Raw genomic sequence first — 112,225 nt, 5'->3', positions numbered from 1 at the left:
GTAGTAGATGCCCAGGCCCACGGAGTTGACGAACGTGGCGCCCGCGAAGGCGGGCACCCCGGGACCCGTCGGCAGGGCCTCGCGTATGCGCTTCAGCACGGCGCGTCGACGGCGGGTGTCAGCATGACGGCCGCGGTGTCCGCCCAGCGGGCCGCCTCGGCGGGAGTGTCCGCGCGGACCACCACATGACCGAGGACATCGGCGTTGCTGCGCGCCCGGCGCACCTCGCCGCCCACCGCCGCGTAGAGGTCGACGGCGCACACGCCCGGCAGCCGCCGTACCAGGTCCTCGCCCTCGAAGCCGCGCAGCACCCCGTCGTCGGCCGCCGTCAGATAGCGGGACGCGGCGGCCCCGGTGTGTGCCACCACGACCTCGGGCTCCTGCCCGACGTGCAGCCGGACGACCTCGCGCAGCAGGTCGAGGCCGGTGGCCTCACGGATGATCCGGCCGATCTGGGCGCCGCCCATCCGCGCGTTGATCTCCACCAGGCGCGGCCCGTCGGGCGTCACCTTGATCTCCACGTGCGCGGCGCCGAAGTCGTGGCCGATCGCCTTGAGCGCGTCGAGCGCGGCCCCGGTCACCTCGTCGCGTACGGAGTCGGGCAGCTGGGTGGGGAACGTCTCGCCGGTCTCCACGAAGTACGGGTGGACCGTGAGCCCCTTGTCGGTGACCCCGATCACCTGGGGTCCCCCGGCGGTGGTGAGCACCTCCACGCTCAGCTCGTAGCCCGTCAGGTACTCCTCCACCAGCACGCCGCCCGGCTTGGCCATGCCGCGCATGTCGACCGGGGACGCCGTCAGCTCGTCGAAGTGCGCGGCCACCTCGCCGGAGTCGCGGCACAGGCGCACCCCGATGCTCGCGGACTCGGTGAGCGGCTTGACGACACAGGGGAAACCGATCGACGTGGCGGCGGCGACCGCCTCCTCACGGGTCAGCGCGCGGCTGAACCGCGGTGCGGGGACGCCGAGTTCGGCGCAGACCTCGCGGGTGCGCAGCTTGTTGCGGGCGATCCGCGCGGCCTCGGGGTCCAGACCGGGCAGACCGAGCAGGCGGGCGGCCTCGGCGACCACGGGCACGTAGTAGTCGATGACCGCGAGAACCCCGGCGAGGTCGCCCTGCTCGGCGTACGGGCGCAGCGCCTCGGCGACGGAGGCGCTGTCGCGGGTGTCGGCGGCCACGATCGCGTGCACCGTCTCCTCGATGAGGGAGCGCGCGGCCTCGGACGTCGCGTAGCGGCTGAGGTCGTCGGTGACGAGGAGGGGGCGCAGCCCCAGTTCGCGGGCGCGCAGCAGGGGCTGGAGGCCGTACTCGCCGCGTCCGGTCTCGACGACGGCGATCAGGGGCCCGTGGGGACGAGTGTCAGACATGGGTGTTCCTCGAAGGTCGTGCCAGCGGCAGCAGATAGGAGTGCTGGGTCTCGGCCGTGCAGCCCCGGGAGAGCTTGGCCTCCTCACTGCCCAGGCCGTAGTGGATGGCCTCGATCCCGAGCCGGGCCGCGGCCTCGACGGGGTGGTAGTAGAGGGTCTCGAAGTAGAGCGGGAGCCGGTCCTGATAGGCGTAGTCGAAGCCCGCCTGACGCGCGTACCAGTGGGTGCCGAACCGCAGGAGGGTCCCGAAGCCCCGGATGTCGCCGTCGCCGACCGCCAGCACCACCTGGGCGTCGGTGCCGAACGCGGCGATCATCTCGTGCAGCACCTGCTCGGTCTGCCCCGCCGTCCAGGTGTGGCCGTACTTGGCCATCAGCTGCGCCTCCAGCGCGCCGAGCCGGGGCACGAGGGCGGCCTCCAGCGGCTCGACGCGCAGTTCGATGCCGGCCTCCCGGACCCGGCGCCGCTCGGTGAGGATCCGCCGCCGGCGGCGCGCGGACACCAGGGTCAGGTAGTCGTCGAAGCCGCCGGGGCCCACCCGCAGCGAGCTGTAGCGGCCCGACTCGTGGCACAGGTAGCCGCGGTCGCCGAGGATCTGCCGCAGCAGGGTGTCGCCGTCCTCCACAAAGGGGAACGCCACCGACGCCGCGCCCTGTTCGGCGGCGAGCCGTTCGGCCTCGGCGACCAGCGCCTCCACCTCGCCGCGGCCGGTGCCGGCGAGCCTCGGCACCCGGCTGCGCCCCATGTGCCGTCCCCCGCACACGAGGGTGGGCAGCAGGCTCTCGGCGGGGCTCGCGGGCAGCGCGGCGAGGATCTCGGCGGCGCCCGCGCGGCCGTCCTCGGCGGAGGCCCGCAGCATGGTGTCCGGGCGGCCGAGGACCCAGGGCGCGGTGTCGTCGGCCAGCGCGGTGGCGAGCCCGGCGACCGGGCGGCCGCCCTCGTCGGCCAGCAGGTAGGTCATCGGGCAGCCCGCGGTCCGCTCCGCGACGGCCAGCCAGCGCTCGCCGAGGAAGAGGTCCTCGGGCCGCAGCAGCTGCGCCCAGTCGGCGCGGGGCAGGTCCGCGGCCCGGGAGAACGCGCGCACGCCGGTCGGCTCAGCGCTCATGACAGTGCTCCTTGCTCCTGGTGAGCGGCCCCGACGGTGAAGACGCCCGTGGTGCGGGTCAGCGGGTTGGAGCCGTAGTTGACGACGGCGGAGGCGGCGGCGGGGGCGGCCCGCACGTCGGTACCGGCGTAGCCCTGCGGGGTGAGGAACAGGCCCCAGGCCGCGACCCACGGGGAGCGGGCGCCGGTCGCGGCGTCGAGGACAGGCTCGGTGCGGGGCAGGACGCGGCGCTGGACGATCCAGCGGTTGCCCAGCCCGGTGAGGGGGGCGCCGGCGTCGGACATGCGGTCCTGGACCAGGCGTGCCCACCGGTCCGGTTCGCATTCCCAGCCGGGGATCACACCGGTGCCGCCGAAGTCGCGCAGCGGTTTGAGGAGGAGTTCGGCGCGGTGTTCCCGGCAGAAGGACAGCAGGTCGGTGACGGTGTCACCGGGGGTGGGGCCGGGCGTGGGCGGGCCGTCGGCGAGGAGCCGGGTCCACGGGAGCAGCCGGTCGGTGAGGGCACGCTCGGCGTCGGTGAAGGGCGTGGCGGGATCGGAGAGGAGCGCGAGGGCGCCCTTGTTGGAGTAGAGGGAGCTGTCCATGGGCGTCCACAGGACGGCGCGGCCCTCCTCGTGGGCGCGGAAGACCGGTTCGGCACGGTCGGCGAGGGCCGGGTCGGCGCAGAGGTCGTCGACGGTGAAGAAGCGCAGGACGACGTCGACGGGGTCGCCGTCGAGCCGGAGCCGACCGCCCTGCTCGGTCACGGCGTCCAGTTCGCCGAGGGTGAGGGGGAGGCCGAGACTCCGTGTCATCTCGGCGAAGGCGAGCAGCAGATGACCGAAGCCGGCGAGCCCACCAGGGGCGCAGACCAGGCCGATCCGGGGCTCCCGGACCCCACCGGTGAGGGGAAGGGCCGCCTCGCGCAGGGCGGCGGCGACACGTTCCCCGGTGTGGACGTGGCCGAGGCCGTGCTCGGCGGCGAACGACGCGAACGCGGGGTGGGTGAGCAGGGCCCGCTGCATCTGGGAACGGTCGGTGCCGCCCAGGTCGCTGGCTATGTTGAACTCCAGCAGCTTGAAGGCGTCGCCGTCGTGGTAGAGGTCGGCGCGTCCGTACCGGGTGGCCCGGCCGGGGGCGCCGGCGAACCGGGAGATCAGCGCGGCCCGGTCGGGGGCGATGCCCAGAGCGTCGCAGTACCGGGCCGTGTCCCCGCCGAACAGGCGCCCCGGCAGCGAGACGAGGAGCGCGAACAGGTCCTCGACGTCGGCCGCGGCACGGCCCAGCTCCGGGCCGTCCACGAAGAGCGGGCGCGACAGCATGCGCGCGCCCCAGCACTCCTGGAACGCCGGGGGATAGACGGTCTCGTGAACGGCGCCGGCCAGCCGGGGGTCGGACAGGTACGCCTCGGTGACGGCGGCGGCGCCCACCGCCGCCCGGGACGCCGTGTCCGGGAGGGGCGTCACAGCTTCACCGACCGGATGGCCGTGGCCCAGGGCTCGGCCTCCAGGTGGGTGAGGTCGGGGCTGGCGCCGGTGCGGGCGGCGGCCAGCGAGACCAGCCGCTGGAAGGGGACGACGGACACCAGCGGACGGACGAGCGCGGGTACGGAGGCGAAGGGCAGCGCCGCGTCGGGGTCGTCGGCGCAGTGGTGGACGGGGGCGCCCAGGGCGCGCAGCACCCGTTCCAGGTCGGCGGTGCGGCCGGCGTCGGGTCCGGCGGGGCGCAGCAGGAAGCCGGCGGTGGTCGCGGAGAAGACGGCGGGGGTGCCGTGCAGGGCGAACTCGGTGTGCAGGGCCTCGGCCCAGCGGTAGGTGCCCTCCTTGATCTTCAGGGCGGCCTCGGCGGCGGTGACCGCGTCCAGTCCGGTGCCGGTGACCAGGACCGGTCCGGTGGCGTCGGCCAGGGCGTCCACGGCCTGGGGCGCGAGGGGGAGTTCCAGGGTGCGGGACAGGGCCTCGGGGACCTGGGCGAGCGCCTCGGCCAGGTCGGCGCCCTCGTCGCCGAGGGCGGTGGCGACGAGGCGGGCGAGCAGGGTCAGCGCGGTGGTGTAGGAGACCGTGTGGGTGCTGGCCGCCTCCTGGGGGCAGGTGCGCAGGACCGTGCCGGCGGCGGGTTCGGCCGGGCCCTCGCCGGTGATCGCGACCGTGACGGCACCGGCTTCGGCGGCGCGGGCCAGCACGTCGTTGGGGGCGGTCTTGGTGCCCCGGTGACTGACCACCACGACCTGGTCGGCGGCGGTGATGCCTTCGGTGAGGGCCAGGTCGTGGGCGTCGAGGGCGGCGGCCCGCACACGTCCGCCGGTCAGGAGCCGGACCCAGGCGGCGGCGGTCCGGCAGGCGTGCAGGGAGGTGCCGATGCCCGTGAGGACCAGGGGCCGTGCGGGGTCGAGGACCGGGACCGGGGTCTCCAGGAGAGCGGCCACGGCCTCGGGCTGGGAGGCGACATGACGGTCGTAGGCGGCGGATCCGGTGGAGGGCGTGGTCATCGACTGGGCTCCTGTGCGGGGGTGTGGGCGGCGAGCAGGTCGTCGAGCGGCGTGCCGTCGTAGCGGGCGCAGTTGGCGGGGAACGTGCGCTGGAAGATGTCCAGGTCGGTCAGGTGGCCGAGCTTGTAGCCGACCTGGCGCAGGACGCCCTCGTGGCGGTAGCCGGCGCGCAGCACCATGCGGCGGGAGGGCTCGTTGCCGGACGAGATGAACGCGATGACCGTGGACATGCCGGCCTGCTCCGCGAGTTCGGTGAGCCGGACGCACAGGGCCGAGCCGACACCGCGGCCCCGCGCGTCGGGCGCGAGGTAGACCGAGATCTCGGCGCTGGCCAGATAGCCCTTGCGCGAGGCGAACGGACTGAGGGTGCCGTACCCGGCGAGCCGGCCGTCCTGCTCGGCGGCGAGGGCGGGGTAGCGGCCGTGATGGGCCGCCAGCCAGCCGTGCAGGTCGTCGAGCGCCTTGTCTTCATGGTCCATGGTCGCGTCGGTGTGTCGGATGGCGTGATTGAGCGTCGACAGTACCTCAGGAAGATCGGCTTCGGTCAGCGGGCGCAGGACGAGGCCGCTCATCGGGACGCCTCCCCGCCGGCGCGGCGGTAGACACCGACGCCCTCGGAGCTGGGGATCAGCCGCTGGAGGTCGTAATGGGTGTCCAGGTGGCCGTGGAAACGGGCGTACTGGGCCTGGTTGTTGGCGATGCGGCCGGCGAAGTAGCGGTTCTCGGTGAGGTTGCCGAGCAGCATGTTGTGGGCGATCAGCAGGCCGCCCGGGCGCAGGGCGGGGGTGGTGGCCTCCATGATCGGGAAGTAGATCGCCTTGTCGATCAGGTCGGGGTCCGTGCCCTCGGGCGCGTTGTGCGGGGCGGGGCCCTCGGCGTCCAGCACGCACAGGTCGAACGGGGCGAGGGTGCGGCCGTGGGCGATGGCGTCGGTGGTGGCGAACACGACTCCGCCCGCGAGACCGAGGGCGGTGAGGTTGCGTTCGGCCAGGGCCATGGCGCCGGGGTCGATGTCGACCAGGGTGGCGGTGCCGCCCGCCGCTTGGATGCCGGGCAGCGCCCAGACGGCCCAGTACCCGTAGTACGAGCCGGGGAAGACGGTCCGGCGGGGCGCCAGCAGGTGGCAGAGCGCGAAGAGCAGCCGGGCCTCTTCGGGGAAGATGTAGGTGGTGCGGTCCTCGTGCTCGAACTGCCGGGCGACGCGCTCCCGCAGCTCCTCGAACTCGCCTTGCGGATAGTCCGTGGAGGCGATCACGCCGTCCCGCTCCAGCCCTTCCAGCACCTGCGCGACGAACGCGCGCTCGTCCACGGGGAAGCGGGTGGAGAGGTTCAGCTGGTCCTCGTTCAGCCCGGCGTCCTCGGGGCGCAGGCGGCCGGCACCCAGCCAGGCGCAGTACGCGGCGCGGCTCAGCCGGCCGCCGCGGAAGTCCTGGTACTCGGGGACGGTGCGCAGCGCGGCGTCGATGAGGTCGTAGGCGGCTCCCCCGGTTGCACGGGGGGCGTCGGGACGGGCGACGGTGGTCACGCGTGGGCTCCTTCTCTCGGGGTGGTGCCCGGCTGTCGGGCATACGGCGTAGGCTCCGGCGGGACATACCGGCTGCCTTTATTCATGCGGGAGTTGCGAACGATGCCGACGGCCGACCAGACACCGTGCGGGCTGCCCCTGTTCGTCTACGGCAGCCTGTTGTTCGGCGACGTGCAGCGGGCGCTGCTGGGACGGGTTCCCGACAGCCGCCCGGCGGCCGTGGCCGGCTGGCGCAACGCGGCCCTGCGCGACCGTGCCTTCCCCGGCCTGGTGCCTCACACCGGGAGCCGGGTCACCGGCTGCCTGCTGACCGGCCTGGACCCCGCCGAACGTGCCCTGCTGGACACGTACGAGGGCCCGATGTACGAGGCCCGCGCCCTCCCGCTGGAGGACGGCGGCCTCGCCCTGGCCTACGTGTGCGTCGACGCCTCGCTGGTCCTGGCGGACGACTGGGACCGGGAGCACTTCGGACGGGAGCTGCTGCCGGGCTACACGGCGGGCGTGGTCCGCTGGCTCGCGTCCCGTGGGGAGACGCTCACCCGTACCGGATCCGGCGACTGAGGCTGCGGGTAGGGCGTCCGTGTGCGGCGGCGTTCATCGTCACACCAGTTCGTACGTCTCGAAGGCGGCCCGGATCTCGGGGTCGTCCAGCGCGCCGAGCCGTCTGAAGTGCTGGACCGTCTGCTGGGACGCGTCGCGGGCGGACTTGCGGAGCAGGCTCTGCGGGAACACCTCGGCGAGCACCTGTTCGACGGTGTCCCGGTCGAGCCCGTACCCGGTCAGCTCCTCGTGGAGGGCGGGCAGGTCGGGCCGCAGGAAGGCGTCGACCATCAGCGGGGCGAGAGTACCGATCACCCGCCGCTCGGCCGGGTCCGACTGCGCCCACAGCTCCTTGAGGAACAGCGCGAAGTAGGTGTGGTGGCGGCCCTCGTCCATCGCGTGGTCCCGGACCACCTCGCGGACCGTGGGCACCACCCGGGGATCGTCCGGGACCTCGCCGAGCGAGCCCGAGATCAGCGTCTCGGAGACGATCACGAAGACCAGCTCGGCCAGCGTCCGCCACTCGGGGTGCTCCTGCTGGATCATCGCCAGCCGGGTCAGGAAATACGGCTCCGCCGGCAGCCGCGCCGAGATACCCGTACGGGCCTGCGCCTGTCTCATCAGGTCCGCCGAGAACAGCGCGTGGTACGCCTCGTCGCAGTAGATCCGGTAGGCGTCGAACCGCATGTCCGGGTGGAGGTGCAGGCCCACCGTCCCCTGGGCGATACCGAGCGCGGTGCGATTGACGACGATCTGTTCCAGTTTTGTCGTGAAATCCAGGTAACGGTAGAGATGCTGGATCAGTATGTGGCCGAAAAGTTCGGGCCTGAGGTCCGTTATCAGATCGTGGCGAGCCAGGGGAACCAAGTCGGGTGAAAAGAAATACTGCCCTTCGGTTTCACCCGGGAGTTCCCGCCGGGGAGTCGCGCGCACCGAGGCGCGCTTGTCCCAGCCGCGGAATGGGCTGCGATAACTGCCGGCCGGTTCCGGATCGTCCGGGGCCGGGACTTTGGAATCCTTGCCCAGTAGACGCTTGGGGCAGTAGCTGACCGCGCTACAGCCCGTGAAAAGACCGATGATGCCACACACGTATTCCCCCGAGTTTCCCTATTGCTCATAATCATGCAGGGATTGCTTTCAGGGGTCAAGCATCACTATCGAGGTCTCGAATTGTGAGATTTGCGAAAAACGCTTGAATCGGTCATCTCGGGGATTTTCGATAAGGCCGAGATAGGCAGGTCACGGCCCTATGGGAGCTGTTCTCGGCCACGGCCTCAACTCCTCCAGCTGCTCGGCCAGCCTGAGCAATCGGCCCTCGCTCCCCGGCTTGCCGACCAGCTGGATCGCGGTCGGCACCCCCGAGGGATGCGTCCCCAGCGGCACGGCCATCGCGGGCCACCCCGTCAGATTCCAGGCCGGCGTGAACGGCGAATAGCTGGAATCGACGAGAAGATTGCGCACCCACCCCCGCTCGTGCCAGGCGGCGGCCTTCGGCGCGCGCCGGGCCAGCGCGGGCGTCACCAGCACGTCGTACTCCGCGAAGAACGGCTCGAACCGCCCCCGCAGCTTCTCCCGGGCCACCCCCTTGCGGACGCCCCCGAGGAACCGCCGCCCCACAGCGGCGTGCACCCGGGTGCGCCGCGCCAGCAGCCGGGGATCGAGGGGCTGCGCGTCGACGGCGGTCCCGGCGGTCCAGTACGCCAGCGAGGTCGTCGCCAGCGACACCGGATACGGCGGATCGGCACGCCGCACCCGGTGCCCGGCCCCGCTCAGCGCCCGCGCGGCCTCCCGCGCCGCGACGACGTACGGCTCGCTGACCGGCGTACCGGCGACGGGGCTGCGCACGGACACGGCGATCCGCAGGAAACCGGGCGTCTCGGGCCGTGCGACCTCCGCGTCGGCGAGGACGGACAGCATCAGCCGGGCGTCGCCGACGGTCGTCGCGAGGGGCCCGTTCTCGGAGAGCCCGAACCAGTCGCCGTCGCCGATCCCGGCCGGCACGAGCCCGTGACCGGGCTTGATGGTGACCAGCCCGCAGTTGGCGGCCGGGATCCGCAGGGAGCCCATGCCGTCGTTGCCCAGGGCGATCGGCACCATCCCGGCGGCGACGGCGGCGGCGCTCCCGCCGGAGGACCCGCCGGCGCTGCGGGCGGGGTCCCAGGGGTTGCGGGAGGTCCCGTGCACGCCCTCGGTCGTCCCGAAGACGCACAGCTCGGGCACGTTGGTCAGCCCGACGACGACCGCCCCGGCGGCCCGCAGCCGGGCGACGGTGACATGGTCCTCGGCGGACGGCGTGTCGGGCGTCGCGGCGGACCCGACCCGCATCGACTCGCCGCGCACCGCGAGATTGTCCTTGACGGCCAACGGCACCCCGGCGAGAGGGAGTTCACCGAGATCGCCGCGCGCCGCCAGCTCGTGCGCCTCGGCGAGCGCGGCCTCCTTGCGCACGACGCGGAACGCCCCGATCCGCCCGTCCAGCTCCTCGATCCGCGCCAGGTGTTCGGCGACGACCTCGCGCGGGGTGGCCCGCTTCTCGCGTACGGCGGCGGCGATCTCTGCGGCGGTCCGGCCGACCCAGCTGGTCACGGGCGCTCCTCGGGGTGCGTGGTGTGGGAGAACTCTGCCCCGGGTGGCGCGCGCACGTCGAGATCCCTTCGGGTGAGTCACCGTCCCATCCGATCACTCGGCCACCATCGGCCCCATTGACAGTCAACTCCCGCGGCCCGACCATTCCATACATCCGATGACTTGGGGGCCTTGAATGCGGGCTTGTCGTCAGATCCTCGGTGCCGCGACCGCGGCCCTCCTTCTCTTCGCGGCGCCGATCCCGGCGAGCGCGGCCACCGCCGCACAACCACCGGTCACCGTGCCCGCGCTCACCAACTGGACGCCGGAGGCCGGGAGTTACACCTACGCCGCCACCACCCGCCTGATCGCCGACACTCCGGCCGAGCAGCGCGTCGCCACCGTCCTCGCCGACGACCTGCGCGACGCCGGACACGGCACCGTCCCGGTCGTGACCGGCACCGCACACCCCGGGGACGTCGTGATCGACGTCGACCCGGCGCGTACGGCCCTCGGCGCCGAGGGCTACGAACTGCGCTCCGGCGACACCCTCGCGGTCACCGGCGCCACCGAGACCGGCGCCTTCTACGGCACCCGCACGATCCTCCAACTCCTCGCACAGGGCGACCAGTTGCCCGGCGGCAGGACCGTCGACACGCCCCGCTACCCGGAGCGCGGGGTCGGCGTCTGCGCCTGCTACATCCACATCACGCTGCCCTGGCTGGAGAACCTCGTCCGGGAGATGAGCTACCACAAGCTCAACCAACTCCTCCTGGAACTCAAGGTGAAGAGCGACGCCCACCCCGAGGCGAACACCTGGGGCTACTACACGAAGGACGAGATCCGCCGCCTGGTCGCCCTCGGCGAGCGCTACCACGTCGAGATCGTCCCGGAGATCAACTCCCCGGGCCACATGGACCCGTGGATCGAGAACCGCCCCGACCTCCAGCTCACCGACTCCGGCGGAGCCAAACAGCCCAGCCGCCTCGACGTCACCCAGCAGGCCGCGTTCACCTACTACGCGAGCCTTATCGACGAGTACGCCGAGGTCTTCCCGTCCCGCGCCTGGCACATGGGCGCCGACGAGTACATGCTCGGCTCCGACTTCGCCAGGTACCCGCAGATCCTCAGCTACGCCCGCCAGAAGTACGGCGCGAACGCCACGCCGCAGGACGCCTTCGTCGACTTCGTCAACCGCGTCCAGGCGTACGCCGCGGCCAAGGGCAAGCGGCTCCGCATCTGGAACGACGGCCTCACCGGCGCCAACACCGTCCCGGTCGCCCCCGGCACGACGGTCGAGCACTGGCTCAACGTCGCCGTGAAACCCAGCCAACTCATCGCGCAGGGCTACCCGTTGATGAACGCCGCCTACGCCCTCTACCTGATCCGGGGCGGCTTCCACTCCGACACCGCCGGGCTCTACGACCAGAGTTGGGACCCGCGCAGCTTCGAGGGCGAGAAGGTCGCCTCCAGCACGGGCATCGTGGGCGCGAAGATCAGCCTCTGGCCCGACAACGGACGCGGCGAGACGGAGAACGAGGTCGCCGACCGCCTCTGGCCCGCACTGCGCCACATCGCCCAGGCCACCTGGGGCGACCCCCACCCCGACGCCACCTACGCCCAGTTCACCGCACGCGGCACAGCGGTCGGGCACGCCCCCGGCTGGCGTGACCTCACACGCGTACCGGTCGCGAACGGCCGCTACACGCTGGGCTCGGCCGGCCGGCCCTACGGCACCTACGACCTGGCCCGCACCGCCGACGGATACGTCACCCTGCGGGCCTCCGACGGCTGCCTCGACATCCGGGGCGGCAAGCTCACCCTCAACACCCCGCTCCAGCCCGGCGTCGTGGCCACCCGCGCGGCCTGCGACGCCACAAGTACCGTCCAGCGCTGGGAGATTCAGCCCGTCCCCGGCGGCTTCCTGCTGGTCAACGCGATCACCCGGATGGCGATGAGCGCGACCTCCGACGGGCGGCTCGCGCAGTACCCGCCGGACCAACGCCCGCCCACCGTATGGCAGTTGAGCTGAGGAGAGCCGATGCCTGTCTCACGTCGTGTGTTCGTCGCGTCGGCCGTCGCGGTCGTGGCGGCGGGGGTGCCGTCGGGGGCGAACGCGCTGCCCGGGAGCCCGCCTCCCGTCCGCGCCGACCTCTCCCGCATCCCCGTCCTGCCCACCGACACCGAGGCCGACCTCGTCCGCAAGGCGTCCGGGCTCCGGCCCACCGCACGGCAGATCGCCTGGCAGAGCCTGGAGCGGACCGCGTTCCTGCACTTCGGGGTGAACACGTTCACCGGCCTGGAGTGGGGGACCGGGGACGAGGACCCGGACGTCTTCCAGCCCACCCGCCTCGACACCGACCAGTGGGCGAGAGCGCTCAGGGACGGCGGCTTCAAGCTCGCCATCCTCACCGTCAAGCACCACGACGGCTTCGTTCTCTACCCGTCCCGCTACACGAACCACACGGTCGCGTCCAGCAGTTGGCAGAGCGGCCGGGGTGACGTCCTGCGCTCCTTCGCCGACTCCATGCGCCGCCACGGCCTCAAGGTCGGCGTCTACCTCTCGCCCGCCGACGAGAACCAGTACCTCCACGGCGTCTACGCCAACGGCAGTGCCCGCACCCCGCGCACGATCCCGACCCTCACGGCCGCCGACGACCGCACACCCGCGCGTTTCTGGACGCTCGACGCCACCGATTACGGCGCCCACATGCTCAACACCCTCTACGAAGTGCTCACCGAGTACGGTCCCGTCGACGAGGTGTGGTTCGACGGCGCGCAGGGCCACATCCCGCCCGACAAGGTCGAGAGCTACGACTGGGACAGCTGGTACACCCTGGTCCGCGACCTCGCCCCCGAGGCGACGATCGCCGTCACCGGCCCCGATGTCCGCTGGGTCGGCAACGAGGCGGGGCTCGCCCGCGAGGACGAGTGGAACGTGATCCCCGTCAAGGAGAACCAGTACGGCCGCACCGACTGGGCCCTCTCCTACGACACCGCCGACCAGGGCAGCCGGGGAGCGCTCGTGCGGGCCCGCCCGAACACCGACTTCCTCCAGTGGTGGCCGGCCGAGTGCGACGTATCCATCCGCGACGGCTGGTTCTACCACGCCAGCCAGCAGCCGAAGTCCGTCGCCGCCCTCACGGAGATCTGGTTCGGTTCCGTGGGCCGGGGCGCGGTGCTCCTGCTGAACGTCCCGCCGGACACCGAAGGGCTCCTGCACGCGTCCGACGTCACCCGGCTGCGGGAGTTCCGGGAGCGGATCGAGCGTGAACTCCCCTACGACCTGGCCCTGGACGGGCGTACGACGGCCGGGGTGAACCAGGTCGCCGTCGAGCTGCCCGCCGACACCGACGTCAACCGGATCCGCCTCGCCGAGGACATCAGGGAGGGGCAGCAGGTCGAGGCGTTCGTCGTCGAGGCGCTGCGCGGGGGCGTGTGGACGCAGGTCGCGCGGGCCGGGACCATGGGAGCGAGCCGTATCCTCAGGCTGTCCGCTCCGGTGCGGGCGCGGCAGTGGCGGGTCCGGGTGACGGGGGCACGGGTCCCGGCGGTACGGATCGCCGAGTTCCGGCTGTACCGGTCGGCGGTGTGAGCTGAGCCGAGGGAGGCCCCGTGGGTGAGGTGCGTGTGTCGGCGCGGGACTCCCGGGCCCGGGTGCGGGCCGGGGACGACCTCGTCGTCGAACTCCCCGAGAACCCGACGACCGGCTTCCGCTGGGAGGTCAGGGGCATCGAGGGCCTGGAGCTGACCGGGGACGACTACACCCCGGCCCCGGCCCCGGCCCCGACCGGGCTGGTCGGGGCCGGGGGGACCCGCGTCCTGCGGCTGCGCGCGCGGGAGGCGGGGGAGGGACGCCTTGAGCTGGTGTACCGGCGGTCCTGGGAGGCGGAGGGGGAGAACGCGGGGGAGTACTTCCTTCAGGTCGCCGTGGTGTGAGGTACTCGTCCCCGGGCCCCCTACCAGAGGTAGATCTCGTGCACCATCCCGTCCGCCTCCTCGCGGAACGAGATCGCGTGGTTGGTCTGGCGGGCCTGGGACGCCAAGGTCGTCAGGGCGGTGAACGCCCAGTCCGTGGCGTTGTAGATCTTCTTCCAGCCGCCTCCCTTGACGCGGAAGAAGGCGTTACGGGTCTGGTTGGCGCACCACAGGCCGTCGACGGTGACGTTCTGCGTCCAGGTCCCGGTGATCCCCGTGCCGGCCTGCGCCGCCGCGAGCACCCCGGCTGAGGTGAGGGTCGGCCGCGCTTCCCCGGCCGGGGTCAGCTCGAACCGCTGGACCATGGCGTCCCCGGCGGGCTTCCCGGCCCCGGCGAGGGCGAGGTTCTGGCCGACGTCGACGCCGGGCGGGAGCAGGGCGGGCCGGCCGGCCTCGTCCTGGGCGGCCGAGGAGCGGACCTCCTGGCCGGCGGGCGCCTGCGTGGGCTGCGCGTCCTGTCGCTGTGGGCTCATCGTCGTACCCTCCTTCTCCTGTCGCGCCCGGCTCACCAGGCGTAGATCTGCTGGACGGTGCCGCTGTCCTCGTAGAGGCCGACCTTGGCGCCGTTCGCCTTGGACGCGGCGAGTTCCGCGAGCATCGCCGCGTCGGTGGCGCCCACGGAGCCGTTGAGGCTGAGCCAGCCGCGCAGTTCGCCGTACGCCCACACGTTCGCGTCGGCCTCGTTGCTCCACAGCGCGAGGATGCGCTGGTCGGGCAGCCAGTCGCGGATGACGGTGCCGAGGTAGCCGAGGTTGTGCCAGGACTCGATGGAGCACTCGCCGTACCCGATGCGGAAGAAGCCCTGCTCGCCCCAGCCGGGGCCCCAGCTGTTCTTGGCGATCCAGCACTGCTGGGCGTCGTCGTAGCCGACGAGGGTGACGCAGTGGCCGCCGGCCAGCCCACCGGTCCGGTGGCGGTAGACGCCGCCCCCGTACGAGTAGAAGTCCTGGTAGACGAAGAAGCAGGCGACGACCGAGCCGTAGGTCGAGATCAGCTCCTTCATCGTCGCCGGGTTGTTCGCCTGCTGCCAGGAGCGGGCCTTGACGAGCCGGTTGGGCCAGTCCGCGTTGAGCTTCGAGCAGTCCTGGTCGCCAGCCCGGTACGGGAAGTACGCCTCGATGGTGACGCCCGAGTCGCGCGCCTTGTCGGCGAGGGGCTCCGGCAGCCAGCCCGAGGCGCAGGTGGCGCCCGCCGCACGGCCGTAGCAGTAGTACGCCTGCGCCTCGGAGAGGTCGACGTCGAGGTTCGGGGTGCGGTTGACGTACCGGGTGACGTGCTCCAGCGTCGCGACGGACCCGAAGGCGACGCAGGAACCGCAGCCGCCCTGGTCCTTCACCCGCGTCGTGTAGTTGACGCCGCCGATGTTGCGCAGGTCGAAGGCGCTGGGGGCGCCGACCGAGTCGGCGGTCGCGGCGAGGGCCGCGGCCCGGTCGCTCTGCCGGGCGCTCTCGTGCGCGGCGACCTCGTGCTCCTGGACGGGGACACCGAGGCGCAGCACCCGCTGGTCCTCGGTGAGGGTGGTCATGCTGGTGACGGCCATGCGCCACGGGTTGCCCGCGCCGTCGAGGACCGACCGGAGGTGGTCGAGGTCGAGCGGGTCGTTGACAGGCATGGTGGAGCCTCCTCGCTGCTTCTGCTGCGGGACGACGAGCCGGGCAGCGCGAAGCGGCGTACGGGGCCGCCTCGGTGACGGTTCGTCGGAATGTCGTGCCGGAAGGACCGGAAGGAGGGGCGGGCACGTGCGCCTCGGTGAAGCGACGACTTGCGAAGCGGTGACTCGCGGGTCGCCGGCTCGCGGGTCGCTGGTTTGCGGGTCGCCGGTTTGCGGGTCGATGGGAAGCTAAGCAGAGAACACAAAGGGCGGGAATACGACGGAATGCGGAGCCGGGAACGGGGTACTCGGGCGCCCGCGTTGTGGAGTGCCAACCCCCGTTCAGGGCAACCGCTTTCGGAAACCGGCCTGCCAAATCCCCGGCCCGCGAGGTCGTTTCCTCAGGCCCCCAACTGCGCCCGCAGCCACTCCTCGACCTCACCCACGTGCGCGGCGGCAGCCGCCCGCGCCGCCTCCGGGTCCCGCGCCTTCAACGCCCGGTGGATCGCGGCGTGTTCACGCCGGGTGCGGTCGAAGGCGCCCTCCTCCTCGTAGCCCCGCCACACGCGCGCGCGGAACGTCCGCGAGGACAGGCCCTCCAGGATCGCCGCCATCGTCTCGTTCCCGGCGGCCACCGCGATGGCCCGGTGGAAGGCGAGGTCGTGCGCGAGGATCACCTCGGGGTCGTCGGTCGCGTTCATCGCCGCCAAGTGCTCCTCCACCTCGGCGAGTTGGACGTCCGTGATACGCGCGGCGGCCAGCGCGGTCGCCGTCGACTCCAACACCCGCCGCACTTCGAGGAGTTCCACCAGCCGCGCCCCCCGCGACAGGTCGGCGACGACACCGAACGTCTCCAGCAGGTCCCCGGCGTCGAGCGCGGTGACGTAGATCCCCGACCCGTGCCGCGCCTCAAGCACCCCGAGGACGGTGAGCGCCCGGATCGCCTCCCGCATCGAGCTGCGGGACATTCCGAGCTGCGCGGCGAGGTCCCGCTCGGTCGGCAGCCGCTGGCCCGGCTCCAGGAGCCCTTCCGCGATCATCGCCTTGATCCGCTCGATGGCGCGCTGCGTCACCGTGCCCTGCCGTGGGGCGGTCCCCGTGTCGTCCACCGTCGTCCTCCTGAAGCCGTGCGGGGAGTCTAGCGAGCGAAGTGGTCCGACCACTTGGTGAGAAAATCCGGCCCGAACCCCGCCAAGGGGTGTTCGGAACCGAAATTGGTCTGATAAATATGCAGGGCACCGGCCTGTCACACTCGCCCGAAAGGGGTCCCGTGAGCCCTCGCATCACCGCCGTCGACACCCACGACATCCGCTTCCCCACCTCACGGGAGCTGGACGGCTCCGACGCGATGAACCCGGACCCGGACTACTCCGCCGCGTACGTCGTCCTGCGCACGGACGCCGCCGACGGCCACGAGGGCCACGGCTTCACCTTCACCATCGGCCGGGGCAACGAGGTCCAGGTCGCCGCGATCGACGCCCTGCGCGCGCACGTCGTCGGCCGGGACGTCGCCGAGATCTGCGCGGACCCCGGCAGCGTCAGCCGTGCCCTCGTCGGCGACAGCCAACTCCGTTGGCTGGGACCGGAGAAGGGCGTGATGCACATGGCGATCGGCGCCGTCGTCAACGCCGTCTGGGACCTCGCCGCCAAACGCGCCGCCAAACCCCTCTGGCAGCTCCTCGCCGACGCCGACCCCGAGTGGCTCGTCACCCAGATCGACTTCCGCTACCTCACCGACGCCCTCACCCCCGCCGAGGCCCTCGACCTGCTGCGCCGGGGCAAGGAGGGCGCCGAGGAGCGCCGTACGAAGCTCCTGGAGCGGGGCTATCCCGCGTACACGACATCGGCGGGATGGCTCGGGTACGACGACGAGAAGCTCGCGCGGCTCGCCGCCGAGGCCGTCGCGGACGGGTTCACGCAGATCAAGCTGAAGGTCGGCGCCGACCTCGACGACGACGTACGCCGCTGCCGGGTCGCCCGCGACGTGGTCGGACCCGGCGTGCGGATCGCCGTCGACGCCAACCAGCGCTGGGACGTCGAGGAGGCGATCCGCTGGACCAACGCGCTCGCCCCCTTCGACCCGTACTGGATCGAGGAGCCGACCAGCCCCGACGACATCCTCGGGCACGCCGCCGTACGGCGCGGCGTCGCCCCCGTGAAGGTCGCCACCGGCGAGCACGTCCAGAACCGCATCGTCTTCAAGCAGCTCCTCCAGGCCGGCTCCCTCGACGTCCTCCAGCTCGACGCCGCCCGCGTCGGCGGGGTCAACGAGAACCTCGCCATCCTGCTCCTCGCGGCCAAGTTCGGCGTCCCCGTCTGCCCGCACGCGGGCGGCGTCGGCCTGTGCGAACTCGTCCAGCACCTCTCGATGTTCGACTACGTCGCCCTGACCGGGACGACCGAGGACCGGGTCATCGAGTACGTCGATCATCTGCACGCCCACTTCCTTGATCCGGTGGTCATCAGGGAAGGTCACTACATGGCACCGACCACGCCGGGCTTCTCCGCCGCCATGCGGCCGGAGTCCCTCGCGCGCTACCGCTTCCCGGACGGTGCCTTCTGGCTCGCGGACCTGAAGGAGAACGAGGCGGCATGAACGACTTCGAGGGGCTCACGGCACTGGTCACGGGCGGCGCCTCCGGCATCGGCCGGGCCACCGCCGACCTGCTGACGGAGCGCGGCGCACGCGTCGCCGTGCTCGACCTCGACCCGTCCGGCGTCGACAAACCCCTGCTCGGCTACCGCGCCGACGTCTCCGACGACGCCTCCGTACGCGCCGCCGTCGAGGCGGCCGTCACCGACCTCGGCGGACTCGACATCCTCGTCAACAACGCGGGCATCGGCGCCCAGGGCACCGTCGAGGACAACGACGACACCGAATGGCACCGCGTCTTCGACGTCAACGTCGTCGGCATGGTCCGCGTGACCCGCGCCGCCCTCCCGCACCTGCGCGCCTCCGAGCGCGCCGCGATCGTCAACACCTGCTCGATCGCCGCGACCGCCGGGCTGCCCCAACGGGCCCTGTACGGCGCGACGAAGGGCGCGGTCCTCTCGCTGACCCTCTCGATGGCCGCCGACCACCTCCGCGAGGGCATCCGCGTCAACTGCGTCAACCCCGGTACGGCGGACACCCCGTGGGTCGGCCGCCTCCTCGACTCCGCCGCCGACCCGGCCGCCGAACGCGCCGCGCTGGAGGCCCGCCAGCCGTCGGGGCGGCTGGTGAGCGCGGGTGAAGTCGCCGCCGCCATCGCCTACTTGGCGAGCCCGCTCGCGGGGGCGACGACCGGGACGTCCCTCGCGGTGGACGGCGGCATGCAGGGGCTGCGGCTGCGGCCGGTGCAGCAGTGAGCCGCCTGGGCCGCACCGGCATCGAGGTCACCGGCCTCGGCTTCGGCGCCGCCGGCATCGGCAACCTCTTCACCCCGCTCACCGACGAGCAGGCCACCGAGGCGGTAACCGCCGCCTGGGACAAGGGGATCCGCTACTTCGACACGGCACCCCACTACGGACTCGGGCTCTCGGAACGGCGGTTGGGAGCGGCTCTGCGCGAGCACCCCCGCGCCGAGTACACGGTCTCCACCAAGGTCGGCCGCCTCCTGGAACCGTCCCCCGTGACCGGCGACGACCTCGCCGACGGTTTCGCCGTCCCCGACTCCCACCGCCGCGTCTGGGACTTCAGCGCCGACGGCGTACGCCGCTCCCTGGAGTCCAGCCTCGAACGCCTCGGCCTCGACCGCGTCGACGTCGTCTACCTCCACGACCCCGACGACCACGCCGACCAGGCGTTCCGCGAGGGCTACCCGGCGCTGGAGAGACTCCGCTCCGAGGGCGTCGTGGGAGCGATCGGCGCCGGCATGAACCAGACGGCGATGCTCACGCGCTTCGTGCGCGAGACGGACGTCGATGTCGTGCTGTGCGCGGGGCGTTACACCCTCCTCGACCGCAGCGCCCTCACCGACCTCCTCCCGGCCGCCGAGGAGCGCGGCGTGTCCGTGGTCATCGGCGGCGCCTTCAACTCCGGCCTCCTGGCGGACCCGAAACCCGGCGCCACCTACGACTACACCGCCGCGCCCCAGGAGTTGCTGGACGAGGCCCTGCGCCTCAAGGCGCTCGCCGACCGGCACGGGACCACCCTGCGGGCCGCCGCGCTCGCGTTCTGCGCCGCGCATCCGGCTGTCGCGAGCGTGCTCGTCGGGGCGCGTTCGGCGGCCGAAGTCATCGACGGGGCCGAGCAGTTCGCGGCTCCGGTGCCGGACGACTTCTGGAAGGAGGCCGGGCTGTGAGGGTCGCCCTGCACACCACGGTCCGTGCGGACCGGATCGAGGAGTACGAGGCCGCGCACCGGGAGGTCCCCGTCGAACTCACGGACGCGATCCGTGCCGCCGGGGCGTCCTCCTGGACCATCTGGCGCAGCGGCACCGACCTCTTCCACGTCCTGGAGTGCGAGGACTACGCCCGGCTCCTCGCCGAGCTGGAGAAGCTGCCGGTCAACGTGGCGTGGCAGGCCCGGATGGCGGAGCTGCTGGACGTCGTCCACGACTACTCGGGCGAGGGCGCGGACGCGGGGCTGCCGGTTGTGTGGGAGCTGCCGGGAGGGGCTGTCGGCGTCGACGGGGAGGCGCTGTGATCGCAGTCAGTGAGGCTCCGTGATCGCCGTCAGGGAGGCTCCGTGATCGTCGACGCCCACCACCACGTCTGGGACCTCTCGGTCCGCGACCAGGACTGGATCCCCGAACACAGCCCGCTCCGACGGGACTTCACCCTCGCCGACCTCACCCCCGAGGCACGCGCGGCGGGCGTCGGCCGAACGGTCCTCGTCCAGACGGTCACCGTCGCCGAGGAGACCCCCGAGTTCCTCGCCCTGGCCGACGCGCACGACCTCGTCGCGGGCGTCGTCGGCTGGACCGACCTCACCCACCCCGGCATCGCCGAGGAACTGGCGCGGCTGCGCGAACTCCCGGGCGGCGCCCACCTGAAGGGCATCCGGCACCAGGTCCAGGGCGAGTCCGACCCGGGGTGGCTCCAGCGCCCCGACGTCCGGCGCGGCCTGCGCGCGGTGGCGGAGGCGGGACTCGTGTACGACCTGGTGGTCGTCCCGCATCAACTCCCCTCCTGCGTCCGGGCGGTCGGCGAGCACGAGGACCTGGTCTTCGTCCTCGACCACCTCGGCAAACCCCCGGTCGCCATCGGCCCGCGCGGCCCCTGGGAGGGCGACCTCCGCGCCCTCGGCCACCACCCCAACACGGTCGGCAAGCTCTCCGGCCTGGTCACCGAGGCCGGTGCGGGGTGGAAGCCCGCCGACCTGCGGCCGTACGTCGACATCGCGCTGGAGTCCTTCGGGCCCGAGCGGCTGATGTTCGGGTCGGACTGGCCGGTGTGCACGGAGGTCGCGAGCTACGGGCAAGTCCTCGCGGTGGCCGAGGAGTTGACCGACCCCGGGGACCGGGCGGCGATCTTCGAGGAGAACGCGGTCCGGGTCTACGGCCTCTGATCCAGGCGGGTCGGCGGCAGGAACTCGCGGACGTAGGTGCGGTGCCAGCAGGCGCCCGTGCGCCTCAACTCCCGCCGGTCCGTGTACCGGTAGCGGAAGAGGCGGGCGCGGACATGGCGGGGCGGCTCGTCGAAGGGCGCCCGGCGCAGGAGTTTCAGCGTCGCCGGGTCGCCCTCCAGGAGGCGTTCGACGAGCGTCGTGAACCAGGTGCCCGCGTACGCCGGGGACAGGCCCACGAACCACAGCATCCAGTCCAGGCGCAGATGGTAGGGGGCGAACTGGCGTGGCCAGCGCGTCGGTTCGCCCGGCTTGCCCTTGAACTCGTACGCCTGCCAGCCCTGTTGCTCGTGAGGGATCTCGTCGAGCGTGCCCTCGATCACCACCTCGTACCGGGTGCGGCTCACGCTGCCGAAGGCGCCGTAGGAGTTGACCAGGTGCAGGGGGTCGAAGGAGCGGTTCATGACCTGGCGGCGGGAGAGCATGTTGCGGACGGGGTGCCGGCTCAGGAACAGCAGCAGGGCGGCGACGGCCAGCACCAGGGCCTCGTACCAGAGGGGCGTCCGAGGGAACTCCCGGTGCCCCACAGGGAGTTCGACCACCGACAGCGCCAGGGTGATCGTCAGCCAGTTCAGCCAGGCGAAGTTGCCCGACAGGACCAGCCACAGCTGCGTGACGATCATCAGGGAGGCCGCCCCCGTCGCCACCGGCTGCGGGGTGAACAGGAGGAACGGGACGACGAGTTGGGTGAGATGGTTCGCCGCCGCCTCCACCCGGTGGACCGGGCGGGGGAGACGGTGGAAGAACCAGCTCAGCGGGCCCGGCATCGGCTGGGTCTCGTGGTGGAAGTCCAGGCAGGTCAGCTTCCGCCAGCAGCCGTCGCCCCGCAGCTTGATCAGGCCCGCCCCGAACTCGACGCGCAGCAGCAGCCAGCGCAGCAGCAGCAACACCGGTACGGGCGGGGCCGCTTCGTCGTTACCGAGGAACACCGCGAGGAACCCGGTCTCCAGGAGCAGGGACTCCCAGCCGAAGCCGTACCAGGTCTGGCCGACGTTCACGATCGACAGGTACAGCACCCAGGGCACCAGCCACAGCAGCATCGCCGCCCACAGCGGGAGCAGCGCGTCCACACCGGCCAGCAGCGCCACCGACAGCGCGCACCCCGCCCAGGCACACACCCCGAAGTACCGGTCCGAGTAGTGCAGTTGGAACAGGCTCGGGGCTCTGCGGAACGGCACACGCGCGGTGAAGCGGGGGATCGGGAGCAGGCCCCGGCTCCCCAGGAGCGCCCGGAACTGGAGGGCCGCAGTGAGGAACGCGCACAGGTACACGGCGGCGAGCGCCCGTTGGAAGAGGACACGGCTCAGCCAGGCGGCGTCCGAGGTGAACCAGTCCATGGCGATGACTCTCGGTGAGCTGTTACTCCGCTTGCGTCAGCACTACGAGGTAGTAGGACAATATGGCCTATGTATACCCATTACGGTATCTGCGGTGGAGCGTTGGTCGTGGCGTCCGCGCTGCTCGTCGCCGCGACCGGACCGACCGACACCGCCGACGAGACGCCTACGGGGCCGACGGCCTCGTACACATGGGAGGTCGACGACGATATCGGCCCCGCCACCGTCCCGGAGCTTCCGGACCTGCCCGACGGCGGTGGTCTCATCCCCGACTTCCCCTTCGAGTGACCCGTCTCCTCCGGTCGTGAAACCCCTCGAACCCTGTCACAGTGGGCGCATGCCGGACGACTGGCCCGCCCGCCCGGACTCGATCCTCGCGCTCAACCGCATGGGCAGCTTCGAGTGGGACCTCGACTCGGGGCGGTTCCACATGGACGCGCGGGCCCACGAGATCTTCGACCTGCGGCCCGACGAATACGACGGGAAGCCGGAGTCGCTGGTCGTCCGGGTGCCCAGGGCGGAGGGACAGCGGCTGGACGCGCTGGTCGCGCAGGCGATCAAGGACGGCAGCGAGAACTACGGCTGCTACTTCCGCCTCCAGCGCCGCGACGGCACCCTGTGCTGGACCCACACGCAGGGCCACATCAGCCGCGACGAGACGGGCCGTCCCCGCAGGATCGTCGGCATCGTCCGGGACGCCGCCCAGGAGCTGGACGACCTCGCGCGCCGCTGGGAGGAGACCGCCCACGACGACGCGCGCCGCGAGCAGACCAACGTCGTCCAGCTCACCACGGCCGCCCTCGCGCACGCGCGCACCGTGCAGGACGTCATCGACGTCCTCAAGGACACCCAGGGCCTCACCCATCTGGGTGCCACCAGCCTCGTCATGGGCCTCGTCGAGGCGGGCCGCATCCGGCTGGTCGCGGAGGGCCCCGAGGGCAGTTTCGTGCCCGGCACGCTCGTCACCGGGATCGACGAGCCGTACCCGATGAGCGAGGTCGTGCGCACCCTCACCCCGCGTTTCATCGAGTCGCCGGAGGAGTTCGCGACCGGCTACCCCGTCCTGTGGCCGCACCTCTGCGACCTGCGGATCACCTCCGCCGCCTACCTCCCGCTGATCGTCCAGGCCCGCCCGATCGGCGCGATGGGCCTGCTCTACAGCGACCGACGCGGCTTCACCCCCGAGGAGCGCAACATCCTCGTCGCGCTCGGCTCCAGCATCGCGCAGAGCCTCCAGCGGGCCATGTTCTACGAGCAGGAGAAGGACATCGCGCAGGGCCTCCAGCAGGCCATGCTGCCGCGCACCATCCCCAGCGTCCCCGGCGCGGAGATCGCCGTCCGCTACCGCGCCGCGACCATCGGCGGCTCGCTGGGCCGGGACATCGGCGGCGACTGGTACGACCTGATCCCGCTGCCCGGGGGCAAGGTCGGCGCGGTCATCGGCGACGTCCAGGGCCACGACACGCACGCGGCGGCCGTCATGGGCCAGCTCCGCATCGTCCTCAAGGCGTACGCCTCCGAAGGGCACCCGCCGGCCACGGTCATGGCCCGCGCCTCCCTCTTCCTCCACGACCTCGACACCGACCGCTTCGCGACCTGCCTGTACGCCGAGGCCGACCTCGCCACCGGCGTCGTCCAGGTCGTCCGCGCCGGCCATATCGACCCCCTGCTGCGCGCCGCCGACGGCACGTGCCGGCGCCTCACCGTCCCCGGCGGGCTGCCGCTCGGCCTCTCGGCGGAGTTCGGCGGCCTCGCGTACCCCGTCAGCACGCTGGAGCTGGACCCCGGCGACCTGCTCCTCCTGTGCACCGACGGCCTCGTCGAACAGCCCGGCGCCGACCTCGACGACGGCATGCGCCTCCTGACGGCCCTGGTCGCCGACGGCCCCGACGACGTCCGCGCCCTCGCCGACCGCCTGATCGAGGTCGCCGAGGAGAGGGGCGGCGACGACGACGTGGCCCTCCTCCTGCTGCGCCGCCGCTGCCTCGACACGCCCCGCGCCGGGGGCCGCCTCCAGCAGCACGTCGCCCCCGGCGACCCCGACGCCCTCGTGCAGGCCCGCCACATGATCCGCGCCGCCGTCCACGCCTGGGGCGCCCGCGCCCGCGCCGACGACGTGGAACTGACCGCCGACGAACTCATCACCAACGCCCTCATGCACACGGAAGGCGCGGCCGTCGTCACCCTGCGGGTGGTGCTGGCCGACCCGTCACGCCGCCTGCGGGTCGAGGTGGAGGACACCTCCAGCGCACTCCCGAGGCGCCGCGAAGCGGGCGAGGCCGGCGTCTCGGGGCGGGGACTCCTGCTGGTGGACCTCCTCGCGGACGCGTGGGGCGTGGAGGCGCGGGGCGGCGGCAAGTGCGTGTGGTGCGAGTTCGCGCTGCCGGAGCCGGGGTGAGGGAGCGGCTCGCGGTGGGAGAGCGGTGCGGGAGACGCCCGGAGTGTCTCGCCGTGCAGCCGGGATCCAGGGCCACCGGGACGGGTCCGGGGCGGTGGCCCTGGATCCCGGTGGCCGGCCGGTCCGTCCCACAACCCTCGCCGCGCCACCCGCACCCCCCGGTGGCACCCTGGACCCATGCCCGAGCTGCCCGAGGTCGAAGCCCTCATGGACTTCCTCACCGAGCACCTGGCCGGTCACGAGATCGTCCGGGTGCTGCCCGTCGCGATCAGTGTCCTGAAGACGTACGACCCACCCGTGACCGCCCTGGAGGGCCGCGAGGTCGTCGCGGTACGGCGGTACGGGAAGTTCCTGGACGTCGAGACGGACGGCGGTCCGCATCTCGTCACCCACCTCGCCCGCGCCGGCTGGCTGCACTGGAAGGACCGCCTCCCCGACGGCATGCCCCGCCCCGGAAAGGGCCCCCTAGCCCTACGGGTCGCCCTGGAGACGGGCGCCGGCTTCGACCTCACGGAGGCGGGCACACAGAAGAAACTCGCGGTGTACGTCGTCCACGACCCCCAGGACGTACCCGGCGTCGCCCGCCTCGGCCCCGACCCCCTGGCCCACGACTTCGACGAGGCGCGGCTCGCGGAACTGCTCGCGGGGGAGCGGCGCCGGCTCAAGGGCGCCCTGCGCGACCAGAGCCTGATCGCGGGCGTCGGCAACGCCTACAGCGACGAGATCCTGCACGCGGCCCGCATGTCCCCGTTCAAACTCGCGGCCTCCCTCACCCCGGCGGAGACCCACACCCTCTACGAGGCGCTGCGCACGACCCTCACCGACGCCGTGGAGCGCTCCCACGGCGTGGCCGCCGGCCGGCTCAAGGCGGAGAAGAAGAGCGGGCTGCGGGTGCACGGCCGCACCGGCGAACCGTGCCCGGTCTGCGGGGACACGATCCGCGAGGTCTCCTTCAGCGACTCCTCGCTCCAGTACTGCCCCACCTGCCAGACGAACGGCAAGCCGCTCGCCGACCGGCGCCTGTCCCGGCTCCTGAAATAGCCGCTCACCCGCCCGCTCACCCGCCCGCCGGGATCCGCACCAGCGTCTTGCCGTTGCTGCGTACGTCGTAGAAGGCGACGTCGTCCGTGTGCATCGCCGTCCCGCCGCGCATCGTGGTGGGACGCGCGTCGTGGTCCGGCATCATCCACCCGGTCGCCGTCTCCTCGCTGCCGTCCCGCCCGACGATGACGAGGTGGCACGAACGCGGCCCCGCCCCGTCCTTCACCTGGAGCTCGATGTCCGCGCCCCACGCCTTGTCGGCGGCCGTGACCTGCGCCCACACCCCGGACTTCGCGTCGGTCGCGGCGATCCGCACCTCGGCGCTCGCCACGGCCTCCTCGGCGCCCCTGCCGCCGACGGTCATCATCAGCGCGGGCCCGGCCAGCGCGACGACGACGGACGCGGCCAGCCCGTACAGGATCCGGCGGCGCACCGCGCGGCGGCGGACGGCGACCTGGTCGAGGAGCTTGTCCAGGAGCCGGGGCCCGGGCCCGGCGAAGGGGTGCACCGAGCGCGGGGTAGCGCGCCGGTACAGCATCAACTGCCGTGTCGCCGGGCCGAATTCCGTGACCTGAGCCGCGCACCGAGGACACTCCATGAGGTGGTCCTCGAAGCGGAAGGCTTCCGCTTCGTCCAGGACACCGAGCGCGTACGCGCCGACGTCCACATGCTGTTCCAGGGACCTCATCGCCGAATCCTCGTGCCGTTGGGTGCGGTTGGGGTTACTCCTTGCTCCCACCGGTACGCACCCGGCACCGGAATCACTCAAGGCGTGTACAGAATCGTGACCCAGATGTTCGGAGCCGAGGCGCGGGCGGATTGGTCGGATCGGAAAATTTTTTCGCGAGGCCCCCACCAGCGGCGTCACGGCCACAACGGGCGGCCGGGACAGGTGACTAGAACAGGTGGATCGCCAAGTGCCCGAGCGGCAGCCCGAGTTGCCAGGCCGGCGTCCACACCTTCGGCCCCTCGTCCTCACCGGTACCGGCCACCGCGCCGCCACCGGGCACCGCGTTCAGGTCGGGCGCGAGGAGTTCCGTCTCCTCCAGCCACTGCCACGCGTCCTCGGCGAGCCGCAGATCCGGCGAGTCCATCCCCGACTGCGCGACACGCGCGGCGAGTTGGGCCATCCGCTCGCCCACCCAGTCCTGCCAGGGCTGGTCGTACGCGGTCAGCGAGAGCCACGTCTCCAGTTGGGTGACGACCCGGATCCCGGGGAGTTCCCCGTCGGTGTCCGACAGGAAGATGGTGAGCGCCAGGGCGTCGCGCCCGGCGCGGAACTCGAACGACGTCGGCGGCATCAGGTCGCCGGTGCGCAGGAGTTCGTCGGCGATGTACTCGGCGTACAACCAGGCCATGGGGACGGTCAGTTCACCGTCGTCGGACCCGTTCGGGCCCGGTTGATCTCTGTGCAGCATCTCTCGCAGCCTTCCCTCCGGTGTGCCGTCGCCCGCAGCCGGGCCCCCAGTCCGGAACACGGATGGGAACAGCCGATTACTCAACCGGGGTCACAGGCAAGGCGCTTTACGGAGGTTTGACTCTGCGATGGGTTTCAGCGCAGGTCGGCCGCGTAACCCGGAAGGACCCGGCGCAGGGCGCGCAGCGCGTAGTACGCGCGCGACTTCACCGTACCGGGCGGGATACCGAGTATCTCGGCGGCCTCCGCCACACTCGCCCCCTGGAAATACACCAGCACCAGGACTTCCCGGTGCTCGGGAGTGAGAGTCTTCACAGCCTCGCGGACGTCGAGCGCCGCCGCCGCGCGCTCCGCGTGGTCCGCGCAGACGGGTGCGTGTTCCAGCACCGCGTCCCCGACCTCCGCCGGGCGTGCCTGCCGCGCGCGCCGCGCGTCGATCGCGAGGCGTCGCCCGACCGTCATCAGCCAGGGCCGCACCGAGTCGAAGTCGTCAGCCCTGAGCGCCTCGGGGTGCTGCCAGGCCCGCACCAGCGTCTCCTGGACGAGGTCCTCGGCGCGCTGCCGGTCGCCGTCGCTCAGCCGCAGCAGGAGCGCGAAGAGGGGCCGCCCGTGTTCCCGCTGGAGCGCGGCGAGTTCATGCTCAGCGGTCGTCTTCGGCTGCGTGAGTGTGGCGGTCATGGCGGTTATGGCACCGCAGGGCCGTCACTCAGCGACAGGGCGCGTACACAGATCTGCGACGGACGGTCGATCGCGTCGACGAACGGTTCGACGAACGGTCGGTGAACGGCGGTGCGGGGAGTTCCGGTTCGGAGGCGGGACACGGGTTCGAATCGATGGCGCTACGCCGATCGCGGCATCCTGCGGAGCGGCTCCACCGGGAGGGTCCGGGCATGCGTTAGGAGTGTGCACGTGCGCTGTAAGTATGACAATCAGATCGGGACGGGGTGGTTGCGGTGATCGCACGCAGACGACCGATGGCCCTCGCGGCGACCGTGCTCCTCGCCGTGGCCGCCTGCCAGGTCCAGGAAGCCCGCGAGGAGAAACCCCCCGCCCCCGGCAGACCCGCCCCCTCGGCCACCCCCGCGGCCCCCGCCGGCTTCACCCTCGTCGCCACCGGAGACGTCCTCCCCCACACCTCCATCATCGAACGCGCCCGCTTCGACGCCGGCGGCCGGGGCTACGACTTCCGCCCCATGCTCGACGGCGTCCGCCCGATCGTCTCCCGCGCCGACCTCGCCCTGTGCCACATGGAGACCGTGTACGGCGCGAACGGCGACTACACCGGCTACCCCGCCTTCAAATCCCCGCCGGAGATCGCCGAGGGCCTCGCCGCGACCGGCTACGACGGCTGCTCCACCGCCTCCAACCACAGCCTCGACGACGGCCCCGGCGGCGTCCGCCGCACCCTCGACGCCCTCGACGGCGCCGGAGTCCGCCACGCCGGCACCGCCCGCACCCCCCAGGAGGCCACCGCCCCCACCCTCCTGCGGGCCGGCCGCGCCACCGTCGCCCACCTCGCCTACACCTACGGCACCAACGGCTACCCCCTCCCCGCCGGACAGCCCTGGGCCGTCAACATCATCGACCCGGCGAGGATCCTCACCGACGCCCGCACCGCCCGCCGGGCCGGCGCCGACGTCGTGGTCGTCTCCCTGCACTGGGGCACGGAATGGCAGGACGCCCCCGACGAACAGCAGCTCACCCTGGCCCGCACCCTCACCGCCTCCAACACCGCCGGCCGCCCCGACGTCGACCTTCTGCTGGGCACGCACGCCCACATCCCCCAGGCGTACGAGAAGGTCAACGGCACCTGGGTCGTCTACGGCATGGGCGACCAGATCGCCGGCGACATGTTCAACCACCAGGGCCAGCGCGACCCGCGCGGCAACCAGTCCACCATCGCCCGCTTCACCTTCGCCCCACCGGACCACCCCGGCACCCGGTGGAACGTCACCAAGGCCGAATTCATCCCCCAGATGTTCGACATCGACGCGGGCCGCGTCCTCGACCTCAACCAGGCCCTCGCCCAGGGAGCCGACGTACGCGGCGTCCGCGACCGCATCCGGGACGTCGTCCTCAGCCGGGGCGCGGCCACGGACGGCCTCACCATGGCGGAGTGACCTACGGCACGACCGTCACCGGCCACCGCCCCGCCTTCACCAGCCGCACCGCCACCGACCCCACGATCCGGTGCCCCGCCTGCTCCGACGCCCCGACGACCACCGCGTCCGCCTTCAGGTCGTCGGCGGCGGTGACGAGCCCGTTGTACGGGTCGCCCCGGAACGTGTGGAACTCCCAGCGCAGATCGAATATCCCCTTGGTCCGCTCGGTCTCGGTACGGACCATCGCCATCAGATCCTCGGCGATCTGATCCGTCGTCTCCGCGACCGGCGCCCCCATCGCGGCCCCCGCCGACAACAACGGCTGCACATACACGATCGCCAGCAACGCCCGCTGCCGCCGAGCGAGCCCCGCGGCGTACGCGGCCGCCCTGAGCGAGGAGTCCGACCCGTCGACCCCGACCAGAACGACCTTGGGCCCGTCGGTACCCCGCTCGAACCCCTGAGAGGGCTGCCGCTCATGCTGTTCCGTCACGCGCCGAGGCTATCGGAACACCCGCTTCCCCCTTCTCGGCGGGCGCGCAGCCCGACCGCTTCCTACAGTCGAAGCCATGAGCGCAGTCGCGACCGCACCCGCCCAGCAGGCCGATCCGCCCAGACCCCTGCGCCACCTCGCCCGTGTCCCCGAGGCGTTCGGCGGGTTCTTCGGGGTGATCGGCGCGCTGTGTGTCGTGCTCGCCTTCGTGCCGCCGCTGCGCCGTCTGCTGCGGCCGGCCGTCGACGTGCTCGACCTGCTGATCATCCCCGTCAGCGCGAACCTCGCCTACGCCGTGTTCCTGTTCCTGCTGGCCGGCGCGACCGCCGCCCGCAAGAAGGTCGCCTGGTGGCTGGTCGTCGTCTACCTGGGGCTGCTGGTGCTCGGCGACATCCTCGGTGTCGCGTTCGGCGACTACACCGAGTCGCTGCCCTCGCTGGTGATCTGCGGACTCGCCCTCGTCGTGCTGCTCTTCGCCCGCCGCGAGTTCTACGCCGCCTCCCGGCACGGGGCGCTGCGCCGGGCCGTCCTGGTCCTGCTGATCGGCCTGGGGCTCGCGATCCTCGCCGGCTGGGGGCTCGTCGAGCTGTTCCACGGCACCCTGCCACGCGGCCAGCGCCTCGCCTGGGCCGCCGACCGGGTCCTCGGCGGTCTGGTCTCCGGCGGCTCCTTCGACGGCCGTCCGCCGCGCGCCCTGTTCTTCCTCCTCGGCCTCTTCGGCGCCCTCGCCCTCCTGAACGCCGCCGCCACCCTCTTCCGCAGCCAGCGCATGGAAGCTGCCCTGCACGGCGACGAGGAGGCCCGCATCCGAGCCCTCCTGAAGCGGTACGGCGCACAGGACTCCCTCGGCTACTTCGCCACCCGACGCGACAAGGCCGTCGTCTTCTCGCCCAGCGGCAAGGCGGCCGTCACCTACCGCGTCGAGGCCGGCGTCTGCCTCGCCAGCGGCGACCCCGTCGGCGACCGCGAAGCCTGGCCGCACGCCATCGCCGCCTGGCAGGACACCGCACGCCGCCACGGCTGGACCCCCGCCGTCATGGGCGCCTCCGAGGACGGCGCGAAAGCCTTCGCCCGCGCGGGCCTCGGCGCGCTCCAACTCGGCGACGAGGCGATCCTCGACATCCCCTCCTTCGACCTCGGCGGACGCGACATGCGCGTCACCCGCCAGGCCGTCAACCGCGTCCGCCGCACCGGCGCCACCTGCCGCGTCCGCCGCCACGCCACCCTCACCCCCGAGGAGATGGAGGAGGTCGTCGACCGCGCCGACGCCTGGCGCGACACCGAGACCGAACGCGGCTTCTCCATGGCCCTCGACCGCCTCGGCGACCCCGCCGACGGCGACTGCCTCCTCGTCGAGACCGTCGCCGACGACGGCCGCCTCCTCGCCCTGCTGTCCTTCGTCCCCTGGGGCCCCGACGGCATCTCCCTCGACCTCATGCGCCGCGACCGCGCCGCCCCCAACGGCGTCATGGAGTTCATGGTCGCCGAAGTCTGCGCCGCCGCCCCCAAGCTGGGCATCCGCCGGATCTCCCTCAACTTCGCCGTCTTCCGCTCGGTCTTCGAGGAGGGCGCCCGCATCGGCGCAGGACCCGTGCTCCGGCTGTGGCGCCGCCTGCTCCTGTTCTTCTCCAAGTGGTGGCAGCTGGAGGCCCTCTACCGCTCCAACGCCAAGTACCGCCCCGCCTGGTACCCCCGCTTCCTCTGCTACGGCGACACCGGCGCCCTCGCCCGCGTCGGCCTCGCCTCCGGGATCGCCGAGGGCTTCGTCGTCGTCCCGTCCCTGCGCCGCCACCGCCTCAAGCACGCCGTACGCCCCGCCTCCTCCACCGGCGACCTGCCGCCCCTGGAGGAGCTGACGGAACCCGCCGAAGAACGCGCCAAAGGCCCCTCCGACCAGGTCCGCGTCCGCCAGGAACGGCTCCAGCGGCTGTACGACGACGGCACGGACCCCTACCCGGTGGGCGTACCGGCGCCCACGCACGCCCTCGCGGACGTCCGCGACGGTGACGAGGTGACCGTCGCCGGGCGTGTCCTGCGCGTCCGTGACTTCGGCGGGATCGTCTTCGTCACCCTGCGGGACTGGTCCGGCGACCACCAGCTGGCCCTGACCGACGCGGGGCGCTTCCGCGCCGACGTCGACCTCGGCGACCTCGTCAGCTGCACAGGCTCCGCCGGGCGCAGCGACAAGGGCGAACCGACGGTCTTCGTCCACGACTGGCGGCTCACCGGCAAATGCCTGCGCCCCCTGCCCGACAAGCGGCGCGGCCTCACCGACCCCGAGGCCAAGGTCCGCCTCCGCGCCCTCGACCTCGTCACCAGCCCCGCCGCCCGCGACACGATCCGCGCGCGGGCCGCCGTCGTCCAGGCGCTGCGCGGCGGACTCCTCGACCGGGGATACCTCGAAGTCGAGACGCCGATGCTCCAGCAGATCCACGGCGGGGCGAACGCACGCCCGTTCACGACACACATCAACGCGTACGACCTCGACCTCTATCTCCGCATCGCCCCCGAGCTGTACCTCAAACGGCTCTGCGTGGGCGGCCTGGAGAAAGTCTTCGAGATGGGCCGGACCTTCCGCAACGAAGGCGTCTCACCGAAACACAATCCCGAGTTCACGATGCTGGAGGCGTATCAGGCGTACGCCGACTACGACGTGATGCTCGATCTGACCCGCGAGTTGATCCAGGGTGCCGCTCGGGCCGCTTTCGGCACGCCCGTCGTCCGTAAAGGCGGGGAGGAGTACGACATTTCGGGGGAGTGGCCTGTCAAAACCGTGTACGGGGCGATTTCGGAGGCACTGGGAGAAGAGATCGACGCGGACACGGAGCTGAAGGCGCTGCGGCGGCTCTGCGACCGGGCCGGGGTGCCGTACGGGGACGGCGACGGGCGTGGGGACGTCGTCCTGGAGATGTACGAGCGGCTCGTCGAGGAACGGACCCTGTTGCCGACGTTCTACAAGGACTTCCCCACCGACGTCTCGCCGCTGACCCGGCAGCACCGGACGGATCCCCGGCTCGCCGAACGCTGGGATCTTGTCGCGTTCGGCACGGAGTTGGGGACGGCGTATTCCGAATTGACCGACCCGGTGGAACAGCGCAGACGGCTGACCGAACAGTCGTTGAAAGCGGCGGGGGGTGATCCCGAGGCGATGGAACTCGACGAGGATTTCCTCGAAGCGTTGGCTTACGCGATGCCGCCGACGGGTGGGCTGGGGATCGGGGTGGACCGACTGGTCATGTTCGTCACGGGGCTGAGCATTCGGGAGACCTTGCCGTTTCCTTTGGTTCGGAGGAGGTGAGGGTCTTCGAGGTGGATTGCCGCCTACCGCGCCGTCGTGGCTGATCGCGCAGTTCCCCGCGCCCCTAAAAGACTTGGGCTGGGGGAGTGGAAAAAGCGCGCCATATCGGTGGTGCGGGGTGAGTCTGCCGCTGCGCGGGTGACTGATGCTTCATGAAGAAAGATCAGGTGTTTACCCGGCGTCGGATTCTGTGGGGTGCGGGCGTTGCCGCTCTCGGGGGTGCTGGAGCCGTAACCCTGGGGCTGAGCGGGGGAGAGGAGTCGGTTCCTGTGCCCGCCGCCGGGGCCCCCGCCCGGCGTGTTCCGCTCAAGGCGTCCGCCTATCGCCTCCAGCCTGTCACCGGGTTCGGGCCGCCCGCGTCGTCGGTGTCGAAGCTCGCCGTGCGGCGCAAGCCCATCCTCGAAGTGGCCGGGCGCGGGAACACCATGGTGCTCACCTTCGACGACGGTCCCGACCCCCGCTACACGCCCGCGATCCTCGACACCCTCGGCGAGTACGGCGTGCGCGCGATGTTCTTCGTCTGCGGGGAAATGGCCGCCGACAACCGGGAGTTGCTCGCGCGGATGGCCGACGAGGGGCATGTCGTCGGTAATCACACCTGGTCGCACCCGCTGCTGACGAAGCTGCGCCGCAGCCGCATCCGGTCGGAGATGCAGCGCACGTGTGACGTGATCGAGGACGCGTACGGGGAGAAGCCGCGCTGGTTCCGGGCACCGTACGGCGCGTGGAACCGGGCCGCGTTCCAGATCGGCGCGGATCTCGGGATGGAGCCCCTCGCCTGGACCGTGGACACGCTGGACTGGACGACGCCGGGGACGGGGACGATCGTGAGCCGGGTCGCCGGGGGCGCGGCGCCCGGTGTGGTCGTGCTGTCGCACGACGCGGGCGGCGACCGGACGCAGAGTGTGCGGGCCCTGAGGCGGTACCTGCCCCGGCTGCTCGACTCCGGGTACCACATCACCGTCCCGCGCCGGCACCCCGCCTGACGGTTCGGGCGTCCGCCCGGTCGGGGCCGCTCAGCGGACCTCGACCAGGCGGGCGAAGACGACGACGTTCCCGTCGTAGCCGTGGGCCTTGGAGAAACCGCCGCCGCAGGTGATGACCCGCAGTTCGGGGGCGCCCTTGGAGGCGTAGACGCGGTCGCCGGGGAAGTTCTTCTTCTCGAAGACCTCGATGCCGTAGATCTCGAACACGGCCGTCTTCCCGTCCTTGCGGGACACCTCGACCCTGTTGCCCTTCTTGAGGGCGCCGAGGCCGTAGAAGACGGCGGGACCCAGCTTGTTGTCGACGTGGCCGACGACGACGGCCGTGCCCTTCTCGCCGGGCGAGACCCCGCCCGTGAACCAGCCCGCGAGGTTCGGGTCCTCCGGGGGCGGCGCGTCGACCCAGCCCGCCGCGTCGAGGCCGACCGGCATCACCGGGGCGCTGACCCGGATCGCCGGGATGGCGACCCGCTCGGGCACCGAGTACGCCAGCGGGCTCGGCGCCTTGTCGAAGACGCTCCCGGTGAGACCCCCGGTGCGGCCGTCGGCGGCGGCAGCGGCGGCCGGCTGCGGCGGACCGGCGTCGAACTCGCCCGAGCCGTTGCGGATGAGCGCGAGGCCGGTCAGCAGGACCAGCGCTATCACGCCCCACGGCGCGCGCTTGCGCGGCCGCGACTCTTCCTCTTCCTCCGCCTCGGACAGCTCGTAACCCGACATTCGCCATCCCCTTTCGGCCCGGCCGTCGCCGTGCCCCGTAGCGCCTACCGGAAACGCTAGGACGGCTCCGCGCTACCGGCGACAAGGGAGCGGCGAACGGGTGGCCGCCGGACGGGGCAGTGCGCCATCCGAGTCGACGGCCGCAGGAAATTTCTGACGGTGTGTGACCTGCGGCTTTGTGTGATGGTGCGGATGTCGTACGGCGTGTCGCCTCACCAGGACGGACCATTCCCGAAATGCGGGCGCCCGCACGGCATCTGAGGGTCTTTCCGGGAGGCGCTTTCTCGCCGACAGACCGGGGACGTGCCCCGGGGTGCCTTCCGCGGAGGAACCAATGCGAACCACTCGTGCCCTGGCGGCCTCGGCCGCCGCGTGCGCCGTCCTGGGCCTCGCCGCCCCGACGGCGTCGGCCTGGACCGACCCGACGTCGGTCGTCTCGGCGCCCAGCGTGATCGCCCGCGGAGGGCAGCTCGTACTCACCGTCAACGGCGGCGGCAACAACGCCTGCACCACACCGGGCAGCACCATCAGCTCCAACGCCTTCCCGACGACCACCTTGACGTCCCTGGGCGGCAACACGGCCAGCGCCACCGTCCGGGTCAACTCGTTCGCCAACGCCGGTTCGTACAGCGTCACCACGACCTGTGAGAACCGCACCCGGACCTTCCCCGGCGTCTTCACCGTCCTCGGTGGCGTCCGGGGTGGCATCGGCGGCAGCTCCACCACCGGGGCCACGCCGACCGACATGGCGATCGGCGGTGGGCTCGTCGCGGCGGCGCTCGTCGGTGGCGGGGTGTTCTGGATGCGGCGGCGCGCGGAGCGCCGTATCTGAAAGGCGCTTTCGGGGAAACGCGGTCGGCCCGGCCCTCTCAGGAGGGACCGGGCCGACCGCGTGGCGGTGAGGCTTCCTCAGGCGCCGTCCTCGCCCGTGCGGCGGCGGGAGAAGTGGTACGCCGTGCCGAGTGAGCCGACGATGAGCAGGGCGCCGAGGCCCAGCTCCTTCAGGTCGAAGCCGCCGATCGTGCCGCCCTCACCGGCGTGCACACCCCGGTTCGGGGGGTAGAGCGGGTACGGCGGCTGCGTGGGGCCCCGGCCGCCCGCGATCGTCAGCTGGGCCGTGCCGCTGTCGCCGCCGTTGCAGGTGAACGTCACCCGGTACGAGGCGCCGGGGCGGGCGTCCCAGTCGACGGTCGCCGTGGACTGGGAGCGGTCCGGTGGGATGCGGACGGTGTCGAAGACGCCGGACGAGACGATGACCGTCCCACCGCAGTTGCCGTTGCCCCGGTCCACCGAGAGCGTGACCTGGCCGCCCGCCGCGATCGTCGACGGCATCACGCTGAAGCCGAACGCGTTGGAGTCACCCGCCGCCGCTGTCGGTGCGGTGAAGGCCAGGGCACCCGCGCCCAGCAGTGCGGCCGAGGCGACGCGTATCGCGCGCATGGTCAATCCTCCGGTCCCCGAGGAGCAGCTCGCGGACCTGTACCGCGCGCGCCTGAAATGCACCTCGATGACCGAAACGCTAGGAACAGGTGTGCGTACGCGCGATCGGTGTCGTGCGAATGGGGCATGCGTGTGGGCCGGTCAGGGGACCCCGGCGGCGTGGCGGGTGAGGCATCGTCAGCCCTTCAGGTCCGGGAAGAAGTGCAGGAAGGGTTCTGCCGACGCCGTGATGCCCCGGCTGTAGGGCGCGTCGAAGTCCCAGATCAGGAAGAGGAGGAAGGCGATCAGCGCGGAGAACAGGCCCGCCAGGATCAGTTCCCTCGGTGTCCGGCCGATCTGGAGCGCGAACACCATGCCGATCGTGATGATCCCGCCGCCCAGCAGACCGCCCCACACCACGCCCGGCATCGTCGGGTCGATCGAGTCGGCGCGGGCGGTACGGGCCTGGTCGGCCGCCGCGACCTGGTCGAGGAGCGGCTGGTACTGCTGCGCTTGGAAGTCGCTCGTCGGCTGGTAGTCCGTCACGTCCGCGCGGAGCTTGCCGAGGAGTTCGTCTCCCTTGCCGGTGATCTCGCCCTTGTCCTTCATCGTCCTCCACTCGACGTCGACGATGTGCTGGACGTACGCCTCGACGTCCGCGCGGATCCGGTCACGCGCGTCCGGCGGGTACACGCGCACCCGCTCCGAGATCTCGTGCAGCGCCTGGGCCTCCGCCTGGACGTGGTCCTGGGCGGCGCTCCTCGCCTCCCACACGCCCGCGATGGCCAGGCCCAGCACGATCGCGTACACCACGCCGATCCACATCGTCATGTACTCGATGACGTCCGGGGTCTCCGAGGGGTCCTCGTCCTCCGACGCGGTGCGCTGGCGCAGCAGCGCGATGACGATGACCACCGCGACGGCGGCGAGCATCGAGAGGGTGAGAACAAGCCATTCGGGCAAGGGTGCCTCCTTGGTGGTCCGAGGGTGGGGTGGAGGTGGGGCGCGTCAGCGCGGACGCAGGGCCGCGACGGCGATCACCGCGGGGGCCGTGATCAGGAGGACGTAGGTGACCGGCGACGTGGTCCCGTGCGAGGGCCGCTTGCGGGGGGCCGTGTGGTGGTACGCCGGGTAGGTCACGGGGGACGCGCTGGGGGTGGGGGTCGGGGTCGGGGTGGGCGTGGGGGTCGGCGTCGGCTTCGGGGCGGGGGCCGGCGGTGCGGGCCGCGGGACCGGGGCCGCGCGGGGCGGGGCGGGCCGTGGGGCGGGAGCCGGTGCCGGCTCGGGAGACGGTTTCGGGGTCGGCTGCGGTGTGGGGGTGGGCTTGGGTGTCGGCTTCGGGGTCGGCGTCGGTTTCGGTGTCGGGGTGGGCTCGGGAGTCGGGGTCGGTGTCGGCGTGGGGGTCGGCGTCGGTGTCGGGCTCGGCTCCGGACAGGGCGGTGGCGGCGGGGGCTTCGGGCGGCAGGGCGGCGGTGTCGGCCAGCTCGGCCACGGGGAGTGCCCCGCCACGGCCACGACCTCAAGGCCGCCCGGCCCCACGGACGCGTACGCGCAGGCGTCGGCGGACGCGACCCCGGCCGGTGCGCCCACCAGAATCCAGGCAGCGGTCACCACGCCCAACACCCGTACGGTGAGGGCGGATCGGGACGGTTCGGATCCATGCACGACGCAGATCATCAGCCCTCCCGCCCCGGCGCACGCCCCTGATCGGCGAGGATTGCCCCGAACGGGCGAACTTGACACCCAAAGGGTTTAACGCGGGGTCGAACGAAGGTGCTGCCTGTTCGGTCACCACCCGCACCCCCCGCCCCACCCCTCTCCTCCCCCTCAAACACAGCCGGCCAAAAGATTTTTTTGACGGCGTTGAACACAACGACCGCCCCCATGCGTAACCAATCCCGAGCGGCGGCGCAGCAGGGCGCTGCGAACACGCTTGTGATGATCGGGGAGTTGACAATGAACACCTCCTGGCGGAGCGCCTCTCTCGTGGCGAGCGCTGTGGCCGTGCTGGCGCTGACGACGGCGTGCGGTCAGGAAAGCGGTGGATCCACGGGCAGCCAGAACGTCGGCGCCACGGCCCCGGCCGGCACCGGTGGCATCACCACCGGCGGTGTCGGCAGCGGCGGCTACGGCGGTGTCGGCACCGGCGTCGGCGCGGGCGCCAGCCCCAGCACCGGCGGCTCGGGCGCCGGCACCCAGACGGCCGGTCAGCTGGAGGTCGCCACCAACGCCGACCTCGGCAAGATCGTGACCGACAGCGCGGGCCGTACCCTCTACCGCTTCGACTCGGACACCGCCGAGCCCCCGAAGTCGAACTGCAACGACGCCTGCGCGACGACCTGGCCCCCGGTCGCCCCGGACGACGTCTCGGCCGGTGACGGCATCGACAAGTCGCTGCTGGGCGAGGTCACCCGCGCGGACGGCAAGAAGCAGCTCACGATCGACGGCTGGCCCGCGTACTACTACCAGAAGGACGCGAACCCGGGCGACACGAACGGGCAGAACGTCGGCAACAAGTGGTTCGCGCTGGCCCCCGACGGCAAGAAGGCCAAGTCGGGCGGCGGCGGTGGCGAGGGCGGCGGCACCGAGGTCTCCGACGAGCCGGGCCTGTCGACCCGCAACGACCCGAACCTCGGCGAGATCGTCGTCGACAAGAACGGCATGACGGTCTACCGCTTCGTCAAGGACAAGGCGTGGCCGAAGCCGGTCTCGAACTGCAAGGGCGAGTGCCTGGAGAAGTGGCCGATCGTCGCGCCCGTCGACTTCAAGGACACGAAGGACATCCCCGAGAAGGGGTACATGAAGTTCACGCGCCCCGACAACAACGAGGAGCAGCAGACCCTCAACTGCTCGCCGATCTACACGTTCATCAACGACAAGAAGCCCGGTGACATCAACGGGCAGGGCGTCGGCGGCACCTGGTTCGCGGTGCGCCCCGACGGCAAGCTGGTCGGCGCTCCCAACAAGTAGCCGAGCCGCCCGCCATGGCCCGCCCCCTCCACGCCGTACGGAGGGGGCGGTTCCGTGCGTCGGGCGGCGTTCCGGGAGCCGACAGAACCTACCGGAAACCCACACGTCCTGACCGGGAACGGACGGTCAATTTCCGTTTCCGCTCGTTCTTTTGGCGGGCGATCAGTAGCCTCAGCTCGAACACCGGAACCCCGGAACCCCGGAAGCCTTGGAGTACTGATGCAGCGTCCCGCCTGGGCCCCGAGGAGCATCGACATCTCGATGCCCAGCGTGGCGCGCATCAACGACTACTTCCTGGGCGGTTCGCACAACTTCGAGGCGGACCGCGAGGCGGCCCGCAGGGCGATGGAGTTCGTCCCCGGGCTGCCGAAGATCATGCAGGCCACCCGGGCGTTCATGCGCCGCGCCGTGCACCACGCGGCGGCCGAGGGGATCACCCAGTTCCTCGACATCGGCTCGGGCCTGCCGACCTCCGGCAACGTCCACGACGTGGCCCGCAGGGCGGTCCAGGGCGCCCGGATCGTGCACGTCGACCACGACGCCGTGGCCGTCGAACACACCCGGGCCGCGCTCGCCGAGGACCCCCGCGCCGACGCCGTCGCGGCCGACCTGCGCGCCCCGGAGTCCATCCTGACCAGCCCTCAGGTCCAAGACCTGCTGGACCTGAGGCGGCCCGTGGCCGTCCTGCTGATTGCGATACTGCACTTCGTGGACGACGAGGACGACCCGTACGGGGCGGTGGCGGCGCTGCGCGACGCCCTCGCGCCCGGCAGCGTCCTCGTCCTCACCCATGCCTCGTTCGAGGGAATCCCGCTGCCGCCCGAACGGGCCGGCGGCGCCGTCGACGTGTACAAGGACATCCGCAACCCGCTGATCATGCGCTCACGAAGCGAGATCGCGCGGTTCTTCGAGGGGTACGACATGGTGGAACCTGGACTGGTGCCGATGCCGCTGTGGCGGCCGGAGACGGCCCCGGAGGACGAGGATCCCTATGCGTTCTGCGGGTTCGCCGGCGTGGGGACCACGGCGTGACGGCCGTGCAGGACGGACCGGAGGACCGACTGCGCCGGTTCGCGACGATCTGGAGCAGAGCCGTCTACCCGGCCACCTCCACCCCCCTCACCCGCCCCGAGTTCGAGGAACTCCTCCTCCCCCTCGCGAGACGCCTGCGTACGGCCCTCCTGGCGCGCTCCTTCGACGCCGCCGAGCCCAAGGCGGTCGGCGCCGCCCTGGTCACCGCGCACTGCACCGACCCGGAGGCCCTCGCCCAGGCACTGGAGTGCGTGGACGCGTACCTGGTGCTGTACTGCGGCGACGACTCGCCCCCGGAGAAGCTCCGCACCCGCTCCTCGCGCCTCCAGCACGCCATCGCCGCCGGCTACGCGCACGCCCTGCGCGAGCGCACCCTCGCCGAGCAGGAGGCCATCGCACAGGCCGCGCTCCAGGCGCAGGGCGTCGTCGCGCAGGCCCTGCACGCGAGCGAGGCCCGCTTCCGCGCGGTCTTCGAGGGCGCCGCCATAGGCATCTGGATCGCCGACCTCGACGGCCACGTCCTGGAGGTCAACGACGCCCTCACCCGCATGTTCGGCGGCTCCGAGCAGGCCGTGCGCAGCCGCAACGTCAAGGAGTGGACGCACGCCGAGGACGCCCCGCAGGTGTGGAAGCTCCACGAGGAGCTGGTGCGCGGCGACCGCGAGCACTACCACACCGAGAAGGCGTTCTACCGGCCCGACGGAACGGTCCTGTGGACCAACCTGACCGTCTCCCTGCTGCGCGACGCCGACGGCGAACCCCGCTACCAGCTCGCCCTGATGGAGGACACCACCGAGCGCCGCCTGCTCAACCTGCGGCTGCGCTACGAGGCCACCCACGACGCCCTCACCGGCCTGCCCAACCGCACGCTGTTCTTCGAACGCCTGGAGAAGATCGTCGCCGCCGGGGACGGCCGCCGCTACGGCCTGTGCTACCTCGACCTCGACGGCTTCAAGACCATCAACGACAGCCTCGGGCACGCCGCCGGCGACCGGCTCCTCGTCGAGATCGCCGACCGCCTCCAGTCCTGCGCGACCGCGCCCGGCGAGATGGTCGCCCGGCTCGGCGGCGACGAGTTCGTGGCGCTCACCACCGGCCCCGACTCCCCGCACGAGGTCGACGAACTCGCCTCCCGCATCATGAACGCCCTCGTCGCACCCGTCCGCATCGACGGCCGCGAACTCACCGTGCGCGGCTCCATCGGCATCGTCGAGGGCGAGGCGGGGGAGCGCAGCGCCGCCGAGGTGCTGCGCAGCGCCGACATCACGATGTACCGGGCCAAGTCGGCGGGCGGCAACCGCTTCGAACTCGCCGACGCGGAGGCCGACGCCCGCGCCATCACCCGGCACGGCCTGACGACCCAGCTGCCCGCCGCCCTGGAGCGCGACGAGTTCTTCATGGAGTACCAGCCGATCGTCCGCCTGGAGGACGGCAGCGTACGCGGCGCCGAGGCCCTCGTCCGCTGGCTGCACCCCCAGCACGGCGTCCTCGGCCCCGACCGCTTCATCCCCCTCGCCGAACACACCGGCCTGATCGTCCCGTTGGGCCGCTGGGTCCTGGAGCAGTCCGTACGGCAGGTACGCGCCTGGCGTGAACGCTGCGCCGAGACCTGGTCCCTGCGCATCAACGTCAACCTCTCGCCGGTCCAGCTCAGCCATCCCGGGCTCGTCCAGGACACGGTGGAGATCCTGGAGCGCGAGGGCATCGGACCCGAGGCGCTCTGCCTCGAAGTCACCGAGTCCGCCCTGATCGGCGCCGACGACGACCTGCTGAAGCCGCTGCGCCAACTCGCCGAGATGGGCGTCGACATCGCCCTCGACGACTTCGGCACCGGCTACTCCAACCTCGCCAACCTGCGCCGCCTCCCGGTCAACATCCTCAAGCTGGACCGCTCGTTCACGCAGGGCATGCAGCAATTCCCGGCCGATCCCGTCGACTTGAAGATCGTCGAGGGCATCGTCACGATGGCCCACAGCCTGGACCTCGCGGTCACGGTCGAGGGCGTCGAGACGGGCGCCCAGGCGGAGCAACTGCGGCTGCTGGGCTGCGACACGGCCCAGGGCTGGTACTACGCGCGACCGGGGCCGCCGGAGAGGCTGAACGAACTGGTGCTGGCGGACGCGACGGGCTGAGCCCCGGCCGATGGCGGCCGGCCGACGGAGGTCAGGTGACGACGGTCGTACGAGATTCTTGTACGACCACCGCCGCGACCTCCTCCGCCACCCGCACCAGCGCCGCCACCGCCGTGGACCGTGACCGCTGCGGCCACGCCACCGCCAGGCCCGACGGGGGCGCGTCCACGACCGGGCGGTACACCACCCCCGGACGGGGATAGCGGGTCGCGACCGACGCCGGGAACAGGGTGAACATCTCGTCGAGGGCGATCAGGGCGAGGACCTGGGCCAGGTCGCGGCCGGGCGCGCGGACCCGGTCGAGGAAGCCGGGCAGGCCGTCGGCGGTCAACTCCAGGTCCGCGAGGGTGACGCGGGCGCTCGCCGCCAGGGGGTGGGTCGCGGCCAGGGCCGCCACCCGGGGTTCCAGGAGGAGGGTCTCCGCATCCAGGCCCGTGCGGTCGTACGGCTCGTGGACGAGGGCCACGTCCGCCTCGCCGGTGCGCAGGAGGCGGGGCTGTTCGTGCCAGGCGCAGAGGCGGACGGTGACCGGGAGGGCGGCCGGGGTGGCGGCGTACCGCGCCAGGAGGGGTTCCAGGAGGCCCGCGTCGCCGTCCGCCTTCACCGCCAGGACCAGCTTCGGGGCGGGGCCGCCGGCCCGGCGGGTGCGGTGGATCGCCGCTTCCAGGGCGTCGAGCGTGTGCCGGGCCTCGGTCAGCAGGACCGTGCCCGCCGGGGTGAGGGCGACGTGGTGGGTGCTGCGTTCGAGGAGGGGGACGCCCAGGTCGCGTTCGAGTTTCGCGATGGCCCGGGAGAGCGGGGGCGGGGAGATGCCGAGGCGGCCGGCGGCCCGGGTGAAGTTGAGTTCCTCGGCCACGGCGACGAAGTAGCGCAGGGCACGGGAATCCATGCGACCCCCTCCAGGCGCTGCCTCTCGCGGCGTCGCCCCCTCGGTGTTGCTTCCTCGGTCTTGCCCTGAGGGTAACAAGCCTGTCCCGAGCGGAACTTCAGTTCCCGGGGCGGCCGGGAGAGGCTCGGGGCATCCCGCAGAGACCCTTTCCCAGGAGCGTTCCGTGATCGTCCTCACCACCCCGACCGGCCAGATCGGCCACCTCGCCCTCGCCGCCCTGCTGAAGACCGGCGCCGACCTCCGCGTCATCGCCCGCGACCCCGCCCGCCTCGCCCCGGAGGTCCGCGACGCGGTGGACGTCGTCCCCGGCTCGCACGCCGACCCGGACGTCCTCGACAAGGCGCTCACCGGAGCCGACCAGGTGTTCTGGCTGGTCCCCCCGACCCCGTCCACCGACACCTACCAGGCCCACTTCGATGCGTTCACCACCCCCCTCACAGAGGCCCTCCAGGGGATACGCCGGGTCGTCACCGTCTCCACCCTCGGCCGTGGCATCGCCCGGGACGCCGGGCTCATCTCCGCGACCCTCGCCATGGACGACGCGATCCGCGCGACCGGCGTCGCACATCGCGCCGTATGCCCGCCGTTCCTGATGGAGAACCTGCTGTGGCAGGCCGACGCGATCCGGGACACCGGGGTGCTGCGGCTGACGGCGGAGAGCGGCGAGGTGCTGCGGACCTGCGCGGTCGCGGACGTCGCCGAGACCTCCGCGCGGCTGCTGCTCGACGAGGCGTGGTCGGGGCAGGAGGACGTCCCGGTCGTCGGCCCGGACGCGCTGACCCCGGAGGGGATGGCCGGGGTGCTCGGGGCGGTCCGGTACGAGCAGCTGACGTTGGAGCAGCAGGCCGAGGGGCTGCGGCGGGCCGGGGTGGCCGACGGCTGGGCGCAGGGGCTGATCGAGATGTACCGGGCCCTCAACGAGCAGGGTTTCTACGGGAGTTCGGCGCCCGGTACCGCCCCCACCAGCCTGCGCGAGTGGGCCGCCGCTCACCTCTCCAGCAGCATCCGCTGAAGCTCCCGCGCCGCCCTCGGGGGAGCCACGTCACTCCGATGGGCGAGCGCGATCGTCCGGTGCAGCCCCGGCCGGGCGAGCGGCGTCACCCGCAGCCCGTGCCCGGACCGGGCCGCGACCATGCGCGGTACGACGGCGACGCCGAGCCCGGCGCGCACGAACCCGAGGACCGCGTCCATCTCGCCGCCCTCGACCGCGAACCCCGGCTCGAACCCGGCGGAATGGCAGGCGGCGACGGTGAGTTCCCGCAGGTCGTAGCCGTGCCGGAACATCACGAGCCGCTCCCCGGCGAGGTCGGCGACCCGGACGGTCCGCTTCCCGCCGCCCGGGCGGGGCGCGTCGAGGGACGACACCACGACCAGGTCCTCCCGCAGCAGCTCGACGGTCGTCAGCGCGGGGGCGGGCGCGGGCAGGGGCAGGACGACGAGCGCGAGGTCGAGGGCACCCCGGGCGAGTTCGCGGATGAGATCGTGCGAACCGCCCTCCTCGATGAGGAGCCGCACCCCGGGATACCGGTCGTGGAAGGCCCGCAGCACGTCCGGCAGCAGCCCCGTGCACAGGCTCGGCGTCGCCCCCAGCCTGACCCGGCCGCCCCTCAACTGCACGAGTTCCTGGACCTCGTACCGCGCGGTCTCCGCGTCCGCGAGGATCCGGCGGGCCAGCGGGAGGAGCGCCTCGCCGGCGTCCGTGAGGGTGATGTTCCCCCGCGCCCGCAGGAAGAGGTCCGCGCCCAGCTCCCGTTCCAGCGCCTTGATCTGTTGCGACAGCGAAGGCTGCGCGACATGGACGATCTCGGCGGCCCGGGTGAAGTGGCGGGTCTCCGCGACGGCGACGAAGTACTGAAGCTGCTGGAACTGCATGATGACACCATAGGCTGCGGCTATGGAATCAAGCTGGACCATGTCTTGGACCGATGGGCCGGTTCCCGCCTAGCGTTCTGAGTCATGGCTCTGGCAACGCGGACGGACCGACGGCCGTCGATGGCGCGCACCGTGTGGGACTCCTCCGTCGGCAAGAAGACCGTGATGGCCGTCAGCGGCCTGATCATGCTCGGCTACCTCGTCGTCCACATGCTCGGCAACCTGAAGATCTTCTTCGGCGCCGGCGAGTTCAACCACTACGCCCACTGGCTGCGCACGATCGGCGAGCCGTTCCTGCACTACGAGTGGGCGCTCTGGCTCATCCGCGTCGTGCTGGTGGCCGCCGTGGTCGCCCACGCGGTCTCCGCCTACCAGCTCAGCCGCCGCGACCTCAAGGCACGGCCCAGCAAGTACGTGCACACCAGGCGCCGGGCGAGCTACGCGACCCGGACCATGCGCTGGGGCGGGATCATCCTCGGCCTGTTCATCGTCTGGCACATCCTCGACCTGACGACCGGCACCGTCCACAGCGGCGGCTTCCAGGAGGGCAGGCCGTACCAGAACGTCGTCGACACCTTCTCCACCTGGTACGGCAACGTCATCTACATCACCGCGATGCTCGCCCTCGGCCTGCACGTCCGGCACGGCTTCTGGGCCGCCGCCCAGACCCTCGGCGCCGGGAGCCGCACCCGCGACCGCGCCCTCAAGACCACGGCAAACGTTCTCGCACTGCTGCTCACGGCCGGTTTCATCGCCGTCCCCGTGGGCGTCATGACCGGAGTGGTGAGCTGACATGACCGACTACCCGAACTACGCGACCGGCTCGCCGCTGGCCGACACCACGGCCCCCGCCGGCCCGATCGCGGAGCGCTGGGACACCCGCCGCTTCGAGGCGAAGCTCGTCAACCCCGCCAACCGCCGCAGACACACGGTGATCGTCGTCGGCACCGGACTCGCCGGGGGCTCGGCGGGCGCGACCCTCGCCGAACAGGGCTACCACGTCGTCCAGTTCTGCTACCAGGACTCCCCGCGCCGCGCCCACTCCATCGCCGCGCAGGGCGGCATCAACGCCGCGAAGAACTACCGCAACGACGGCGACTCCGTCCACCGCCTCTTCTACGACACCGTCAAGGGCGGCGACTTCAGGGCCCGCGAGTCCAACGTCCACCGCCTCGCCCAGATCTCGGTCGAGATCATCGACCAGTGCGTGGCCCAGGGCGTGCCGTTCGCCCGCGAGTACGGCGGACTCCTCGACACCCGGTCCTTCGGCGGCGTCCAGGTCTCCCGCACCTTCTACGCGCGCGGCCAGACCGGGCAGCAACTCCTGCTCGGCGCCTACCAGGCGCTGTCCCGGCAGATCGCCGCCGGGAACGTCGAGATGCACCCCCGCACCGAGATGCTCGACCTGATCGTCATCGACGGGAAAGCGCGCGGGATCGTCGCCCGGGACCTCATCACCGGGCGCGTCGAGACGTACTTCGCCGACGCCGTCGTCCTCGCCAGCGGCGGGTACGGGAACGTCTTCTACCTGTCGACCAACGCGATGAACTCCAACGCGACCGCCGTGTGGCGGGCCCACCGGCGCGGCGCCTACTTCGCCAACCCCTGCTTCACACAGATCCACCCCACCTGCATCCCGCGCACCGGCGACCACCAGTCCAAACTGACCCTGATGAGCGAGTCGTTGCGCAACGACGGGCGGATCTGGGTCCCGAAGGCCAAGGGCGACACGCGGCCCGCACACCGGATCCCCGAGGACGAACGCGACTATTACCTGGAGCGGATCTACCCCTCCTTCGGCAACCTCGTCCCCCGCGACATCGCCTCCCGCGCCGCGAAGAACGTGTGCGACGAGGGGCGCGGCGTCGGGCCCGGCGGGCAGGGGGTGTACCTCGACTTCGCCGACGCCGTGAAACGCATGGGACGCAAGGCAGTTGAGGCGAAGTACGGGAACCTCTTCGACATGTACCAGCGGATCACCGACGAGGATCCGTACGAGGTGCCGATGCGGATCTACCCGGCCGTCCACTACACGATGGGCGGACTGTGGGTCGACTACGACCTCCAGACCACCGTCCCCGGCCTGTTCGCGATCGGCGAGGCCAACTTCTCCGACCACGGGGCGAACCGGCTCGGCGCGTCCGCGCTGATGCAGGGGCTCGCCGACGGGTACTTCGTGCTGCCGGCCACCATCAACGACTACCTCGCGCGCAACCCGCGCCAGAGCGAGGTGACGGCTGAACACCCCGTCGTCCAGGAGGTGTTGGCGGAGACCGAGGACCGGCTCAACCTGCTGCTGTCCGTCGACGGGGACCGCACGCCCGACTCGTTCCACCGCGAACTCGGCGAACTCATGTGGGAGTTCTGCGGGATGGCCCGCAGCGACGCCGGGCTGCGCAAGGCCCTGGAGCGCATCCCCCAGATCCGCGAGGAGTTCTGGCGGCGCATCAAGGTCCCCGGCACCGGTGAGGAGTTCAACCAGTCGCTGGAGAAGGCCAACCGGATCGTCGACTACCTCGAACTCGCCGAGCTGATGTGCCTCGACGCACTGCACCGCGCCGAGTCCTGCGGCGGGCACTTCCGCGAGGAGTCCCAGACACCCGACGGTGAAGCCGCCCGCCACGACGAGGAGTTCGCCTACGCGGCGGCCTGGGAGTTCACCGGCACCGGCGAGGCGCCCACCCTCCACAAGGAAGACCTCGTCTTCGAGTACGTCCACCCCACCCAGCGGAGCTACGCATGAGGCTCACCCTGCGCGTCTGGCGCCAGCGCGGTCCGAAGACCGACGGTGCCATGTCCACCTACGAGGTCGACGAGATCTCCCCCGACATGTCCTTCCTGGAGATGCTCGACACGCTCAACGAGGACCTCATCCTGCGCGGCGAGGAGCCCGTCGCCTTCGACCACGACTGCCGCGAGGGCATCTGCGGCGCCTGCTCGCTCGTCATCAACGGCGACGCGCACGGGCCCGAACGCACCACGACCTGCCAGCTCCACATGCGGTCTTTCGCCGACGGCGACACGATCGACGTCGAACCCTGGCGGGCCTCCGCGTTCCCCGTGATCAAGGACCTCGTCGTCGACCGCTCCGCCTTCGACCGCATCATCCAGGCGGGCGGCTACATCACGGCCCCCACGGGCGCGGCCCCCGAGGCCCACGCGACCCCGGTTCCGAAACCCGACGCCGAGTTCGCCTTTGAACACGCCGAGTGCATCGGCTGCGGGGCCTGCGTCGCCGCCTGCCCCAACGGCGCGGCGATGCTGTTCACCTCGGCCAAGGTCAACCACCTCAACGTCCTCCCGCAGGGCGCCCCCGAACGCGAGACCCGCGTCCTCGACATGGTCACCCAGATGGACGACGAGGGCTTCGGCGGCTGCACCCTGACCGGCGAATGCGCGACAGCCTGCCCCAAGGGCATCCCCCTGGTGTCCATCACCGCGATGAACCGGGAGTGGCTGCGGGCGACACGGAAGTCCGCCAAGAGGTAAGGAGACGTTCGCCGGGAAGAGGCGGACGGGCGGGACCGGGAGTGGTGCTCATCCCCGGTCCCGTCTGGCTTTCCACCGACCGGCGCCCGGCGTTAAACAACCTCACATCCCCACTCCCGGAGTTGGTCACGTACACGCCAACCGGCGTCGGAAGAACAGTCCTCGGCGGCACCGCTCGTCGCCGTTCGCCTGTGAAGTCGGGAGAGAGTCATGACCGGCGTTTCCACGCTCGACCGTCCCCAGCAGCAAGTGGCGCCGATGCGCTATGCCGTGAGCCTGGCGCGTAGTGAGGAGGATGTACGGGCCGCGCAGCGGCTGCGGTACGAGGTGTTCGCGGGGGAGATGGGAGCCCTGCTCGGAGGGGCGGAGGCGGGGCTCGACGCCGACGCCTTCGACGCGTACTGCGACCACCTGCTGGTGCGGGACACCGGGACCGGACAGGTCGTCGGGACGTACCGCCTGCTGCCCCCGGAGCGCGCGGCCGTCGCCGGACGCCTGTACTCCGAGGGCGAGTTCGACCTCTCGCCGCTCGACCCGATCCGTCCGAACCTCGTCGAGGTCGGCCGCTCCTGCGTGCACCCCGAGCACCGCGACGGCGCCGTGATCTCGCTGATCTGGGCCGGCATCGCCCGCTACATGGTGGACCGGGGCCACGAGTGGCTGGCCGGCTGCTGCTCCGTACCCCTCGCCGACGGCGGCAAGCTGGCCGCCGCGACCTGGGACCGGGTGCGGGCGAAGAACCTCGCCCCGGAGGAGTTCCGGGTCCGCCCCCTGCTGCCGTGGGTGCCGAAGGAGGCCGCCGCCACCCCCGAGCGCACCGAACTGCCCGCCCTGCTGCGCGGCTACCTGCGGCTGGGCGCCTGGGTCTGCGGGGAGCCCGCGCACGACCCGGACTTCGGGGTCGCCGACCTGTACGTGCTGCTGTCGATGCGCAAGGTCAACGCCCGCTACCTGCGCCACTTCCTCTCCCTCGTCCCGTCCTGATGAGCGTCTGGCTGCCCAGCGCGCCCTGCACCCCGAGGACGTGCGTCGAGACGGGGCGCTGCGCGCACGTGCGGGGTGCGCCGAGGCTGCTCGCCGTGGTGGGCCTGATCCTCGCCGGGATCGCGGGCTCCTTCGTCGTCCGGTGGCTGCCGGGCGCGCTGGTGCGGGGCTGGGCGCGCGGCGTCGTACGGGCCTCGGGGGTGCGGGTGCGGATCACGGGGGCCGCGCCGCCCGAGGGCGGGCTGCTGGTCGTCGCGAACCACATCTCGTGGCTGGACGTGCCGCTCCTCGCGGCCGTGCGGCCCGCGAAGATGCTCGCGAAGCGGGAGATCCGGCAGTGGCCGGTGGCGGGGCCGATCGCCGCGCGGGCCGCGCTGTTCATCGACCGGGACCGGCTGCGCGCACTGCCGGGCACGGTCGCGCACATCGCGGACGCGCTGCGCGGCGGACAGGCCGTCGCCGTCTTCCCCGAGGGCTCCACCTGGTGCGGGCGCGAGCACGGCCGGTTCCGGCGCGCGGTGTTCCAGGCCGCACTGGACGCGGGGACGCCCGTACAGCCGGTACGGATCCGCTACCGGACGGCCGACGGCCACGACACCACCGCGCCCGCCTTCGTCGGCGACGACTCCCTCCTCACGTCCGTGTGGCGGGTCGTCACCGCGCGCCGCCTGGTCGCCGAGGTCGAGGTGCTGCCGGTCGTGGACCCCGCTGAATATCCCGACCGCAGGTCTCTTGCGAGGGCGGCCGAAGTGGGATCATGAGCGCGTGGATACGGTCCTTGTCACGGGCGGCAGCGGTTTCGTCGCCGCCCATCTGGTACGGGAGTTGCTGGAGCGGGGCTACCGGGTGCACGCCACCGTCCGCAGCCTCACGGCCACCGCGAAGGTCGCCCCGCTCACGGCACTCGGTGAGCAACACCCGGGCGCGCTACGGCTGTTCGAGGCCGACCTCCTGAAAGAGGGCTCCTTCGACGAGGCGGCGCGGGGCTGCTCCGTCGTCTTCCATGTCGCCTCGCCCTTCCTGATGCCGGAGAAGATCAAGGACGGCCGGCGGGACATGGTCGCCCCCGCGCTCACCGGAACACGCAATGTCCTGGGGGCGGTTGAGCGCACGGAGAGCGTCCGCAGGCTCGTCCTCACGTCCACGGTCGGCGCGATCTTCGGCGACTACTCCGACGTACTCACCGACATGAACGGTGAGTTGAGCGAGAAGTACGTCAACTCCAGCAGCACGGTGGCCAACAACCCCTACCACTACGCCAAGACCGTCGCCGAACAGGCCGCTTGGGACGCGTACGGCGCCCAGGACCGCTGGTCCATGGTCGCCGTCAACCCCGGTCTGATCCTCGGCCCCTCCCTCACCCCGGCCTCCGACTCCGGCAGCCTCTTCCTGCTCGACGAGCTGTTCAAGGGGTATTTCTGTTACGGCGCACCGGACTTCAGCTTCACCACGGTCGACGTCCGCGATGTCGCCCTCGCGCACATCGCCGCCGCCGAGAACCCCGACGCGCACGGCCGGTACATCCTCGCCGAGAAGGAGATGACGTCGTTCCACCAGATGGCGACGCTCATCCGACGGCACCACAAAAGCTGGCGGCTGCCGCGAACCGCCTTGCCGCACTGGCCCGTTCGCATCCTCGGGCCCGCCTTCGGGCTCACCCAGGACTACATCCGCAAGCACCTCGGCATCCGGTTCACCGTCGACAACCGGCGCAGCACCGAGGAGTTGGGCATCAGGTACCGGCCGATCGAGGAGACGCTCGTGGACCACTACCGGTCGTGGATGACGTCCGCGAGCCGCCGGTAGGAGTCGAGGAGCGCCGCACGGTCGTACGTACTCGTCGTCACCAGCACCTCCTGCGCCCCCGTCTCCTTGACCAGCCGCTTCAGGCCCTCGGCGACCTGTTCCTCGGTGCCGGCGAGGTGGCCGGCCAGGGCGTCGGTGTAGAAGCCTCGCTGTCTGGCGGTCATCTCGCGGCGCTCGGCGTCCTCGGCGGGCGGGAGGGGCGGGAAGGCGCCGTGCGTGCGGGAGTACGCCGACGACCAGGCTTCCGGGACCAGGATCCGGTGGGCGGCCTCGGGGGTGGCGGCGACGGCGACCGTGCCCGAGATGACGACGTACGGCTCGGCGGCCCAGCGGGAGGGGCGGAACGCCGCGCGGTAGCGGTCGATGCCCGCCAGCATCCTGTCGCGGCTGCGCAGGTCGCCGATGACCATCGGGAGGCCGGCGCGCGCGGCGATGCCGGCGCCCTCGCCCATGGCCAGCACGAACGGCGGCACGCTCAGGCCCTCGGCGGGGCGGGCGTGGACACCGGTCGGGGAGGTGCCCGCGAACCAGCCGAGCAGCTCCTCGATCTGCGCGGCGAAGTCCTCGGCGTCGTCCTTGCCGTGCCCCAGCGCCTTGCGGACCCCGTCCGTGAACCCCACCGACCGGCCGAGCCCCATGTCGATCCGCCCCGGATACAGCGACTCCAGCACCCCGAACTGCTCGGCGACCACCAGCGGCCGGTGGTTCGGCAGCATCACCCCGCCCGTCCCCACCCGGATCGTCCGCGTCGCCCCCGCGACGGCCGCCGCCAGCACGGTCGGCGCGGAACCCGCGACCCCGGGCACCCCGTGGTGCTCCGACACCCAGAACCGGTGATACCCCAGCGCCTCCACGTCCCGCGCCAGCGCGACTGTGTCCCGCAGCGCCTCGGCGGGGGAGTGGCCCTCGCGGGTGCGGGAGCGGTCGAGGACGGAGAAACGCGTTGCTGCCAGAGTCGAGGTCACACAGGGTTCAACGCTGTGCGGCGCGGGAGATTCCTGGTGGGGCGACAGACCGGCGGACGACGAGCTGCGTCCCGAGCACGACATGGTCGTCCCGCCCCCGCTCGTGCGCCTCCCGCAGCGCCAGCCGCACCGCCGTACGCCCCAGTTCCTCGTACGGCACCCGCACGGTCGTCAGACCCGGCGTGAGGTCGGCGGCCACCGGGACGTCGTCGAAACCGATCACCGAGACGTCCTCCGGGACCCGCAGCCCCGCCTCCTTCAGCGCGCCGAGGGCGCCGATCGCGACCATGTCCGTGCCCGCGAAGACGGCCGTGAAGCGGACGCCCGCGCGCAGCGCGTCCCGAGTGCGGAGGTAGCCGGAGGCGCGGGAGAAGGGGCCCGGTACGTCCAGCTCGGCGTCCGGCGTGACGCCGTGCCCGCGCAGCGCCTCCTCGAAACCCGCCCGGCGCTGCTCCGCCGTACTGAAACGGCGCTCCCCGCCCAGGAACAGGATGCGGCGGTGCCCGGCGATCAGCAGGTGCGAGGCGGCCTGGAAGGCGCCCGCGCGGTTGTCGTACTCGACGACCGACGCCGGGATCCCCGGCGCCAGCGGCGGCCGGCCGACCAGCACGAGCCGCGACCCGGCCGCGTCCAGCGCCCGCGCGTACCCGGCCGTACGGCGCCGGTACGCCTCGTCCAGGAACGCGCCCCCGACCAGCAGGACCGCCGCCGCGTGCTGCTGGCGGGCGAGCTGCACGAGCGCGTCCTCGCGGGCCGGGTCGTCGCGCGTCGCGCACACCAGGCTGAGCCGCCCCCGGTCGGCGGCCTCCTGCTCGACCCCGGCGGCGACATGCGCCAGCGAGGGGCCGGTGATGTCCTTCACCACCAGCGCGATCGGGCCCGCGACCTGCCCGGACAGGGCCTTGGCGTGCACGTTCACGACGTAGTGCAGCGCGTCGACGGCGGCCATCACCCGGCGCCGCGTGTCCTGGGACACCGGGTAGTCGCCCGCGAGGGTCCGGGACACGGTCGCCACCGACACGCCCGCCCGCGCGGCGACGTCCCGGATCGTGCTGGGCCGTTGCTTTTCCCTGGTCACGGGCGCTGACGTTACTAGACGCCCGCGCCGGGTCACCCGGGGAGCGGGCGGTCGTCGACGACGTGCTTCATGACGAGCGTCGAGTTGAGCCGCTGGACGCCCGGCAGGGTCGCCAGGCGTTCGTCGTAGAGGCGCTGGTAGGCGGCCAGGTCGGCGGTCACCACGCGCAGCAGGTAGTCGGGGTCGCCGAAGAGGCGCTGCGCCTGGACGACCTGCGGGACGGCGGCGAGGGCCGACTCGAAGTCGGCGACCGTGTCCCGGTCCTCCAGCCGCATCGTGACGAAGACCAGCGCCTCGAAGGCGAGGCCGACCGCCGACGGCTCCACGACCGCGCGGTAGCCCCGGATCGCCCCCGAGCGCTCCAGGTCGCGCAGACGGCGGTGACAGGGCGAGACGCTGAGCCGCACCCGCGCGGCGAGTTCGGTGATCGTCAGACGGCCGTCGAGCTGGAGCTCGGTAAGAATCTTCCGGTCTATGGCATCCACGGGGAGATTCTCCCCCTGAATGGCCACTGGCGCGGAAAAGACGGGAACATGTTCGGGCCTTTCGTTCCTAATCTTCCCCGCATGGATATATCGACGGTCGCCGCCTTCCTCGCGGTCGACCTGCTGCTCGTGTTCACGCCGGGCGCGGACTGGGCGTACGCCATCTCCGCCGGGCTGCGCGAACGCGCGCTGGTGCCCGCCGTCGCCGGGCTGGTCACGGGGTACGTCGGCTATACGGTGCTCGCGGTCGCCGGGCTCGTCGTGGTCGTCGCGAGTTCGACGGCTCTGCTGACCGGGTTGACCGTCGCCGGGGCCGGGTACCTGATGTGGCTCGGGTGGGGTGTGCTGTCCCGGCCCGCCGTCGTGGGCGCCTCGGAGACGGTCGCCGACTCGCCCGGGCGGATCCTCCTCAAGGGGGCCGGGATCAGCGGGCTCAACCCCAAGGCGCTGCTGCTGTACTTCTCGCTGTTCCCGCAGTTCATCGACGCGGGCTCGGGGTGGCCGGTCGCCGCGCAGACCGGGCTGTTCGGGGTGCTGCACACGACGGCGTGCGCGGTCGTCTACCTCGGCGTGGGGCTGTTCGCCGGGGCCGTGCTGCGGACACGGCCGGCGGCGGCGCGCGTGGTGACGCGGATCTCGGGCGTGCTGATGGTGGTGATCGGCGGGGTGCTGCTGGTGGAGCAGCTTTCCTGAAGCCGCCTTCTCCGTCAGGCCGCGTGCTCGTGCTCGCAGGCGTCGTCGATACCCTGGGTCGCCCACAGGGGGAACGGGTCGTCGTCGACGGTCTCACCCGGTGCCAGAAGGCAGGCGGACAGGGCCTGTTGGAGTTCCTCGGCCTTCAACTTCGTGCCGATGAAGACCAGTTCCTGCGCGTACGGAGCCTCCTCGTCGCGGGCCGCCGAGGGCTCGAAGCGGGCGACCGACCCCGCCTGTGACCACAGGCCCGTGACATGGGGGCGGGTGGAGAGGGTGAAGAAGCCCTTCGAGCGCAGGATCTTGCCGTAGCACCCACTGTCCAGGTGCGCGGTGACGAACGTCCACAACCGGCCCGGGTGGAAGGGGAGTCCGGAGCGGAACACGGTCGACGAGATGCCGTACTCCTCCGTCTCCGGGACGTGGTCGCCGTTCAGCTCCCGTACCCAGCCCGGCGCCTGCTGGGCCCGCTCCAGATCGAAGCGGCCCGTGTCCAGGACCTCGCGGAGCGGTACGCGGCTCCGCGTCGCCGTGACGATCCGGGCCGTCGGGTTGAGGCGGGTGAGCGTCGCGTGGAGGTGGTCGGCCGTGGGGGCGTCGACCAGGTCCAGCTTGTTCAGCACGATGACGTCCGCGAACTCGACCTGGTCCACGAGCAGGTCGCTGACCGTGCGCTCGTCGTCCTCGAAGGGGGCGAGGCCCCGCTCGGCGAGCTCGTCGCCGGTGTCCAGTTCGGTGAGGAAGTTCGCCGCGTCGACGACCGTGACCATCGTGTCGAGGCGGGCCACGTCGCCGAGGGTGGCGCCGTCGTCCCGCGCGAACGCGAAGGTCGCGGCGACCGGGAGGGGTTCCGAAATGCCGCTGGATTCGATCAGAAGGTGATCGAAACGGCCCTCCCGCGCGAGGCGGTCCACTTCTTCCAGGAGGTCGTCCCGCAGGGTGCAGCAGATGCAGCCGTTCGTCATCTCGACGAGGCGTTCCTCCGTGCGCGAGAGAGCCGCATCGCCGCCCCTGACCAGAGCCGCGTCGATGTTCACCTCGCTCATGTCGTTCACGATCACCGCGACCCTGAGGCCGTCGCGGTTGTTCAGGACGTGGTTGAGGAGGGTGGTCTTTCCCGCGCCGAGGAACCCGGAGAGAACGGTCACCGGGAGGCGGTCGTGTCGCGTCACGGTCAGCCTTCGGGGTGCAGGAGGCCGCGCTCGTACGCCTTGACGAGGTTCTGGGGTACGAGGTGCTGGACGCCGTCGATCGTGACGGGGACCAGGGCGGGGACGGTCGCCTTCCACTGGGCGCGGCGGTGGCGGGTGTTGCTGCGGGACATCTTGCGCTTGGGGACGGCCATGGGGGGCTCCTTGAGGCGGGGTGCTGTTGCCGAGGAGGTTAGCTGAAAATGGTTCCCATTAACAATTGGGGTGAGGGTCGTTGTCAGTGGTGCCTCCTACTGTTGATCCCGTGACCGACAGCCGACCCCTCGCCGTCTTCGACCTCGACAACACCCTCGCCGACACGGCCCACCGCCAACGGTTCCTCCAGGGCGCCCGCCGCGACTGGGCCGGGTTCTTCGCCGCCGCCCCCGAGGATCCGCCGATCCCCGAAGGGGTCGCGCTCGCCGTGTCCAGCGCCGAGGAGTGCGAGGTCGTCTACCTCACCGGACGGCCCGAGCGGTGCCGGCGCGACACCCTCGCGTGGCTCGAACACCACGGGCTGCCCGAGGGCCGCGTCTTCATGCGCCGCAACGACGACCGGCGCCCGGCACGGCAGACCAAGCTGGAGGTGCTGCGCAGACTCGCCCGGCGCGGCGAGGTCCGCGTCCTGGTCGACGACGACGAACTGGTGTGCGCGGACGCGGAGAAGGCCGGGTTCCGGGTGGTGCTGGCCCGGTGGACGGCGCCGTCGGAGGCGCTGCGGGAGGCACAGGAGGGGGAGGGGCGGACGTGATCGGGACCGGGGGAGGGGAGGGGGCGTTCACCGGCCGCCTTCGGAACGACCGCGCCAGGGGAGTTGACGTACCCGACCGGCGTCCCGATGGCCGCGAGGGCAGACCGGACTGACCTCGGGACTGCCCTTCCCGCCCTTCCCGCGCGGTGGTCCCCCGGGGCACAGTGGCGGGGCAAGAGCCCTCGTCCGAACGGATCCTGCATGCGCCGCACCACCGAGCACCGACGGTCCCGCGAACAGACCGAGTCGCGCGGCCCCGACCGCGTGTCCCCGGCGGCGGGCTCGCCGGGTGCCCTCCAGGGCGTCATCGGGAACGCGGCCGTCTCCCGCATGATCGCCCGCGAGCGCGCCGTACCGGACGGCGGCGCCGACGCCGTACGCGAGGCCGCGCGGACCGCCTCACGCGGGGGCCGGCCGTTGCCGGGCGGGATGCGGGCGTCCATGGAGAGCGCGTTCGGGACCAGCCTCGGGCACGTCCGGGTCTCCGTGGACGAGGGGGCCGCCGCGAGTATTGATGCCAAGGCGTACACCGTCGGCAACAACATCGTCGTCCAGAACGCGAGCGTGCTGCGGGACACCGAGACGATGGCCCACGAGATCCACCACACCACGCAGCGCGGAGCACCGGGCGGGCTCAGTGATCCGGACGGGAAGTGGGAGCGGGAGGCGTCCGACGTGGGGGCGCGGGTGGCCCGGGGCCAGAGCGTCCAGCGGTGTGAGGCCGATGGGGAGGAGCACGGGGACGAGGAGGCGGTGCAGCGGCGGGTGGGGTTCGAGTTCGAGTCGCGGTGGCGGGTGCGGGACCACAACGACCTGACGGACCAGGACGAGCAGAACCACCGGACCGCGGTCGCGGAGCGGGACGCCGTCATCGACGCGAGGATCCTGGGGAGGATGGCCGACCGGAAGCAGACCAGCGAACTTCGGGACCCGGCCGAACAGGACCCGTCGGGGCCGGACCTGTTCGCCAAATGGCTCACGCCTCTGCCCGGGGACGGCCCTCAGCAGTTCCAGCTCACCGACGAGGGCCGTGCGCGGATCGAGCGAGCCAGGCGGGAGAACCCCGACGGGTACAAGAGGCAGGCGGACAGCTTCGTTCCCTCACTGCTCCACAACAACCAGATCTCGGAGCCCCCTCTCCGGGGCCGTGACATCCCCAAGATGGGCACCCTCGGCAGCGGCACCGACTACCGGCTCACCTCGGACGCCAGCCCGACGGGCGGCGCGGCTCTGGAGTGGGTGACCGATCCGCTCTCCACGAAGGCTCAGCTCCTCCAGGTGATGGGGGAGATCACCGCCCTGTCGACCGCCCTGGACCAGCGGAAGGGCCGGGAGTCCTTCCCGCTCGGCGAGATCGATCGCGGCAGTTTCACGGCTCTTGCCGGGATGACGGTGTTCCCGGAGGGGACTCCGCTCCTCTACGAACCGCAGATGACCGGCGGGTTCAAGCTGAGCGAGCTGCCCCGGCTGGTGGAGTACCTCGAAGTGCCGGACAAGGCTCCCGGGCTCCTAGGACGCTCGGCCCACGAACAGCGCAAGGACGCCAAGAAGGACCTGCACCGGGACCCCGTCACCCCGATCGACACCATCCGCCAAAAAGCCGAGGAACTGGCCGGGGCACTTCCCCCGGAGGCCGTCCGGGACGAGCCGACGGACGGGTTGGTCGGTCTGATCACCCTGGTCGGCAGCTATCTCTCGTACGGCTCCGCCCTGGGGGTCAATCCGAACTCGAAGTCGATCGCGGGCGGTCTGATGTCCCGCACCTCCTTCTCCCACAACTTCACGCTGCTGCCCCTCGGGCTGCGGATGTATTTCCGTGACGACCCGAGCAGATTCGCCGCGTTCGCTCTCGAAGCGGTCGGACTCCCGCAGGACGGGAGCGAGTTCCTGTACAACGAGCCCGTCGAGCACGGGGACGCCGGCCACCGCGAGAAGAGGCAGATTCCGTTGACCCGCGCCGAATGGCTGAAGGGCATACCGGTCGGCAAGGATCTGCTGCGCAACTTCAAGCACCTGACCGAAGAGGAGAAGAACCAGGTCGGCGATGCCCGCAGGGACGACTGGAAGTTCATCCACGGCTCCCTCGGCGCGCTGGGCGTGGTGGACGACAAGGTGGGCAAGACGGGTAAGGAGACGGTCGCCCTGGTCGCCGAGTTGCGCCGGATGAGGCAGCGCGTGCCCACCGCGGAGCTTCAGCCCATCGCTGTCGCCGCCTTCGACCTGGTCCAGCGTCTCAACGAGGGGAAGTCCCCGCAGTACAAGAAGAAGTGACGGCCCCCGGCCGGGTTCAGCCCTCCTCCTCCAGCCGGAACCCGACCTTCAGCCCCACCTGCCAGTGCGCCACCTCCCCGTTCTCGACCTGCCCCCTGACCTGCGTGACCTCGAACCAGTCGAGGTTGCGCAGGGTCTGGGAGGCGCGGGCGATGCCGTTGCGGACGGCCTGGTCCACGCTCTCGGGGGAGGTGCCGACGATCTCGGTTACCCGGTATGTGTGGTTCGACATACGTCCACCGTGCCTCACGCCGACCGTCGGCGCGAGGCGTGGGCGGCGGTCAGCGGGCGGTGGACAGGGAGAGGGCGAAGCGGCCCGCCGCGTCGGTCCACCAGTGCGTGAGGTCGAGCCCGGCGGCGGCCAGTTCCGCCTTGATGCCCTCGGCCCGGAACTTCGCGGAGACCTCCGTACGCAGTTCCTCGCCCGCCGCGAAGTCCACGGCCAGGTCGAGCGCCGGGACCTTGACCGTCTGGGCGGTCCGGGAGCGCAGCCGCATCTCGATCCACTCGTGGCCCGCGTCCCAGAGGGCGACGTGGTCGAACGCGTCCGGGTGGAAGTCGGCGCCGAGTTCCCGGTTGACGACGCTGAGGACGTTCTTGTTGAACGCGGCGGTCACCCCGGCGGAGTCGTCGTACGCCCGGACCAGCGTCGTTTCGTCCTTGACCAGGTCCGTACCGAGGAGAAACGTGTCACCGGGGGTGAGGAGCGCGCGGACGGCCGCGAGGAACGCGGTGCGCTCCGCGGGGACGAGGTTGCCGATCGTGCCGCCCAGGAACGCGAGGAGCCTCGGGCCGGGGGTGTCCGGGAGCCGCAGGCCCGTGGTGAAGTCCGAGATCAGCGCGTGGATGGTCAGACCGGGATGCTCCGCGAGGAGAGCCTCCCCGGCCTGGGTGAGGGCGCTCTCGCTGACGTCCACCGGGACGTACGTGTCCAGGGCCCCGAGCTCCGCCAGCAGGTGCCGGGTCTTGTCGGAGGAGCCCGAGCCCAGCTCGACCAGCGTGCGGGCACCCGACGCCCCGGCGATCTCGGGGGCCCGGGTCAGGAGGATCTCGCGTTCCGCACGGGTCGGGTAGTACTCGGGCAACTCCGTGATCCGGTCGAAGAGTTCGCTGCCGCGCGCGTCGTAGAACCACTTCGGCGGGAGCCACTTGGGGTTCGCGGTCAGTCCGCGCAGGACATCGGCGCGCAGGGCCGCGTCGGTGGCACCCTCGGGCAGGGTGCGGGTGAGACGGAACGGGCTCACGGACGGGGCTCCTTCGGTGCGGAGAGGTCCTTGATCGGGGTGAGCAGGACCTCGGTGCGGGTCGCGGTGAGGAGGGTGGCGTCGGGGACCTCCTGCCAGGCGGGGTCGGTGTCGTAGGGCTCGGACGCGACGACCGCGCCGCGGCCGGGGTCGAGGAGATACCAGAGGCTGTCGCCCCAGGCGGTCGCCGCGATCGACGTGCCGTCCGTGACGAGGAGGTTGAGACGGGAGGAGGGGGCGGCTTCGGCGATCTCGATGACGGCGCCGGCCAGCGCGTCACCGAGCGACCCGGCCCCCGCACCCGCTCTCGTCCGCGTGAGCCGCGCCAGCACCAGTGCCCACACGAACGCCGAGTCCGTGCGGGCCTCCAGGGACAGCAGGTCCGCTGCTGGAAGGGTCGCCGCCAGGGGGGCCATGCTGTGCGGCCAGTTCTTCACCGCCCCGTTGTGGCTGAACAGCCACCTGCCCGAGGCGAAGGGCGCCGCCGCCGCTTCTCCGTCGGCGCCCGGGAGGGTCGCGTCGCGGACGGCGGCGAGGAGGGTGCGGGTGTGGATCACGCGGGCGAGGTCGGGGAAGGTGAGGTCGGCCCAGATCGGGCCGGTGCGGCGGTAGCGGGCGGGGACGGGGTCGTCGTCCGCGTACCAACCGACCCCGAAGCCATCGGCGTTGACCGTCCCGGAGCGCTGGTGCTCGGGTGCCCAGGACTGGTGTACCAGGCTGTGCGCGGGGGCGGACAGGAGCTGCCCCAGCGGCAACGGGTCGCCCACGTAGGCGAGGTGACGGCACATCAGACCGCCTCCGAGCGGGCCGTACGGAAGCCGGAGAAGATCTGGCGGCGGATCGGGTAGTCCCAGTTGCGGAACGTGCCCCGGCAGGCGACCTCGTCCACGGCGAAGGAACCGCCGCGCAGGATTTTGTGCTCGGGCCCGTAGAACACCTCGGAGTACTCCTTGTACGGGAACGCCCGGAACCCGGGGTAGGGCAGGAAGTCGCTCGCCGTCCACTCCCAGACGTCGCCGATCAACTGCCGTACGCCGTGCGGGGATTCGCCCGCCGGGTAGCTTCCGGCGGGGGCCGGGCGCAGGTGGCGCTGGCCGAGGTTGGCGTGCTCGGGGGAGGGGGTCGCGTCGCCCCAGGGGTAGCGGCGGGACGTGCCGGTCGCCGGGTCGTGGCGGGCGGCCTTCTCCCACTCCGCCTCCGTCGGCAGCCGGCGTCCGGCCCAGCGGGCGTACGCGTCGGCCTCGTACCAGCAGACGTGCACGACAGGCTCGTCCGGCGGGACCACCTCCGTGACGCCGAAGCGGCGGCGCAGCCACTGGCCGCCGTCGTTCTGCCAGAACTGGGGTGCGCGGATGGCGTGTTGGCGGATATGCGTCCAGCCGGCCGGGTGCCACCAGCGGGGCTCGTCGTAGCCGCCGTCCTCGATGAAGCGGAGGTAGGCGCCGTTGGTGACGGGCGTGGTGTCGAGGTGGAAGGCGGCCACCTCGCGGCGGTGCGCGGGGCGTTCGTTGTCCAGCGCCCACGGTTCGGAGTCCGTGCCCATCGTGAACTCGCCGCCGGGGATGAGGACTTCGGCCGGACCGGTGAACGCGGTGGCCGGGCCGGGGTCCGGGGCGGTGAGGACCTGGGGGCCCTTGCGGAGCTGATGGGTGATCAACATGGTTTCGTCGTGCTGCTGTTCGTGCTGCGCGATCATCCCGAAGGCGAACCCGGCCTCCGTCAGCCGCGTGCCGTGGAAGTCCGTCTTCTCCAGCAGGTCCAGGACTCTGCCCCGGACTTCGGCCGCGTACGCCCGTGCCTCGGCGGGCGGCAGCAGCGGCAGCGTGGGGCGTTCCGAGCGGGGGTGCTCGAACGCGTCGTAGAGGCTGTCGATCTCCGGCCGCATCGGATCGCCGCCGCCCACCGCGCGCAGGAGCCACAGCTCCTCCTGGTTGCCGATGTGCGCGAGGTCCCAAACCAGCGGGGACATCAGCGGGGAGTGCTGGGCGGTCAGGTCGGGGTCCTCGACGCAGGAGGTGAGGAGGGTGGTGCGGGCGCGGGCCGTGGTCAGGGTCTCCAGCGCCCGCCGCCGCAGGGACTCGGGGTCGGCGGAGGACTCGGTGGGTGCGGTCATCGGGTGATCTCCTCGCCGTGCAGACGCTCTTCGTACGCATCGCTCTCGTGCGGGCCGCCTTCGCGCAGGCTGTCCAGCAGGTCGTCCGCCGGGCAGCGGCCCGGGACGACGTAGCGGTCGTGGTAGGCGGTCACCGCGTCGATGACCTGCGGGGTCGCGCCCAGGCGCGGCAGGGCCTCCAGGGCCGCCGCGAAGCACGCCCGCGCGATGTCGTGCAGCTCCGGGTCGGCGAGGGCCTCGCGGGCCGCCGTCAGCCACAGTGGGTTGTGCGGCGCGGGGAGCCCCTGGGTGCGTTCCGCCAGCGGCTTCACCGCGCGGTAGGCGCGCTCGGCGGCCTCCGGGTCGTCGAACAGGGCCGTCGCCACCGCCAGCGGGACGATCCAGCCGTCCTCGCCGGGCTGCGCGTCGATCATCCGCAGCTCCAGGTGCCCGCGCGGGCGCACCGGCGGGAACAGGGTCGAGATGTGGTAGTCGAGGTCCGCGCGGGTCGGGACGCCGGTGCGCGTCCACTCCCGGAACGTCAGGCCCTCCGGCACGTCCCACGGCCCGCTGTCGCGCCGTACGCACATCACCGGCGCGTCCAGGACCAGCCGCGACCACGCCTCACGCGGTGCGCGCGCCAGATCGGGGCCGCCCGCGCGGCCCGTACCGATCTCCATCCACAGCAACTGCCGCGTCGAACGCCAGCCGGTCGGCTCCGCGCCGAGCAGCGGGGAGTTCGCGAACGCGGCGACCAGGACGGCGCCCAGGTGATGCGCCAGCCACCAGCGCCGGCCGTGCCCCAAAGGACCCGGCTCCTCGAACCCGGCGTCCAGGCACACCTGCACCGACGCCGAGGTGCACATCATCGCCCGCCCCGCCGGGCCCGTCCGGTCGAGGCACGCCTCCATCGCGTCGTACCTCGGCTCGCGCAGATAGCGCCGGGGGCCGTGCCAGGGGTCGGTGCCGATACCGGCGAGCGCCAGGCCGAGAGGGGCCAGCGCGGTGCGTACGGCGGTGAGGTCCGCCGAGACCGTGTCCACGCACTCCGTCAAGGAGGTGGCGGGGCGGGAGCTGAGCTCCAGCTGTCCGCCGGGTTCCACGGTGAGCGCGGAGTCCAGCGGGATCGTGCGCAGGGCCTCGTAGGCCGTCTCCAGTCGGTCGAGGGCCACCGGGCGGCGGGGTTCGGCCAGCTCGTGGACCAGCCACTCGACCTCCACGCCGACCGTCCGGGGCGGGCCGGTCTTGAAGCAGATGCCCCTGACCAGGGCCTCCACCTCGGCCTCCGTGACGGCCGTACGGGTGTTCGTACAGTCGCCGCCGTCACTCACAGAGTCGGACATTCGGGATCCTCCTGAGGTTCCACCATGCCACCGGTCCGGCTCGGACGGATGTCCGGCCGGGGATCACTCGTCCCACCCAAAACCCTCGGCGCGGATCCCACAAGGGGGCGAAGCGGGATGTACCGGCTTTCGTTCCCAGGGGTTCCGCCGGGCTTCGCGTGGCTGTCCCCGGGTGCGGGAAATTCCGTTGCGGGGGCCCTCTCGGGTCGCGGACGATGACTGCATGAGCACGACAGGGGAGGGTGTCGCGGTCATGGCGTCCACGGGGGTGGCGCCATGAGCGCGCGGCTCAGGGGCATCGCCAAGGAGACGGTCGAGATCGTCTCCGCCGGGGGCTACCGGGGGGTGTCCTTCGGTACGGCCGTCGAGGCGGCGCGCACGGGTACGCGGATGCTGGGGCCGGAGGCCGTCGCCTGTACGCCGGTCCCTGTGGCCGGCACGGTCATCGAAGTCACCGGCGAGAGCAGCCTCGAAGCGGCCCGACGGCTCGCGGACCAGCCTGTCGCCGTCCTGAATTTCGCCTCCGCCCGCAATCCCGGCGGGGGTTTCCTCAACGGGGCTCAGGCACAGGAAGAGGCATTGTGCCGGGCGTCCGCGCTTTACGCGTGTCTGCTGGAGGCGCCTGATTTCTACGCCTATCACCGGGCCCATCGCGACCCCTTCTACACCGACCGCGTCATTCATTCACCGGGTGTCCCGGTATTCCGGGACGACCGGGGGCGGCTGCTCGACGATTTCTATTACGCCGGATTCCTGACCGCCGCCGCGCCCAACGCCGGGGTCATTCGACGGACCTTGCCCGAGCGGGTCGGTGAGGTGCCGGGAGCGTTGGAGGGGCGCGCTGAACGGGTGCTGGAGAGCGCGGTCGCCTTCGGATATCGGCGGGTGGTGCTGGGGGCCTGGGGGTGCGGGGTCTTCCAGAACGAGCCTGAGCAGGTGGCGGGGGCTTTCCGGGATCTGCTGGGGGAGGGCGGCCGGTTTTCCGGGGTGTTCGAGAAGGTGGTTTTCGGGGTGCTGGACCGGACGCCGGGTGCGGTGATTCGGGGGGCTTTCTCCGAGACGTTCGCTTAGCCGCCCGGGCATGTGAAAAGGGCCGCTTTCACGGCCCTGTGCCTTTACGTCCAGCCGTACCGCTCGTGCAGCCGCTGCCGTACGAGGTTGAAGCGGCCCCGGTCCAGCGCGCACGCCTCGCGTCGCATGCCGTCCTCGTGGAGGCGCAGCACCCTGTCGACGTCCACCCAGGAGTCGCGGCCCGACTTGTCCCAGGGGCCGTTGCCGATCGGGACCCATTCGCGGTCGGCGTCGTGGCGTTTGCTGGAGAGCTGGACCGCGAGGAGGGTGCCCCTGGGTTCGCGGGCCACGACCAGGACCGGGCGGTCCTTGCCCCGGCCGTCGTTCTCTTCAAAGGGGACCCAGGTCCAGACGATCTCCCCGGGGTCGGGGTCGCCGTCGTGCTCGGGCGCGTACTCGGTGCGGACCCGGCCGACCTCGCGGGGGTCGGCCTCGGTGGTCGCGGTGGGGCCGAAGCGGCCCGGGACGTCGTCATCGGTGAACGTACTCACGACACGCACCCTAGGGCCTGCCGACGGGGTCCTCTCCGCCGGGCCTCGCCGTCAGAGCCAGGTCGTCGCAGGCCAGATGGTCGCGGCGGCGGTGACGAAGAGGGCGGCGTTCAGGGCGATTCGGCGGTCGCCGAGGTGCAAGTGGAGGGCGGAGGCGAGGAGTTGGAGGGCGGTGAAGCCGATCGCCGCGAGGAGGGCCAGCCAGGGGGCGACGCCGGTGAGCGGGGGTAGCAACAGGCCTGCCGTGCCCAGGAGTTCGAGGGTGCCGATGGCTCGTACGGCCGGTAGCGGGACCGTGTCCACCCAGGCCATCATCGGGCGGAGTCGTTCCTTCGTGCGGGCTGATTTGAGGGTGCCCGAGTAGAGGTAGAAGAGGGCCAGCGGGGTGGCGAGGATCCAGTACGCGATGGTCACGGGGCCCATTGCACGGCCGTACGCCCGTGCGTGTCCAAGACCCGTTCTGGCGGGGCGATACCGTCCGGGTATCGTCGCCGCATGGAGCTGCGTACGCTGCGCTATTTCGTGGCGGTCGCCGAGGAGTTGCACTTCGGGCGGGCGGCGGCCCGGCTGCACATGAGCCAGCCGCCGTTGAGCCGGGCGATCAGACACCTGGAGGCGGACGTCGGTGCCGTGCTGTTCGAGCGGTCCCCGGTCGCGCTCACCGGGGCGGGGGCGGTGCTGCTCGACGAGGCGCGGGATCTGTTGGGGCGGGCCGAGCGGGCGCGGGTGCGGGTGGCAACCGCCGCCGGGGCGGCCGTACTTGTCGTCGGGCTGCTGGGGGACAGTGCGGATCCTCGGGTGACGCGGCTGGCCCGTGTCCACCGTGAGCGGTATCCGCACGTCGAGGTGCGGGTCCGGGAGACCGGCCTCGCGGATCCGACGTGCGGGCTGCATGCCGGGAGTGTCGATGTCGCGCTCACGCGGGGGCCGTTCGACGAAACGGGGCTGGTGGTACGGGAGTTGAGGGCCGACCCGGTCGGTGTGCTGCTGCGGGCCGACGATCCGCTCGCCGGGCGGGAGAGTCTCACGCCGGGGGAGCTGGCCGGGCGGCGCTGGTTCCGGTTCCCTCAAGGGACCGACCCTCGCTGGCAGTTGTACTGGAGCGCCGGGGAACCCCGGGAGGGGCCGGTGGTGCGGGCCGTGCAGGAATGCCGGCAGGCCGTGCTGTGGAACGGGACCGTCGGGATGACACCCCTCGGGCACGAGCCGGGGGAGGGGCTGGTGGTGGTGCCGTTGCGGGAGGTGCCGTCGAGTCCGGTGGTGGTGGCGTGGAGGGAGGGGGACGACAACCCGTTGATCAGGTCGTTCGTGCGGGTCGCGGGGGTTGTTCACCGGGAGTGAGGGTGCGGCTGGTGGTGGGGGTGGCGTACGAGGGCGAGGCGGGCGGTGGAGGAAGGCGAACGCGGGTGTGGCGTACGGGAGTCGAGGCGAACCCTGCGCGGGGCTCGCCTCAACTCCCGTACCGCGTCTACTCCTTGTCGACCGCGACCTTCTGGGCCACGGGAGTTGTCCCCGGAGTCGCTGCCGCAGGCACCGCCGGGGCCGCTGCCGGGCTCACGGCCGAAGGAGCCGCCGCCTTGTGCGCGCCCCCGCTCCCGTTCGCTCCCACCACTTCCCCGTTCGGGTTCATCGACGCCAGCAACTGCCGCGCGAGCCCCAGCCCGGTCCCGCCCATCGTGAGCGCCTTCGCGAACAACTCGCCCATCCCGTCGGCCCCGTTGAGCAACACCATGTTGTCGACGTTGCCGAACGCGGACGCCCCCGCCTGGACGATCTCCGGCCACTTCTCGGCGAGTTGCTGCGCGACGACCGCCTCCTGGTTCTCGGCGAGCGCGGCGGCCCGCGCCTTGATCGCCTCGGCCTCGGCGAGCCCCTGCGCACGGGTCGCCTCCGCCGCCGCGAGCCCCTTCGCCTGGGCGGCGGCGGCCTCGGCCTCACCGGTCGCCCGGGTCGCGGCGGCCGACGCGGAGCCGCGTGTCTTGGTGGCCTCCGCCTCCGCGCCGGCGGCCTGCTTGACCCTGGACGCCTCGGCCGCGGCGGCGAGTTCGGTCTCCTTCGCCTTGGCCTGCGCCGCCGAGATCCGCGCGTCGCGCTCGGCCTCGGCGAGGGTGCGCTTCTCGTACGCCATCGCGTCGGCGGGCTTGCGGACGTCCGCCTGGAGCTGCTGTTCGCGCCGGTGTGCCTCCAGTTCGGCGACGCGGGTCTCCTGGACGACGACCTCCTGCCGGGCGCCCGCCTCCGCAAGTGGCCCCGCCTGACGGGCCTTTGCCGCCGCGTGGTCGCGCTCGGCCTGGTAACCGGCCTGGAGGATCTCGCTGTCGCGCGTCGCCTCCGACATGCGCGCCGCCGCCTGCTGCTCCGCCTCGGTGGCCAGCCGGTTGGCCTCCGCCTGGGCGATGCGCGCGTCGCGCTGGACGGCCGCCGCGTGCGGCATCGCGAGGTTCTGGATGTAGCCGGTGGGGTCCTCGATCTCGTGGATCTGCAACGAGTCGACGATCAGCCCGAGCTTCTCCATCTCCGTCCCGCACGCCGCCCGGGTCTGCCCGGTCAGCTTCTCCCGGTCGCGGATCATGTCCTCGACCGTCAACCCGCCCACGATGGACCGCAGATGACCGGCGAACACGTTGTGCACGCGCTCGGACATCAGCCGCTGCTGGTCCAGGAAGCGGCGGGCCGCGTTCGCGATCGACACGAAGTCGTCACCCACCTTGAAGATGACAACTCCCCGCACCTTCAGCGGAATCCCCTGGTGCGTGACGCAATCCACCTGCAACTCGGTCTCGTTGAGGTCCAGCGACAGCTTCCGCACCGCCTGCACGCCCGGCATCACCAGCGTGCCGCGCCCCGTGACGATCCGGAACCCCATGCCCTCTTCGAGGCCCTCGGTCCGGTGGTTCGAACCCGAGATGACCAGCGCCTCGTTGGGTTCCGCCACCCGCCACATCATCTTGAACAGACCGATCACGGCGAGCGCGGCGAGAACCGCCACACCCGCAACGACGCCGATGACCATCGGCATACGCCCCCTTTGAATGGTGCCCCGGCGCCGAACGAACTTTCGGCACCGGACGAAAGGGAGTGTGCGCCCGCGCGAGCCCCAGGAGAAGACGCCGCCCGATCCTTGTCACAACCTTGACGAATACGGCTCTCACCTGGGACTTCGTACGCTCAACTGTCGTACGCGGCCGTGACGTACACGGTCCTCGGCGGCAGATGCTCCACCACCATCACCACCGTCCCCCGCTCGAACCGCTCCCCGCTGTTCGCCGGATACGCGAGGAAGTGCTCGGCACCGCCCCGCACCCGGACGATGACCTCCCCGACGAGCCCGGGCCCGATCACTCCGGTGACCCGCCCCATGAGCCCGACCATCGACGCGTCGTCCATGTTCACAGGTTAGGCCAACGTCCAACCCATTGACGTGTCTCATTCACGCCCCTACCTTCTGATCGACTTTCCGAACCTTGTTCGGGATGTCGAACCCCCATCGTGTCAGGGAGAGCCGCCATGACCGCACAGAACCGTCCCCCCACGCAGTCCCCCACGCCGTCCCGCCGCAGCCTGCTGCGCGCGCTCGCGATCGTCCCCGCCGCAGCGCTCGTCCTCGGTGAGGCGCCCGGCCTGCTGGGGAGCGCGCTGGCCGCCGCGCCCGCCAGTGGGTCCGCGACCCGGTACACCATCGTCCCGTTCCTCAACAGCAACGACGGGACGGTGAACGTCTACACGTCCGACGACGGCACCGACTTCCGGCTCGCGAAGTCGACCGCGTACACGCCGCCGAGCAACCGCATCCGCGACGCGAGTGTCTTCAAGCACACGGACGGCTACTACTACCTCACGTACACCACGCACACCTGGCAGGACGTCAGCACGACGATCGGGTTCGCGCGCAGCTCCGACCGGCTCAACTGGACGTTCCTGTACGACTACACGGTCCCGATCGCCAACCTGTCCCGGGCCTGGGCGCCGGAATGGTTCGTCGACAGCGACGGCAGTGTCAACGTCATCGTCTCCTGCTCGCTCACCAGCGACGAGTGGATCTTCACGCCGTACCGCCTGAGAGCCACGAACTCGGCGCTGACCGCGTGGAGTTCACCGGTCGCCCTGTCCGGCGTCGGCGCCAACCACATCGACACGTACATCGTGAAGATCGGCTCGACGTACCACGCGTTCACGAAGAACGAGACGTCCAAGTACATCGAGTACGCCACCGCGACCTCCCTCAACGGCCCCTACACCATCTCCAGGACCGGCGACTGGGCCGGCTGGGGCAGCTACCGCGAGGGCCCCTCCGTCATCCAGCTCGACAACGGCGCCTGGCGGATCTACTTCGACGGCTACGGCGACGGGAACTACTACTACAGCGACAGCTACGACACCTTCGCGACCTGGTCCGCGCCGAAGGCCCTGCCCGCGATCTCCGGTACGGCCCGCCACTTCACGGTCATCAAGGAGACCGTCTCCGGCGGTCCGGCGATCACGAAGAACGCGACGCGGTCCTTCCAGTCCGCCAACTTCCCGACCCGGTACTGGGAGCAGCAGTCCTCCCTGCTCAACCTCCCCGTCATCAGCAGCTCCAGCGCCGCCGCCGACAAACAGGCGGCGACCTTCACGGTCGTCGCAGGTCTCGCCGACTCGGGCGGCTACTCCTTCCGCGACGCCGCCGGGAACTACCTGCGCCACTGGGACTTCCGCGGCCGGTTCGACGCGAACGACGGGACCTCCACCTTCGCCCGCGACGCCACGTTCATCGCCCGTACCGGCTCCGCCTCGAACGCCGTCCGCTTCGAGTCGTACAACTACCCCGGCTACTACCTGCGCCACTACAACTACCAGCTCCGCGTGGAACCGACGAACGGCACGGACCTCTTCCGGCAGGACAGCTCGTTCGTGCCGGTGACGGCCTGGGCCTGACCTGCACGTGGGGGAGTTCCCGGCCTGGTGTGCAGTCACTGTGCAGCAGGCCGGGGGCGTCCCCGGACGGATGGCGCCGGTGGGGAAACGTACTGGCGCGGCCGGTTCGGGCTGCCTAGGGTTGCCCGGTGGAAGATCGCGAACTGATGGCCGGCGGAATCAACCAGGTCGTCCGGGAGGGGAATCGCGTCAGACGCCCCGCGGGCCCGTGGAGTGTGACCGTGCAGCGGTTGCTCGCCCATCTGGCCGAGGTGGGGTTCACCGGGGCGCCGCGACCGCACGGGCTGAGCGAGAACGGTGACGAGGAGGTCGTCGAGTTCCTGCCGGGCGAGGTCGGGCACGATTTCGACGCGCCGCAGGTGCGCAGTGACGCGTCCCTCGTCGCCGTGGCGCGGCTGCTGCGGGAGTTCCACAACGCCTCGGCGGGCTTCGTGCAGCGGCCGGAGGACGTGTGGCAGTTTCCGCCCCGGGAGCCCGCGGAGGTGATCTGCCACGGTGACGCGGCCACGTACAACACGGTCTTCCGCGACCGACTGCCCGTCGCCTTCATCGACTTCGACACCGCCCATCCGGGGCCACGGCTGTGGGACGTGGCGTACACCGCGTACCGTTTCGTGCCGCTGTACGCGCCGGATGCGGCCGAGCCCACGCTGCCGGTTCCCGAAGCCATGCGTCGGTCGAGGCTGTTCGCCGACGCGTACGGGCTGTCCGAGCAGGAGCGGGCCGCGCTTCCCGCCGTCGCGGGTGCGCGGCTGCGGGCGCTGGTGGAGTGGATGTACGCGGAGGCGGCGGCGGGTCATCCCACTGTGCGGCGGCATGTCGCCGAGGGGCACGATCAGCGGTATCTGACGGACGCCCGGTGGATCGAGACCACCTTCGGGGCGCCGAACTAGCCTCCCTGCCCCCGCCTCGCCTCACACGGTCGCGAGCGATACCTCTGTCGACTTGAACAGTGCGGTGACCGCGGAGCCCTCCGCCAGGCCGAGGTCGGTGACCGCGTCCTTGGTGATCGCGGCGGTCAGCTCGGCGCCGTCGACCGCGACCCGGACCGAGGCCATCGCGGCGCCCGTCGCGACCTCGCGCACGGTGCCGGTGAGCCGGTTGCGGATGGACAGGCCCTCGACCGGGCCGGTGGCCAGCGCCACCTCGGTCGCCTTGACCAGGGTGCGCACGGTGGAGCCCTCGGCGAGGCCGAGGTCCTTCACCGCGTCGAGGGTGATGGCGGCGGTGACGTCCTGGCCGCCGTCGAGGTGGACCTTGACCGTGGCCATGACCTCCCCGGGGGTGACGGCCGTGACGGTGCCGGGAAGCTGGTTGCGGATGCTCAGGTTCATGGGGGGACGCCTCGGATGGTTCGGGGTGTTTGTGCACTTTTGGGAGTGCTGGGCGGTCCACCGTAGTCCGGCGACGGCCCCCTCCGGGCACGCGACATCGCAACCGCGAGACACAGGGCGCAAGGTGCCTCGCAGATCTGGTCCGTCGACCTGTTCAGGCGGGATACGCGTGGGTCTGCGCAGCCTTCACGGTCGCCCACACCTCCGCGCCCGGGTGCAGGTCGAGCTCGGCGGCGGCGACCGTGGTGAGGTCGGCCGCGAGCGGGAGTCCACCGGTGAGCGCGGTGCGGATCTGGTCGCCGTGGATCTCCAGCCCGGCGACCTCGCAGCGCCACAGGTTGCGGGCGCTGGAGCCGGTGGGGCGGGCGCGGTGGAGCGTGACGGCGCTGGGCGGGAAGGCGACGAAGACCGGGCCGGTGAGGTCCTCCGTCGTCGTCACCTCGGCCCCGCCCTCGACGCGCACGGTGTGTCCTTCGGCCTCGCCCCGGTACAGGTTGAGGCCCACCAGATGGGCGATGTAGTCCGTACGCGGGCGGCGGGCGATGTCCGCCGGGGTGCCCTCCTGGACGATGTGGCCGTCCTCGATGACGATCAGACGGTCGGCCAGGACCATCGCGTCCAGCGGGTCGTGGGTGACGAGCACGGCGACCGCCTCGAACTCGGCGAGATGGCGGCGGAGTTGGGCGCGGACGTCGAGGCGGGTGCGGGCGTCCAGCGCCGCCAGGGGTTCGTCCAGGAGCAGCAGGCGGGGGCGGGTGGCCAACGCCCGGGCGAGCGCGACGCGTTGGGCCTGCCCGCCGGAGAGGCGCCGGGGTCTCACGGCCGTGTGCCCGGACAGGCCCATGCGTTCCAGCCATACGGCGGCCTGCGCGCGGGCCTCCGCCTTGGTGGCGCCGTGGCAGCGGGGGCCGAAGGCCACGTTGTCGAGGGCGGAGAGGTGAGGGAAGAGCAGGTAGTCCTGGAAGACGACCCCGACCGGCCGGGACTCCGGCGGCGTACGGTCCAACTCCGCGCCGTCCAGCCGCAGATGGCCGTCGGTGAGGGGGACGAGTCCGGCAAGGGCGCGCAGGGCGGTCGTCTTGCCGGCGCCGTTGGGCCCGAGCAGCGCGACCACGTCACCGGGCGCCGCGGTGAGTGCCACGTCGAGGCGGAAGGCACCGCGCTCGACGACGAGACGGGCGTCGAGCCCGTCCGCGGAAGGGCCGGACTGGACGTCGTGGGCCATGTCGGAGGTCTTCTCGATGTCGGTCATGAGGCGGTCATCCAGCGGTCACGCAGCCCCGCCAGCACCGCGACCGACACGGCGAGCAGGACCAGGCTGAGGGCGATGGCCGTCTCGGGGTCGTTCTGGAGGGCGAGGTAGACGGCGAGCGGCATGGTCTGGGTGCGGCCGGGGAAGTTGCCGGCGAAGGTGATCGTGGCGCCGAACTCGCCGAGCGCGCGGGCCCAGGCCAGGACGGCGCCCGCGGCGATGCCGGGGGCGATCAGGGGCAGGGTCACGCGGCGGAACGCGGTGAAGCGGGAGGCGCCGAGCGTGGCGGCGGCCTCCTCGAAGCGGGGGTCGGCCGCGCGCAGGGTGCCCTCGACACTGATCACCAGGAACGGCATCGCCACGAACGCCTCCGCGACCACGACGCCGGTCGTGGTGAAGGGGAGCGTGATCCCGAACCAGGCGTCCAGCCACTTGCCGACGACGCCGTTGCGGCCCAGCGCCATCAGCAGGGCGACACCGCCGACCACCGGGGGCAGCACCAGCGGCAGCGTCACCAGGGCCCGTACGAGACCGCGGCCGGGGAAGTCGACCCGGGCCAGCAGCCAGGCCAGCGGTACCCCGAGCACCAGGCTCACGGCGGTGGCCGCCGTCGCGCAGAACAGGGAGAGCCTGAGGGCCTGCCACACCTCGGAGCTGGTCAGCAGGTCGGGCATGCCGGCCCAAGGGGCCCTGATCAGCAGGGCGACGAGCGGCAGGGTGAGGAACGCCAGCCCGATCAGGGCGGGCACGAGCAAGGGCAGCGGCGCACCGCCCCTGAGAGCGCGGCGGCGCCGCGGGCCACCGGCGAGGGTGTCCGCGGCACCGGCCCGGTCCGTGGGAGGCGGTGTCACGGGTTGAGGAACCCGGCGGCCGTCAGGACCTTCTGGCCCTCGGCGGACCGCACGAACGCGATGAACGCCTCGGCGGTCCCGGTGTTCCTGGACTCCTTGAGCAGGGCGATGGGGTAGTCGTTGACGGCGCCGGCGGACTCGGGGAACTCCACGCCCTCCACCTTGCTGCCCGCGGCCTTCACGTCGGTCTTGTACACGACCGCCGCGTCGGCCTCCTTCAGCACCACCTTGTTGAGGGCGGACTTGACGTCCTCCTCGTAGGAGACCGGGGTGAGCTTCAGCTTGCTCGCGGTCAGCGCCTTCTCGGCGGCGGCGCCGCACGGCACCGCCTTGTCGCACAGGACGACCTTCAGGTCCTTGTTCGTGAGGTCCTTCAGCGAGGCGATCTTGTCCGGGTTGCCGGGCAGCGTGGCGATCTCCAGCTGGTTGCGCACGAACGTGGCCGGGGCGGTGGCGTTGCCGCCCGCGTCCGTGACGACCTTCATCGTCTTCGGGCTGGCGGAGGCGAAGACGTCGGCGGGGGCGCCGCCGGTGATGGACGCGGCGAGGGAGTCGCTGCCGCCGAAGCTGAAGGTGACCTTCGTGCCGGGGTGCGCCGACTCGAACTCCTTGCCCAGGGCCGTGAAGCTCTCCTTGAGCGAGGCCGCGGCGAACACGGTGATGTCACCGGAGACCTTCGCCGGGGCGGAGGCCGACGCCGAGGGGTCCGACTTCGCGGAGCCGGAGTCGTCGGAGGACGAACAGGCACTCAGGGCCAGCAGCGAGACGGCTCCCGCAGCGGCCAGCCGCACGGGCCGGCGGGTGCGCACAGAACGGGTCATCACGGGGTCCACTCCTCAAGGTCCTGACGGACTCGACTACGGTCTTTCGACGACCACGTTGGTCGACTTGATCACGCCAACTGTGCGGACACACGCCCGAGGACCACCTCGGTGACGATGCCGGAGGAGCGGTTGCGGGCCGAGGAGCCGGTGGACTCCCGTTCGGCCCGGTGCGCCTCGCGGGCGTAGGCCGCGAGTGCCGGCCCCGGGATGATCCGACGGCCCTGCTCGTCGCGTTCGGCGATCGGCTTCCCGCCGTCGACCAGGCGCCGCACTGTGCCCGGTAAAGCGGCGGCGTCCCCGATCCGGTAGGTGTGCATGCGCCGATGATAAGCCGCATATGCAAGGTGGATACCGTCTGATGCATGGCATGAGCTGGAACCTTGATCTATCAGGATGGCATGTGCGTTTGCGTGCGAGGGTGGTCCGGGTACGGTCATCCGGGAGGTGGTAGCCCGTGAGCCAGACCCTCGCAGCTGCCCGTACCACCGCCGGATCCGCGGCGGAACTCGTCCTCACCGGCGACCTGGACCGGCCGTCCCGACTCACCGTGCCCGACCTGCTCGCCTGGCCCCAGCACGCGGCCGAGGTCGCCTTCGGCTGCGCGACGAGCGGCGTCCGGCACCACCGCTTCACCGGCCCGCTCCTGCACGACGTCCTCACCGCCGCGCGCCCGGCCTTCGACCGGGCACGCCGCAAGGACCGCCTCCGCTTCCTGATCGCCGTACGCGGCGCCGACGGCCACCGCACCCTGCTGTCCTGGGCCGAGATCGACCCCGACTTCGGCCGCGCCCCCGTCCTCCTTGCCGCCACCCTGGACGACACCCCGCTGGACCGCGCGGGCGCCCAGCTCGTCCTGCCCCAGGACCGCTGCGGCGCCCGCTACATCAGCGGCATCGAGGCGATCCACGTGGACGGCGGCTACACCGCGTGGACCTGACGACCCGGTGACCGCGGAGGCCCCGGCCCTGGAACACACGCCGCACGAGGGGCTGTACGCCACCGGGACGGCGTACCTGGGCGAGCCGGTGCCGGCCGGCAGGCGAGACGGCCCGTGTCACAGCGGCAACCTCGTATGCGGCGCACGGTGAAACGGCCCCGCCACGGTGACCGTCCTCGCCACCGCCACCGCCACCGCCACCGCCACCGCGCCGCCCGCTTCCTGCCGCGACTGCCGTGGGAGAGCGCACACGAACGCGCCCACGCGGCCCCGACCTCGACATGACCCCAGGAACCGCGACGTGCTCAGCGGGCGGGAAGCCGCCGAGGCCGTACGCCGGGCCAAGGTGAAGACCGGGGGCACCTGGGCCCAACTGGCCGAAGCGGCCGGGAAACCCCTGGCCTGGACCACGGCGGCCCTGCTCGGACTCGGCGACGATGCCGCACTGGCGTTCCGGCTCCAGCCCATCAGAGGGGCTCTGGACACCGCCGTCCCCGTGGACCCACAGCGTGTCCCTGACCCCGCCGGAGACCGGGCGGACGGTGCTCGGGCCACCGAGGGCCGGGCAGCGAGCACCGTGCTGCGCTGCCGAAGCCGCTTGGACGAGTCCGGCACGGTCCGGGAGTACGAAGGCGGTGTCCCGGAAGCCGTACGGAACCGAGGCCACCGGCGAGAGCACCACGACAGGCGGCAGGGTCGATGTCGTCGAGGTGTCGATGAGCCCCGGACGCATCCGGGAGAGGACGTCATTGGCACTTTCGGCCGGTGTTGATGCACTGGACCATCCGGTTCATCAGCTTCTTGTCGAAGACGTTGATGAAGTCGCCGTGGTCCGTGATCGGCTTGTGCATCTGCTCCGGGAATCCGTCCACGGCGTAGAACGGACGGGTCCTTCCGTTGTCGCCGAGGCTGGGCGCGTTCACGTCGTAGACCAGACGCTGGACCAGTTGCGGGATGGCCTTGAAACCGGCCGGGCAACGACCGGTCCTGGGATCGGCGAACGCGACGTGCGAGCGGTGGTTGGCGCTGTCGATGCTGCGGCCGTCCCAGCAGCTCTGGAACCTGGACGTGCGGACCAGGCTGCTGCCGCCGGGGCAGACCGGGTACTTGTCCGTCAGCTGCCGGTTCTCGAAGCCGGTGCAGCTCCACGACGCGTTGGCGTTCGCGGTGCCGTTCGTGAACACCTTCGCGTCACCGGTGATGATGCGCAGGAACTCGGGCATCGCCACGACCTTGCCGCGCGGGTTGCCGACGAAGTTCAAGGTGACCTTCGACGCCGTCAGGATCCGGCCGGTGTTGCCCTCGGCGCCGCCGCCGAGCCGCTGGGCGTCGAACTCCTGGGCGCCGTCCTGGAGCCGGAGCACCGGCCAGTAGTACGTGGACTTGTCGCCCGGGTTGCGGCAGCTGGTCGCGGCGGCGGCGAACTCCTCGTTGGTGGTGAAGGCGTTGTTGTCCTGGTTGCCGACGTAGTCGTGGGTGTGGTGTGCGCCGTTGCCGACACCTGGAGCGACGATGATGTTGTCGGAGTTGTACAGCTTGTTCTTGTTCACGCCGCACCGTGTGGTGAAGACGCCCCGGGAAGCGCCGCGTGACTTGTTCGGTTCGCGTACGTTCGGCCGGACCGTGGTGATGTCCACGAAGTCGGCCGCCACGGGGCCGTTGCCGCCCCGGCCGCCGCCCTGCTGGTTGCCGCCCTGCTGGTTGCCGGAGGTGCGCAGCGTGCAGGCGGCGAGGGAGCCGAGGCCCCGTGGCCTCGTACCCGACCTGCCTATCGCTATCGCGATCCGGTCGATGGTCGCGACCCTCTTGTCCTTCAGCGGACCCATGATCGCGTTGTTGACGAACTGGTTGTCCTGCTGGATCGCCCGAGCCGAACTCCGCAGCCGCTGGTACGCCTCGGACACCTGCTTGTCGAGGAGCGCGAGTTCCCTGTCCACCTGTGCCCTGGCCTGGCTGGGGACCGAGGTCAGCACGGCTCCGACATCCGGGCAGCTGATGGTGGTGGTACTGGCTGTGAGCGCTTCGGTCCGGCCCGTAGCGGCGCGTTTCGTCGAGTTGCCGCTCCCGCTCTCGTCGGCGGAGGCGTACATGTTGACCGTTATCAGCCCTCCTGCGCCCAGGGCCAGGCATGCCGCGGCGGCGATGGCCCGATTGGTTCGCTTGGTTGTGCTGTGGCGCATGGGGCTCCTCGGAGGTTCTCGAATCAAGTGGGCCGCCGTGGGGGCGGGGCGGCGGTGTCGACGCCGTGGAGGAATCCCCCGCACAGCGTGTTCCGGCCGTTCGCCGGAGGCCGCTGCCGGGGCTTGAGGCGGTCTGCGCACTGCCCTCGGCACCGGTCAGGTAGCGCCGCGCGGACGGATTCGCCCATGCGCTGCTCTTCCACTTCCTTCGTCACCCGCTGGGGTGACCGGCGGAACCAGCATTGCCGCTGGGGCAGTTGGGGCGACAGAGGTTTCGACCCCGCGTCAGAATCTCGTAAGGAGTGACTCCGCATAGATGCCGCCGGGCGCCGGAGGGGGGCGGGGCATGAGACTCGGTAGGTGCAGTGCCGCCGTTGGACCGTCCACGACCGGCCGATGACTGACGCTCCCGTCCGGACGAAGGACGAGACGGCTTACAGGTGTCTTACGCGTCGCGTGCGAACCCCACGAGCCGCCGGGGCACCCCCTAGCGTGACCGGATGCGATCCCTCCGCACTCTTCGTACGACGGCCCTGGTGACCGCCGCTCCGCTGCTGCTGGCCGCCGCCGGCCTGGTGCACCCCCGGCATCTGACGGCGGCGACGGCAGGCCACTGGGCCGGGCTGCACATCGTTCTGCTGCCTGTCTTTCCCCTCCTGGTCCTCGGCCTGGTGATTCCTGTGTGGGGCCGGCCGCGTCGCGACGTGGAGGGGGTCCTGACGGTGCTCTCCTGGGCCGGAAGTCTCTGCTTCGCCGCCTACTACTCCGGCCTCGACGCCGTGGCCGGCATATCCGCCGGGACCGTCGTGGACCACGGCGTCCACGGGGCGGCCGGACGGCTGTTCGCCACGGGCGACGCCTTGGGCCGGACCGGGGTGTACGGGCTGGTCGTCGCTTCGCTGGCCACCTGCGCGGTGCTCTGGCGTCGGCACGGGGCCCGGGTACTGCCGGGCGCCGCCGTCCTGCTCGCCGCCTGCTGGTCGTTCGTCGACAGCCACATCTTCTGGCCCAGGGGCGTGATCACCATGCTCGGTTTCGCCGTGGCCTTCGCCCTGCTGACAGCGGCGGCGTCCCGGCCCGTCGAGGGCGCGTTCACCGCCCCGCTGCTCCAGGGCGGCGGGCTTTCAGAAGGCCCCCGGCACGGGTGAGCGGCCGGGCCGGGGCCCACGTCTTCGTCGAGGTCAGCGTTCGTGGATCACTTCGCCGTCGAACACGGTGAGGTCCACCTGAGCGTCGGGGATGTCGTGCGGGTCGGCGGAGAGCAGGGGACGGTCCAGGACGCACAGGTCGGCCACCTTGCCGGGTTCGATCGTGCCCTTCCAGTCGTCGGCGAAGTCCTGCCACGCCGCCGTGGCCGTGTACGCGCGCAGCGCCTCGACGAGCGGCACCCGTTGCTCGGCGCCGCAGACCCTGCCGCCGCCTCTGGATTCGCGGAGCATCATGTGGGCCACGCCCTGGCGCCAGTCGGGTTCGGTGACGGGGGCGTCCGAACTGGCGCAGAGCCTGACGCCGGCCTCGACGGCCGAGCGGACCGGCCACTGGCGCGCGGAGGGCCCGGGCCCCACCATGGCGTCCATCGTGTCGGCCGTGGTCCACATGATGGTGGGGTTCATGTTGATGCCGTAGCCGTGCGCGGCGAGCTTGGCCAGGCTGCCGGGCCCGGCGAAGGTGCCGTGGATGACGTAGTGCCGGGCGTCGGGCCGCGGCGCGGTGGCGTTCGCGGCGATGAGGGCGTCCACGACGGTGTCTATGCCGCGGTCGCCGGTGACGTGCACGCCGAGCTGGAAGCCGGCCTCGTGGGCGATGCCGATCATCTCGCGCAGTTCCTCGACCTGGAGCGCGGGCGTGTCGCCGTGCACGCACAGAGAACCGTGACCGCCGCCCGGGTAGGGCTCGTTCATCCAGGACGTACGGTTCGGCGGAATGCCATCGGCGAAGATCTTGACGCCGATGACCCGCAGCCGCCGGGGATCCGTCGATCCCGGGAGCGTCGACTCGCCCAGCCCTCGGCGCAGTTCCTCGGCCGAGCCGCCCATCGCGGCGGGCAGCAGCAGCACATTCACCCGGGCGTGGAGCAGGCCCTCGGCGGCGAGTTCGGTGTAGGCGGTGAGGTTGTCGGTGCTGAGGCCGCCGTAGAAGGTCTCGGTACCCCCCGGGCCGAGTCCGGGCTCGGTGTAACTGGTGATGCCACGAGAGTGGAGTTCGCGGATCACGGTCTGGATGGCATGGCGGCGCTGGGCGATCGTGGGGGAGGGCAGGGCCGCGAGGGCGAGTTGCTGGGCGGCCTCGCGCAGGATGCCGGTGGGCTCCCCGTCGGAGCCGGTGTCGATGACGCCTCCGGGAGGCGGCACGGTGTCCGCGTCGATACCGCAGCGGCGCAGGGCGGCCGTGTTGAGCCACACCGTGTGCGAGGAGAAGTCGGTCAGGCAGACCGGGTGCTCCGGGGCCACCGCGTCCAGGTCGCGGCGGTGCGGGAAGCGCCGCGGGTCGGCGAGGCACTCCTTGAGACAACCGGGGTCCCAGCCGAGCCCGACGATCCATTGTCCGGGTGGGACAGCGCACGCCGCTCCACCCACGAGTGCGGCGATGGCGGCGATCGACCCCACGGCAGGGTGGCCGACGTCGAGGGCGAAGGGTGGTTTCGTCATCCCGTACGCGGCACCGTGGAGGTGCGAGTCGTTGATGCCGGGCAGGACGGTCCTGCCGTTCAGCTCGACGACGCGGGTGCGGGGGCCGGCCAGGGCACGCATTTCTGCGTCGCTGCCGACGGCGACGATGTCCCGACCGCGCACGGCCACCCCTTCGGCGACGCTGAAGGCACGGTCGACGGTGAGGACTTGACCACCCGTCAGGATCAAGGAGGGTGCGGTGTCACTCATGGGAGACCTCGCTCAAGGGCTGGGCGCGCACATCGGCGGGCGGGGGCTGTGTCCTGGCTGTGCCGACCAGGAAAGAGCCTCTGGCGCACACTCACCATCCGTAGGAATACCGATTGGCACAGGGCGCGGGGCCGCGGCGTCGTACGGCGGTGAAAATCTTGCCCGCGACGACCCGCGCTCCTATCGTTGGGCGCCCCTCGGCCATTGTGGCCCGAGCCACTCCGGAGGCTCGTATGCTCACCCATCACCAGATCGCGGCGGCCACCCGTATCGGCATGCTCACCCGCGAGCGCGACACCGCCTCCGCGTGCGCCCAGGCGCTGTGCGAACTCTCCGACGCCCTGCCGCTCGACGCGGCGGCCCTGCTGGCCATCGACCCGTTGACCGGTGTCCACACGCAGCTGGCCGGGATCGGCTACACCGCCGAGACCTCCCAGTCGATGGCCGCCGAGTTCGTCACCACTCCCTGGTACGGCAGCGCCGTACGGCAGGAGCTGCCGCCGTCGATCTGTGAGGACGACGAGAACGCCGGGCCGCGTTTCCGCCACGGATGGTTCTACGCCGAGCGGGTGCGACCGGCCGGATTCCGCGACGGAGTGACCGGTGGGCTGCGCCGCGGAGCCCGTGTCGTGGGCCTGGTGCACCTGGCCACCCAGAGTGCGGACGTCTACCACACCGAGGCCCGCCGCCTGCTCGCCTCCGTGATCCCCGCCCTCGCGGTCCTCGCCGACCCGCTGGCGCACACGGGTGACCAGCACGGGCTGGCCGACGAGGGTGCGGCAGCCCTGGTGACCCCGGAAGGCGGCGTGGTCGACCTTCCCGGCCGGGACCGTCCCCGGGTGCTGCGGGACGAGGAGTTCCATGGCGTGCTGCGTACCTTCGCGGGAACGGACGGCCTTCGGCTGCGGATGCTGTGGCCGGTGGACGGCGCCTGGTACCGGGTCTCCCTCCACCGCCACCGGGCGAGCCTGTGTGCCGCGAAGCGCGTGGTGCTGGTGCACGAGACCTCCGTCGAACCGCCGTACGGACTCAGCCGGCGGGAACTGGAGGTACTCACCCGCGCGGCCACCGGGCAGACCAACCGGGCCATCGCCCAGACGCTGTTCCTGTCGCCGCGGACTGTCCACAGCCACATCGAACACCTCCTGCGCAAGACCGGCTGCGCCTCCCGCGCCGAGGCCACGGCCCTCGCGGTCCGCGACGGCCTGCTCCGCCCGGCCGCGGACGATCTGCTGTTCTTCGTCGAACGCTGAGTCCGGCCGGACACACCCACGGCTGGTCGTGCGCACTTCGAGGCGCGGTACGCACCGATGGACGGGCACCCGGCGTGGCCGGCCGCGTCCAGGCCATCAGCGCCGTCCGACTGGAAAACACCGTTCCGGCGGTCTGTGCCGTTCCATGTGTCGGCCGACGGGCGGGGTCAGCCGGTCAAAGAGCGCGTCGACCAAGGGTGGTACGCGCTGTTGTCGGTGGCGGTGGAGTTGCTGGGCATCGCGTGCCGGGACAGAACTACGAGGCGGCGGCGGAGGCGAAGCCGTCTCCTGAAGGCATGGAGCACCGCGACGCGGGTCACCGGCCTCGGCCCCTTCCGCGGGACGTCACGGGACGTCTACGCGGGATCGTTTCCTCCTCACCCGGACGGCCTCGCGATCGTGCCCGCCGTACCGCCGTCGTACACCTGCGCCACGGGCGGTTCCGAATCCGTTCAGGTGTTCGCCGGATCTCACCCGGATGCCGGGTTTGCCGTGACCGCGGCTGCTCCGGCCGGGTGAATGTCCGACGGTGTGTTCGACAGCGCGCCGTCGCCCGTCTGCGCACGTCGTGACGCCCGCGCGCCTTTCATCTCCGGGAGAGGCGTGGAGGGCGCCATGATTGTGGGTGACTTTTTGGGGTGAGTCAGGGTGTTATGGCAATCGATCTACGGCAAACGGCCATCGACCCCGACATCAAGGAGATCCCTCCGACCCGCAACACCCAGGCCGACCTCCGGGCCGTCCTGAAGGACCTCCAGGGCAACATCCTCAAGAGCCACGGGCGCGACCACAGCCGCCACCTGTTCATCACCTTCAGGACCACCTCGAAGGGGGAGCGGGACAAGGCCCGGAAGTGGCTGGCCGGACTGGCCGTCACCTCGGCCTTCACCCAGCGGGAGGAGGCACGGGCCTACCGGGAGACGCTGGCGGTGATCGGGGAGAACGGTGCCTTCACGCCCGCCGAACAGCGCCGGTTGATCCTGGACTCCAGCAAGGTCTTCGTCGGCGTGCTGATCTCCGCCGCCGGCTACCGGGACCTGGGACTGGGCACGGACGCCATGCCCGACGACCCGGCCTTCCGCGCCGGCGCCAAGGAGCGCACGGCACTCCTCAACGACCCGAAGACGGACCAGTGGGAGCCGGGGTTCCGCAACACCCTGCACGCCCTGGTCATCGCCGCCGACGACGACGCCAAGAAGCGCCTCGACCCCCTGATCGAGAAGATGAGGGGCCAGCTCAAGGACCTCGCGCTCCACCTCCACGAGGAGACCGGCGCCGCCATGCGGCTGGACGCGGCCGGGGAACCGGACAATGACGCCCCCGTCCGCGAGCACTTCGGCTTCGTCGACGGCATCAGCCAGCCCCTGTTCTTCGCCGAGGACATCGACCGGGCCCGCGCCCGCCAGGGCGGCATCGACCGGTACGACCCCAGCGCCCCCCTCGACCAGGTCCTCCTCAAGGACCCGGGGGGCGACAGGTCCACCGGCTACGGCTCGTACTTCGTGTACCGCAAGCTGGAGCAGGACGTGGCCGGCTTCCGCGCGGGCGAGAAGGGCCTGGCCAAGGAACTCGCCGAGCACGACGGCCACAAGAAGCCGGTCCCGGACCCGGTCGTGGCCGGATACACCCCGCTGGCCGGCGCGTACATGGTGGGCCGGTTCCAGGACGGCACCCCGGTGCTGGAACGCAACGAGGCGGGCCTGGGCGCCCAGCCGAACAACTTCACCTTCGACGGCGACGCCGACGGCGTCCGCTGCCCCTTCCAGGCGCACATCCGCAAGACCAACCCGCGCGGCGACAAACAGCGCCAGTTCGGGGTGCCGCTCACCCAGGAGCGCAGCAACCGGATCGTCCGCCGGGGCATCAGCTACGGCAAGGTCACCCTGGACCCGAAGCCGGAGGACGGCAAGGTGGGTCTGCTGTTCCTGTGCGCGCAGAGCAGCATCGCCGACCAGTTCGAGTTCATCCAGGCGGCCTGGGCGAACTACCAGGACTTCCTCACCCCGGGCAGTGGCCTCGACCCGGTGATCGGCACCCTGCCCCGGACGACACCGCCCCCCGCTCCCGTCGCCCAGCCCTGGCCCAAGAAGTACGGCTCCCACAACCAGCTGGACTTCACGAAACCGCAGGCGCAGCCGCCGCATTTCCCGACGCCGATGAGCCACACCTTCCCCAAGGCCGTCGGCCAGTGGGTGACCATGCGCGGCGGCGAGTACTTCTTCATCCCGAGCCTCAGCGCCCTCAAGGCGTTCGGCAAGGTCGCGGAGAAGTGACGGTGGCCGAGTTCCGTACCGCCGTCGACGAACTGGCCCGGAAGCTCAGCGGCTACGTCTGCGAGCCCGGCAGCGCCGAGTACGCCAAGGTCGTCGCCATCGACAACGGCCGTACCCGCACACCCCCGGCCCTGGTCGTCCGCGCCAACTCCTACCCCGACGTCCGCCGGGCCATCCGGTTCGCCCAGCGGACCGGGCTGTCCCTGACGGTACGCGGCGGCGGCCACAGCGCCGCGGGGTACTGCCTGAACCGGGGCGGGATCGTCCTGGACCTCGGGCTGATGAAGGCCATGACCCTGGACCGGGAGAACAAACGCCTGACCGTCCAGATGGGCGCCCTCTGGAACGACGTGTACGGGTACGTCGACCGTGCGGCGGCCCCGCTGATCCCGGTCGGCGGCGGCTGTCTCACCGTGGGACTGCCCGGGTTCCTCCAGGGCGGCGGCTACAGCTTCGTCTCCCGCTCCTACGGCCTCGGCAGCGACAACGTCACCATGATCAGACTGGTCGACGCCGCCGGTGAGCTGCGCACGCTGACCGCCGACGCGCCCCGCAAGGAGGACCGGGAGCTGTTCTGGGCCTGCCGGGGCGGGGGCGGGGGCAACTTCGGCGTCGCCGTGGAGATGACCCTGCAACTGCACGAGCCGCCGGCGGACACCGTGCTCGGCGGGCACCTCTCCTACCGGCTGGAGCGCGCCGAGGAAGTGATCGCCGCGTACGACACGTGGGCGAAGGACCTCCCGGGGGCGATGGCCGCGTACGGCTACGTCGGCCACGACCCCGACCCGGCCGAACCCACCCGGAAGATCCCCGTCTTCCGGATCACCCCCGTCTACAACGGGGCGTACGCCGACGGCGTGGCACACCTCCAGCCGATGCTCGCGCTGAACCCCATCGACGTACGGCTGTACTCGATGACGCTGCCGAAGCTGGAGATGACCATCGGCCGTTCCACCCTGGTCGGTGACCGGCTGGCCTACATCCGCTCGGGGATGATCGGCGAAGGCGGCTGGACCCCGGGCATGATCAGGGCCGTCCGCGAGGCGATGGCCACCGCGCCCTCGAAGGACAGCTTCGTCGTGTGGACCCACGGCCGGGGCAAGGTCGACGACCCGTCCTTCACCGGCCAGGGCCCCTATCCGCACCGCGACAAGCGCTACGTCTTCGAGCTCAAGACCATCTGGGACGACCCGGCCGACACCCGGGCCAACGTCGAGTGGGCCGTCGGCCTCGGCGAGTCGCTGAAGCCGCACTTCCACGGCGCCTACGTCAACTACATCGACCCGCTCCAGGAGCAGTGGGCCACGGCCTACTACGGCGCCGCGAACCTGGCCGAGCTGCGGCGGATCAAGAAGGCCGCCGACCCCGACGGGTTCTTCAGGTTTCAGCAGTCGGTCGACTCCCCCTTCGAGCCCGACCTGTCCCGCCCGCTCGATCTGAGCCCCCTCAACCGCACCCTCCTCTGACCCCTCCGACACCCGCACGGGAGCGCCCGCATGGCCAACGGCACGCCACCACCACCCCGTACCCCCAAGAACATCTTCACCGACATCTCCGTGGAACTCACCGGCTTCGACCGGGCGGAGCTGGGCGGCACCGGCATGGTCGACACGTACTACGCCACGCTGCTGCGCATGATCGGCGAGCGCGAGGCCGGGCAGCTGTTCCGGTACGCGGAAGACGCGCTCGCCGAGGACCGCCGCAAGAAGGCGAAGGACGGCCCCGCCTTCAGGAAGGCGGTGGCCGAGAGCCCCCGCTTCGGACCGGTCGCCGTCAGCCTGATCAAGCTCTGGTACCTCGGCCGCTGGTACCCGCTCTCCGCCGCCTACCGCGACCGGTTCGGGTCCACGGCGGACGACGTCGAGCACGTCGTCTCCAGCCAGGGCCACCGCGAGGGCCTGGTCTGGACCGCCGCCGGAACCCACCCCATGGGCGCCAAGCCCCCCGGCTTCGGCTCCTGGGCCGAACCGCCGGCCCTGCTCCCCTGACCCCCGATCCCCTCGCCCGATTCCCTCGACCGTGAGGTAGCACCATGAGCAATCCCCCTCCGCCCGACTACGACCTGGTCATCGTCGGCGGCGGCATCTCCGGAGCCGTCGTCGCCAAGACCGTGATCGAGGAGATGGCCAGGCAGAGCAAGAAGAAGGTGAAGAAGTTCCCCAGGATCCTGATCCTGGAGGCCGGCCGGGCCACGGCACTGAGCGCCGACAAGTACGACACCTACGTGGAGGCGTACCACGAGGCGCTCATCAAGGTCCCCAACGCCCCCTATCCCGCGAGCAGTTCGGCACCCCAGCCGGACGTGCTGGACATCAGGCCGCTCCAGGACGCGCAGGGGAACACGGTCACCAGCGACCAGGGGTACTTCGTCCAGAAGGGCCCGCTGCCCTTCGGCAGCGACTACGCCCGCTCGCTCGGCGGCACCACCCTGCACTGGCTGGGCACCTGCCTGCGGATGCTGCCCAACGACTTCAAGATGCGTTCCGTCTACAAGCGGGCCGTCGACTGGCCGCTGAGCTACGACGAACTCAAGCCCTACTACGAGCGGGCCGAGTGGAACATCCTCGGCGTCGCGGCGAACGTGGACCACCAGTACTACCCGGGCATCCAGGACAAGCCGAGGGAGTACTTCAAGAGCGAGAACCCCAGGTTCACCAACGGGCGTTACAGCTTCCCCATGGAGGAGATCCCCTCCAGCTACCTCGACCGGTACATCGCCAAGACCATCGGCGAGCTGAAGGTCAAGCTGCCCAGCGCGGCGGAACCGACGTACACGTTCCCGGTCAGGATCAGCAACACCCCGGTCGCCCGGAACTCGACCCCGACCGCACCCGACTACAAGATCGTCGGCGCCGCCGGGAACGCCGAACGGGGGCAACGCTGCGAGGGCAACTCCAGCTGCATCCCGATCTGCCCCGTCCAGGCCAAGTACAACGCCCTCAAGACCCTGTACGAACTGATCGTCAAATACCCCTGGGAGCTGAAGGAGAACGAGAAGGACGGCACCAGGGCCAGGGTCGACATCCGCAGCCAGTCCGTCGCCATGGAGGTGACGCACGCCAAGGGGACGGGTGCCACGGGAAAGGTCACCGGCATCGCGTACAAGAGGTACTACGACGACGGCCGCCTCCCGACCGACCACACGGTGACCGCCCGTACCTACGTCCTCGCCGCCAACGCCATCGAGAACGCCACCCTGCTGCTCGCCTCCAAGGCCGCCAACAGGAGCAGACAGGTCGGCAGGAACCTGATGGACCATCCCCTGCTGCTCACCTGGGGCCTCCTCAAGGAGTCCGTCGGCGCCTACCGGGGGCCCGGGTCCACCTCCGGCATCCCCGCCTTCCGCGACGGCGCCTTCCGCGACGAACGCACCGCCTTCCGCGTCGAGATCGGCAACTGGGGCTGGAACTTCCCGGAGAACGCCCCCTATGACACCGTCCTCGACCTCGTCGGAGGCGGCGAGAAGCCGAAGCTCTACGGCAAGGACCTGCGCAGGAGGATCGGCGAGATCGTGCCCCGCCAGTTCCGGATCGCCTGGGAACTGGAGCAGGACCCCGAGGAACGCAACCGCGTCACCATCGACGACACCTACCGGGACGCGCTGGGCAAACACCGCCCGGTCATCCACTACGACCTCTCGGAGTACGTCAGGGCGTCGCTGCCCTGGGCGGCGGAGGCGAACCGGCAGCTGTTCACCGCACTCGGCATCGCGAACAAGGTCCAGCGGCCCACGTACGAGGCCGGCGACTACAGCCACTACGACCCCCGCAACCCCATGGCGGTGGAGTACGGCGGCCAGACCTACTGGGTGGCCGGCGCGGGCCACGTCGTGGGCACCCACCGGATGGGCAAGGACCCGAGGACCTCGGTCGTGGACGACTTCCAGCGCAGCCACGACCTGTCCAACCTGTACATCGTCGGCTGCGGCAGCATGCCGACGCTGGGCACCTCCAACCCGACCCTCACCATGACCGCCCTGGCGCTGCGCACGGGGGACAAGATCGCCGAGGAGCTGTTCACGTGAGCACGCCGCCGCCGAAGAAGGAACCGGCCCCGATCAAGGACCTGCCGGAGCTCAAGGCCGCCCTGCAACTGGCCATCGGCCTGGAACTCAGCACCATCCCCGTCTACCTCACCGCCCTCTACTCCATCAAGGAGGGCACCAACACCGAGGCGGCGCAGACGATCCGCAGCGTGGTCATGGAGGAGATGCTCCACATGACGCTCGCCGCGAACGTCCTCAACGCCCTCGGGGAGAAGCCGAGCACGCAGCCGGTCACCTTCCGGGGCAAGGCTGTGAAGCCGGTCCCCGAGTACCCGGCCACGAACCCCCTCGTCTCCGGCATCGGGGAACTCGTCCTGGCGCCCTTCACGCCCGAGGCCGTGAAGAGCTTCGTCAGGATCGAGGCCCCCTTCCACGGCGCGAAGTCGCTGAAGGACGTCGAACGCGTCGCGGACAAGTACGCCACCATCGGCGAGTTCTACACCGCGATCAGCACCGCGCTGGACGACAAGTCGAAGGTCTGCAAGGACAAAGACTTCAAGGACCGCAACCAGGTGGCGGCCACCCACTACTACGGCGGCGCGGGCCATGCCATCCGGGTGACCGACCGGACGAGCGCGCTGGCGGCGATCAAGATGATCGTGGACGAGGGCGAGGGGATGCCGGAGCTGAACCTGAGGCAACAGGCGAAGAAGGTCACCGACAACGACAGGCTCAACAACGGCTGGCAGATGTACTCCCACTACGCCCGCTTCCGGGAACTCCAGACCGGCCGCCGCTTCCGCAGTTATCAGAAGGCCAAGGAAATCCCGGAGGGCTCCCTCGTCCCGATCGACTACGACTCGGTCCACCCGGCGTTCTACGTCAAGTACGACGCCGCGGGCACGCCGGGCAGCCCCGAGGGCATCGCGCTCAACCGGTTCGACCTGGCGTACACGCGGGTCGTCGACGACCTGTACCTCGCCTTCGCGGGCGAGCAACGGACGGTCGAGGACAAGCTCGCCCCCGGCGGCAAGCGTGAGGCCGATCCGCTCCTCCTCGCCGTGCACGGGATGCGGACGCTGAAGGACAGGGCCGTCGCCCTGATGCGCACCCCGGACCCGGCGAAGCCGGAGCGCAGGCTGTGCCCGCGCTTCCACTACGCGGCGACCGCCGCGGAGCGCAAGAAGCTGGAGAAACTGACCGAGGAAATGGCGGGAGGCGTCGGATGATCTCCATCGTCACGAAGTGGTGGCACGTCGAGGGCAAGCGGGACGAGGCCGTCGCGGCGCTCAAGGACCTGGTGGAACAGGTGCGGAAGGGGGAGCCCGACACGTACATGTACTGCCTGCACACCGCCCTCGTGGACGGCTCCCTGCCACCGCCGGCCAAGAACGAAGTGATCTTCGTCGGTGCCTGGAAGGACCGGAAGGCGTTCGACGACCACCGCGACGGAAAGCTCTTCCAGGACTGGCTGGCGAAGAACCTCCACCTCTTCGTGCAGAACGGCGGAAAGCTGTACGTCAGCGCCGAGTTCGCCGACCGCTTCGCCGGCTTCGTCCGGGGCGAGGCCATCGGCGGGACGTGAGCCGGGGACGGCGCGGGGGGCGGGTGGCCCCCGGTCGCACCGCCCCCGGCGTCCGTCACCGTCCGCCGGTCAGGCCCGCGTCTCCGGGTCCAGGGCCGGCGGCCTGGTGCAGTCGATGACCCGGTCCAGCCAGGCCGGGCCCTTGAGGTAGATGTTGCTGATCCATGCCTTGTAGTCCGGAAGGTAGGACCACACGTCGTTGGTGACGCCCTCGGCGGTGATCGACTGGGCGTGCTTCTGGCAGCCGATCCTGACAGAGGTGGGGCCGCTGAAGGTGTTCTTCACGTCCGAGGTGGTGTTGGGGTGCGAGTGGGTGTTGACCCCTGTGCCCCACGTGCTGAACATGCCGTCGGCGCCCGCGCTGGTGCCGCCGCCCGTACCGGTGTCGGGGTCCAGGGCCGGCGGCCTGGTGCAGTCCATGACGCCGTCCAGCCAGGCCGGGCCCTTCAGGTAGATGTTGCTGATCCAGGCGCCGTAGTCGGGCAGGTAGGACCAGGCGTCGTTGGTGACGCCCTCGGCGGTGACGGACTGGGCGTGCTTCTGGCAGCCGATCTTCACCTGGGTGGGGCCGCTGAACGTGTTCTTCACGTCCGAGGTGGTGTTGGGGTGGGCGTGGGTGTTCACGTCGGTGCCCCAGGTGCTGTTGGAGCCCGGCGAGGTGCCCCCGCCGCAGTCCGGAACCCCGTCCAGCCAGGCCGCGCCCTTGACGAAGATGTTGCTCACCCAGCCGCCCACGTCGGGCAGATGCGACCAGGCGTCGTTGGTGATGCCCTCCGCCGTCACCGACTCCGCGTGCTTCTGGCAGTCGATGTGGATCGCGGTGGGCGCGGAGAAGGTGGTGACCAGCGAGCCGGAACGCGACGGCGTGGAGCGTACGTTGACGCTGGTGCCCCAGGTGGAGTGCTCCCCGGAGCCCGTGGAGCCGCCGCAGTCGGGCACCCCGTCCAGCCAGTAGCCGCCCTTGACGTAGATGTTGCTGATCCAGCCGCCCAGGTCGGGCAGGTGGGACCACACGTCGTTGGTGATGCCCTCGGCGGTGACCGACTCGGCGTGCTTCTGGCAGTCGATGTTCACGGCCGTGGGACCGGGGAAGGTGGTGACCACGGAGGCCGAACGGGCCGGCGCGGAGCGTACGTTGATCCCGGTGCCCCACGTCACGTGGTTGCCCGAGCCCATGCCGCCCATGAACCGCAGTCCGCCCGCGTAGTCGGTCATGTCGTGGCTGTTGAGGTCCGAGACCATCACATGGGTGTCGGACTCGCGCGCCTCGACGATCTTCCCCGCGCCGAGATAGATGGCCACGTGGTGCACCGACCGTTTGCCGAAGAACACGAGGTCACCGGGGCTGAGCGCCGAGGTGTCGGTGCCCAGCCGCTGCCCGGGCAGGCTGAAGATGCCGGCGGCCGTGGTGTTGCCCATGACGTCGTAGCCGACCGCCTGCGACCAGGCCCACCGCACCAGCCCGGAGCAGTCGAAGCCCTTGCGGTAGGGGTCGTTCTTGCTGCGCACGGGGTCCGTCTGGTCGACGAAGCCGTACGAGGCCCCGGGCGAGCCGGCGTGCCCGCCGCCCCAGCTGTACCAGGTGCCCGCCGCGACCTGCGAACAGGCGGCGTCGATCGCCCGGTTCGCGGCCGCGGAGACCGCCGTGCCGTGGGCCGCGCAGCCCCAGGTGTTCGGGCCGTCCGGCGCCCCGTACTGCCACGGCCAGTAGATGTGCCCCATCTCGCAGGGGATGTAGGCGCCCCGCGCCAGGTCGACGGGGTAGCGGCACTGCGTGTCGAGGTGGTCGAGGAAGCCGTCCGGGTAGGCCCACTGGTGCCATTCGCCGTGGGTGATGCCGTACGACAGGTTCTTGGCGTACTGGTCCCAGATGACGTCGGCGAGAGGGGTGTTGTACGTGAGCCACTCGCTGAGGCTCCACGGGCCGTCGGCGCGGACGTGCAGCAGGAGCGCGCTGTCCGTGCGCTCGATCCAGAACACGATGGCGCGGCCCGCGCCCTCGGAGTGGCCCGGCAGCGACACCAGCCGGAACCCGGTGGTGTACACGTCCGTCACCTGCACCGGGTTCGAACTGCCGAAGTAGGTGAGCATGCACTTGGCGCCCGGCTTGAGCGCGCCCTTGCAGTCGGTGTCGAAGGCGAAGTACTGGTCGAACCGCCACTCGGCCATCGCCGCGACCTGCCAGGCCGCGGGCTCGGCGGAGCCCTTGTCGACGGAGGCCAGGGTGTACGTCAGCTCGTGCGCGTCGTCCGCGCGGGCGGGGCTGGTGCCGGTGAACAGCAGGGTGCCGATGGTCAGGATGAGACCGGCGGCGATGGTCAGGGCACGCTGCCACATCCTGTGCGGATGTCCCGGAGCCCGTGCGACCTGTTGGGTCATGTCACTTCCTTGGTCAAGAGGATGCACGTGTCCGGTGGCTGAAAGCCGACCCCCGGTCGGCCGGAAACGTGCGCACGGGATCATAACGTTGTCAGCGCACGGTCAAAGTGGACCGTGGGCCAACTTTTCCGGAAGATCGGAAAAGTTGGCCCAAGATTCGGTAAATCACCCACCGGTATCCCGGTGTTCACTCAGCCCAGCGGGTTCGCCGTGTCGCGCAGAGCGGCCAGCGCCGGCCCGTACATGCGCGCCTTGATGGTGCCGAGCGTGTCACCGGCCTTGCTCACCAGCGCCTGGGCGGTCTCGATCGCGGTGGAGCGTACGGCGTCCTCGCCGACCGCCCGGTCGACGATGCCGGCGGCCGCGGCGTCGGCGCCGCCGTAGCGACGGGCGGTGACCATCGCCTCGTGCGCCGTCCGCGGTGCCAGCCGGGACTGGATGAGCGCGGACATGCCGGGGGTGAACGGGATGTCGATGTCCGCCTCGGGCAGGCACCAGTAGCCGCGGTCGGCGCGCATGACACGGAAGTCGTGGGCCAGGGAGAACATCGCGCCGGCCGCGAAGGTGTGCCCCTGGAGCGCGGCCACGGTGATGACCGGCAGGGACAGCATCCGCGCGAACAGCTCGTGCACGGAGACGACATAGCCGTGGTACTGGTCGGAGTGGGCGAACAGCCAGTCCAGGTCGAGCCCGTTGGAGTAGAACTTGCCGGTGGCCGTGGTGATCAGGGCGCGCGGGCCCTCCGCCTTCTCCACCTCGTCGAGCGCGGCGCCGACGGCGGTGAGCCAGTCGGGGTGGAAGCGGTTCTCGTCGTCTCCCAGGTCGAGGACGAAGACGTTGTCGTGACGGTCGAGCGAGGGCATGGCGGCTCCTTCGAGCGGTGCGGGTGAAGTGGCTGGACGGCTGGTCCCTCGGGGTGGATCGGAGCAGGTCGTGGATCTCCGCCGCAGACGCCTCGATCGGGGCGGCGCCCCGATCGGCCCGGCACATGCGGGCTCACCGGCTCACCGTCCCGTCGGTGACGAGGTGGCCCCAGTTAGCTACCTGTCGGTAACTTAAGGGGTGTGTCGCAGGGCATGCAAGGGGTGACGCCGGCGGTCGGGTGACGGAGTGTCAACGGTCCGGGAGATGTGGATAATTCGATCTTCTCTCTTGTCATGTCCAGGGAAGGTCGTTCAAGATTCGAGGGCGGTCGCCCACAGCGGCGGGCCGCCGGACGACGGTCACGGAAAAGGGAACCCCCATGCCCTTTTCCAAACCCCCCACTGTTAGCGGCCGTTCGTCCGGAATCCGGAAGGAACACCCCTTGCGCATCTCCCGGAAATCCCTCGCGGTGCTCGGCGCCGCCGTACTGCTCTCCTCCGTCACGGTCTCGGGCGCCCAGGCGGCCGTGTCCTCGACGGGCCAGTACGACCCGGCCATGCTCAGCGCCCTCGCGTCCTCGCTCGGCGTCAGCAAGGCGGCCGCAGCCGAGCGCCTCGACCACGAGTCCTCGCAGCAGCGCACCCTCACCACGCTGGAGCGGCAGGGCGTCGCGACGGACGGCGCGTACTTCGACGCGAAGGGCGACCTGGTCGTCAACGCCGACAACGCCCGCGCGGCCGACCGCCTCGCGGACGCGGGCCTGCACGCCCGCACCACCCGCCACGGCGAGAGCGAACTGAACAAGATCAAGGCCCAGTTGGACACGGCGGCACTCAACACGACGCCCGCCGGGATCAGTTCCTGGGAGGTCGACCTCGCCACCGACACGGTCACCGTCAAGGTCAGCGACGACAGCGCCCCCGCCGCCCGCTCCTTCCTGAACACGGCGCGCGCCCACGGAGACGCGGTCCGCGTCCTGTCCGACCAGCGCGAACTGGTCACCCAGGCCGTCATCAAGCCGGGCTCCGAGATGGCCTTCAACGGCTTCGTCTGCTCCGTCGGCTTCGGTGCCCGCGACTCCTCGGGCCGCCAGTACCTGGTCACCGCCGGCCACTGCATCGAAGACCTCCCCGTGCTCAGCTACCAGGGGAGCCGCTTCGCGCAGGGCACCAACTCCCGCTTCGCCCAGGGCAGCCGCAGCGTCGACATGGGCATCGCCCGCCTCGACTCCGGCAACTCCATATCCACCACGGTCAACACGTACGGCAAGGCCACCGAACCCACCGTGCAGGGCAGCCGGCGCGCGGCGTCCGGCGCCACCCTGTGCAAGGCGGGCCGGACCACCGGCTGGACCTGCGGACGGGTGAACTCGTACAACGTCTCCGTCACCTACTCCGACCCCGACGGCGGGCCCGACACCGTCGTCACCGGCCTCGGCAGCTCGTCCGTCTGCACCCAGGGCGGCGACAGCGGCGGCGCCTACATCTCCGGCAACCAGGCCCAGGGGATGACCTCCGGCGGTCCCTCCAGCCAGCGCTGCAACGGCTCGGTGAACTCGCCCGGTTCTTCGTACTTCCAGCCCCTCGACGACGCCCTGTCGTTCTACGGGCTCACCCTCAACACCGCCTGATCTGCGGGACACGGGGCCGGCCTGCACAGGCTGGCCCCGTGTCGCGTTCACCGGCCCGCCGGCAGCTCCACGGTGATCCGGAGCCCCCCGCCGGGGCGCGGCGTGAGCGTGAGCCGTCCGTCGTGCGCCTCCGTGACGGTCCGTACGATCGCCAGGCCGAGGCCGACACCCGCATGGTCGGCGTGGACCCGTTCCGTGCCCCGCTGGAACGGCTCGGTGAGGGTCGGGACCAGCTCGGCGTCGAGGCGGGGCCCGGTGTTCTCGACGGTGAGCACCGCGCCGCCCGGCCGGACGCCGGTGGTGACCCACACCGTGCCCCGCTCCGGCAGGTTGTGGACGATCGCGTTGTGCACCAGGTTCATGGTCAGTTGCAGGAGGAGCGCCGGTGAACCGCTCGCGGGGGTGACGTCCCCGAGGGTCTCGACGGTGACCCCGCTCTTCTCGGCGAGCGGGAGCAGCGTCTCGGTGGCCTCCTCCGCCAGGAGGGACAGGTCGACAGGTTCGCGGGTGAAGGAACGCCGGCCGGCCCGGCTGAGCAGGAGCAGCGCCTCCGTGAGCGCGATTGCCCGGGAGTTGACGCTCTGGAGCCGGCCGAGGGCCTCGCGAGCGTCGTACGACGGGTCGGTCAGGGCCACGTCGAGCAGGGACTTCGAGATCGCCAGCGGGGTGCGCAGTTCGTGCGAGGCGTTGGCCGCGAACCGCTGCTGCTCGCCGACGTGCGCTTCGAGCCGGGCGAGCATCGCGTCGAAGGCGTCGGCGAGTTCACGGAACTCGTCCTGACGGCCCGGCAGCCGGACGCGGTGCGCGAGGGAACCCGTGGCCGCCGTCCGGGTCGCGGCGGTGATGCGGGCCAGCGGGGCGAGCATCCGGCCGGCCAGGACCCAGCCCCCCAGCAGCCCGAACACCAGCAGGAACCCCATGACCGCCGCCGCCATGGGCGCGAAACCGTGGACGAAGTCGGTGCCCGGAGTGGCCTGCCACGCCCCCTTGTCGTTGGTCCGCAGCCACCCCTGCCGCAGCAGGAACACCCCCACCGCACCGAGCAGCAGGGCACCGGCGAGCATGAGGAATCCGGCGTAGCTGAGGGTCAGCTTGAGGCGGACGCTCGGTCCGGGCGCTCGCTCCACGGTTCTCTCCCTCGGCCGACGACCAGCACACGCACGCTAGCGGCCACCCCCTATCGCGGGCGTATCCGAAACCGCATACACGCCCACAACACCACACGGCCTTGCCTGAAGGGATGTCCTACAGAACCGCACTGACCGTCCGGCCGATCAGCGCCGCCGACCACCTGGCGTTCGTCCGTGCGCAACGCTCCGTCAGCTTCCTCCAGACCCCGGCCTGGGCCCGCGTCAAGACGGAGTGGCGTGGCGAGTCCCTCGGCTGGTACGACGGCCCGCGGCTGGTCGGCGCCGGCCTCGTCCTGCACCGCCCGGTACCGAGACTGGACCGCTACACGCTGGCCTACCTGCCCGAGGGCCCGGTCATCGACTGGACCGGCGACATCACGGCATGGCTCGACCCCCTGGCGGCCCACCTCAAGGCGCACGGCGCGTTCGCCGTACGGCTCGGACCGCCGGTCCGTACGGACACCTGGAGCGCCGGCCAGGTCAAGGAGGGCCTCGCCGATCCCGCCGTCACCCGGCTCACCGGCCTGTCCGCGCAGTGGACCGACCCGGTCGGCGCGCGCGTCACCCGCGCACTGCGGGACGCGGGCTGGCTGCCGCAGAGCCCCGCGGACGGCTTCGGCGTCGGGCACCCCCAGTTCAAGTACGAGATCCCGCTGACCGGCAGGACCGAGGACGACCTCCTGCGCGGCATGAACCAGCTCTGGCGCCGCAACATCAAGAAGGCCGCCAGGGAAGACGTACAGGTCACGGTCGGGACGGACCTCAAGGCGTTTCACGACCTGTACGTCCACACCGCCGGACGCGACCGCTTCACGCCCCGGCCGCTGCCCTACTTCACGACCATGTTCGCGGCCCTGACCGCCGAGGACCCCGAGCGGATCAGCCTGTACCAGGCCCACCACCAAGGCGACCTGGTCGCCGCCGCCGTCCTGGTCCGCGTCGGCGCCCACGCCTGGTACGCGTACGGCGCCTCCGCCACCGAGAAACGCGAGGTGCGCGGCTCCAACGCCTGCCAGTGGGCGATGATCCGCGACGCGTTGGCGGCGGGCTGCGACGTGTACGACCTGCGCGGGATCACCCCCACCCTCGACACCGGCGACCCGCACGCGGGGCTGATCCAGTTCAAGGCCGGCACCGGGGGGCGGGCCGTGCGGTACGTCGGTGAGTGGGATCTGCCGCTGCGGCCGATGCTCTACCGGGCCTTCGACCTGTACATGAAGCGGCGATGACTTCTGAGGCGATCGGCAGTCGGTGTGGTGACACGGAGGAGAGACGATGGCCATGGAGCGCGTCAGAGACGTCTGGACGATCGTGCACGCGGAGCGCGCGGCACTGATCAGCGACCTCGAAGGGCTCGCCGACGAACAGTGGAACGAGCCGTCGCTGTGCGCGGGTTGGACGGTCCACGACGTCGCCGCACACCTGGTCGACTCGGCCCGCACGACCCGCCTCGGCTTCGTGGCCGGCCTGGTCCGGGCCCGCTTCGACTTCGACCGGCTGAACGCGGACGGGGTGAGGCGGGGACGCGGTTCCTCTCCGGCCCAGACTCTGGCACGGCTCCGCCAGGTGGCCACCCGCACATCGGTCCCCCCGGCCCCCCTCGACACCCGGATCGTCGAGGAACTCGTCCACGGCGAGGACATCCGCCGCCCGCTGGGCCTCACCCGCCCCTACCCCCAGGACGCCGTCGTCCGCGCCCTCCGCCTCCAGACACGCACCCCGGTGTCCTTCGGCGGAGCACGAGAACTCGTGGCCCCTCTCCGCCTCACGGCGACCGACGCGGACGTGTCGATCGGCGAGGGCCCGGAGGTGACCGGACCCGCGCTGTCGCTGCTCCTCGCGATCATGGGACGGCGCGTGGCGCTCGACGACCTGGACGGGCGGGGAGTGGACGCCTTGCGGTAGTTGGCCTGACGGCCCGTCGGCCATATGGGGTTCTCGGTACGCCGACGATACGGTCCCGATCAGCCGTGGCTCACCTGCGTGATGGGAAAGTCGAAGTAGGTGTCCGGGTAAGGCTCGTCGACGAGGGTGTAGTGCCACCACTCGCGGTCGTAGGAGCGGAATCCGCAGCTCTCCATGACGGTTCGGAGGCGCTCGCGGTTTGCCGCTTCGAGTGGGGTGATGCCCTCGGCGCCGTGGTGGGAGACGGGGTCCATCAGGTCGTGGTCGCCGCCCATGGGGGCGAGGTCGTCGGTCGTCAGATGGAAGAGGGTCAGGTCGACGGTGCTGCCCCGGCTGTGCCCCGACTCGGTGGCCACGTACCCCTGGTCGAACATCGCTGCCCGGTCGAGGTTCGGGTAGTGCCGTGACCTCGTCCGGCCGTCCTCCGGCTGTCGTGCCCAGCGCAGGAAGCAGTCCACGGCGCGCTGCGGGCGGTAGCAGTCCCACAGGAGCAGGCCGAAGCCGTGGGACGCGGCCTCCCGGCGCGCTGTGTCGAGGGCCGCGCACACCGCTGTGGTGCCGACGACGCGGTTGGCCAGGTATCCGTCGACGGGTCTGCCGGTGAAGTTGTCCCAGGTGGCGTACTTGGCGTCCCAGCGGATGCCGGGGACGAACTCGTCGAGGAAGACGAAGCCGGGGAAGACGAGACCGGGGGAGACGAGGCCGTCCTTCATCGGCCGCTCCCGCCGAGTGCCAGCGACACCACCCTGTCGATCACGTCGGACAAGGGGAGACCGGCGGCCGCCATCATGCGCGGGTAGCGGCTGTACGAGGTCAGTCCGGGCAGGGTGTTGACCTCGTTGAGGACGACCGTGCCGTCGGGAGTGAGGAACAGGTCGACCCGTGCGAGCCCCCGGCAGCCCAGGGCGCGGTAGACGGCCTTCGCGGTCTCCTGGACGAGTGCGCGAGACGCCGCCGGGATGTCCGCCGGGACGATGGGGGTGGCGTTTTCGGACCCGTTTTCGGGATCGGCCTCCTGATGGATCCTGAAGAAACCGTGGGACAGCTCCATGCGATCGACCTCACCGGTCGTCAACTCCGCGCCGGCCCCCAGGATCGCGCAGCCGACCTCGCTGCCGGCGACGGCCTCTTCGACCAGCACCTTCGTGTCGTACCGCCGGGCGGTCGCCAGCGCGTCGGCGAGGTCCTCCTTCCGGGACGCCTTGGTGACGCCGAAGGACGATCCGGAGCGGGCGGGTTTCACGAAGACGGGGTAGGCGAGGTGGCCGGCGTCGAAGGGTTCGTCCGCCGCGACGGTCCAGAAGCGCGGCGTGGCGATCCCCGCGTCGCGGGCCACGAGGTAGGTGAGGGACTTGTCCATGCACAGGGCGGAACTCTGCACGTCGCAGCCCGCGTAGGGGATGCCGGAGAGTTCCAGCAGGCCCTGTATCGCGCCGTCCTCGCCGAACCTGCCGTGCAGGACGGGCAGGACGACGTCCAGGCCGATCGTGTCGTACCGGCCGTCCCCCAGGACGAGCAGTCCGCCGTCCGGCGACAGCGTGACCGGCCGGCACTCGCCGTTCTCCCAGCCCGGGGCGGGGCTGGAACAGAGCCTCCAGGAACCGTTCTCCGTGATCCCGATGTAGTACGGCTCGTACGTGTCGAGGTCCAGGTTCTTCGCGACCTCCTGCGCGGACTTGACGGAGACGGGGTGTTCCTCGGAACGGCCCCCGAAGACGATTCCGACCTTCAGTTTAGGCATGGTGAATCCTGCTCTCGAATGTCAGGCAGTTGGCGATGGAGTTCTCGATGGTGTCGCTGAGTGCGTGTTCGGTGTAATAGGCGGTGTGTGGACTGATGAGCGCGTTCGGGAGTTCCTGGAGGCGCAGCAGTAACGCGTTCTCGACGGGTTTTTCCCTGCGGTCGGTGTAGAAGACACCTTCCTCTCCCTCCAGGACGTCCAGTGCCGCGCCGCCGACGTGTCCGCTTTCCAGTGCGGAAACGAGAGCGGCGGTGTCGATGAGGGAACCGCGTCCGGTGTTGATGACGTACGCGCCCTTTTTCAGCTGCCCGATGCGGTGGTGGTCGAGGAGGTGGTACGTGTCCGGGGTGAGCGGCGCGTGGAGGGTCACGATGTCGCTCAGCCGCAGCAGTTCTCCGAGCGGGACGTGACCGGGGGCCGGCCGGTTCCCGCAGGCGAGGACGCGGCAGCCGAAACCCCGGAGCCGGTCCATGACCGCTGTTCCGATGCGCCCGGTGCCGACGACGCCGATGGTCAGATCGCGCAGTTCCTTCCCACGGACGGAGTTCAGCCGGAAATCTTGGGCGGCCGTACGGAGAACGGTGGATTTCGCGTGCCGAATCGTCATCAGCATGAGCATCAGGGTGTAATCGGCCACACTGTCCGGTGAATAGGTGACGTTCTCGACGGAAATGCCGATGCTCGCCGCGAATTCCACGTCGATGTGGTTGCAGCCGATGCTCCGCGTGGAGATGTAGGACACCCCGGCCCGGCCGAGCGCCCGGAGTGTGGAATCGGGGATCCGCGTCTTGTGGCCGACGCTGATGCACCGGTTTCCCGACGCCAGTACGGCATTCCTCTCGGACACCGCCGCCGCCGTGACGACCGGCGTCACGCCGAAGCGGGGCGCCAACTCCCGGAACAGCGCCGCCTCGTCCCGTTCGCATCCGTAGGCGGTGATGCCCGAAGGGGGCGCGGGCGCCGTCGTTCGTGCTGGTTCGCGGTAGGACATGCCCCCAGCCAAGGCGGAGCCGTGTTGCCGGTCCGTATGCGGTTTCCGATACACCGGCGATACGCGCCTACGTGGCTTGTTGTCGCCTGTACGGGGTGGCCGGTATTCCGCACGCTGTTCGACAGGTTGCTTGTCATGCTCGCGTCTTCGTGAGGGAGGGTTTTCGGTGGAGAGGTGCAAGTTCACACGGCGTACGGTGCTGGCCGCGGCGGCCGGCGGGATCGCGACGCTCGGCTCCGGCGCGTTCACCGGCACCGCCCGCGCGGCGTCCGCGGCAGCCGACCCGCCGTCCGGAACGGTACGGGTGTTCTGGCTCAGGCCCTCGGACGTCACGAACGACGCCCGCTACCCGAACGGCATCACCGGCGTCATGCAGGAGTCGCAGCGCTACTACCGCCAGGAACTCGGCGTGACGTTCCGGCTGAACAACCCGGCCGTCGAGGTCGTCCAGGGCAACCACCCGCGCTCCTGGTACGAGAACACCCCCAACGGCGGCGACGCGTACTGGTGGGTCGTCTTCAACATGCAGCAGGAGCTGATGTCCCGGCTCGGCCTCGGCGCCCCCGACCAGCGCTGGCTGTGCGTCGGCGAGATCAGCGCCGAGAAGGCGGGCGTCTCCGGCGGCGGCGGAGGCGGCGGCTGGGTCATCCTCAGCGGCCACGACGCGGACGGCGCCGCCGGGATCAACGGCCCCATGAACCGCTGGTACGGCGGCATGGTCCACGAACTCGGCCACGCCCTCGGCCTGCCCGACTCCACGTTCACCGACGGCACCCCCATGTCGGCCTCGTTCTACGACTACCCGAACTGCCACTTCAACCAGCAGCAGAAGAACGGCATGCGCAACGGCCCCTACGGCCGCTTCCTGACCTGAACGGGGACCTGACCGGCAGGCGTTCCGCGGAGCCGTGTCGTCCGGTACGGTTCGGGTCAGTTTCGGCGGCGTCAACTGCCGTACCGAAAGGGTCCATTGAGCACCGGGGGTCGGGAAGTGGCGCAGGAACCGTGGGCCGAGCTGGGGGAGACGATCGGCGCCATCCGCTCCGAACTCCAGGCCGCTCTGGAGGCGGGGCAGGGCGAGGCGGTGCGGTTCACCACCGGTCCGGTGGAGCTGGAGTTCAGCGTGGAGGTCAGGAAGGACGGCGGCGCCAAGGCGAAGGTGTTCGTGCTGCCCTGGAGCGTGGAGGCACAGGGGTCGGCCGGAGTGGCGCGGACGCACCGCATCAAACTCACGCTCCAGCCGGTGGACACCAACGGCGGCGATCTGAGGATCGCCGACGACTCCGCCCGGCGCCCGCGGTGACGGACCCCCGACACCGCGACGGGTGACCGGCGGGACGGCGGATGGACGAGGCGAGGGTCGTCGAGGTCTGGAACCCGGCGGGCCGCAAGAGCGGCAGCGGCTATCTGCTGGGCGACGGACTGGTGCTGACGTCGTGCCATGTCCTGGACGGCACACCGCGGGGCGGCACGGTCGAGGTACGGCAACTGGACGTCCGGGGACGCACGCAGTGGCTGCCGGCCGACGTGGTGTGGCTGCCGGATCAGGCCGGCCCGGCGCCGCGCGCGGAGGCCGACGGCGCGCTGCTGCGGGTCACCGACGCGCGGTGGGCGCTGCCACCGGGACCGCCGGTACGGTTCGGACGCGTCCTGGGCCCGGCCCCCGTCGCGTGCGTCGGCCTCGGCTTCCCGTACGCCGCCAGGCGGTCGGAGGACGAGCGGGACACGATGCCAGTGCGCGGCCACGTGGACCCCCTGCACGGCATGAAGTCCGGGCTCCTCACCGTCCACGTCGACACCGGCATCGTCCCGGAGCGGTCGGGATGGCGCGGCGCCTCGGGAACGGCCGTCCTGTGCGGCCCGCACCTGGTGGCCGTCCTGCGCGCCGAGAAGGACGTGGCCCCCGGCGTGCTGGACGCGGTCCCGGTCACCGCCCTGGCCGAACTCCCGGGATTCCGGCAGACCTTGGAGGCGTACGGCGTCCACCTCGTCGTCGAGGACGTCGGCGGACGGGAGCCCGAGCCGGGCGGCCCGGGGCTCGTGCCGGTCAGCATGCCGCCGCCCGCCTGGCGCCACCAGGTACGGGACGTGACCCTGCCCGCCGTGGGCGGGGCGCTGGTCTTCCTGCTGTTCGTCCGGCTCGGTCCGGGAGCCGCCGGCCTCGCCTGGACGATCGGCTCGTTCTTCGCGGGCGTCGCGGCGGCCTGGTCGGCGCGGTCGATGATCCGGCAGCGCGCCCCGCACCGCACGGAGCACGGACTCGACGGGGCCCGCTCCCGGCTCGCCCGGGACGTCCTCGCCGAGGTGAACCGCCGGCGCCGGCAACTGCTGGGCAACGACCGCAAAGCCATCAACGTCACCTTCACCACCGTCCCCCAGGACGGCCGGAACGCGACCCGCGCCTGGCCCGGCGGCGACTTCACCGGCGTCGCCGACTACCTGGAGGCGCTCGTCCCCAGACGCCTCGTCATCACCGGCCCACCGGGCGCGGGCAAGACCCTCCTGGCCTACGAACTCGTCCACCGGCTCCTGTCCCGCCCGGACACCGGGGCCCCGGTCCCCGTCCCCGTGGGCCTGCCCGGGTGGGACACCACCGAGCCGTTCGCCGACTGGTTCACCGAGCGGCTGGCCCACGACTACCTGGACGGCTCCGACACGACGGCCCGCCACCTGTTCGCCGACGGCATGGTCATGCCCGTCCTGGACGGCCTCGACGAACTGGACCCGCCCGGCGGCGTACGCTCCCGCGCAGTCGCCGCCCTCGCCCAGCTCAACGCGCTGGAAGGGCCGCTCGTCGTGACCTGCCGCAGCGACGAGTACGAGGAACTCGGCCGGACCGGCGACCGCCTGCTGGACTGCGCCACCGTCCGCATCGAGGCCGTGGGCTCCGCCGACGGACGCCGCTACCTGGTCGAACGGGCGGTGCACCAGAGCAGGCTGCGCGCGATGGAGGAGGAACTCTTCACGCCGGGCACGGCCACCGCCGCCGCGCTGACCTCCCCCTGGATGCTGACGCTGGCCTCCCTCGTGTCCCGGTCGGAGGCCGGAGCCGCCCGGCTCGGCTCCTTCACGGGCGCCACCGACACCGAGCGGACCCGCGGCGAGGTGCGCGCCGCGCTCCTGGAGGCGCTCATCCCCACCGTGTGCGCCGCGGATCCGGTACAGCGGCGCCGACGCTACGAAGCCCCCGACGTCACCCGCTGGCTGCGGCTCCTCGCGGCGGCACGGGACTTCGAGATCCACACCCTGTGGCCGGTCGCCGGGCCGCGCGCCGCCCGCTACGCCGCCGCGGTGATCACCCTGGCCTGCTGGCTGCCCGCCCTCGCCCTGCTGACCCTCTGCTTCCACCACAACGACGCGCTCCCCGTCCCCGGAGCGGCGTTGCTCGGCCTCCTGGCCCCGGCGCCGGTCCTCGCCGCCTGGGAGGCACGGGCCCGCCACGCCCAGCCCCGCCGGATGATGTTCCAGCGGCTGCGCGGCCGGCCCGCCTGGAAGCGGGTGGGCCTGGGCACCGTGCTCGGCGGCGTGCTGATGCTGCCGCTGGCCCCGCTGTTCGGCCAGGGCTTCGCCCTCGCCGCCGGCGGCGCGTTCGCCTTCGTGTTCGGCTTCGGCCTGGCCCTGTCGGTACGCGCCGACATCGACCGGACCGCGCTGCTCGTGGCCGCCGCGCCGACCGCCCTCGCCATCCTGACGCCCGCCGGACTCCTGGCCCACCGGCTCGGCGACTTCGTGGGCCTCGCCGCCGGCTGCGGCGCCGGCGCCGTCGGCCTGGCCGTCGGCGTACGCGTGGGACTGCGCTCCGCCCGGAACAAGGGCGGCGGAGCCCCCGACCCGAACGCGCCCGGCATCCCCACCCCGCTGTCCCCGCTGCGCAACGACGCGCTCGCCGGGCTGGCCGCGGGCGCCATGACCACGGGGCTCGCGCTCTACGCGCTGCTCCTCGTCGACTGGCTGCGCGTGCCGTGGCCGCTCGCCGCGGTGACGGCCACGGCGTGCGGGCTGGCCGCGGGCCCCGGGTTCGTCGCGATCACCACCCGCCAGTACCTCGGAGTGATCGCCGCGACCAGGGGCCGCCTGCCCTGGCGCCTGGCCGCGTTCCTGCGCTGGTGCCACGACCGCGGCCTGCTGCGCTCCGCCGGTACGGCCTACCAGCTCCGCCACGACGAGCTGCTCGCCTGGCTCCGGCGCGACGACCAGCCTTAGCGCGAGAGGTGCCCCGGCCGGATCCGCTCCTCCGACGTCCGTGTCGTCGACGCCTTCTGCGGGGCCGTCACCAGTGTGGACGCCCCGTCGAGGCCGGTGTCGACGCAGACGCCGCCCAGTTGGCCCGGGAGGATCTCGGCGTTCGGGAAGGCGCCGAGGGGTCTGCTGTCGATGAGGAGGCGGTCGTAGGTGATGGTCGTGGTGAGGGCGGAGGGGGTGTGGAGCTCGGTGACGGCCTCGACCTGGGTGCCGGTGGCGGGGCCGGTGACGTACACCGTCTGGGTCCAGTTCCGGGTCACGTCGCGCAGGGTCATCGTGTAGTTCTGGGAGTTCTTGGGCGCGGTGATCGAGGACTGCATGACGTCACCGGCGCGGACGGGGTCCGGGTAGTTGACGGGGGCCGCCGGGAACTGCTCCCACCAGGCCCAGTAGGACGCCACGCCGTCCTCGCAGGCGGCGCTGGTGCCGGTCTGGTTCAGCGGGTCCTGCCAGCTGTCGCCGCTGCCGAAGCCGATCCACTGGTCGGTGAGGCCGTCGGGGCTCGCCGCGCAGTCGGCGCGGGGCACGGTCCAGCGCGCGCTGATGCTGGTGTGCGCGCCACTCACCACCGACCCGGTCCAGTTCGCCGTCGGCGCGAGGCAGTCACCGCCGGTGGCGGCGGCGGGCTGGACGAGCAGGAGGGCGGCGCAGCTCAGGGACCCGAGGAGCGCTGTTCGTCGTCGTGCAGCACGCGGCGCCGGAGGCACCCTTCGGACGCGAGCGGCGTCTCACCCGCCCGGCGGACAACGCCTGTACGCCGTCCAAGGGATCGCCCGCCCGGCCCGTGACCGCCGCACCCGCGCGCGGAACCCTCCCCGCGTCCGGAAAGCCAGGGGGGCACACAGGAGAGGCGGTTTCCTTGACCGCGTTCATGAACCCGGTGCGGGGCACCGTGCCGGTAGCGGTGGCCCTGGGCCTCACGCTCGCCGTACCGGCCCACGCGGGCGACCGTCCGGCCGAGGCGCTGACGGTCCGCAACGTCATCACCGCCGCCGACGGCCCCTCCCCGGAGGACCCCGCCGACACGGGCGAGCGCCTCGGCCGCAACGTCGTACGGGAGCGGACCGCGCGCATCCGCAGCAGCGCGCTCGCCACGCTGTGCGGGCCCGTCGTCCCCGGCCGGGAGGCCCGGTTCCCGCTCTTCGACGACGTGGTGATCGAGGCCGTCGAGGAGGGCCGGGAGAACATCAACGGCCACCTCGTGTGGCACGGCACCATCAAGGGGACCAGTCCGGCCGGGGACCAGGACGTCATCGTCACTCTCAAGGACGGCTGCTCCTCGAAGAACGGCGACGAGACCCTCAGCGCCCACTTCATGCTGGGCGGCGACCACTACGCCATCGAACCCGCCGGCCCCGGCAAGGTGACCGTCAGCCAGATCACCCCGGTCACCGAGGAGCACGACGGCACCCTCAAGGCGCCGAGGACGCGTACGGGCTGGCAGCCCCGCAAACCCGCCCCCGCCCCCCGCGTGAACGACCGCCGGCACCAGGCGGCCCCGGGCTGCGGCACCCTCCCCGTCGACAAGTCCGTCGCCGTCGTCGACCAGCTCGTCGCCTACACGCCCCTCGCCCTCCAGGAGGCGGGCGGCACCGCCCAGATGCAGGCGCAGATCGCGCGCGGCGTCGCCCTCGCCAACGACGCCTTCGCCGACAGCGGCGTGAACGTCCGCGCCCGCCTGGTCGGGACGACGGCCCTCCAGATCCCCGCCTCGTACGACAACGCCTCGAACACCTCCCTCGCCGCCTTCGCCACCCCGAACGACGGCGTCGCCGACAACCTGCCCACCCTGCGCACCCAGACCGGCGCCGACCAGGTGTCCACGGTCGTCGGCGGCCTCGCGGCGGGCGGCGTCGGCTACATCCCCGACCCGCCGGGGCCGGGCTTCGCGGACTGGGCGTACTCCGTGGTCGCCGAACAGGCCATCTGGCACTACTCGTTCGGCCACGAGTTCGGCCACAACCTCGGCGCCTCCCACGACCGCACGACCGAGCCGGTCCAGCCGACCCGGCCGCTCGGCGCCAACGGCTACTTCCCGGCGTCCGGGGACTGGTCGACCGTCATGTCGTACCAGTCGAGCTGCGAGGTGGCCACCCAGGGCGGCTGCGGGCGCATCAACCGCTTCTCCAACGCCGCCCAGTCCTACCGGGGCGAGCCCCTGGGCGTCCCCCTGAACCAGACGAAGCCCTCCGACACCTCCGCCGTCTTCAACACCACGGGCTCCGTCGTCGCCGCCTACAACGCGCCCGTCACCCCCGACACCCTGTGCTCGGTCGCCGCGACGGTCTCCCCGGCGGGCGCGGGCACCGTCACCCCGGCCCAGAGCGGCCCGTACGCCCTCGGCATGAGCACCCTCTTCACCGCCGCGCCCGGCAGTGGGCGCGTCTTCGACCACTGGGTCCTCGACGGCCGGGCGGTCAGCGGGAGTTCACCGCAGATCAACGTCACCATGACCTCCGACCACACCCTCCAGGCCGTGTTCCGCACGGGCACCACCCCAGCCCACAAGGTCACCGCCGCCCCCAAGGGCAAGGGCACGGTGAAGAAGTCCTCCACCCGCCGCGCCGAGACCGAGGGCACCGACCTGCGCTACACCGCCGTACCCGAACCCGGTCACCGCTTCGTCGGCTGGGAGCTCGACGGATCCTACGCGGGCAGCGACGACGACATCGTCCTGCGCGTCGGGCAGCAGGACATGAACCTCACGGCCGTCTTCGAGCCCCGTGAGTTCGACCTGACGCTGGGCAGGCAGGGCGGCGAGGGCACGGTCACCAGCGCGCTGCCCGGCCCGTACGCCGCGAGCGACACCGTCACGGTCACCGCGACCCCGGCACCCGGCCACGTCTTCGTCGACTGGCTCCTCGACGGCAAGCAGTACGGGGGCCGGGAACGGGCCGCCGTAGCCCGCACCGCCGTGGAGATGCGCGCCGACCACACGCTGACGGCCGTGTTCACAAGGCGCTGAACCAGGACGGCCCCTGCCCGCGGCGAACAGGGGCCGTACCGCGCCTAGTTGACCGTGTTCTCGCGGCCCTCCCAGTACGGCGCCCGCAGCCGGAACTTCTGGATCTTGCCCGTCGCCGTGCGCGGGATCGACTCGCGGAACTCGACGCTCGTGGGCGCCTTGAACCCCGCCAGCCGCTCCTTGCAGTACGCGATGATCTCCGCCTCGCTCACCTCGGCGCCCTCGACGCGGACCACCAGCGCCTTGACGGTCTCGCCCCACTTCGAGTCGTCGGGGACACCGATGACGGCGACCTCGGCGACCGCCGGGTGACCGAAGACGGTGTCCTCGACCTCGATCGACGACACGTTCTCGCCACCGGTGATGATGACGTCCTTCTTGCGGTCCGAGATCGTCAGATGGCCGTCCGTCTTGTCGAGTTCGCCGCCGTCGCCGGTGTGGAACCAGCCGCCGGCGAGCGCGTCGGCCGTCTCCTCCGGCTTCTCCCAGTAGCCGTCCAGGACGACGTTGGAACGCGCCAACACCTCGCCGGAGTCGGAGACTTGGAGCTTGACGCCGAGGGCGGGGACCCCGGCCCGCGACAGCCTGCGGGCCCGCTCGGGCGCGGGCCGCGCGGCGTCCTCGGGGCGGGCGCGGTTGAACGTCAGCAGGGGGGAGGTCTCCGTCAGGCCGTAGATCTGCGTGAACTCCCAGCCCAGCTCCTCCTCCACCCGCTGGATCAGCCGGCTCGGCGGAGGCGCCCCCGCGCACACGATCCGGACGCGGTCGCGGCCCGGGATCTCGCCCTCCCAGCTCGCCGCCGCGTTCAGGACCGTGCTCCACACCGCGGGCGCCCCGCACATCAGCGTCACGCCGTGCTCGTCCACCCGGCGCAGGATCTCCGCGCCGTCGACCTTGCGCAGCACGACCTGCTTCGCGCCGAGGCCCGCCAGCACGTACGGCATGCCCCAGCCGTTGCAGTGGAACATCGGCAGGGTGTGCAGGTAGACGTCCCGCTCCCAGGCGCGCGTGTGCAGGCCGAACGTCAGCCCGTTCACCCAGATGTTGCGGTGCGTGAGCTGAACTCCCTTCGGACGCGCGGTCGTTCCCGACGTGTAGTTGATCGTCGCGGTCGCGTCCTCGTCCGGCTCCGCCCACGGCCGCGGCTCCACGCCGAACCGCATGAGCCGCGTGTCCGTCTCCTCCCCGAGCACGAAACGGTGCGGTACGGGGATGCCGGCGACGGAGTCCGCCACCTCGGCGTCGTACAACAGCACCGAGGCGCCGCACTGTTCGACGACGTACGCGATCTCCTCCCGTTTCAGCCGGAAGTTGACGGGTACGGCGATCCGCCCGCTCATCGGCACGGCGAACAGCAACTCCAGCAACCGCGCGGAGTTGTGGCTCACCACCGCGATCCGCTCGCCCTCACCCACCCCCAGCCGGTCGAACCCCGCCTGCCAGGCCCGCACCCGCTCCGCGAGCCCGCCGTACGTGGTCCCCGCGACCGGCGGCGCCGGCTGGTCCGGCTCGTCGATCACCCCCGGACTCGCCGCGAAGCCCAGCTCCGCGCGGTCCAGGAAGTCCGCGATCGTCATCGGAACGCGCATCGCTTGTCCTCACTCCCCATCGGTGGACGATGTCCATGACGTTCCCCACCCGGAGCGGGGCCGACGCCTGTCCTGCGGACGGCACAACAGGGGAGGGGGCGGGGAGGTGACGCGGGGGAGGCGGACGGGTGGTCGTTCTCGTCAGACCGCCGACCACCCGTTGTCCACCGGCAGGATCACGCCGTTGACGCTGCTCGCCGCGTCGGAGGCGAGGAAGACGATGGCGGCGGCCTGTTCCTCGGGGGTGGAGACGCGGCCCAGGTTGGCCATGTGGGAGCCGATGACGGCGGGGCCGTGGGCCTGCCGGTCGATGGTGAGGCCGGTGGTGATGGCGGTGGCGGTGCCGCCGGGGGCGATCGCGTTCGCGCGGATGCCCTTGCCCCGGTACATGACCGCCAGGGAGCGGGTCAGGCCCAGGATGCCGTGCTTGGAGGCCGTGTACGCCGCGCCGGCCGCGCTGCCGCGCAGGGACGCCTCGGAGGCGGTGTTGACGATGGCCCCGCTCTCGGCCGCGAGCATGTGGGGCAGGACGGCCCGGGTGAGGAGGAACGGCGCCGTGAGGTTGACGCGTATGACCCGCTCCCACTCGGCGTCCGTGACGTCCGCCGCCGCGGCCATGCTGTCCATGACGCCCGCGTTGTTGACGAGGACGTCGACGCCGCCGTAGGTGTCGACGGCGGCGGCCACCACCTGGTCGACGACGGCGCTGTCGCTGAGGTCCCCGGCGACCGCGACCGCCTGCGTCCCCGAGGACTCGATCTCGGCCACGACGCTCTTGACGCCCTCGGCGTTGAGGTCGGCGACGACGACGCGCGCCCCCTCGGCGGCGAACCGCAGCGCGGCGGCCCGGCCGATGCCGGAGGCGCCTCCCGTGACGATGACGCTCTTGCCTGCGAGACCGGTGACACCCATGGCGGGCTCCTCTGCGTTGACGTGTGTGTCGGTGCCACTCAACCTACCTCTTTATGTCGCTGAGTGACACAAAGGCGTGAAGTGACATTGAGTCGGATAGTGACATGTAGGCGTGTGGTGACAATAAGGAGTGGCCGGAATGCGCTGGGTGAGGGGGTCGCTCGGCGACAAGGAGTCACGGAGCGACATAATCTGACGTGTCAGCGAACATCCGGAGGCGAACATGGTCGGGCGAGCGGACGGCACCAGGGCCACGGGCCGCCCCCCGTTGACGGAACGGCGCCGCGCCGAGACCCGTATGGAGATCGCCGAGGAAGCCGTACGCCTCTTCTCCGAACGCGGCGTCGCCGCGACCACCGCCGAGGACATCGCCCTCGCCGTGGGGATGTCGGCCCGCACCCTGTGGCGCTACTTCCGCTCGAAGGAGGAGTGCGTCCGCCCCCTGCTCTCCCTGGGCGTGGAGACCCTCTTCGAGTTGCTGCGGGACTGCCCTGCCGACCGCCCGCTCGCCGAGGTGATGACGAACATGCCGTACGACGACTCCGGCCAGCGCCGGCTGAACACCATGCGCGACCTCGTCCGCCTCTGCCACCACGAACCCGGCCTGCGCGCCGTCTGGCTGGAGACCCACTACGACGCGGAGGCGTCCTTCGCCGCCCTGATCGCCGAGCGCACCGCCCGCTCCGCCGACGACCTGGAGGTCCGCCTCGAAGCGGGCGCCCTCAACACCGCGCTGCGGATCGCGGTGGAGCACTGGTCGCTGCGCCCGGACGACGTGCCGGGACCGTCGTTCAAGGAGACGGCCGATCACGCGCTGCGGAGGTTGCGTACCTTCACGGCGTACGACCGCTGACGAAAGAGGACACAGACGTGACCACCCCCTGGACCGTTCCGGGCCTCCCCTTCCCCCTCTCCCCGTCGCCCGCCACGGCGTGGTCCGTCGACGAGGCGGCCGGCACCGTGACGGTCACCGCCGCCCCGCGCAGCGACATCTTCATCGACCCCGGCACCGGCTCCCAGCTCAACGCCGAGTCGATGCTCAACGCCGCCACCCTGCTCGGCCTCCCGCCCGAGGGCGACTTCCGGCTCAGCGCGCGCGTCACCGTCGACTTCGCGGCCACCTTCGACGCCGGGGTCCTGCTCCTGTGGATCGACGAACACCACTGGGGCAAGCTCTGCTTCGAGTACTCGCCCGACGGCGACCCCATGATCGTCTCCGTGGTCGCGCGGGGCGTCGCGGACGACGCGAACGCCTTCGTGGTCGACGGCAGGACGGCGTGGCTGCGTGTCTCGCGGGTCGACCAGGCGTACGCCTACCATGCCTCCCTGGACGGCGTCACCTGGCGCATGATCCGCTTCTTCGCCCTCGACGACCCCGCCGCGCGGGCCACGATCGGCTTCGAGGCGCAGTCCCCGACCGGCGACGGCTGCCGGGTCACCTTCGACGACATCCACTTCACCCACGACCGCCTCACCGACCTGAGGGACGGCTCCTGACGGATCGCTATCCGGCGGGGGTCAGCCGGAAGAGGGCGCACCCGTGGGCCGGCAGGTCGAGGTGGAGGGCGTGCCCGTCGTGCGGGGTGTCCGTACGGGTCCACAGCTCACGGACGCTGTCGTCGGGCCGCGCGCCGATCGACCCGAGGGGCACGGAGACGCGCTCCGGGGTGTCCGCGAGGGAGAAGACAGCGGCGTAGCGGGTACGGCCGTCGGTGTCGCCGGCGGTCCACAGCACGACGTCCCGCTCCCGCAGCACCTCGCGGTTGTCGCGGCTGTGGAAGAGGACGGCGAGCGCCTCGTCGTGGGTGAGGAGCGCGATCGTCTCCGGCGGGCTGGTCGGGAGGTCGCCGCCCATCATCAGCGGGGAACGCGAGACGAACCACAGCGTCAGGAGGCTGACCTGCTCGTCGTGGGTGAGCCGTGACATGCGGTCCTCACCCCGCTCCGCGCGGATGCCGATGTGCCCGAGAGGCAGCATGTCGGCGTCCGCCCACCCGTCCGCGCCCTGCGCCGGCGCCCACCGCGCCATCCGCGCGAACTGGGACTCCACGTGGTCCCACTGGTCCCACAGGTCGTCGCAGATCCGCCACATCGCGGCGTTCTCCCGCAGGTGCTCCAGCCGGGCCAGCGACACGTCCGTACCGGGGGACAGGCTCAGCTCGATCGGCCGGCCGCTGCGGGCGATGGCCCGGGCGTACGCGGCGATCTCCCGCTCGTGGTACGGGAACAGCATGTCGTCGGCCTTGACGAAGTCGACGCCCCACGCGGCGAACTGGGCGACCTGTGCGTCGTAGTACGCCTGCGCGCCCGGATGGTCGTGGTTCAGCCCGTAGTTGTCGGGGTTCCAGGGGCAGACGGAGGAGGTGTCGGCGACCTCGTCGGCCGTGAACTCCGTGCCCGCGACGGGCAGTCGGGCGGCGACGGCACGGCGCGGTATGCCCCGCATGATGTGCAGCCCGAACCGCAGGCCCATCCCGTGCACCCGCTCCGCGAGCGGCCCGAACCCGGCGCCGTCGGCCGCGGACGGGAACCGGTTCGGCGCCGGCAACTGGCGGCCGTACGCGTCGAGCACCACCGGCGGGTCGTCGTTGTAGCCGTGCGAGCGGGCCGTGGGGTCGTACCACTGGATGTCCACGACGACCGTGTCCCAGCCGTACGGCAGCAGGTGGTCGCGGAGGAAGGCCGCGTTCGCGATGACCTCGTCCTCGGTGACGGTCGTGCCGTAGCAGTCCCAGCTGTTCCAGCCCATCGGCGGGCGCAGGCGGCGTTCGGGGAGCGGGCGGGCGGGTCGGGTCATGACGGGTCGCTTCCTGGAGGGGTGGGGAGCCGGACGCGCGCGCGAGGGCTGCGGCGATCTTGTCCAGGGTGCAC

At 71.5% G+C, this 112,225-nt stretch carries 105 protein-coding genes and 1 pseudogene (1 of these 106 cut by a window edge); 52 read left to right on the top strand and 54 right to left on the bottom strand.

Annotation, left to right across the window (positions count from 1 at the left end):
• The 7 genes in view from ACLZOT_RS40745 to ACLZOT_RS40715 are tightly spaced (each overlapping or abutting the next) and all read right to left on the bottom strand, a layout consistent with a single transcriptional unit that may run on beyond the window.
• Window positions 1-99 carry the start of an MFS transporter gene (locus tag ACLZOT_RS40745; protein ID WP_416974245.1) on the bottom strand. It extends 1,161 nt beyond the left edge of the window, so only the first 99 of its 1,260 coding nucleotides appear in the window; its start codon is at window positions 97-99; its stop codon lies off the left edge, out of view.
• Window positions 93-1,367, bottom strand: coding sequence for an ATP-grasp domain-containing protein (locus tag ACLZOT_RS40740; protein ID WP_416974244.1), 1,275 nt, complete (start codon window positions 1,365-1,367; stop codon window positions 93-95). Before ACLZOT_RS40740 ends, ACLZOT_RS40745 begins: the two co-directional genes overlap by 7 nt.
• Entirely contained in the window at window positions 1,360-2,472 is a 1,113-nt protein-coding gene (locus ACLZOT_RS40735; protein ID WP_416974243.1) for a GNAT family N-acetyltransferase, read from the bottom strand. The genes ACLZOT_RS40740 and ACLZOT_RS40735 overlap by 8 nt, the downstream gene beginning before the upstream one ends.
• Window positions 2,469-3,917 (bottom strand): hypothetical protein, encoded by a 1,449-nt coding sequence (locus ACLZOT_RS40730; protein ID WP_416974242.1) that lies wholly within the window; start codon window positions 3,915-3,917, stop codon window positions 2,469-2,471. Before ACLZOT_RS40730 ends, ACLZOT_RS40735 begins: the two co-directional genes overlap by 4 nt.
• Entirely contained in the window at window positions 3,914-4,939 is a 1,026-nt protein-coding gene (locus ACLZOT_RS40725; protein WP_416974241.1) for an SIS domain-containing protein, read from the bottom strand. The genes ACLZOT_RS40730 and ACLZOT_RS40725 overlap by 4 nt, the downstream gene beginning before the upstream one ends.
• A complete protein-coding gene (locus tag ACLZOT_RS40720; RefSeq protein ID WP_416974240.1) occupies window positions 4,936-5,511 on the bottom strand; it encodes a GNAT family N-acetyltransferase in 576 nt (191 codons plus the stop codon). Before ACLZOT_RS40720 ends, ACLZOT_RS40725 begins: the two co-directional genes overlap by 4 nt.
• Window positions 5,508-6,464: an O-methyltransferase gene (locus tag ACLZOT_RS40715; RefSeq protein ID WP_416974239.1), complete on the bottom strand. Its 957-nt coding sequence runs from the start codon at window positions 6,462-6,464 to the stop codon at window positions 5,508-5,510. Before ACLZOT_RS40715 ends, ACLZOT_RS40720 begins: the two co-directional genes overlap by 4 nt.
• 84 nt (window positions 6,465-6,548) lie before the next feature.
• On the opposite strand from ACLZOT_RS40715, the gene ACLZOT_RS40710 reads away from it, so the two are divergent.
• Window positions 6,549-7,025, top strand: coding sequence for a gamma-glutamylcyclotransferase family protein (locus ACLZOT_RS40710; RefSeq protein WP_416974238.1), 477 nt, complete (start codon window positions 6,549-6,551; stop codon window positions 7,023-7,025).
• Between the two features lie 39 nt (window positions 7,026-7,064).
• Here ACLZOT_RS40710 and ACLZOT_RS40705 read toward each other — a convergent pair whose 3' ends face one another.
• Together ACLZOT_RS40705 and ACLZOT_RS40700 are read right to left on the bottom strand one after the other, a co-directional pair.
• Window positions 7,065-7,937 (bottom strand): diiron oxygenase, encoded by an 873-nt coding sequence (locus ACLZOT_RS40705; protein ID WP_416974237.1) that lies wholly within the window; start codon window positions 7,935-7,937, stop codon window positions 7,065-7,067.
• A gap of 306 nt (window positions 7,938-8,243) precedes the next feature.
• The gene (locus ACLZOT_RS40700) at window positions 8,244-9,590 is read right to left on the bottom strand and encodes an amidase (RefSeq protein ID WP_416974236.1); all 1,347 of its coding nucleotides are present in this window, start codon (window positions 9,588-9,590) and stop codon (window positions 8,244-8,246) included.
• 175 nt (window positions 9,591-9,765) lie between these two features.
• Here ACLZOT_RS40700 and ACLZOT_RS40695 point away from each other — a divergent pair, with 175 nt between their 5' ends.
• The 3 genes from ACLZOT_RS40695 to ACLZOT_RS40685 are packed head-to-tail and all read left to right on the top strand — an operon-like array spanning window position 9,766 to window position 13,508.
• Entirely contained in the window at window positions 9,766-11,601 is a 1,836-nt protein-coding gene (locus ACLZOT_RS40695) for a family 20 glycosylhydrolase (protein ID WP_416974235.1), read from the top strand.
• A gap of 9 nt (window positions 11,602-11,610) precedes the next feature.
• On the top strand, window positions 11,611-13,164 hold the full coding sequence (locus ACLZOT_RS40690; RefSeq protein ID WP_416974234.1) for an alpha-L-fucosidase: 1,554 nt from the start codon (window positions 11,611-11,613) through the stop codon (window positions 13,162-13,164).
• A 20-nt stretch (window positions 13,165-13,184) separates the two neighbouring features.
• Window positions 13,185-13,508 (top strand): protease inhibitor I42 family protein, encoded by a 324-nt coding sequence (locus ACLZOT_RS40685; RefSeq protein WP_416974233.1) that lies wholly within the window; start codon window positions 13,185-13,187, stop codon window positions 13,506-13,508.
• A gap of 20 nt (window positions 13,509-13,528) precedes the next feature.
• Here ACLZOT_RS40685 and ACLZOT_RS40680 read toward each other — a convergent pair whose 3' ends face one another.
• The 3 genes from ACLZOT_RS40680 to ACLZOT_RS40670 all read right to left on the bottom strand — a co-directional run bounded on the left by ACLZOT_RS40680 (window position 13,529) and on the right by ACLZOT_RS40670 (window position 16,247).
• Complete coding sequence (locus ACLZOT_RS40680) at window positions 13,529-14,020, bottom strand: hypothetical protein (protein ID WP_416974232.1); 492 nt, start codon at window positions 14,018-14,020, stop codon at window positions 13,529-13,531.
• Window positions 14,021-14,052: 32 nt separating this feature from the next.
• Window positions 14,053-15,159: a C1 family peptidase gene (locus tag ACLZOT_RS40675; protein WP_416974231.1), complete on the bottom strand. Its 1,107-nt coding sequence runs from the start codon at window positions 15,157-15,159 to the stop codon at window positions 14,053-14,055.
• A gap of 380 nt (window positions 15,160-15,539) precedes the next feature.
• Window positions 15,540-16,247, bottom strand: coding sequence for a FadR/GntR family transcriptional regulator (locus ACLZOT_RS40670; RefSeq protein WP_416974230.1), 708 nt, complete (start codon window positions 16,245-16,247; stop codon window positions 15,540-15,542).
• Between the two features lie 119 nt (window positions 16,248-16,366).
• On the opposite strand from ACLZOT_RS40670, the gene ACLZOT_RS40665 reads away from it, so the two are divergent.
• From ACLZOT_RS40665 to ACLZOT_RS40645, 5 genes are read left to right on the top strand one after another with little or no spacing between them, the layout of a single operon-like run.
• A complete protein-coding gene (locus tag ACLZOT_RS40665) occupies window positions 16,367-17,734 on the top strand; it encodes an L-fuconate dehydratase (RefSeq protein WP_416974229.1) in 1,368 nt (455 codons plus the stop codon).
• A complete protein-coding gene (locus ACLZOT_RS40660) occupies window positions 17,731-18,486 on the top strand; it encodes an SDR family NAD(P)-dependent oxidoreductase (RefSeq protein WP_416974228.1) in 756 nt (251 codons plus the stop codon). The genes ACLZOT_RS40665 and ACLZOT_RS40660 overlap by 4 nt, the downstream gene beginning before the upstream one ends.
• Window positions 18,483-19,421 carry an aldo/keto reductase gene (locus ACLZOT_RS40655; RefSeq protein WP_416974227.1) on the top strand — a complete coding sequence of 313 codons (939 nt, stop codon included), beginning with the start codon at window positions 18,483-18,485 and terminating at the stop codon, window positions 19,419-19,421. The genes ACLZOT_RS40660 and ACLZOT_RS40655 overlap by 4 nt, the downstream gene beginning before the upstream one ends.
• Entirely contained in the window at window positions 19,418-19,765 is a 348-nt protein-coding gene (locus ACLZOT_RS40650; protein WP_416974226.1) for an L-rhamnose mutarotase, read from the top strand. The genes ACLZOT_RS40655 and ACLZOT_RS40650 overlap by 4 nt, the downstream gene beginning before the upstream one ends.
• Before the next feature lie 42 nt (window positions 19,766-19,807).
• Window positions 19,808-20,629 (top strand): amidohydrolase family protein, encoded by an 822-nt coding sequence (locus tag ACLZOT_RS40645; protein WP_416974225.1) that lies wholly within the window; start codon window positions 19,808-19,810, stop codon window positions 20,627-20,629.
• Here ACLZOT_RS40645 and ACLZOT_RS40640 read toward each other — a convergent pair.
• Entirely contained in the window at window positions 20,617-22,023 is a 1,407-nt protein-coding gene (locus ACLZOT_RS40640) for a lipase maturation factor family protein (RefSeq protein WP_416974224.1), read from the bottom strand. The genes ACLZOT_RS40645 and ACLZOT_RS40640 overlap by 13 nt on opposite strands.
• Before the next feature lie 69 nt (window positions 22,024-22,092).
• On the opposite strand from ACLZOT_RS40640, the gene ACLZOT_RS40635 reads away from it, so the two are divergent.
• The 3 genes from ACLZOT_RS40635 (at window position 22,093) to ACLZOT_RS40625 (ending at window position 25,462) form a co-directional block, all read left to right on the top strand.
• Window positions 22,093-22,311, top strand: coding sequence for a hypothetical protein (locus ACLZOT_RS40635; protein ID WP_416974223.1), 219 nt, complete (start codon window positions 22,093-22,095; stop codon window positions 22,309-22,311).
• Between the two features lie 49 nt (window positions 22,312-22,360).
• A complete protein-coding gene (locus ACLZOT_RS40630; protein WP_416974222.1) occupies window positions 22,361-24,421 on the top strand; it encodes a SpoIIE family protein phosphatase in 2,061 nt (686 codons plus the stop codon).
• Window positions 24,422-24,598: 177 nt separating this feature from the next.
• Window positions 24,599-25,462 carry an Fpg/Nei family DNA glycosylase gene (locus ACLZOT_RS40625; protein ID WP_416974221.1) on the top strand — a complete coding sequence of 288 codons (864 nt, stop codon included), beginning with the start codon at window positions 24,599-24,601 and terminating at the stop codon, window positions 25,460-25,462.
• A 16-nt stretch (window positions 25,463-25,478) separates the two neighbouring features.
• Here the strand turns inward: ACLZOT_RS40625 and ACLZOT_RS40620 are convergent, their stop codons facing one another.
• From ACLZOT_RS40620 to ACLZOT_RS40610, 3 genes are all read right to left on the bottom strand, one after another.
• Window positions 25,479-26,150 (bottom strand): zf-HC2 domain-containing protein, encoded by a 672-nt coding sequence (locus ACLZOT_RS40620; RefSeq protein WP_416974220.1) that lies wholly within the window; start codon window positions 26,148-26,150, stop codon window positions 25,479-25,481.
• A gap of 208 nt (window positions 26,151-26,358) precedes the next feature.
• Entirely contained in the window at window positions 26,359-26,880 is a 522-nt protein-coding gene (locus ACLZOT_RS40615; RefSeq protein ID WP_416974219.1) for a hypothetical protein, read from the bottom strand.
• A 134-nt stretch (window positions 26,881-27,014) separates the two neighbouring features.
• On the bottom strand, window positions 27,015-27,557 hold the full coding sequence (locus tag ACLZOT_RS40610) for a sigma-70 family RNA polymerase sigma factor (RefSeq protein ID WP_055724814.1): 543 nt from the start codon (window positions 27,555-27,557) through the stop codon (window positions 27,015-27,017).
• Between the two features lie 275 nt (window positions 27,558-27,832).
• On the opposite strand from ACLZOT_RS40610, the gene ACLZOT_RS40605 reads away from it, so the two are divergent.
• Window positions 27,833-28,999, top strand: a complete 1,167-nt coding sequence (locus ACLZOT_RS40605; RefSeq protein ID WP_416974218.1) for a CapA family protein — start codon at window positions 27,833-27,835, stop codon at window positions 28,997-28,999.
• 1 nt (window position 29,000) lies between these two features.
• Here the strand turns inward: ACLZOT_RS40605 and ACLZOT_RS40600 are convergent, their stop codons facing one another.
• Window positions 29,001-29,474 carry a universal stress protein gene (locus ACLZOT_RS40600; RefSeq protein WP_416974217.1) on the bottom strand — a complete coding sequence of 158 codons (474 nt, stop codon included), beginning with the start codon at window positions 29,472-29,474 and terminating at the stop codon, window positions 29,001-29,003.
• A 76-nt stretch (window positions 29,475-29,550) separates the two neighbouring features.
• On the opposite strand from ACLZOT_RS40600, the gene lysX reads away from it, so the two are divergent.
• A complete protein-coding gene (gene lysX, locus ACLZOT_RS40595; RefSeq protein ID WP_416974216.1) occupies window positions 29,551-32,772 on the top strand; it encodes a bifunctional lysylphosphatidylglycerol synthetase/lysine--tRNA ligase LysX in 3,222 nt (1,073 codons plus the stop codon).
• A 152-nt stretch (window positions 32,773-32,924) separates the two neighbouring features.
• The gene (locus ACLZOT_RS40590; protein WP_416974215.1) at window positions 32,925-33,758 is read left to right on the top strand and encodes a polysaccharide deacetylase family protein; all 834 of its coding nucleotides are present in this window, start codon (window positions 32,925-32,927) and stop codon (window positions 33,756-33,758) included.
• A 30-nt stretch (window positions 33,759-33,788) separates the two neighbouring features.
• On the opposite strand, the gene ACLZOT_RS40585 is transcribed toward ACLZOT_RS40590, so the two are convergent.
• Window positions 33,789-34,472, bottom strand: coding sequence for a class F sortase (locus ACLZOT_RS40585; protein WP_416974214.1), 684 nt, complete (start codon window positions 34,470-34,472; stop codon window positions 33,789-33,791).
• Between the two features lie 334 nt (window positions 34,473-34,806).
• On the opposite strand from ACLZOT_RS40585, the gene ACLZOT_RS40580 reads away from it, so the two are divergent.
• Window positions 34,807-35,304, top strand: coding sequence for a hypothetical protein (locus ACLZOT_RS40580; RefSeq protein WP_416974213.1), 498 nt, complete (start codon window positions 34,807-34,809; stop codon window positions 35,302-35,304).
• Window positions 35,305-35,381: 77 nt separating this feature from the next.
• Here ACLZOT_RS40580 and ACLZOT_RS40575 read toward each other — a convergent pair whose 3' ends face one another.
• The 3 genes from ACLZOT_RS40575 to ACLZOT_RS40565 all read right to left on the bottom strand — a co-directional run bounded on the left by ACLZOT_RS40575 (window position 35,382) and on the right by ACLZOT_RS40565 (window position 37,031).
• On the bottom strand, window positions 35,382-35,912 hold the full coding sequence (locus tag ACLZOT_RS40575) for a hypothetical protein (protein WP_416974212.1): 531 nt from the start codon (window positions 35,910-35,912) through the stop codon (window positions 35,382-35,384).
• Window positions 35,913-36,089: 177 nt separating this feature from the next.
• Complete coding sequence (locus ACLZOT_RS40570) at window positions 36,090-36,854, bottom strand: hypothetical protein (protein WP_416974211.1); 765 nt, start codon at window positions 36,852-36,854, stop codon at window positions 36,090-36,092.
• Window positions 36,855-36,899: 45 nt separating this feature from the next.
• Window positions 36,900-37,031 (bottom strand): hypothetical protein, encoded by a 132-nt coding sequence (locus ACLZOT_RS40565; protein ID WP_416974210.1) that lies wholly within the window; start codon window positions 37,029-37,031, stop codon window positions 36,900-36,902.
• Window positions 37,032-37,847: 816 nt separating this feature from the next.
• On the opposite strand from ACLZOT_RS40565, the gene ACLZOT_RS40560 reads away from it, so the two are divergent.
• From ACLZOT_RS40560 to ACLZOT_RS40550, 3 genes are all read left to right on the top strand, one after another.
• The gene (locus ACLZOT_RS40560; RefSeq protein WP_416974209.1) at window positions 37,848-38,861 is read left to right on the top strand and encodes an SCO0930 family lipoprotein; all 1,014 of its coding nucleotides are present in this window, start codon (window positions 37,848-37,850) and stop codon (window positions 38,859-38,861) included.
• A gap of 219 nt (window positions 38,862-39,080) precedes the next feature.
• On the top strand, window positions 39,081-39,893 hold the full coding sequence (locus ACLZOT_RS40555; protein ID WP_416974208.1) for an SAM-dependent methyltransferase: 813 nt from the start codon (window positions 39,081-39,083) through the stop codon (window positions 39,891-39,893).
• Complete coding sequence (locus ACLZOT_RS40550) at window positions 39,890-42,025, top strand: putative bifunctional diguanylate cyclase/phosphodiesterase (RefSeq protein WP_416974207.1); 2,136 nt, start codon at window positions 39,890-39,892, stop codon at window positions 42,023-42,025. Before ACLZOT_RS40555 ends, ACLZOT_RS40550 begins: the two co-directional genes overlap by 4 nt.
• Window positions 42,026-42,056: 31 nt before the next feature.
• On the opposite strand, the gene ACLZOT_RS40545 is transcribed toward ACLZOT_RS40550, so the two are convergent.
• Window positions 42,057-42,914, bottom strand: coding sequence for a LysR family transcriptional regulator (locus tag ACLZOT_RS40545; protein ID WP_416974206.1), 858 nt, complete (start codon window positions 42,912-42,914; stop codon window positions 42,057-42,059).
• Between the two features lie 163 nt (window positions 42,915-43,077).
• On the opposite strand from ACLZOT_RS40545, the gene ACLZOT_RS40540 reads away from it, so the two are divergent.
• Window positions 43,078-43,926 carry an NAD(P)H-binding protein gene (locus ACLZOT_RS40540; protein ID WP_416974205.1) on the top strand — a complete coding sequence of 283 codons (849 nt, stop codon included), beginning with the start codon at window positions 43,078-43,080 and terminating at the stop codon, window positions 43,924-43,926.
• On the opposite strand, the gene ACLZOT_RS40535 is transcribed toward ACLZOT_RS40540, so the two are convergent.
• Window positions 43,902-44,786 (bottom strand): LysR family transcriptional regulator, encoded by an 885-nt coding sequence (locus tag ACLZOT_RS40535; protein ID WP_416974204.1) that lies wholly within the window; start codon window positions 44,784-44,786, stop codon window positions 43,902-43,904. The two genes, ACLZOT_RS40540 and ACLZOT_RS40535, sit on opposite strands and share 25 nt — an antisense overlap.
• Window positions 44,787-44,906: 120 nt before the next feature.
• Here ACLZOT_RS40535 and ACLZOT_RS40530 point away from each other — a divergent pair, with 120 nt between their 5' ends.
• The 6 genes from ACLZOT_RS40530 (at window position 44,907) to ACLZOT_RS40505 (ending at window position 51,065) form a co-directional block, all read left to right on the top strand.
• Window positions 44,907-45,578, top strand: a complete 672-nt coding sequence (locus tag ACLZOT_RS40530) for a succinate dehydrogenase (protein WP_416974265.1) — start codon at window positions 44,907-44,909, stop codon at window positions 45,576-45,578.
• Between the two features lies 1 nt (window position 45,579).
• Window positions 45,580-47,529 (top strand): fumarate reductase/succinate dehydrogenase flavoprotein subunit, encoded by a 1,950-nt coding sequence (locus ACLZOT_RS40525; protein ID WP_416974203.1) that lies wholly within the window; start codon window positions 45,580-45,582, stop codon window positions 47,527-47,529.
• Entirely contained in the window at window positions 47,526-48,275 is a 750-nt protein-coding gene (locus ACLZOT_RS40520; RefSeq protein WP_416974202.1) for a succinate dehydrogenase/fumarate reductase iron-sulfur subunit, read from the top strand. The genes ACLZOT_RS40525 and ACLZOT_RS40520 overlap by 4 nt, the downstream gene beginning before the upstream one ends.
• Before the next feature lie 210 nt (window positions 48,276-48,485).
• Window positions 48,486-49,259: a GNAT family N-acetyltransferase gene (locus ACLZOT_RS40515; RefSeq protein WP_416974201.1), complete on the top strand. Its 774-nt coding sequence runs from the start codon at window positions 48,486-48,488 to the stop codon at window positions 49,257-49,259.
• On the top strand, window positions 49,259-50,020 hold the full coding sequence (locus ACLZOT_RS40510) for a lysophospholipid acyltransferase family protein (protein WP_416974200.1): 762 nt from the start codon (window positions 49,259-49,261) through the stop codon (window positions 50,018-50,020). The genes ACLZOT_RS40515 and ACLZOT_RS40510 overlap by 1 nt, the downstream gene beginning before the upstream one ends.
• Before the next feature lie 4 nt (window positions 50,021-50,024).
• Window positions 50,025-51,065, top strand: a complete 1,041-nt coding sequence (locus ACLZOT_RS40505) for an NAD-dependent epimerase/dehydratase family protein (protein ID WP_416974199.1) — start codon at window positions 50,025-50,027, stop codon at window positions 51,063-51,065.
• Here the strand turns inward: ACLZOT_RS40505 and ACLZOT_RS40500 are convergent.
• The 3 genes from ACLZOT_RS40500 to ACLZOT_RS40490 are packed head-to-tail and all read right to left on the bottom strand — an operon-like array spanning window position 51,029 to window position 53,593.
• On the bottom strand, window positions 51,029-52,030 hold the full coding sequence (locus ACLZOT_RS40500) for an LLM class flavin-dependent oxidoreductase (protein WP_416974198.1): 1,002 nt from the start codon (window positions 52,028-52,030) through the stop codon (window positions 51,029-51,031). The two genes, ACLZOT_RS40505 and ACLZOT_RS40500, sit on opposite strands and share 37 nt — an antisense overlap.
• 7 nt (window positions 52,031-52,037) lie before the next feature.
• Entirely contained in the window at window positions 52,038-53,108 is a 1,071-nt protein-coding gene (locus ACLZOT_RS40495; RefSeq protein WP_416974197.1) for a LacI family DNA-binding transcriptional regulator, read from the bottom strand.
• Between the two features lie 32 nt (window positions 53,109-53,140).
• Window positions 53,141-53,593 carry an Lrp/AsnC family transcriptional regulator gene (locus ACLZOT_RS40490; RefSeq protein ID WP_416974196.1) on the bottom strand — a complete coding sequence of 151 codons (453 nt, stop codon included), beginning with the start codon at window positions 53,591-53,593 and terminating at the stop codon, window positions 53,141-53,143.
• An 81-nt stretch (window positions 53,594-53,674) separates the two neighbouring features.
• On the opposite strand from ACLZOT_RS40490, the gene ACLZOT_RS40485 reads away from it, so the two are divergent.
• Window positions 53,675-54,286 carry a LysE family translocator gene (locus ACLZOT_RS40485; RefSeq protein WP_416974195.1) on the top strand — a complete coding sequence of 204 codons (612 nt, stop codon included), beginning with the start codon at window positions 53,675-53,677 and terminating at the stop codon, window positions 54,284-54,286.
• A 14-nt stretch (window positions 54,287-54,300) separates the two neighbouring features.
• Here the strand turns inward: ACLZOT_RS40485 and ACLZOT_RS40480 are convergent, their stop codons facing one another.
• Together ACLZOT_RS40480 and rpmF are read right to left on the bottom strand one after the other, a co-directional pair.
• Complete coding sequence (locus ACLZOT_RS40480; protein WP_416974194.1) at window positions 54,301-55,458, bottom strand: GTP-binding protein; 1,158 nt, start codon at window positions 55,456-55,458, stop codon at window positions 54,301-54,303.
• A gap of 2 nt (window positions 55,459-55,460) precedes the next feature.
• Window positions 55,461-55,631, bottom strand: coding sequence for a 50S ribosomal protein L32 (gene rpmF / locus ACLZOT_RS40475; RefSeq protein WP_010359363.1), 171 nt, complete (start codon window positions 55,629-55,631; stop codon window positions 55,461-55,463).
• A gap of 110 nt (window positions 55,632-55,741) precedes the next feature.
• On the opposite strand from rpmF, the gene ACLZOT_RS40470 reads away from it, so the two are divergent.
• Together ACLZOT_RS40470 and ACLZOT_RS40465 are read left to right on the top strand one after the other, a co-directional pair.
• Window positions 55,742-56,227, top strand: coding sequence for a hypothetical protein (locus tag ACLZOT_RS40470; protein ID WP_416974193.1), 486 nt, complete (start codon window positions 55,742-55,744; stop codon window positions 56,225-56,227).
• A gap of 201 nt (window positions 56,228-56,428) precedes the next feature.
• Window positions 56,429-58,498 (top strand): DUF4157 domain-containing protein, encoded by a 2,070-nt coding sequence (locus ACLZOT_RS40465; protein ID WP_416974192.1) that lies wholly within the window; start codon window positions 56,429-56,431, stop codon window positions 58,496-58,498.
• A gap of 16 nt (window positions 58,499-58,514) precedes the next feature.
• On the opposite strand, the gene ACLZOT_RS40460 is transcribed toward ACLZOT_RS40465, so the two are convergent.
• From ACLZOT_RS40460 to egtA, 5 genes are read right to left on the bottom strand one after another with little or no spacing between them, the layout of a single operon-like run.
• Entirely contained in the window at window positions 58,515-58,730 is a 216-nt protein-coding gene (locus ACLZOT_RS40460; RefSeq protein ID WP_416974191.1) for a dodecin, read from the bottom strand.
• A gap of 49 nt (window positions 58,731-58,779) precedes the next feature.
• Window positions 58,780-59,742: an L-histidine N(alpha)-methyltransferase gene (gene egtD / locus ACLZOT_RS40455; protein WP_416974190.1), complete on the bottom strand. Its 963-nt coding sequence runs from the start codon at window positions 59,740-59,742 to the stop codon at window positions 58,780-58,782.
• Window positions 59,739-60,530, bottom strand: coding sequence for an ergothioneine biosynthesis protein EgtC (gene egtC / locus ACLZOT_RS40450; RefSeq protein WP_416974189.1), 792 nt, complete (start codon window positions 60,528-60,530; stop codon window positions 59,739-59,741). Before egtC ends, egtD begins: the two co-directional genes overlap by 4 nt.
• Window positions 60,530-61,855, bottom strand: coding sequence for an ergothioneine biosynthesis protein EgtB (gene egtB / locus ACLZOT_RS40445; protein ID WP_416974188.1), 1,326 nt, complete (start codon window positions 61,853-61,855; stop codon window positions 60,530-60,532). The genes egtC and egtB overlap by 1 nt, the downstream gene beginning before the upstream one ends.
• Window positions 61,852-63,177: an ergothioneine biosynthesis glutamate--cysteine ligase EgtA gene (gene egtA / locus ACLZOT_RS40440; RefSeq protein ID WP_416974187.1), complete on the bottom strand. Its 1,326-nt coding sequence runs from the start codon at window positions 63,175-63,177 to the stop codon at window positions 61,852-61,854. The genes egtB and egtA overlap by 4 nt, the downstream gene beginning before the upstream one ends.
• Window positions 63,178-63,453: 276 nt before the next feature.
• Here egtA and ACLZOT_RS40435 point away from each other — a divergent pair, with 276 nt between their 5' ends.
• Window positions 63,454-64,248, top strand: a complete 795-nt coding sequence (locus tag ACLZOT_RS40435) for a TIGR02452 family protein (RefSeq protein WP_416974186.1) — start codon at window positions 63,454-63,456, stop codon at window positions 64,246-64,248.
• 44 nt (window positions 64,249-64,292) lie between these two features.
• Here ACLZOT_RS40435 and ACLZOT_RS40430 read toward each other — a convergent pair whose 3' ends face one another.
• Both ACLZOT_RS40430 and ACLZOT_RS40425 read right to left on the bottom strand, forming a co-directional pair.
• On the bottom strand, window positions 64,293-64,739 hold the full coding sequence (locus tag ACLZOT_RS40430; protein ID WP_416974185.1) for a type II toxin-antitoxin system PemK/MazF family toxin: 447 nt from the start codon (window positions 64,737-64,739) through the stop codon (window positions 64,293-64,295).
• A gap of 51 nt (window positions 64,740-64,790) precedes the next feature.
• Window positions 64,791-65,153: a DoxX family protein gene (locus ACLZOT_RS40425; RefSeq protein WP_416974184.1), complete on the bottom strand. Its 363-nt coding sequence runs from the start codon at window positions 65,151-65,153 to the stop codon at window positions 64,791-64,793.
• Window positions 65,154-65,234: 81 nt separating this feature from the next.
• Between ACLZOT_RS40425 and ACLZOT_RS40420 the strand changes: the two genes are divergently transcribed.
• On the top strand, window positions 65,235-66,080 hold the full coding sequence (locus ACLZOT_RS40420; RefSeq protein ID WP_416974183.1) for a LysR substrate-binding domain-containing protein: 846 nt from the start codon (window positions 65,235-65,237) through the stop codon (window positions 66,078-66,080).
• A gap of 127 nt (window positions 66,081-66,207) precedes the next feature.
• Here ACLZOT_RS40420 and ACLZOT_RS40415 read toward each other — a convergent pair whose 3' ends face one another.
• Window positions 66,208-67,758: an SPFH domain-containing protein gene (locus ACLZOT_RS40415; RefSeq protein WP_416974182.1), complete on the bottom strand. Its 1,551-nt coding sequence runs from the start codon at window positions 67,756-67,758 to the stop codon at window positions 66,208-66,210.
• Window positions 67,759-67,907: 149 nt separating this feature from the next.
• A complete protein-coding gene (locus ACLZOT_RS40410) occupies window positions 67,908-68,126 on the bottom strand; it encodes a hypothetical protein (protein WP_416974181.1) in 219 nt (72 codons plus the stop codon).
• Window positions 68,127-68,246: 120 nt separating this feature from the next.
• Here ACLZOT_RS40410 and ACLZOT_RS40405 point away from each other — a divergent pair, with 120 nt between their 5' ends.
• Both ACLZOT_RS40405 and ACLZOT_RS40400 read left to right on the top strand, forming a co-directional pair.
• Complete coding sequence (locus ACLZOT_RS40405; RefSeq protein ID WP_416974180.1) at window positions 68,247-69,653, top strand: glycoside hydrolase family 43 protein; 1,407 nt, start codon at window positions 68,247-68,249, stop codon at window positions 69,651-69,653.
• A gap of 128 nt (window positions 69,654-69,781) precedes the next feature.
• Window positions 69,782-70,546 carry a phosphotransferase gene (locus tag ACLZOT_RS40400; protein ID WP_416974179.1) on the top strand — a complete coding sequence of 255 codons (765 nt, stop codon included), beginning with the start codon at window positions 69,782-69,784 and terminating at the stop codon, window positions 70,544-70,546.
• A gap of 21 nt (window positions 70,547-70,567) precedes the next feature.
• Here the strand turns inward: ACLZOT_RS40400 and ACLZOT_RS40395 are convergent, their stop codons facing one another.
• From ACLZOT_RS40395 to ACLZOT_RS40375, 5 genes and pseudogenes are all read right to left on the bottom strand, one after another.
• Window positions 70,568-70,987, bottom strand: a complete 420-nt coding sequence (locus ACLZOT_RS40395; RefSeq protein WP_416974178.1) for a TOBE domain-containing protein — start codon at window positions 70,985-70,987, stop codon at window positions 70,568-70,570.
• Window positions 70,988-71,141: 154 nt separating this feature from the next.
• A complete protein-coding gene (locus ACLZOT_RS40390) occupies window positions 71,142-72,239 on the bottom strand; it encodes an ABC transporter ATP-binding protein (protein WP_416974177.1) in 1,098 nt (365 codons plus the stop codon).
• Entirely contained in the window at window positions 72,236-73,090 is an 855-nt protein-coding gene (modB, locus tag ACLZOT_RS40385) for a molybdate ABC transporter permease subunit (protein ID WP_416974176.1), read from the bottom strand. Before modB ends, ACLZOT_RS40390 begins: the two co-directional genes overlap by 4 nt.
• On the bottom strand, window positions 73,087-73,911 hold the full coding sequence (modA, locus tag ACLZOT_RS40380; RefSeq protein ID WP_416974175.1) for a molybdate ABC transporter substrate-binding protein: 825 nt from the start codon (window positions 73,909-73,911) through the stop codon (window positions 73,087-73,089). The genes modB and modA overlap by 4 nt, the downstream gene beginning before the upstream one ends.
• A 77-nt stretch (window positions 73,912-73,988) precedes the next feature.
• Window positions 73,989-74,231 (bottom strand): annotated as a pseudogene (locus ACLZOT_RS40375) (MerR family transcriptional regulator); the annotation flags it as partial.
• 137 nt (window positions 74,232-74,368) lie between these two features.
• Here ACLZOT_RS40375 and ACLZOT_RS40370 point away from each other — a divergent pair.
• The gene (locus ACLZOT_RS40370; protein WP_416974174.1) at window positions 74,369-74,851 is read left to right on the top strand and encodes a molybdopterin-dependent oxidoreductase; all 483 of its coding nucleotides are present in this window, start codon (window positions 74,369-74,371) and stop codon (window positions 74,849-74,851) included.
• Window positions 74,852-75,017: 166 nt separating this feature from the next.
• On the top strand, window positions 75,018-75,623 hold the full coding sequence (locus ACLZOT_RS40365) for a hypothetical protein (protein WP_416974173.1): 606 nt from the start codon (window positions 75,018-75,020) through the stop codon (window positions 75,621-75,623).
• On the opposite strand, the gene ACLZOT_RS40360 is transcribed toward ACLZOT_RS40365, so the two are convergent.
• On the bottom strand, window positions 75,598-77,031 hold the full coding sequence (locus tag ACLZOT_RS40360; RefSeq protein WP_416974172.1) for a DUF1996 domain-containing protein: 1,434 nt from the start codon (window positions 77,029-77,031) through the stop codon (window positions 75,598-75,600). The genes ACLZOT_RS40365 and ACLZOT_RS40360 overlap by 26 nt on opposite strands.
• Window positions 77,032-77,531: 500 nt before the next feature.
• Between ACLZOT_RS40360 and ACLZOT_RS40355 the strand changes: the two genes are divergently transcribed.
• On the top strand, window positions 77,532-78,179 hold the full coding sequence (locus ACLZOT_RS40355) for a hypothetical protein (RefSeq protein ID WP_416974171.1): 648 nt from the start codon (window positions 77,532-77,534) through the stop codon (window positions 78,177-78,179).
• 33 nt (window positions 78,180-78,212) lie between these two features.
• Here the strand turns inward: ACLZOT_RS40355 and ACLZOT_RS40350 are convergent, their stop codons facing one another.
• A complete protein-coding gene (locus tag ACLZOT_RS40350; RefSeq protein ID WP_416974170.1) occupies window positions 78,213-79,910 on the bottom strand; it encodes an amidohydrolase in 1,698 nt (565 codons plus the stop codon).
• A 233-nt stretch (window positions 79,911-80,143) separates the two neighbouring features.
• Between ACLZOT_RS40350 and ACLZOT_RS40345 the strand changes: the two genes are divergently transcribed.
• From ACLZOT_RS40345 to ACLZOT_RS40315, 7 genes are all read left to right on the top strand, one after another.
• Window positions 80,144-81,163, top strand: coding sequence for a response regulator transcription factor (locus ACLZOT_RS40345; RefSeq protein ID WP_416974169.1), 1,020 nt, complete (start codon window positions 80,144-80,146; stop codon window positions 81,161-81,163).
• A 653-nt stretch (window positions 81,164-81,816) separates the two neighbouring features.
• The gene (locus ACLZOT_RS40340) at window positions 81,817-83,436 is read left to right on the top strand and encodes a Dyp-type peroxidase (protein ID WP_416974168.1); all 1,620 of its coding nucleotides are present in this window, start codon (window positions 81,817-81,819) and stop codon (window positions 83,434-83,436) included.
• Window positions 83,437-83,438: 2 nt separating this feature from the next.
• Window positions 83,439-84,902, top strand: a complete 1,464-nt coding sequence (locus tag ACLZOT_RS40335; RefSeq protein WP_416974167.1) for an FAD-binding oxidoreductase — start codon at window positions 83,439-83,441, stop codon at window positions 84,900-84,902.
• Between the two features lie 30 nt (window positions 84,903-84,932).
• Complete coding sequence (locus ACLZOT_RS40330; protein WP_416974166.1) at window positions 84,933-85,424, top strand: hypothetical protein; 492 nt, start codon at window positions 84,933-84,935, stop codon at window positions 85,422-85,424.
• Window positions 85,425-85,468: 44 nt separating this feature from the next.
• Window positions 85,469-87,460, top strand: a complete 1,992-nt coding sequence (locus ACLZOT_RS40325; protein WP_416974165.1) for a GMC family oxidoreductase — start codon at window positions 85,469-85,471, stop codon at window positions 87,458-87,460.
• On the top strand, window positions 87,457-88,650 hold the full coding sequence (locus ACLZOT_RS40320; RefSeq protein ID WP_416974164.1) for a ferritin-like domain-containing protein: 1,194 nt from the start codon (window positions 87,457-87,459) through the stop codon (window positions 88,648-88,650). The genes ACLZOT_RS40325 and ACLZOT_RS40320 overlap by 4 nt, the downstream gene beginning before the upstream one ends.
• Window positions 88,647-89,006 carry a putative quinol monooxygenase gene (locus tag ACLZOT_RS40315; protein ID WP_416974163.1) on the top strand — a complete coding sequence of 120 codons (360 nt, stop codon included), beginning with the start codon at window positions 88,647-88,649 and terminating at the stop codon, window positions 89,004-89,006. The genes ACLZOT_RS40320 and ACLZOT_RS40315 overlap by 4 nt, the downstream gene beginning before the upstream one ends.
• A gap of 69 nt (window positions 89,007-89,075) precedes the next feature.
• On the opposite strand, the gene ACLZOT_RS40310 is transcribed toward ACLZOT_RS40315, so the two are convergent.
• On the bottom strand, window positions 89,076-91,385 hold the full coding sequence (locus ACLZOT_RS40310; RefSeq protein WP_416974162.1) for an NlpC/P60 family protein: 2,310 nt from the start codon (window positions 91,383-91,385) through the stop codon (window positions 89,076-89,078).
• A 191-nt stretch (window positions 91,386-91,576) separates the two neighbouring features.
• On the bottom strand, window positions 91,577-92,248 hold the full coding sequence (locus ACLZOT_RS40305; protein ID WP_416974161.1) for an enoyl-CoA hydratase-related protein: 672 nt from the start codon (window positions 92,246-92,248) through the stop codon (window positions 91,577-91,579).
• A gap of 443 nt (window positions 92,249-92,691) precedes the next feature.
• On the opposite strand from ACLZOT_RS40305, the gene ACLZOT_RS40300 reads away from it, so the two are divergent.
• The gene (locus ACLZOT_RS40300) at window positions 92,692-93,879 is read left to right on the top strand and encodes a S1 family peptidase (RefSeq protein WP_416974160.1); all 1,188 of its coding nucleotides are present in this window, start codon (window positions 92,692-92,694) and stop codon (window positions 93,877-93,879) included.
• Window positions 93,880-93,926: 47 nt separating this feature from the next.
• Here ACLZOT_RS40300 and ACLZOT_RS40295 read toward each other — a convergent pair whose 3' ends face one another.
• On the bottom strand, window positions 93,927-95,006 hold the full coding sequence (locus ACLZOT_RS40295) for a sensor histidine kinase (RefSeq protein ID WP_416974159.1): 1,080 nt from the start codon (window positions 95,004-95,006) through the stop codon (window positions 93,927-93,929).
• Window positions 95,007-95,119: 113 nt separating this feature from the next.
• Here ACLZOT_RS40295 and ACLZOT_RS40290 point away from each other — a divergent pair, with 113 nt between their 5' ends.
• Together ACLZOT_RS40290 and ACLZOT_RS40285 are read left to right on the top strand one after the other, a co-directional pair.
• Window positions 95,120-96,238 (top strand): lipid II:glycine glycyltransferase FemX, encoded by a 1,119-nt coding sequence (locus tag ACLZOT_RS40290; RefSeq protein ID WP_416974158.1) that lies wholly within the window; start codon window positions 95,120-95,122, stop codon window positions 96,236-96,238.
• A 46-nt stretch (window positions 96,239-96,284) separates the two neighbouring features.
• The gene (locus ACLZOT_RS40285) at window positions 96,285-96,914 is read left to right on the top strand and encodes a maleylpyruvate isomerase family mycothiol-dependent enzyme (RefSeq protein WP_416974157.1); all 630 of its coding nucleotides are present in this window, start codon (window positions 96,285-96,287) and stop codon (window positions 96,912-96,914) included.
• Window positions 96,915-96,973: 59 nt separating this feature from the next.
• On the opposite strand, the gene vanX is transcribed toward ACLZOT_RS40285, so the two are convergent.
• Genes vanX through ACLZOT_RS40270 form a run of 3 tightly spaced genes read right to left on the bottom strand, consistent with a single transcriptional unit; the run spans window position 96,974 to window position 99,646 of the window.
• Window positions 96,974-97,627 carry a D-Ala-D-Ala dipeptidase VanX gene (vanX, locus tag ACLZOT_RS40280; protein WP_416974156.1) on the bottom strand — a complete coding sequence of 218 codons (654 nt, stop codon included), beginning with the start codon at window positions 97,625-97,627 and terminating at the stop codon, window positions 96,974-96,976.
• On the bottom strand, window positions 97,624-98,655 hold the full coding sequence (gene vanA / locus ACLZOT_RS40275; RefSeq protein ID WP_416974155.1) for a D-alanine--(R)-lactate ligase: 1,032 nt from the start codon (window positions 98,653-98,655) through the stop codon (window positions 97,624-97,626). Before vanA ends, vanX begins: the two co-directional genes overlap by 4 nt.
• Window positions 98,648-99,646 (bottom strand): NAD(P)-dependent oxidoreductase, encoded by a 999-nt coding sequence (locus ACLZOT_RS40270; RefSeq protein ID WP_416974154.1) that lies wholly within the window; start codon window positions 99,644-99,646, stop codon window positions 98,648-98,650. Before ACLZOT_RS40270 ends, vanA begins: the two co-directional genes overlap by 8 nt.
• 166 nt (window positions 99,647-99,812) lie before the next feature.
• Here ACLZOT_RS40270 and ACLZOT_RS40265 point away from each other — a divergent pair, with 166 nt between their 5' ends.
• The 3 genes from ACLZOT_RS40265 (at window position 99,813) to ACLZOT_RS40255 (ending at window position 103,849) form a co-directional block, all read left to right on the top strand.
• On the top strand, window positions 99,813-100,520 hold the full coding sequence (locus ACLZOT_RS40265; RefSeq protein WP_416974153.1) for a hypothetical protein: 708 nt from the start codon (window positions 99,813-99,815) through the stop codon (window positions 100,518-100,520).
• Between the two features lie 117 nt (window positions 100,521-100,637).
• A complete protein-coding gene (locus ACLZOT_RS40260) occupies window positions 100,638-100,949 on the top strand; it encodes a trypco2 family protein (protein WP_416974152.1) in 312 nt (103 codons plus the stop codon).
• Between the two features lie 41 nt (window positions 100,950-100,990).
• A complete protein-coding gene (locus ACLZOT_RS40255) occupies window positions 100,991-103,849 on the top strand; it encodes a hypothetical protein (protein WP_416974151.1) in 2,859 nt (952 codons plus the stop codon).
• On the opposite strand, the gene ACLZOT_RS40250 is transcribed toward ACLZOT_RS40255, so the two are convergent.
• Complete coding sequence (locus ACLZOT_RS40250) at window positions 103,846-104,595, bottom strand: G1 family glutamic endopeptidase (protein ID WP_416974150.1); 750 nt, start codon at window positions 104,593-104,595, stop codon at window positions 103,846-103,848. The genes ACLZOT_RS40255 and ACLZOT_RS40250 overlap by 4 nt on opposite strands.
• Window positions 104,596-104,747: 152 nt before the next feature.
• Here ACLZOT_RS40250 and ACLZOT_RS40245 point away from each other — a divergent pair, with 152 nt between their 5' ends.
• Window positions 104,748-106,853, top strand: coding sequence for an InlB B-repeat-containing protein (locus ACLZOT_RS40245; protein ID WP_416974149.1), 2,106 nt, complete (start codon window positions 104,748-104,750; stop codon window positions 106,851-106,853).
• Window positions 106,854-106,897: 44 nt separating this feature from the next.
• Here ACLZOT_RS40245 and ACLZOT_RS40240 read toward each other — a convergent pair whose 3' ends face one another.
• Both ACLZOT_RS40240 and ACLZOT_RS40235 read right to left on the bottom strand, forming a co-directional pair.
• The gene (locus ACLZOT_RS40240; protein WP_416974148.1) at window positions 106,898-108,442 is read right to left on the bottom strand and encodes an AMP-binding protein; all 1,545 of its coding nucleotides are present in this window, start codon (window positions 108,440-108,442) and stop codon (window positions 106,898-106,900) included.
• 141 nt (window positions 108,443-108,583) lie between these two features.
• The gene (locus ACLZOT_RS40235) at window positions 108,584-109,354 is read right to left on the bottom strand and encodes an SDR family NAD(P)-dependent oxidoreductase (RefSeq protein WP_416974147.1); all 771 of its coding nucleotides are present in this window, start codon (window positions 109,352-109,354) and stop codon (window positions 108,584-108,586) included.
• 223 nt (window positions 109,355-109,577) lie between these two features.
• On the opposite strand from ACLZOT_RS40235, the gene ACLZOT_RS40230 reads away from it, so the two are divergent.
• Window positions 109,578-110,207 (top strand): TetR/AcrR family transcriptional regulator, encoded by a 630-nt coding sequence (locus tag ACLZOT_RS40230; protein WP_416974146.1) that lies wholly within the window; start codon window positions 109,578-109,580, stop codon window positions 110,205-110,207.
• Window positions 110,208-110,224: 17 nt separating this feature from the next.
• Window positions 110,225-110,851 carry a DUF1349 domain-containing protein gene (locus ACLZOT_RS40225; RefSeq protein WP_416974145.1) on the top strand — a complete coding sequence of 209 codons (627 nt, stop codon included), beginning with the start codon at window positions 110,225-110,227 and terminating at the stop codon, window positions 110,849-110,851.
• Window positions 110,852-110,858: 7 nt separating this feature from the next.
• Here the strand turns inward: ACLZOT_RS40225 and ACLZOT_RS40220 are convergent, their stop codons facing one another.
• Window positions 110,859-112,151 carry a glycoside hydrolase family 27 protein gene (locus ACLZOT_RS40220; protein ID WP_416974144.1) on the bottom strand — a complete coding sequence of 431 codons (1,293 nt, stop codon included), beginning with the start codon at window positions 112,149-112,151 and terminating at the stop codon, window positions 110,859-110,861.
• Window positions 112,152-112,225 lie beyond the last annotated feature (74 nt).

It is taken from the genome of Streptomyces sp. 4F14 (genome assembly GCF_048159485.1).
GTDB lineage: Bacteria > Actinomycetota > Actinomycetes > Streptomycetales > Streptomycetaceae > Streptomyces.
This window is presented reverse-complemented; position numbering and strand designations above follow the sequence as displayed.

Coding starts and splice junctions, on each gene's coding strand:
- ACLZOT_RS40740 (WP_416974244.1), bottom strand. CDS start 1,367: ATGTCTGACACTCGTCCCCACGGGCCCCTGATCGCCGTCGTCGAGACC.
- ACLZOT_RS40735 (WP_416974243.1), bottom strand. CDS start 2,472: ATGAGCGCTGAGCCGACCGGCGTGCGCGCGTTCTCCCGGGCCGCGGAC.
- ACLZOT_RS40725 (WP_416974241.1), bottom strand. CDS start 4,939: ATGACCACGCCCTCCACCGGATCCGCCGCCTACGACCGTCATGTCGCC.
- ACLZOT_RS40720 (WP_416974240.1), bottom strand. CDS start 5,511: ATGAGCGGCCTCGTCCTGCGCCCGCTGACCGAAGCCGATCTTCCTGAG.
- ACLZOT_RS40710 (WP_416974238.1), top strand. CDS start 6,549: ATGCGGGAGTTGCGAACGATGCCGACGGCCGACCAGACACCGTGCGGG.
- ACLZOT_RS40695 (WP_416974235.1), top strand. CDS start 9,766: ATGCGGGCTTGTCGTCAGATCCTCGGTGCCGCGACCGCGGCCCTCCTT.
- ACLZOT_RS40690 (WP_416974234.1), top strand. CDS start 11,611: ATGCCTGTCTCACGTCGTGTGTTCGTCGCGTCGGCCGTCGCGGTCGTG.
- ACLZOT_RS40680 (WP_416974232.1), bottom strand. CDS start 14,020: ATGAGCCCACAGCGACAGGACGCGCAGCCCACGCAGGCGCCCGCCGGC.
- ACLZOT_RS40675 (WP_416974231.1), bottom strand. CDS start 15,159: ATGCCTGTCAACGACCCGCTCGACCTCGACCACCTCCGGTCGGTCCTC.
- ACLZOT_RS40665 (WP_416974229.1), top strand. CDS start 16,367: ATGCAGGGCACCGGCCTGTCACACTCGCCCGAAAGGGGTCCCGTGAGC.
- ACLZOT_RS40660 (WP_416974228.1), top strand. CDS start 17,731: ATGAACGACTTCGAGGGGCTCACGGCACTGGTCACGGGCGGCGCCTCC.
- ACLZOT_RS40640 (WP_416974224.1), bottom strand. CDS start 22,023: ATGGACTGGTTCACCTCGGACGCCGCCTGGCTGAGCCGTGTCCTCTTC.
- ACLZOT_RS40635 (WP_416974223.1), top strand. CDS start 22,093: ATGTATACCCATTACGGTATCTGCGGTGGAGCGTTGGTCGTGGCGTCC.
- ACLZOT_RS40630 (WP_416974222.1), top strand. CDS start 22,361: ATGCCGGACGACTGGCCCGCCCGCCCGGACTCGATCCTCGCGCTCAAC.
- ACLZOT_RS40625 (WP_416974221.1), top strand. CDS start 24,599: ATGCCCGAGCTGCCCGAGGTCGAAGCCCTCATGGACTTCCTCACCGAG.
- ACLZOT_RS40620 (WP_416974220.1), bottom strand. CDS start 26,150: ATGAGGTCCCTGGAACAGCATGTGGACGTCGGCGCGTACGCGCTCGGT.
- ACLZOT_RS40615 (WP_416974219.1), bottom strand. CDS start 26,880: ATGCTGCACAGAGATCAACCGGGCCCGAACGGGTCCGACGACGGTGAA.
- ACLZOT_RS40610 (WP_055724814.1), bottom strand. CDS start 27,557: ATGACCGCCACACTCACGCAGCCGAAGACGACCGCTGAGCATGAACTC.
- lysX (WP_416974216.1), top strand. CDS start 29,551: ATGAGCGCAGTCGCGACCGCACCCGCCCAGCAGGCCGATCCGCCCAGA.
- ACLZOT_RS40590 (WP_416974215.1), top strand. CDS start 32,925: ATGAAGAAAGATCAGGTGTTTACCCGGCGTCGGATTCTGTGGGGTGCG.
- ACLZOT_RS40585 (WP_416974214.1), bottom strand. CDS start 34,472: ATGTCGGGTTACGAGCTGTCCGAGGCGGAGGAAGAGGAAGAGTCGCGG.
- ACLZOT_RS40580 (WP_416974213.1), top strand. CDS start 34,807: ATGCGAACCACTCGTGCCCTGGCGGCCTCGGCCGCCGCGTGCGCCGTC.
- ACLZOT_RS40575 (WP_416974212.1), bottom strand. CDS start 35,912: ATGCGCGCGATACGCGTCGCCTCGGCCGCACTGCTGGGCGCGGGTGCC.
- ACLZOT_RS40560 (WP_416974209.1), top strand. CDS start 37,848: ATGAACACCTCCTGGCGGAGCGCCTCTCTCGTGGCGAGCGCTGTGGCC.
- ACLZOT_RS40555 (WP_416974208.1), top strand. CDS start 39,081: ATGCAGCGTCCCGCCTGGGCCCCGAGGAGCATCGACATCTCGATGCCC.
- ACLZOT_RS40545 (WP_416974206.1), bottom strand. CDS start 42,914: ATGGATTCCCGTGCCCTGCGCTACTTCGTCGCCGTGGCCGAGGAACTC.
- ACLZOT_RS40535 (WP_416974204.1), bottom strand. CDS start 44,786: ATGCAGTTCCAGCAGCTTCAGTACTTCGTCGCCGTCGCGGAGACCCGC.
- ACLZOT_RS40530 (WP_416974265.1), top strand. CDS start 44,907: ATGGCGCGCACCGTGTGGGACTCCTCCGTCGGCAAGAAGACCGTGATG.
- ACLZOT_RS40525 (WP_416974203.1), top strand. CDS start 45,580: ATGACCGACTACCCGAACTACGCGACCGGCTCGCCGCTGGCCGACACC.
- ACLZOT_RS40520 (WP_416974202.1), top strand. CDS start 47,526: ATGAGGCTCACCCTGCGCGTCTGGCGCCAGCGCGGTCCGAAGACCGAC.
- ACLZOT_RS40515 (WP_416974201.1), top strand. CDS start 48,486: ATGACCGGCGTTTCCACGCTCGACCGTCCCCAGCAGCAAGTGGCGCCG.
- ACLZOT_RS40510 (WP_416974200.1), top strand. CDS start 49,259: ATGAGCGTCTGGCTGCCCAGCGCGCCCTGCACCCCGAGGACGTGCGTC.
- ACLZOT_RS40485 (WP_416974195.1), top strand. CDS start 53,675: ATGGATATATCGACGGTCGCCGCCTTCCTCGCGGTCGACCTGCTGCTC.
- rpmF (WP_010359363.1), bottom strand. CDS start 55,631: ATGGCCGTCCCCAAGCGCAAGATGTCCCGCAGCAACACCCGCCACCGC.
- ACLZOT_RS40465 (WP_416974192.1), top strand. CDS start 56,429: ATGCGCCGCACCACCGAGCACCGACGGTCCCGCGAACAGACCGAGTCG.
- ACLZOT_RS40460 (WP_416974191.1), bottom strand. CDS start 58,730: ATGTCGAACCACACATACCGGGTAACCGAGATCGTCGGCACCTCCCCC.
- egtC (WP_416974189.1), bottom strand. CDS start 60,530: ATGTGCCGTCACCTCGCCTACGTGGGCGACCCGTTGCCGCTGGGGCAG.
- egtB (WP_416974188.1), bottom strand. CDS start 61,855: ATGACCGCACCCACCGAGTCCTCCGCCGACCCCGAGTCCCTGCGGCGG.
- egtA (WP_416974187.1), bottom strand. CDS start 63,177: ATGTCCGACTCTGTGAGTGACGGCGGCGACTGTACGAACACCCGTACG.
- ACLZOT_RS40435 (WP_416974186.1), top strand. CDS start 63,454: ATGAGCGCGCGGCTCAGGGGCATCGCCAAGGAGACGGTCGAGATCGTC.
- ACLZOT_RS40420 (WP_416974183.1), top strand. CDS start 65,235: ATGGAGCTGCGTACGCTGCGCTATTTCGTGGCGGTCGCCGAGGAGTTG.
- ACLZOT_RS40415 (WP_416974182.1), bottom strand. CDS start 67,758: ATGCCGATGGTCATCGGCGTCGTTGCGGGTGTGGCGGTTCTCGCCGCG.
- ACLZOT_RS40410 (WP_416974181.1), bottom strand. CDS start 68,126: ATGGACGACGCGTCGATGGTCGGGCTCATGGGGCGGGTCACCGGAGTG.
- ACLZOT_RS40405 (WP_416974180.1), top strand. CDS start 68,247: ATGACCGCACAGAACCGTCCCCCCACGCAGTCCCCCACGCCGTCCCGC.
- ACLZOT_RS40395 (WP_416974178.1), bottom strand. CDS start 70,987: ATGAACCTGAGCATCCGCAACCAGCTTCCCGGCACCGTCACGGCCGTC.
- ACLZOT_RS40390 (WP_416974177.1), bottom strand. CDS start 72,239: ATGACCGACATCGAGAAGACCTCCGACATGGCCCACGACGTCCAGTCC.
- modA (WP_416974175.1), bottom strand. CDS start 73,911: ATGACCCGTTCTGTGCGCACCCGCCGGCCCGTGCGGCTGGCCGCTGCG.
- ACLZOT_RS40360 (WP_416974172.1), bottom strand. CDS start 77,031: ATGCGCCACAGCACAACCAAGCGAACCAATCGGGCCATCGCCGCCGCG.
- ACLZOT_RS40355 (WP_416974171.1), top strand. CDS start 77,532: ATGCGATCCCTCCGCACTCTTCGTACGACGGCCCTGGTGACCGCCGCT.
- ACLZOT_RS40350 (WP_416974170.1), bottom strand. CDS start 79,910: ATGAGTGACACCGCACCCTCCTTGATCCTGACGGGTGGTCAAGTCCTC.
- ACLZOT_RS40345 (WP_416974169.1), top strand. CDS start 80,144: ATGCTCACCCATCACCAGATCGCGGCGGCCACCCGTATCGGCATGCTC.
- ACLZOT_RS40340 (WP_416974168.1), top strand. CDS start 81,817: ATGGCAATCGATCTACGGCAAACGGCCATCGACCCCGACATCAAGGAG.
- ACLZOT_RS40330 (WP_416974166.1), top strand. CDS start 84,933: ATGGCCAACGGCACGCCACCACCACCCCGTACCCCCAAGAACATCTTC.
- ACLZOT_RS40325 (WP_416974165.1), top strand. CDS start 85,469: ATGAGCAATCCCCCTCCGCCCGACTACGACCTGGTCATCGTCGGCGGC.
- ACLZOT_RS40315 (WP_416974163.1), top strand. CDS start 88,647: ATGATCTCCATCGTCACGAAGTGGTGGCACGTCGAGGGCAAGCGGGAC.
- ACLZOT_RS40310 (WP_416974162.1), bottom strand. CDS start 91,385: ATGACCCAACAGGTCGCACGGGCTCCGGGACATCCGCACAGGATGTGG.
- ACLZOT_RS40305 (WP_416974161.1), bottom strand. CDS start 92,248: ATGCCCTCGCTCGACCGTCACGACAACGTCTTCGTCCTCGACCTGGGA.
- ACLZOT_RS40290 (WP_416974158.1), top strand. CDS start 95,120: ATGTCCTACAGAACCGCACTGACCGTCCGGCCGATCAGCGCCGCCGAC.
- ACLZOT_RS40285 (WP_416974157.1), top strand. CDS start 96,285: ATGGCCATGGAGCGCGTCAGAGACGTCTGGACGATCGTGCACGCGGAG.
- vanX (WP_416974156.1), bottom strand. CDS start 97,627: ATGAAGGACGGCCTCGTCTCCCCCGGTCTCGTCTTCCCCGGCTTCGTC.
- vanA (WP_416974155.1), bottom strand. CDS start 98,655: ATGCCTAAACTGAAGGTCGGAATCGTCTTCGGGGGCCGTTCCGAGGAA.
- ACLZOT_RS40270 (WP_416974154.1), bottom strand. CDS start 99,646: ATGTCCTACCGCGAACCAGCACGAACGACGGCGCCCGCGCCCCCTTCG.
- ACLZOT_RS40255 (WP_416974151.1), top strand. CDS start 100,991: ATGGACGAGGCGAGGGTCGTCGAGGTCTGGAACCCGGCGGGCCGCAAG.
- ACLZOT_RS40240 (WP_416974148.1), bottom strand. CDS start 108,442: ATGCGCGTTCCGATGACGATCGCGGACTTCCTGGACCGCGCGGAGCTG.
- ACLZOT_RS40235 (WP_416974147.1), bottom strand. CDS start 109,354: ATGGGTGTCACCGGTCTCGCAGGCAAGAGCGTCATCGTCACGGGAGGC.
- ACLZOT_RS40230 (WP_416974146.1), top strand. CDS start 109,578: ATGGTCGGGCGAGCGGACGGCACCAGGGCCACGGGCCGCCCCCCGTTG.
- ACLZOT_RS40220 (WP_416974144.1), bottom strand. CDS start 112,151: ATGACCCGACCCGCCCGCCCGCTCCCCGAACGCCGCCTGCGCCCGCCG.